General features: G+C 61.5%; 120 protein-coding genes, 1 tRNA gene and 2 pseudogenes (1 of these 123 running past the window's edge). 78 read left to right on the top strand and 45 right to left on the bottom strand.

The window, feature by feature from the left end; translation table 11 throughout:
- The first annotated feature begins 60 nt into the window (after positions 1-60).
- From dnaN to EFQ99_RS34905, 8 genes and pseudogenes are all read left to right on the top strand, one after another.
- Positions 61-1179 (top strand): DNA polymerase III subunit beta, encoded by a 1119-nt coding sequence (gene dnaN, locus EFQ99_RS04185; RefSeq protein ID WP_126919372.1) that lies wholly within the window; start codon positions 61-63, stop codon positions 1177-1179.
- Positions 1180-1216: 37 nt separating this feature from the next.
- A pseudogene (locus tag EFQ99_RS04180) lies at positions 1217-1354 on the top strand (DUF72 domain-containing protein); the annotation flags it as partial.
- A 95-nt stretch (positions 1355-1449) separates the two neighbouring features.
- On the top strand, positions 1450-2049 hold the full coding sequence (gene pmtA / locus EFQ99_RS04175) for a phospholipid N-methyltransferase PmtA (RefSeq protein ID WP_126919371.1): 600 nt from the start codon (positions 1450-1452) through the stop codon (positions 2047-2049).
- A complete protein-coding gene (locus EFQ99_RS04170; RefSeq protein WP_126919370.1) occupies positions 2050-2631 on the top strand; it encodes a histidine phosphatase family protein in 582 nt (193 codons plus the stop codon).
- A gap of 6 nt (positions 2632-2637) precedes the next feature.
- Positions 2638-3345 (top strand): orotidine-5'-phosphate decarboxylase, encoded by a 708-nt coding sequence (gene pyrF, locus EFQ99_RS04165; RefSeq protein WP_126919369.1) that lies wholly within the window; start codon positions 2638-2640, stop codon positions 3343-3345.
- Positions 3346-3371: 26 nt separating this feature from the next.
- Entirely contained in the window at positions 3372-3659 is a 288-nt protein-coding gene (locus EFQ99_RS04160; protein WP_017966663.1) for a DUF1330 domain-containing protein, read from the top strand.
- A gap of 111 nt (positions 3660-3770) precedes the next feature.
- Positions 3771-4751, top strand: coding sequence for a complex I NDUFA9 subunit family protein (locus EFQ99_RS04155; protein ID WP_126919368.1), 981 nt, complete (start codon positions 3771-3773; stop codon positions 4749-4751).
- A 283-nt stretch (positions 4752-5034) separates the two neighbouring features.
- A complete protein-coding gene (locus EFQ99_RS34905; protein WP_008524876.1) occupies positions 5035-5187 on the top strand; it encodes a hypothetical protein in 153 nt (50 codons plus the stop codon).
- A 249-nt stretch (positions 5188-5436) separates the two neighbouring features.
- On the opposite strand, the gene EFQ99_RS04150 is transcribed toward EFQ99_RS34905, so the two are convergent.
- The gene (locus tag EFQ99_RS04150) at positions 5437-6234 is read right to left on the bottom strand and encodes an undecaprenyl-diphosphate phosphatase (protein ID WP_126919367.1); all 798 of its coding nucleotides are present in this window, start codon (positions 6232-6234) and stop codon (positions 5437-5439) included.
- Between the two features lie 228 nt (positions 6235-6462).
- Between EFQ99_RS04150 and EFQ99_RS04145 the strand changes: the two genes are divergently transcribed.
- Genes EFQ99_RS04145 through EFQ99_RS04135 form a run of 3 tightly spaced genes read left to right on the top strand, consistent with a single transcriptional unit; the run spans position 6463 to position 9194 of the window.
- Complete coding sequence (locus EFQ99_RS04145; protein WP_126919366.1) at positions 6463-7155, top strand: glutathione S-transferase family protein; 693 nt, start codon at positions 6463-6465, stop codon at positions 7153-7155.
- 12 nt (positions 7156-7167) lie between these two features.
- Positions 7168-8325, top strand: coding sequence for a tRNA epoxyqueuosine(34) reductase QueG (gene queG / locus EFQ99_RS04140; protein ID WP_126919365.1), 1158 nt, complete (start codon positions 7168-7170; stop codon positions 8323-8325).
- On the top strand, positions 8325-9194 hold the full coding sequence (locus tag EFQ99_RS04135) for an SDR family oxidoreductase (RefSeq protein ID WP_126919364.1): 870 nt from the start codon (positions 8325-8327) through the stop codon (positions 9192-9194). Before queG ends, EFQ99_RS04135 begins: the two co-directional genes overlap by 1 nt.
- 229 nt (positions 9195-9423) lie before the next feature.
- Here the strand turns inward: EFQ99_RS04135 and EFQ99_RS34900 are convergent, their stop codons facing one another.
- Positions 9424-9660: a hypothetical protein gene (locus EFQ99_RS34900; protein ID WP_164736321.1), complete on the bottom strand. Its 237-nt coding sequence runs from the start codon at positions 9658-9660 to the stop codon at positions 9424-9426.
- Here EFQ99_RS34900 and EFQ99_RS04130 point away from each other — a divergent pair.
- The 6 genes from EFQ99_RS04130 to EFQ99_RS04105 all read left to right on the top strand — a co-directional run bounded on the left by EFQ99_RS04130 (position 9602) and on the right by EFQ99_RS04105 (position 16855).
- A complete protein-coding gene (locus EFQ99_RS04130; protein ID WP_126919599.1) occupies positions 9602-9964 on the top strand; it encodes a septal ring lytic transglycosylase RlpA family protein in 363 nt (120 codons plus the stop codon). The two genes, EFQ99_RS34900 and EFQ99_RS04130, sit on opposite strands and share 59 nt — an antisense overlap.
- Positions 9965-10099: 135 nt before the next feature.
- Entirely contained in the window at positions 10100-11389 is a 1290-nt protein-coding gene (locus tag EFQ99_RS04125; protein WP_126919363.1) for an RsmB/NOP family class I SAM-dependent RNA methyltransferase, read from the top strand.
- 224 nt (positions 11390-11613) lie between these two features.
- On the top strand, positions 11614-12888 hold the full coding sequence (locus EFQ99_RS04120; protein ID WP_126919362.1) for an imelysin family protein: 1275 nt from the start codon (positions 11614-11616) through the stop codon (positions 12886-12888).
- A 46-nt stretch (positions 12889-12934) separates the two neighbouring features.
- Positions 12935-14671 (top strand): di-heme oxidoreductase family protein, encoded by a 1737-nt coding sequence (locus tag EFQ99_RS04115; RefSeq protein ID WP_245441430.1) that lies wholly within the window; start codon positions 12935-12937, stop codon positions 14669-14671.
- Positions 14671-15771 (top strand): imelysin family protein, encoded by a 1101-nt coding sequence (locus EFQ99_RS04110; RefSeq protein WP_126919361.1) that lies wholly within the window; start codon positions 14671-14673, stop codon positions 15769-15771. Before EFQ99_RS04115 ends, EFQ99_RS04110 begins: the two co-directional genes overlap by 1 nt.
- 4 nt (positions 15772-15775) lie before the next feature.
- The gene (locus EFQ99_RS04105; protein ID WP_126919360.1) at positions 15776-16855 is read left to right on the top strand and encodes a DUF1513 domain-containing protein; all 1080 of its coding nucleotides are present in this window, start codon (positions 15776-15778) and stop codon (positions 16853-16855) included.
- A gap of 12 nt (positions 16856-16867) precedes the next feature.
- On the opposite strand, the gene EFQ99_RS04100 is transcribed toward EFQ99_RS04105, so the two are convergent.
- Positions 16868-17944: a DUF2252 family protein gene (locus tag EFQ99_RS04100; protein WP_126919359.1), complete on the bottom strand. Its 1077-nt coding sequence runs from the start codon at positions 17942-17944 to the stop codon at positions 16868-16870.
- 200 nt (positions 17945-18144) lie between these two features.
- On the opposite strand from EFQ99_RS04100, the gene EFQ99_RS04095 reads away from it, so the two are divergent.
- The 3 genes from EFQ99_RS04095 (at position 18145) to guaA (ending at position 20907) form a co-directional block, all read left to right on the top strand.
- A complete protein-coding gene (locus EFQ99_RS04095; RefSeq protein WP_003583690.1) occupies positions 18145-18594 on the top strand; it encodes a PaaI family thioesterase in 450 nt (149 codons plus the stop codon).
- On the top strand, positions 18591-19229 hold the full coding sequence (locus EFQ99_RS04090) for a 5'-methylthioadenosine/S-adenosylhomocysteine nucleosidase (RefSeq protein WP_126919358.1): 639 nt from the start codon (positions 18591-18593) through the stop codon (positions 19227-19229). Before EFQ99_RS04095 ends, EFQ99_RS04090 begins: the two co-directional genes overlap by 4 nt.
- Positions 19230-19344: 115 nt before the next feature.
- Positions 19345-20907, top strand: coding sequence for a glutamine-hydrolyzing GMP synthase (guaA, locus tag EFQ99_RS04085; protein WP_126919357.1), 1563 nt, complete (start codon positions 19345-19347; stop codon positions 20905-20907).
- A 241-nt stretch (positions 20908-21148) separates the two neighbouring features.
- Here the strand turns inward: guaA and EFQ99_RS04080 are convergent, their stop codons facing one another.
- From EFQ99_RS04080 to EFQ99_RS04070, 3 genes are all read right to left on the bottom strand, one after another.
- Positions 21149-22078: a sigma-70 family RNA polymerase sigma factor gene (locus EFQ99_RS04080; RefSeq protein WP_245441429.1), complete on the bottom strand. Its 930-nt coding sequence runs from the start codon at positions 22076-22078 to the stop codon at positions 21149-21151.
- On the bottom strand, positions 22075-23007 hold the full coding sequence (locus tag EFQ99_RS04075; protein WP_245441428.1) for an alpha/beta hydrolase: 933 nt from the start codon (positions 23005-23007) through the stop codon (positions 22075-22077). The genes EFQ99_RS04080 and EFQ99_RS04075 overlap by 4 nt, the downstream gene beginning before the upstream one ends.
- A gap of 112 nt (positions 23008-23119) precedes the next feature.
- Entirely contained in the window at positions 23120-23776 is a 657-nt protein-coding gene (locus EFQ99_RS04070; protein WP_126919355.1) for a TetR/AcrR family transcriptional regulator, read from the bottom strand.
- A gap of 113 nt (positions 23777-23889) precedes the next feature.
- Here EFQ99_RS04070 and EFQ99_RS04065 point away from each other — a divergent pair, with 113 nt between their 5' ends.
- Entirely contained in the window at positions 23890-24729 is an 840-nt protein-coding gene (locus EFQ99_RS04065) for an alpha/beta fold hydrolase (RefSeq protein ID WP_126919354.1), read from the top strand.
- 14 nt (positions 24730-24743) lie between these two features.
- Positions 24744-25106 (top strand): VOC family protein, encoded by a 363-nt coding sequence (locus EFQ99_RS04060; RefSeq protein ID WP_126919353.1) that lies wholly within the window; start codon positions 24744-24746, stop codon positions 25104-25106.
- Between the two features lie 31 nt (positions 25107-25137).
- On the opposite strand, the gene EFQ99_RS04055 is transcribed toward EFQ99_RS04060, so the two are convergent.
- Both EFQ99_RS04055 and EFQ99_RS04050 read right to left on the bottom strand, forming a co-directional pair.
- Complete coding sequence (locus tag EFQ99_RS04055; protein WP_342635389.1) at positions 25138-26043, bottom strand: sigma-70 family RNA polymerase sigma factor; 906 nt, start codon at positions 26041-26043, stop codon at positions 25138-25140.
- Positions 26044-26068: 25 nt separating this feature from the next.
- Positions 26069-27496, bottom strand: coding sequence for a DHA2 family efflux MFS transporter permease subunit (locus EFQ99_RS04050; RefSeq protein ID WP_126919352.1), 1428 nt, complete (start codon positions 27494-27496; stop codon positions 26069-26071).
- A gap of 336 nt (positions 27497-27832) precedes the next feature.
- Between EFQ99_RS04050 and EFQ99_RS04045 the strand changes: the two genes are divergently transcribed.
- The 3 genes from EFQ99_RS04045 to EFQ99_RS04035 all read left to right on the top strand — a co-directional run bounded on the left by EFQ99_RS04045 (position 27833) and on the right by EFQ99_RS04035 (position 29388).
- The gene (locus tag EFQ99_RS04045) at positions 27833-28231 is read left to right on the top strand and encodes a RidA family protein (protein ID WP_126919351.1); all 399 of its coding nucleotides are present in this window, start codon (positions 27833-27835) and stop codon (positions 28229-28231) included.
- A 3-nt stretch (positions 28232-28234) separates the two neighbouring features.
- Positions 28235-28693: a ribose 5-phosphate isomerase B gene (rpiB, locus tag EFQ99_RS04040; protein WP_126919350.1), complete on the top strand. Its 459-nt coding sequence runs from the start codon at positions 28235-28237 to the stop codon at positions 28691-28693.
- 203 nt (positions 28694-28896) lie between these two features.
- On the top strand, positions 28897-29388 hold the full coding sequence (locus tag EFQ99_RS04035) for a GNAT family N-acetyltransferase (protein WP_126919349.1): 492 nt from the start codon (positions 28897-28899) through the stop codon (positions 29386-29388).
- Positions 29389-29464: 76 nt separating this feature from the next.
- Here the strand turns inward: EFQ99_RS04035 and EFQ99_RS04030 are convergent, their stop codons facing one another.
- Positions 29465-30364 carry a LysR family transcriptional regulator gene (locus tag EFQ99_RS04030; protein WP_126919348.1) on the bottom strand — a complete coding sequence of 300 codons (900 nt, stop codon included), beginning with the start codon at positions 30362-30364 and terminating at the stop codon, positions 29465-29467.
- Positions 30365-30471: 107 nt separating this feature from the next.
- Between EFQ99_RS04030 and EFQ99_RS04025 the strand changes: the two are divergent.
- Both EFQ99_RS04025 and EFQ99_RS04020 read left to right on the top strand, forming a co-directional pair.
- Positions 30472-30723 (top strand): annotated as a pseudogene (locus tag EFQ99_RS04025) (Atu4866 domain-containing protein); the annotation flags it as partial.
- 61 nt (positions 30724-30784) lie between these two features.
- The gene (locus EFQ99_RS04020; RefSeq protein WP_126919347.1) at positions 30785-31519 is read left to right on the top strand and encodes an SDR family oxidoreductase; all 735 of its coding nucleotides are present in this window, start codon (positions 30785-30787) and stop codon (positions 31517-31519) included.
- Positions 31520-31539: 20 nt separating this feature from the next.
- Here the strand turns inward: EFQ99_RS04020 and EFQ99_RS04015 are convergent, their stop codons facing one another.
- Positions 31540-32103, bottom strand: coding sequence for a methylated-DNA--[protein]-cysteine S-methyltransferase (locus EFQ99_RS04015; RefSeq protein WP_126919346.1), 564 nt, complete (start codon positions 32101-32103; stop codon positions 31540-31542).
- A gap of 168 nt (positions 32104-32271) precedes the next feature.
- Between EFQ99_RS04015 and EFQ99_RS04010 the strand changes: the two genes are divergently transcribed.
- The 4 genes from EFQ99_RS04010 (at position 32272) to ybaK (ending at position 34961) form a co-directional block, all read left to right on the top strand.
- Positions 32272-32868 carry a 2'-5' RNA ligase family protein gene (locus EFQ99_RS04010; RefSeq protein WP_126919345.1) on the top strand — a complete coding sequence of 199 codons (597 nt, stop codon included), beginning with the start codon at positions 32272-32274 and terminating at the stop codon, positions 32866-32868.
- 74 nt (positions 32869-32942) lie between these two features.
- Positions 32943-34004, top strand: coding sequence for a M14 family metallopeptidase (locus EFQ99_RS04005; protein WP_126919344.1), 1062 nt, complete (start codon positions 32943-32945; stop codon positions 34002-34004).
- Positions 34005-34133: 129 nt separating this feature from the next.
- Positions 34134-34484, top strand: a complete 351-nt coding sequence (locus tag EFQ99_RS04000; RefSeq protein WP_126919343.1) for an ArsC family reductase — start codon at positions 34134-34136, stop codon at positions 34482-34484.
- 3 nt (positions 34485-34487) lie between these two features.
- Positions 34488-34961 (top strand): Cys-tRNA(Pro) deacylase, encoded by a 474-nt coding sequence (gene ybaK / locus EFQ99_RS03995; protein ID WP_126919342.1) that lies wholly within the window; start codon positions 34488-34490, stop codon positions 34959-34961.
- Here the strand turns inward: ybaK and EFQ99_RS03990 are convergent, their stop codons facing one another.
- Positions 34962-35405, bottom strand: coding sequence for a MarR family winged helix-turn-helix transcriptional regulator (locus tag EFQ99_RS03990; RefSeq protein WP_126919341.1), 444 nt, complete (start codon positions 35403-35405; stop codon positions 34962-34964).
- A gap of 101 nt (positions 35406-35506) precedes the next feature.
- On the opposite strand from EFQ99_RS03990, the gene EFQ99_RS03985 reads away from it, so the two are divergent.
- Both EFQ99_RS03985 and EFQ99_RS03980 read left to right on the top strand, forming a co-directional pair.
- On the top strand, positions 35507-36190 hold the full coding sequence (locus EFQ99_RS03985; protein ID WP_126919340.1) for a glutathione S-transferase family protein: 684 nt from the start codon (positions 35507-35509) through the stop codon (positions 36188-36190).
- A gap of 127 nt (positions 36191-36317) precedes the next feature.
- Entirely contained in the window at positions 36318-37571 is a 1254-nt protein-coding gene (locus tag EFQ99_RS03980; protein WP_126919339.1) for an aminopeptidase, read from the top strand.
- Here EFQ99_RS03980 and EFQ99_RS03975 read toward each other — a convergent pair.
- Positions 37519-38442: an EamA family transporter gene (locus EFQ99_RS03975; RefSeq protein WP_126919338.1), complete on the bottom strand. Its 924-nt coding sequence runs from the start codon at positions 38440-38442 to the stop codon at positions 37519-37521. The two genes, EFQ99_RS03980 and EFQ99_RS03975, sit on opposite strands and share 53 nt — an antisense overlap.
- A gap of 81 nt (positions 38443-38523) precedes the next feature.
- Between EFQ99_RS03975 and EFQ99_RS03970 the strand changes: the two genes are divergently transcribed.
- Positions 38524-39021: a MarR family winged helix-turn-helix transcriptional regulator gene (locus EFQ99_RS03970; protein ID WP_126919337.1), complete on the top strand. Its 498-nt coding sequence runs from the start codon at positions 38524-38526 to the stop codon at positions 39019-39021.
- Positions 39022-39068: 47 nt separating this feature from the next.
- Here the strand turns inward: EFQ99_RS03970 and EFQ99_RS03965 are convergent, their stop codons facing one another.
- Together EFQ99_RS03965 and xseA are read right to left on the bottom strand one after the other, a co-directional pair.
- The gene (locus EFQ99_RS03965; RefSeq protein WP_126919336.1) at positions 39069-39659 is read right to left on the bottom strand and encodes an NAD(P)H-dependent oxidoreductase; all 591 of its coding nucleotides are present in this window, start codon (positions 39657-39659) and stop codon (positions 39069-39071) included.
- 354 nt (positions 39660-40013) lie between these two features.
- On the bottom strand, positions 40014-41594 hold the full coding sequence (gene xseA / locus EFQ99_RS03950) for an exodeoxyribonuclease VII large subunit (RefSeq protein WP_126919335.1): 1581 nt from the start codon (positions 41592-41594) through the stop codon (positions 40014-40016).
- Positions 41595-41936: 342 nt separating this feature from the next.
- Between xseA and EFQ99_RS03945 the strand changes: the two genes are divergently transcribed.
- Positions 41937-42179, top strand: coding sequence for a hypothetical protein (locus tag EFQ99_RS03945; RefSeq protein ID WP_126919334.1), 243 nt, complete (start codon positions 41937-41939; stop codon positions 42177-42179).
- A gap of 26 nt (positions 42180-42205) precedes the next feature.
- Here the strand turns inward: EFQ99_RS03945 and EFQ99_RS03940 are convergent, their stop codons facing one another.
- Positions 42206-44050: a hypothetical protein gene (locus tag EFQ99_RS03940; RefSeq protein ID WP_126919333.1), complete on the bottom strand. Its 1845-nt coding sequence runs from the start codon at positions 44048-44050 to the stop codon at positions 42206-42208.
- Between the two features lie 160 nt (positions 44051-44210).
- Here EFQ99_RS03940 and EFQ99_RS03935 point away from each other — a divergent pair, with 160 nt between their 5' ends.
- Together EFQ99_RS03935 and EFQ99_RS03930 are read left to right on the top strand one after the other, a co-directional pair.
- On the top strand, positions 44211-45218 hold the full coding sequence (locus tag EFQ99_RS03935; RefSeq protein ID WP_126919332.1) for a glycosyltransferase: 1008 nt from the start codon (positions 44211-44213) through the stop codon (positions 45216-45218).
- A complete protein-coding gene (locus EFQ99_RS03930) occupies positions 45215-45592 on the top strand; it encodes a GtrA family protein (RefSeq protein WP_126919331.1) in 378 nt (125 codons plus the stop codon). Before EFQ99_RS03935 ends, EFQ99_RS03930 begins: the two co-directional genes overlap by 4 nt.
- Here the strand turns inward: EFQ99_RS03930 and EFQ99_RS03925 are convergent, their stop codons facing one another.
- The gene (locus EFQ99_RS03925; RefSeq protein ID WP_126919330.1) at positions 45593-46579 is read right to left on the bottom strand and encodes a Gfo/Idh/MocA family protein; all 987 of its coding nucleotides are present in this window, start codon (positions 46577-46579) and stop codon (positions 45593-45595) included. It lies immediately after the preceding gene.
- Positions 46580-46816: 237 nt separating this feature from the next.
- On the opposite strand from EFQ99_RS03925, the gene EFQ99_RS03920 reads away from it, so the two are divergent.
- Together EFQ99_RS03920 and EFQ99_RS03915 are read left to right on the top strand one after the other, a co-directional pair.
- Positions 46817-47764 carry an aldo/keto reductase gene (locus EFQ99_RS03920; RefSeq protein WP_126919329.1) on the top strand — a complete coding sequence of 316 codons (948 nt, stop codon included), beginning with the start codon at positions 46817-46819 and terminating at the stop codon, positions 47762-47764.
- Positions 47765-47778: 14 nt separating this feature from the next.
- A complete protein-coding gene (locus tag EFQ99_RS03915; protein WP_126919328.1) occupies positions 47779-48222 on the top strand; it encodes a GNAT family N-acetyltransferase in 444 nt (147 codons plus the stop codon).
- 8 nt (positions 48223-48230) lie between these two features.
- On the opposite strand, the gene EFQ99_RS03910 is transcribed toward EFQ99_RS03915, so the two are convergent.
- Positions 48231-48848: a hypothetical protein gene (locus EFQ99_RS03910; RefSeq protein ID WP_126919327.1), complete on the bottom strand. Its 618-nt coding sequence runs from the start codon at positions 48846-48848 to the stop codon at positions 48231-48233.
- A 145-nt stretch (positions 48849-48993) separates the two neighbouring features.
- On the opposite strand from EFQ99_RS03910, the gene EFQ99_RS03905 reads away from it, so the two are divergent.
- Positions 48994-49491: a YciE/YciF ferroxidase family protein gene (locus tag EFQ99_RS03905; RefSeq protein WP_126919326.1), complete on the top strand. Its 498-nt coding sequence runs from the start codon at positions 48994-48996 to the stop codon at positions 49489-49491.
- A 33-nt stretch (positions 49492-49524) separates the two neighbouring features.
- Here EFQ99_RS03905 and EFQ99_RS03900 read toward each other — a convergent pair whose 3' ends face one another.
- On the bottom strand, positions 49525-50433 hold the full coding sequence (locus EFQ99_RS03900) for a LysR family transcriptional regulator (protein WP_126919325.1): 909 nt from the start codon (positions 50431-50433) through the stop codon (positions 49525-49527).
- A 127-nt stretch (positions 50434-50560) separates the two neighbouring features.
- Between EFQ99_RS03900 and EFQ99_RS03895 the strand changes: the two genes are divergently transcribed.
- On the top strand, positions 50561-51556 hold the full coding sequence (locus tag EFQ99_RS03895) for an aldo/keto reductase (RefSeq protein ID WP_126919324.1): 996 nt from the start codon (positions 50561-50563) through the stop codon (positions 51554-51556).
- A gap of 91 nt (positions 51557-51647) precedes the next feature.
- Positions 51648-52007: a nuclear transport factor 2 family protein gene (locus EFQ99_RS03890; protein ID WP_126919323.1), complete on the top strand. Its 360-nt coding sequence runs from the start codon at positions 51648-51650 to the stop codon at positions 52005-52007.
- A gap of 56 nt (positions 52008-52063) precedes the next feature.
- On the opposite strand, the gene pheT is transcribed toward EFQ99_RS03890, so the two are convergent.
- The 5 genes from pheT to infC form a co-directional block, all read right to left on the bottom strand.
- Positions 52064-54487, bottom strand: a complete 2424-nt coding sequence (gene pheT / locus EFQ99_RS03885; protein ID WP_126919322.1) for a phenylalanine--tRNA ligase subunit beta — start codon at positions 54485-54487, stop codon at positions 52064-52066.
- Positions 54488-54503: 16 nt separating this feature from the next.
- Positions 54504-55586 carry a phenylalanine--tRNA ligase subunit alpha gene (gene pheS / locus EFQ99_RS03880; protein WP_126919321.1) on the bottom strand — a complete coding sequence of 361 codons (1083 nt, stop codon included), beginning with the start codon at positions 55584-55586 and terminating at the stop codon, positions 54504-54506.
- A gap of 149 nt (positions 55587-55735) precedes the next feature.
- Positions 55736-56140 carry a 50S ribosomal protein L20 gene (gene rplT, locus EFQ99_RS03875; RefSeq protein WP_126919320.1) on the bottom strand — a complete coding sequence of 135 codons (405 nt, stop codon included), beginning with the start codon at positions 56138-56140 and terminating at the stop codon, positions 55736-55738.
- Positions 56141-56178: 38 nt separating this feature from the next.
- Positions 56179-56382, bottom strand: a complete 204-nt coding sequence (gene rpmI, locus EFQ99_RS03870; RefSeq protein ID WP_003570998.1) for a 50S ribosomal protein L35 — start codon at positions 56380-56382, stop codon at positions 56179-56181.
- 298 nt (positions 56383-56680) lie between these two features.
- Positions 56681-57217 carry a translation initiation factor IF-3 gene (gene infC / locus EFQ99_RS03865; protein WP_245441437.1) on the bottom strand — a complete coding sequence of 179 codons (537 nt, stop codon included), beginning with the start codon at positions 57215-57217 and terminating at the stop codon, positions 56681-56683.
- 178 nt (positions 57218-57395) lie between these two features.
- Between infC and EFQ99_RS03860 the strand changes: the two genes are divergently transcribed.
- On the top strand, positions 57396-58220 hold the full coding sequence (locus EFQ99_RS03860) for an alpha/beta hydrolase (protein ID WP_126919318.1): 825 nt from the start codon (positions 57396-57398) through the stop codon (positions 58218-58220).
- 159 nt (positions 58221-58379) lie between these two features.
- Positions 58380-58979 carry a transglutaminase-like cysteine peptidase gene (locus EFQ99_RS03855; protein WP_126919317.1) on the top strand — a complete coding sequence of 200 codons (600 nt, stop codon included), beginning with the start codon at positions 58380-58382 and terminating at the stop codon, positions 58977-58979.
- Between the two features lie 165 nt (positions 58980-59144).
- On the opposite strand, the gene mbfA is transcribed toward EFQ99_RS03855, so the two are convergent.
- Positions 59145-60128, bottom strand: coding sequence for an iron exporter MbfA (gene mbfA / locus EFQ99_RS03850; protein WP_126919316.1), 984 nt, complete (start codon positions 60126-60128; stop codon positions 59145-59147).
- 171 nt (positions 60129-60299) lie between these two features.
- On the opposite strand from mbfA, the gene EFQ99_RS03845 reads away from it, so the two are divergent.
- Complete coding sequence (locus tag EFQ99_RS03845) at positions 60300-60767, top strand: group III truncated hemoglobin (RefSeq protein WP_126919315.1); 468 nt, start codon at positions 60300-60302, stop codon at positions 60765-60767.
- A gap of 2 nt (positions 60768-60769) precedes the next feature.
- On the opposite strand, the gene EFQ99_RS03840 is transcribed toward EFQ99_RS03845, so the two are convergent.
- From EFQ99_RS03840 to EFQ99_RS03830, 3 genes are all read right to left on the bottom strand, one after another.
- Complete coding sequence (locus EFQ99_RS03840; protein WP_126919314.1) at positions 60770-61663, bottom strand: EamA family transporter; 894 nt, start codon at positions 61661-61663, stop codon at positions 60770-60772.
- Positions 61664-61756: 93 nt separating this feature from the next.
- A complete protein-coding gene (recX, locus tag EFQ99_RS03835) occupies positions 61757-62308 on the bottom strand; it encodes a recombination regulator RecX (protein WP_126919313.1) in 552 nt (183 codons plus the stop codon).
- Between the two features lie 9 nt (positions 62309-62317).
- Entirely contained in the window at positions 62318-63343 is a 1026-nt protein-coding gene (locus EFQ99_RS03830) for a histone deacetylase family protein (RefSeq protein ID WP_126919312.1), read from the bottom strand.
- Positions 63344-63488: 145 nt separating this feature from the next.
- Between EFQ99_RS03830 and EFQ99_RS03825 the strand changes: the two genes are divergently transcribed.
- Positions 63489-64100, top strand: coding sequence for an HAD-IA family hydrolase (locus EFQ99_RS03825; RefSeq protein ID WP_126919311.1), 612 nt, complete (start codon positions 63489-63491; stop codon positions 64098-64100).
- A 15-nt stretch (positions 64101-64115) separates the two neighbouring features.
- Here the strand turns inward: EFQ99_RS03825 and EFQ99_RS03820 are convergent, their stop codons facing one another.
- Together EFQ99_RS03820 and EFQ99_RS03815 are read right to left on the bottom strand one after the other, a co-directional pair.
- Positions 64116-64634: a GNAT family N-acetyltransferase gene (locus tag EFQ99_RS03820; protein WP_208722718.1), complete on the bottom strand. Its 519-nt coding sequence runs from the start codon at positions 64632-64634 to the stop codon at positions 64116-64118.
- 29 nt (positions 64635-64663) lie between these two features.
- Entirely contained in the window at positions 64664-65233 is a 570-nt protein-coding gene (locus tag EFQ99_RS03815) for a helix-turn-helix domain-containing protein (RefSeq protein WP_126919310.1), read from the bottom strand.
- A gap of 129 nt (positions 65234-65362) precedes the next feature.
- On the opposite strand from EFQ99_RS03815, the gene tenA reads away from it, so the two are divergent.
- From tenA to EFQ99_RS03795, 4 genes are all read left to right on the top strand, one after another.
- On the top strand, positions 65363-66061 hold the full coding sequence (gene tenA, locus EFQ99_RS03810; RefSeq protein ID WP_126919309.1) for a thiaminase II: 699 nt from the start codon (positions 65363-65365) through the stop codon (positions 66059-66061).
- 76 nt (positions 66062-66137) lie between these two features.
- Positions 66138-67970, top strand: a complete 1833-nt coding sequence (gene lepA / locus EFQ99_RS03805; protein WP_064693444.1) for a translation elongation factor 4 — start codon at positions 66138-66140, stop codon at positions 67968-67970.
- A 56-nt stretch (positions 67971-68026) separates the two neighbouring features.
- The gene (locus EFQ99_RS03800) at positions 68027-68257 is read left to right on the top strand and encodes a type II toxin-antitoxin system CcdA family antitoxin (RefSeq protein WP_126919308.1); all 231 of its coding nucleotides are present in this window, start codon (positions 68027-68029) and stop codon (positions 68255-68257) included.
- 16 nt (positions 68258-68273) lie between these two features.
- Positions 68274-68546: a CcdB family protein gene (locus EFQ99_RS03795; protein ID WP_208722717.1), complete on the top strand. Its 273-nt coding sequence runs from the start codon at positions 68274-68276 to the stop codon at positions 68544-68546.
- Positions 68547-68549: 3 nt separating this feature from the next.
- On the opposite strand, the gene EFQ99_RS03790 is transcribed toward EFQ99_RS03795, so the two are convergent.
- On the bottom strand, positions 68550-69002 hold the full coding sequence (locus tag EFQ99_RS03790) for a GFA family protein (RefSeq protein WP_126919306.1): 453 nt from the start codon (positions 69000-69002) through the stop codon (positions 68550-68552).
- A 198-nt stretch (positions 69003-69200) separates the two neighbouring features.
- The gene (locus EFQ99_RS03785; RefSeq protein ID WP_126919305.1) at positions 69201-70592 is read right to left on the bottom strand and encodes an MFS transporter; all 1392 of its coding nucleotides are present in this window, start codon (positions 70590-70592) and stop codon (positions 69201-69203) included.
- 155 nt (positions 70593-70747) lie between these two features.
- On the opposite strand from EFQ99_RS03785, the gene EFQ99_RS03780 reads away from it, so the two are divergent.
- Positions 70748-71176: a winged helix-turn-helix transcriptional regulator gene (locus EFQ99_RS03780; RefSeq protein WP_126919304.1), complete on the top strand. Its 429-nt coding sequence runs from the start codon at positions 70748-70750 to the stop codon at positions 71174-71176.
- Between the two features lie 46 nt (positions 71177-71222).
- Here the strand turns inward: EFQ99_RS03780 and EFQ99_RS03775 are convergent, their stop codons facing one another.
- Both EFQ99_RS03775 and EFQ99_RS03770 read right to left on the bottom strand, forming a co-directional pair.
- Positions 71223-71771, bottom strand: coding sequence for a sugar O-acetyltransferase (locus EFQ99_RS03775; RefSeq protein ID WP_126919303.1), 549 nt, complete (start codon positions 71769-71771; stop codon positions 71223-71225).
- Between the two features lie 11 nt (positions 71772-71782).
- The gene (locus EFQ99_RS03770; protein ID WP_126919302.1) at positions 71783-72520 is read right to left on the bottom strand and encodes a type 1 glutamine amidotransferase; all 738 of its coding nucleotides are present in this window, start codon (positions 72518-72520) and stop codon (positions 71783-71785) included.
- Positions 72521-72644: 124 nt separating this feature from the next.
- Between EFQ99_RS03770 and EFQ99_RS03765 the strand changes: the two genes are divergently transcribed.
- Positions 72645-72938 (top strand): Rdx family protein, encoded by a 294-nt coding sequence (locus tag EFQ99_RS03765; protein WP_071084390.1) that lies wholly within the window; start codon positions 72645-72647, stop codon positions 72936-72938.
- A 26-nt stretch (positions 72939-72964) separates the two neighbouring features.
- Here EFQ99_RS03765 and EFQ99_RS03760 read toward each other — a convergent pair whose 3' ends face one another.
- Positions 72965-73378, bottom strand: a complete 414-nt coding sequence (locus tag EFQ99_RS03760; RefSeq protein ID WP_126919301.1) for a BA14K family protein — start codon at positions 73376-73378, stop codon at positions 72965-72967.
- A 167-nt stretch (positions 73379-73545) separates the two neighbouring features.
- Here EFQ99_RS03760 and EFQ99_RS03755 point away from each other — a divergent pair.
- Positions 73546-73632: transfer RNA gene (locus EFQ99_RS03755), tRNA-Leu, on the top strand.
- Between the two features lie 123 nt (positions 73633-73755).
- Here EFQ99_RS03755 and EFQ99_RS03750 read toward each other — a convergent pair.
- Positions 73756-74052, bottom strand: a complete 297-nt coding sequence (locus EFQ99_RS03750; protein ID WP_126919300.1) for a DUF982 domain-containing protein — start codon at positions 74050-74052, stop codon at positions 73756-73758.
- A 343-nt stretch (positions 74053-74395) separates the two neighbouring features.
- Between EFQ99_RS03750 and rfbF the strand changes: the two genes are divergently transcribed.
- The 10 genes from rfbF (at position 74396) to EFQ99_RS03700 (ending at position 83809) form a co-directional block, all read left to right on the top strand.
- Positions 74396-75169 carry a glucose-1-phosphate cytidylyltransferase gene (rfbF, locus tag EFQ99_RS03745; protein ID WP_126919299.1) on the top strand — a complete coding sequence of 258 codons (774 nt, stop codon included), beginning with the start codon at positions 74396-74398 and terminating at the stop codon, positions 75167-75169.
- Positions 75160-76224, top strand: a complete 1065-nt coding sequence (gene rfbG, locus EFQ99_RS03740) for a CDP-glucose 4,6-dehydratase (RefSeq protein WP_126919594.1) — start codon at positions 75160-75162, stop codon at positions 76222-76224. Before rfbF ends, rfbG begins: the two co-directional genes overlap by 10 nt.
- Positions 76221-77456: a class I SAM-dependent methyltransferase gene (locus EFQ99_RS03735; RefSeq protein ID WP_126919298.1), complete on the top strand. Its 1236-nt coding sequence runs from the start codon at positions 76221-76223 to the stop codon at positions 77454-77456. The genes rfbG and EFQ99_RS03735 overlap by 4 nt, the downstream gene beginning before the upstream one ends.
- Positions 77453-77995: a dTDP-4-dehydrorhamnose 3,5-epimerase gene (gene rfbC, locus EFQ99_RS03730; RefSeq protein WP_126919297.1), complete on the top strand. Its 543-nt coding sequence runs from the start codon at positions 77453-77455 to the stop codon at positions 77993-77995. Before EFQ99_RS03735 ends, rfbC begins: the two co-directional genes overlap by 4 nt.
- Positions 77992-79239 carry a glycosyltransferase family 2 protein gene (locus EFQ99_RS03725; RefSeq protein WP_126919296.1) on the top strand — a complete coding sequence of 416 codons (1248 nt, stop codon included), beginning with the start codon at positions 77992-77994 and terminating at the stop codon, positions 79237-79239. The genes rfbC and EFQ99_RS03725 overlap by 4 nt, the downstream gene beginning before the upstream one ends.
- 103 nt (positions 79240-79342) lie before the next feature.
- Positions 79343-80488: a DegT/DnrJ/EryC1/StrS family aminotransferase gene (locus EFQ99_RS03720; protein ID WP_126919295.1), complete on the top strand. Its 1146-nt coding sequence runs from the start codon at positions 79343-79345 to the stop codon at positions 80486-80488.
- A 43-nt stretch (positions 80489-80531) separates the two neighbouring features.
- Complete coding sequence (locus EFQ99_RS03715; RefSeq protein ID WP_126919294.1) at positions 80532-81071, top strand: GNAT family N-acetyltransferase; 540 nt, start codon at positions 80532-80534, stop codon at positions 81069-81071.
- 1 nt (position 81072) lies between these two features.
- Positions 81073-81798 carry a WbqC family protein gene (locus EFQ99_RS03710; RefSeq protein ID WP_126919293.1) on the top strand — a complete coding sequence of 242 codons (726 nt, stop codon included), beginning with the start codon at positions 81073-81075 and terminating at the stop codon, positions 81796-81798.
- Positions 81795-82655, top strand: coding sequence for a phytanoyl-CoA dioxygenase family protein (locus EFQ99_RS03705; protein WP_126919292.1), 861 nt, complete (start codon positions 81795-81797; stop codon positions 82653-82655). Before EFQ99_RS03710 ends, EFQ99_RS03705 begins: the two co-directional genes overlap by 4 nt.
- A complete protein-coding gene (locus tag EFQ99_RS03700; RefSeq protein ID WP_126919291.1) occupies positions 82652-83809 on the top strand; it encodes a methyltransferase domain-containing protein in 1158 nt (385 codons plus the stop codon). The genes EFQ99_RS03705 and EFQ99_RS03700 overlap by 4 nt, the downstream gene beginning before the upstream one ends.
- 36 nt (positions 83810-83845) lie before the next feature.
- On the opposite strand, the gene EFQ99_RS03695 is transcribed toward EFQ99_RS03700, so the two are convergent.
- Together EFQ99_RS03695 and EFQ99_RS03690 are read right to left on the bottom strand one after the other, a co-directional pair.
- Positions 83846-84172, bottom strand: coding sequence for a hypothetical protein (locus EFQ99_RS03695; RefSeq protein WP_126919290.1), 327 nt, complete (start codon positions 84170-84172; stop codon positions 83846-83848).
- 60 nt (positions 84173-84232) lie between these two features.
- On the bottom strand, positions 84233-85834 hold the full coding sequence (locus EFQ99_RS03690) for a GumC family protein (RefSeq protein ID WP_126919289.1): 1602 nt from the start codon (positions 85832-85834) through the stop codon (positions 84233-84235).
- Positions 85835-85969: 135 nt separating this feature from the next.
- Between EFQ99_RS03690 and EFQ99_RS03685 the strand changes: the two genes are divergently transcribed.
- The 14 genes from EFQ99_RS03685 to minE all read left to right on the top strand — a co-directional run bounded on the left by EFQ99_RS03685 (position 85970) and on the right by minE (position 99605).
- Positions 85970-87025: a glycoside hydrolase family 5 protein gene (locus EFQ99_RS03685; protein WP_126919288.1), complete on the top strand. Its 1056-nt coding sequence runs from the start codon at positions 85970-85972 to the stop codon at positions 87023-87025.
- A 2-nt stretch (positions 87026-87027) separates the two neighbouring features.
- A complete protein-coding gene (locus tag EFQ99_RS03680) occupies positions 87028-88320 on the top strand; it encodes a hypothetical protein (protein ID WP_126919287.1) in 1293 nt (430 codons plus the stop codon).
- A 55-nt stretch (positions 88321-88375) separates the two neighbouring features.
- Complete coding sequence (locus tag EFQ99_RS03675; protein WP_126919286.1) at positions 88376-89392, top strand: acyltransferase family protein; 1017 nt, start codon at positions 88376-88378, stop codon at positions 89390-89392.
- Between the two features lie 216 nt (positions 89393-89608).
- A complete protein-coding gene (gene purU / locus EFQ99_RS03670; RefSeq protein ID WP_126919285.1) occupies positions 89609-90493 on the top strand; it encodes a formyltetrahydrofolate deformylase in 885 nt (294 codons plus the stop codon).
- Between the two features lie 3 nt (positions 90494-90496).
- Entirely contained in the window at positions 90497-91396 is a 900-nt protein-coding gene (folD, locus tag EFQ99_RS03665; RefSeq protein ID WP_126919284.1) for a bifunctional methylenetetrahydrofolate dehydrogenase/methenyltetrahydrofolate cyclohydrolase FolD, read from the top strand.
- A gap of 91 nt (positions 91397-91487) precedes the next feature.
- Complete coding sequence (locus tag EFQ99_RS03660) at positions 91488-92621, top strand: aminomethyl transferase family protein (protein ID WP_126919283.1); 1134 nt, start codon at positions 91488-91490, stop codon at positions 92619-92621.
- 11 nt (positions 92622-92632) lie between these two features.
- On the top strand, positions 92633-93238 hold the full coding sequence (locus tag EFQ99_RS03655; RefSeq protein WP_126919282.1) for a dimethylamine monooxygenase subunit DmmA family protein: 606 nt from the start codon (positions 92633-92635) through the stop codon (positions 93236-93238).
- On the top strand, positions 93235-94200 hold the full coding sequence (locus EFQ99_RS03650; protein WP_126919281.1) for a PDR/VanB family oxidoreductase: 966 nt from the start codon (positions 93235-93237) through the stop codon (positions 94198-94200). The genes EFQ99_RS03655 and EFQ99_RS03650 overlap by 4 nt, the downstream gene beginning before the upstream one ends.
- 34 nt (positions 94201-94234) lie before the next feature.
- Positions 94235-95275 carry a heme-dependent oxidative N-demethylase family protein gene (locus EFQ99_RS03645; RefSeq protein WP_126919280.1) on the top strand — a complete coding sequence of 347 codons (1041 nt, stop codon included), beginning with the start codon at positions 94235-94237 and terminating at the stop codon, positions 95273-95275.
- A gap of 84 nt (positions 95276-95359) precedes the next feature.
- Positions 95360-96697 (top strand): NAD(P)-binding domain-containing protein, encoded by a 1338-nt coding sequence (locus tag EFQ99_RS03640; RefSeq protein ID WP_126919279.1) that lies wholly within the window; start codon positions 95360-95362, stop codon positions 96695-96697.
- A gap of 218 nt (positions 96698-96915) precedes the next feature.
- On the top strand, positions 96916-97518 hold the full coding sequence (locus EFQ99_RS03635) for a methyl-accepting chemotaxis protein (protein ID WP_126919278.1): 603 nt from the start codon (positions 96916-96918) through the stop codon (positions 97516-97518).
- 209 nt (positions 97519-97727) lie between these two features.
- Entirely contained in the window at positions 97728-98450 is a 723-nt protein-coding gene (minC, locus tag EFQ99_RS03630) for a septum site-determining protein MinC (protein WP_126919277.1), read from the top strand.
- A gap of 82 nt (positions 98451-98532) precedes the next feature.
- Positions 98533-99348, top strand: coding sequence for a septum site-determining protein MinD (gene minD, locus EFQ99_RS03625; protein ID WP_126919276.1), 816 nt, complete (start codon positions 98533-98535; stop codon positions 99346-99348).
- Entirely contained in the window at positions 99345-99605 is a 261-nt protein-coding gene (gene minE, locus EFQ99_RS03620; RefSeq protein ID WP_003574994.1) for a cell division topological specificity factor MinE, read from the top strand. Before minD ends, minE begins: the two co-directional genes overlap by 4 nt.
- Positions 99606-99646: 41 nt before the next feature.
- On the opposite strand, the gene EFQ99_RS03615 is transcribed toward minE, so the two are convergent.
- From EFQ99_RS03615 to EFQ99_RS03605, 3 genes are all read right to left on the bottom strand, one after another.
- Complete coding sequence (locus tag EFQ99_RS03615) at positions 99647-100027, bottom strand: DUF6481 family protein (RefSeq protein ID WP_126919275.1); 381 nt, start codon at positions 100025-100027, stop codon at positions 99647-99649.
- A gap of 32 nt (positions 100028-100059) precedes the next feature.
- Positions 100060-100284, bottom strand: coding sequence for a hypothetical protein (locus EFQ99_RS03610; protein ID WP_126919274.1), 225 nt, complete (start codon positions 100282-100284; stop codon positions 100060-100062).
- 164 nt (positions 100285-100448) lie between these two features.
- On the bottom strand, positions 100449-102818 hold the full coding sequence (locus tag EFQ99_RS03605) for a trimethylamine N-oxide demethylase (protein ID WP_126919273.1): 2370 nt from the start codon (positions 102816-102818) through the stop codon (positions 100449-100451).
- Between the two features lie 249 nt (positions 102819-103067).
- Between EFQ99_RS03605 and EFQ99_RS03600 the strand changes: the two genes are divergently transcribed.
- Positions 103068-104852, top strand: a complete 1785-nt coding sequence (locus EFQ99_RS03600) for a trimethylamine N-oxide permease (protein ID WP_126919272.1) — start codon at positions 103068-103070, stop codon at positions 104850-104852.
- A gap of 168 nt (positions 104853-105020) precedes the next feature.
- Here the strand turns inward: EFQ99_RS03600 and EFQ99_RS03595 are convergent, their stop codons facing one another.
- The 5 genes from EFQ99_RS03595 to EFQ99_RS03575 form a co-directional block, all read right to left on the bottom strand.
- Complete coding sequence (locus tag EFQ99_RS03595; protein ID WP_126919271.1) at positions 105021-105782, bottom strand: SDR family NAD(P)-dependent oxidoreductase; 762 nt, start codon at positions 105780-105782, stop codon at positions 105021-105023.
- Positions 105783-105794: 12 nt separating this feature from the next.
- A complete protein-coding gene (locus EFQ99_RS03590; protein WP_126919270.1) occupies positions 105795-106604 on the bottom strand; it encodes an ABC transporter permease in 810 nt (269 codons plus the stop codon).
- Positions 106604-107470, bottom strand: coding sequence for an ABC transporter permease (locus EFQ99_RS03585; RefSeq protein WP_126919269.1), 867 nt, complete (start codon positions 107468-107470; stop codon positions 106604-106606). Before EFQ99_RS03585 ends, EFQ99_RS03590 begins: the two co-directional genes overlap by 1 nt.
- Positions 107471-107717: 247 nt before the next feature.
- The gene (locus EFQ99_RS03580) at positions 107718-108878 is read right to left on the bottom strand and encodes an ABC transporter substrate-binding protein (protein ID WP_126919268.1); all 1161 of its coding nucleotides are present in this window, start codon (positions 108876-108878) and stop codon (positions 107718-107720) included.
- 22 nt (positions 108879-108900) lie between these two features.
- Positions 108901-109919, bottom strand: the 3' portion of a protein-coding gene (locus EFQ99_RS03575; protein ID WP_126919267.1) for an ABC transporter ATP-binding protein. The gene runs 82 nt beyond the window's last position; only the last 1019 of its 1101 coding nucleotides appear in the window; its start codon lies off the right edge, out of view — the gene reads right to left on this strand; the stop codon is at positions 108901-108903.

Genomic DNA, 109919 nt, shown 5'->3' with positions numbered 1-109919 from the left:
AAAGCATTCTTCGGGTGCTCGATGCGCCCGGATAGTCACGGTCGAAAGCGGTAGCATCCCATGCGTATTACTATTGAGCGGTCAAACCTTTTGAAATCGCTGAACCACGTGCACCGCGTGGTCGAACGTCGCAACACGATCCCGATCCTGTCGAACGTACTGTTGAAGGCCGACGGTCAGAACCTCGACATGAAGGCGACCGACCTCGACCTCGAAATCACCGAGGCGACGCCTGCCAGCGTCGAGCAGCCCGGCGCCACCACCGTTCCCGCCCATCTTCTCTATGATATCGTGCGCAAGCTGCCCGACGGTTCGGAAGTGCTGCTTGCTACCAGCACCGACGGCGGTTCGATGACCGTGCAGTCCGGCCGCTCGAAATTCTCGCTGCAGTGCCTGCCGGAAGCGGACTTCCCTGATCTGACCGCCGGCACCTTCACGCATTCGTTCAAGCTGAAGGCGACCGATCTGAAGATGCTGATCGACCGCACGCAGTTTGCAATCTCCACCGAAGAGACGCGTTATTATCTGAACGGCATCTTCTTCCACACGATCGAGAGCAAGGGCGACCTGAAGCTGAGGGCAGTCGCCACCGACGGCCACCGGCTGGCGCGCGCCGATGTCGACGCTCCTTCCGGCTCCGAGGGCATGCCTGGTATCATCATTCCGCGCAAGACCGTCGGGGAATTGCAGAAGCTGGTCGACAACCCAGAAGCAATGGTGACCGTCGAGGTTTCCGACGCCAAGATCCGCATGACGATCGGCTCGATCGTCCTGACGTCGAAGCTGATCGACGGCACTTTCCCCGATTACCAGCGCGTTATCCCGACGGGTAACGACAAGGAAATGCGCGTCGACTGCACGACCTTCGCCCAGGCCGTCGACCGTGTCTCCACAATCTCTTCCGAGCGCGGCCGCGCCGTGAAGCTGGCGCTTTCCGACGGGCAGCTAATGCTGACCGTCAACAATCCCGATTCCGGCAGCGCGACCGAGGAAGTCGCCGTCGGTTACGACACCGATTCAATGGAAATCGGCTTCAATGCCAAGTACCTGCTCGACATCACCGCGCAGCTTTCCGGCGAGGAAGCGATCTTCCTGCTGGCCGATGCCGGCTCGCCAACGCTGATCCGCGATACGGCGGGTGACGACGCACTCTACGTGCTGATGCCGATGCGCGTCTGACAGGAACGAAGGCGCCGGCTTGCGGGTTTTCTTCCCGCCGTCGCGGACCAAGGGCCGCGACATCTATCTCTATTTCGACAATACCGACAAGAAGCTGCGCGCCCCTGTCGACGCCGCGCACTTGGCTGAAAGGCTTCCCGATCTGCTGCCTCGGTCCGCCCGAGAGGCAGCATGATCTGTTGATGTCTATGTCCTCATTGCGAAAATCCTTGTCCCGGGAGCGACAAGCGGCATATTAGGACAGTCGATCAACATGCGGATGGGTGGAGAATGCGCTTACGGGTCAAGGTGAAAGAACGGCTGGGCAAGAAGTTCGACGACGAGATTCGTTTCTTCCGGGGCATGATGCAGGGTCCGAAGACGGTCGGCTCGATCGTGCCGACCTCCTCGATCACCGCCAAGCGCATGGCAAGCGTCATCGACACCAATTCCGGGCTGCCGGTGCTCGAACTGGGACCCGGCACGGGCGCCATCACCAAGGCCATTCTCGGCCGCGGCGTGAGGCCGGAGAATCTGGTCGCGATCGAATATTCGACGGATTTCCATCAACATCTGCTGCGGACCTATCCCGGCGTGCACTTCATCAACGGCGACGCCTTCGATCTCAAGAACACGCTCGGCGATTACGGCGACCGGACGTTCGATTGCGTCATCTCGTGCATTCCGCTGCTGAACTTCCCGATGGCAATGCGGGTCTCGCTGCTCGAAAGCCTGCTCGATCGCCTGCCTGCGGGACGGCCTGTGGTGCAGATTTCCTACGGCGCGATCTCGCCGATCGCCGCCAATCCCGACCGCTACCATATTCAGCATTTCGATTTCGTTATGCGCAACATTCCGCCGGCGCAGCTCTGGATCTATCGGCGAGGATAAATGTTCGGACTTTATATCACTCATCCGCAAGTCAAGATCGACGCGAACGTGCCCGTGCCGAAATGGGGGCTTTCCGATATCGGCGCGGCACGCACCCGGAAGGCGGCTGAGAGTGGCTGGCCCAAGCAGTTGCGGCGCATCATTTCCAGCGACGAGACCAAGGCGATTGAGACCGCCGAAATCCTGGCGGAAGCGTCCGGCGTGTCGATCGAGATCGTCCATGCCATGCATGAGAACGACCGCTCGGCCACCGGCTTCCTGCCACCGCCGCAATTCGAGGAGGCGGCCAACTGGTTCTTTGCCCATCCGGAACAAAGCTTCAAGGGCTGGGAGCGCGCCGTCGATGCGCAGGTCCGCATCGTCGAGGCTGTTAACACTGTTCTCGCCACGCATGATCCGGCAGCACCCATTGCCTTCGTCGGCCATGGCGGCGTCGGAACACTGCTCAAATGCCATCTGGCGGGCAGGCCGATCGCCCGCGACGGCGACCAGCCGGGCGGCGGCGGCAATCTCTATGCTTTCAGCCTTGCGGATCGCCGTTTATCGTGCGAGTGGACACGCATCGAAGACTGGCGGGGATGAGTTGAGATGGACGCACGCGAGCGGTTGATCGTCGGCCTGGATGTTCCAACGATCGGCGAAGCGGAAAGAATAGTTTCCACGCTCGGCGACGACATTCTCTTCTACAAGATCGGCTATCAGCTGGTCTTTGCCGGCGGCCTCGAATTCGCCCGCGATCTTGCTGCAAGCGGCAAGAAGATCTTCCTCGACATGAAGCTGCTCGACATCGACAACACGGTTGCCTCGGGCGTCGAGAACATCGCCAAGATGGGCATGTCGATGCTGACGCTGCATGCCTATCCGAAGGCGATGAAGGCGGCGGTTGCGGCGGCGGCCGGCTCCGGCCTCTGCCTGCTTGGCGTGACCGTGCTGACCTCGATGGATGCCGACGACCTTGTCGATGCCGGCTACAGCCAAGATCCGCACAGCCTGGTGCTGCGCCGCGCCGGACAGGCGCGCGCGGCCGGCATGGGCGGTATCGTCTGCTCGGCCGCGGAAGCGGCCGAAGTGCGGGATGTCATCGGGCCTGACATGGCGATCGTGACGCCCGGCATTCGCCCGACCGGCAGCGACAAGGGCGACCAGAAGCGGGTGATGACGCCTTTCGACGCGCTGAAGGCGGGAGCCACGCACCTCGTCGTTGCCCGGCCGATCGTCAAGGCGCCCGATCCGAAGGAGGCCGCCCGCGCGGTCCTCAATGAGATGGTGACGGCGCTCTGGCCGGCAAACCGCTGACAAAAAATCAAGAAAGGGAGAAGACCATGGCCAAGGGATACTGGATCGCCCGCGTCGACGTTCGCGATGCCGAGCGCTACAAGGATTACGTGGCGGCGGCCAAGCCGGCCTTCGAAAAATACGGCGCTAATTTCCTGGCGCGCGGCGGAGCCTTCACCGAGCTCGAGGGCAAGGCGCGCGCCCGCAACGTCGTGATCGAATTTCCTTCGATGCAGCACGCGGTCGACTGCTACAATTCGCCGGAATACCAGATCGCCGCGAAAATCCGCCAGGAAGTGGCGGATGCGGAAATGGTCGTCGTCGAAGGCGTCTGAACGGCCTCACATCCGACAAAACTGACGGCGCGATGGGCCTTCCCGTCGCGCCGGGATTGGGCTAAGACGAGTGCCGAACAGCATCCCGCAAAGCCTTTCGAGGAGCCTGCCATGACCCTTGCCAACCTGCCGCCGCTCGTCACCGTGTTCGGAGGGTCCGGCTTCGTGGGCAGGCACGTGGTTCGGGCGCTGGCCAAACGCGGCTACAGCATCCGCGTGGCCGTCCGCCGTCCCGATCTCGCCGGCTTTCTGCAGCCGCTCGGCAACGTCGGCCAGATCTCCTTCGTGCAGGCGAACCTGCGGTATCGCAACTCGATCGACCGCGCCGTCGAGGGTGCAAGCTACGTCGTCAACTGCGTCGGCATTCTGCATGAGACTGGCCGCAACACCTTCGACGCCGTGCAGGAATTCGGCGGCCGCGCGGTCGCCGAGGCGGCACGCAACGCCGGCGCTGGCCTCGTTCATATTTCGGCGATCGGCGCCGACGCGAAATCCAGTTCGGATTATGGCCGCACCAAGGGCCGCGCCGAAGCTTCCATCCTCTCCATCAAGCCCGATGCGGTGATCTTCCGCCCGTCGATCGTCTTCGGACCGGAGGACAGCTTCTTCAACAAGTTCGCCGACATGGCGCGGATGTCGCCGGTTTTGCCGCTGGTCGGCGGCGGCAAGACGAAATTCCAGCCTGTTTATGTCGAGGATATCGCCGAGGCCGTTGCCCGCGCCGTCGATGGCAAGGTCGCCGGTGGCAAGGTTTATGAGCTTGGCGGGCCTGAGGTGCTGAGCTTCCGCGAATGTCTCGAGATGATGCTGAAGGTGACGAGCCGCCGGAACCCGCTGGTGTCCCTGCCCTTCGGCATCGCTTCGATGATCGGCAGTATCGCCTCGATGATCCCCTTCATAACGCCGCCGATCACGCCCGACCAAGTGCGCCTGCTGAAGCACGACAATATCGTCTCCAGAGAAGCCGAAGCGGAAGGCCGCACGCTGAAGGGCCTCGGCATTACGCCCACCATGCCGGCATCGGTGCTCGGCTCCTACCTCGTGCACTATCGCCCGCACGGCCAGTATACCGGCACCGGCAAGGCCGCCTGAACCATTTTTGAGCATTCAGAGAACGCCGTTCGCGGACAGCGCGGACGGCGTTTTGCCGTTGTCACTTGAAGTAAAGCTGGCGCAAGTTTGAAATGTTTGGTTGCGGCTCGTATTAACCAGCGTTGCATAAAAGACGCATGGGAAATTTTGTGGAATTAACGCCAAATTTAGCAGGAACGTTTATTGCTATTTGTCATTCCACTGACTACCAAACCCCGCGCGTCCTCGGACGGTTTCAACGCCTGCGATCGCGTGCGGCAATCACTGTGAAAGGCATTTCTCGATGGGCAAGTCAATCGCGCTCCTTTTTGCGTGTGCGGCGCTGGTTATTCTTGCAGGCTCCTTCGTTGCGCCCGGCTCGGTCGCGGCAGTGAAGGGTGACTGCTCGCCGGCTTACGGCGTCGATCCTTGCTCGACGGCTTCGATCAGCCATTGACGAAAGGCCGGCCTTCAGCGCCGGCATCCTACCCAAAGACAAGCCGTCTATGGGACGCCTGAAACAGGGCGCTTCACAATGAACGCTCGGTCTTTGCCTGCGTCAAAAGCGGCAGCAGGCACATATCCTCTCAATATCGCTATCTGAAAAAATCGGCGCCTGCCGGTCGTCGAATATTCACTCGCCAAACCGACGAGGCATTTGCATTCGCGCCAGGAGTTGCGCGAATGCAAATGCGGTAGAAATGTCTCAGGCGATCATGCCGGTCGCGGCCATGCCGAGCAGCAAGACACCGAGAATGATGCGGTAGATGGCAAACAGCGTGAACCGATTGCTTCTGATATAGGCAAGCAGCCATTTGACCGCGATGAAAGCGACCAACGTGGAAACGATGAAGGCGATGGCGAGCGCCGTCCAGTCTTCGCCTGCCGCTCCGCCATCCTTAAACGTCTTCAACAATTCATAGCCGCTTGCGGCATACATTGTGGGGATGCCGACGAGGAACGCGAATTCGGTCGCCGCGGCGCGGTTACCCGTGCCCGCCAACATGGCGACGAAGATGGTGGCGCCGGAACGCGACGTTCCCGGGAAGACGCCGGCGACGATCTGGGCGATGCCGACCAGAATGGCGACAAGCCAGGTGATCTCCTTGTGAGGGGCCTTACGTGCGGCCGCCCATTCGGCAAAGATCATCCAGATACCGCCGATGATGAGCGCCCAGGCGATCGGGGTGGCAGTCTCCGGAAGCTCGAAGCCGAGCTTCTTGACGATAAGTCCCAGAATTGCGGTGATGAGAAATGCGACGATCAGCTTGGCGGCATAATCGCGATTCTCAGGGTCGCGCCAGCCAAGCACCAAATCCAGCAGACGACGCCAGTAAATGATGGTGACGGCAAGGATGGCGCCGGCCTGAATGACGATGTTGAACATGTCCGACCGGTGTCCGAGCCATTGCTCGGCAATGATCAGGTGGCCGGTGCTCGAGATCGGCAGAAACTCGGTAATCCCCTCGATGATACCGAGGATGGCAGCATTTATATAATCCATACATTGTCTCCGGTTTAAATTCGGTCGGGCCTGAGCGCTTGGGCCGATCAGGCTGCCGCTTCCATTCGTTCGTTAGACCGTGTTCGCCATCGTCAGATGGGGTAAAATCCGATTCGCTTGTATTGGCGGGGCCAAGCTCCTATAGCTTCAACCAATGAGTCATGACTAGGGCGCTATAATTGAGCTGCCACACAGTCCTGTAACAGCAATCACAAAGCCCGAGTCTCGATGCCCACGCTTTATCATCATCCCATGTCATCCGCATCTCGCTTCGTCCGGTTGATCCTGGCGGAATACGGCTACCACGCGGATCTGATCGAGGAGCAGACATGGGAGAAGCGCCGGGACTTCCTGGCGCTCAATCCGGCCGGCACGCTGCCTGTTTATGTCGACGACAGCATGCGCGCTCTCTGCGGTGCGAGCGTCATTTCCGAATATCTGGACGAGACGCACGGCGTCTTGAAGCGCGACCGGAGGCTGCTCGCCGAAGATCCATTCCAACGGGCGGAAATCCGCCGGCTGACCGAATGGTTCATGCAGAAGATGGAAAACGACGTGACGAAGCCGCTGGCCCGCGAGCGTGTCTATAAGTTGCAGATGACTGCCGATCAGGGCGGCGGAGCGCCGGATTCGAAGATCCTACGCACGGCCCGCGCGAATATTCGCCAGCATATGCGCTATCTCACCTGGCTTGCCGGCTCGCGCCAATGGCTGGCGGGCGAGCGGATGAGCTATGCCGATCTCGCTGCGGCCGCCTCGATCTCGATCCTCGATTATCTCGGCGAGATCGAGTGGGCGGATGCGCCTATCGTCAAGGAATGGTACCAGCGGCTGAAATCGCGCCCGTCCTTCCGGCCGATGCTGACCGAGCGCGTACGCGGCCTGACGCCGGTTTCCCATTACGCTGACCTGGATTTCTGACGAGGGCTCTTCATGCCCGAAGCCGACAACAATGACAAAGACCGCCGCCGCCGCGACAATTTGACCGACTTCGTCCGGGCGGAATCTGCCGCCAAGGGCTTCGATCTCTGCCGGATCACCCGCCCGGACGCGATCCCGCACGCGAGGGAACGTCTCGGCCAGTTCATCGATGCCGGGCGCCACGGGACGATGGACTGGATGGCAGAGACGCGCGACCGGCGCGGCGATCCCCGCACACTCTGGAGCGAGGTGCGATCCGTCGTCGTCTTCGGCCTGAACTACGCCCCGGAGGAAGATCCGCGCGGCGTTCTCGACAAGCCCGACAAAGCGGCGATCTCGGTCTATGCCCGCAACCGAGATTATCACGACGTCATCAAAGGCCGATTGAAGGAGATCGCCACGCGCTTTGCGGCGCGGGCGGGAGCCGATGTGAAGGTCTTCGTCGATACGGCGCCCGTCATGGAAAAGCCCTTGGCAGCGGCGGCCGGCTTGGGATGGCAGGGCAAACATACCAATCTCGTCAGCCGCGTGCACGGTTCGTGGTTGTTTCTCGGGTCGATGTTCACCACGGCCGATCTTGCCGTCGACGCGCCGGAGACCGATCATTGCGGCTCCTGCCGCGCCTGCCTCGACATCTGCCCCACGGCCGCTTTCCCCGCGCCCTACCAAATCGATGCGCGACGCTGCATCTCCTATCTCACCATTGAGCACAAAGGGCCGATTGATCCCGAGCTGCGACCATTGATCGGCAACCGCATCTATGGCTGCGACGACTGTCTTGCCGTTTGTCCCTGGAACAAGTTTGCCAGCTCCGCCTCCGAGATGAAGCTGAAGGCGAGGCAAGACCTGCAGGAGCCGTCGATCGCCTTTCTGCTGACGCTTGACGATGCCGCCTTCCGGTCCTTCTTCAGCGGCTCGCCGGTAAAGCGGATCGGCCGCGACCGTTTCGTCCGCAACGTGCTGATCGCCGCCGGCAATTCCGGGGAGACGTCGCTGATTGGACAATGTCGTATCCTCGCGAATGACGCCTCGCCGGTAGTGCGGGGGATGGCCGTCTGGGCGCTTTCGCGGCTGATGGAGGCTGGCGAATTCTCGGCCTTTGCCGCACAGAGGGCAGATGAGAGAGATGCTGACGTACTGAACGAATGGTGGCTGGCGGGAGTGGGCTGATGCATGTGATGATTTTTGGCTGCGGTTATTCCGGCACAGCGATCGCCAACGCCTTCGCCGGCGACGGCGTGCGCGTTTCCGGCACCACGCGCTCGGCGGAGAAGATGGAAACACTCAGCCGTAACGGCATTGAGGCATTTCTTTTCGACGGCGAGACCTTGGAAGACGGGTTGCGCGAGGCCTTGGCTGACGTCACCCATCTCGTGCAGTCGATCGCACCGGGGAAAGCCGATCCGCTGCTGCGTCTGCTCGGTGAAGACGGCGCAAGCCTGCCGCCCAGGCTCGAATGGATCGGTTACCTCTCCACCGTCGGCGTCTATGGCGATCACAAGGGCGCATGGATCAACGAGGAAACACCTTGCGTGCCCGTCTCCGGGCGGTCGAAGGAACGGCTCGAAGCGGAAGACGGCTGGCTGGCAGCGGGAGAGAAGCGCGGCGTGCCGGCGGCGGTGCTGCGCCTTTCCGGCATCTATGGGCCGGGACGCAACGCCTTCTGCAATCTGGAAAAGGGCACGGCGCGGCGGCTGATCAAGAAGGACCAGGTGTTCAACCGCATCCGCGTCGAGGATATCGGCGCGGCCACACGCTTCCTGTCGGAGAACCATCTCGGCGGCATTTATAATGTCACGGACGATCGGCCCGGTCCGCCGCAGGATGTGATCGTCGAGGCAGCGCGCCTGATGGGTGTCGAACCGCCGCCGGAGCAGGCGTTTGAGACCGCCGAACTGACGCCGATGGCGCGCTCCTTCTATGGTGAGAACAAACGCGTCTCGAATGCGAAGCTCAAGGCTGCCGGCTTCGAATTCTCCTTCCCGAATTATCCGATGTCACTCGCCCAATTGTGGCGGGATAGACGCTGGCGCGGTTAGAACACGCGCATGCCTGTGACCCGGAGTACTCACCCAAAAGGAGTAGGAAATTCCTACTTTCCGAGTTTGGCTGGATAAATTTCGCCGTTTAATATGGTTAACGGCCTTTAAATTTGCCCAAATGTGGCGGCAAATATGGCAAAATCGGAAAAAAATTTTTGCGGTTTTTGTGAACGCAAGAATGCTTAGCTCTCTTCCGGAAAATTCGTTCGTATTTTAACTGATTTCATTAAGTTTTTTCCACATTTTTGATTGCCCTCCCTTTCGGAAATTTCACCGCCGCGCTCACGAATGTTACAGATTGTAATATTCCGTGAACGGACGTGGCACTTTTTCGCCACTTTTTAACAGATTTAAGCCCCGCCGCCTGCAAGGGCGTGAGTTCAATAGTTGAGGGATACTCTGTTTTGAAGAAAATACGTCGTTCTATTATCGCCGCGGCAACTATTGCAGCCTGCTCTTCCATGCTTCCCGCGGAAGGTTTTGCTGGAAATGGTTGTGGCGGCGCTTCATGGTACGCGCTTCGCTCCAAAACTGCTTCCGGGGAACGTATGAACCCTGCCGTCTTGACTGCCGCACATCGTTCGCTCGCTTTCGGCACCAAGGTGAAGGTCACCAACAGCAACAATGGCCGCACCGTCGTCGTCCGCATTAACGATCGCGGCCCGTTCATCCGTGGCCGCGTGCTCGATCTTTCGCGCGCGGCGGCTCAGAACATCGGCATGGTGAGCTCCGGCACTGCGAAAGTCTGCTACCAGGTGATCAGCTGAGGCTATAGCCTTCCAATGCTTGCTCTTGCCGTCAATCGCGGTTACCACGCGGTTGAGACTTGTGAACACCCTGCCCCGCGACTGTCGCATCCGCGCACGGATCGTTCACACGCCATGGCAATAGGAGACATGTGAATGCGTTTGGGCGGCCGCCTCGAAGGGGCGATTTCTGTGCTTGCGGATATCGATGCCCGCAAGCGGCCTGTCGCCGACGCGCTGAAGGACTGGGGCCTTGCGCATCGCTTCGCCGGTTCCGGCGATCGCGCGGCAATCGGCAACATTGTCTACGATGCATTGCGCATGCGGCTTTCCCATGCCTGGCTGATGGATGACGACAGTGCTCAGGCCATCGCCCATGCCGTCATGTTCCGCCAGTGGGGCTTCACACCTGACAGTCTTGCCACCGAACTGGCGGATGACAAGTTTGCACCGGCGCCGCTTTCGGCCGACGCCGTATCGGCTTTCGAAAGCCGCTCGCTCGACGATGCGCCACCGCATATCCGCGGCGATATTCCCGAATGGGTTCAATCCTCCTTCGAACAGGCTTTCGGCGCCAGGTGGCTTGCCGAGGCACAGGCGCTTGCGGCTCGCCCGACGCTCGATCTGCGCGCCAACATCCTGAAAGCTTCCCGCGACAAGGCCGTGAAGGCGCTCGAAAGAGCCGGCGCTCATGCAGCAAAGATCGCCCGCTACGGCATCCGGATTGCCGCTGGCGAAGGCGCCTCGCGCCTTCCCAACGTGACAGCCGAGCTTTCGTTCCAGAAAGGCTGGTTCGAAGTTCAGGACGAGGGATCGCAGATCGTCGCCGACCTGGTGCTTGCTCGGGATGGCGAACAGGTTCTCGACTATTGCGCCGGCGGCGGCGGCAAGACGCTCGCCATGGCGGCGGCCATGCAGAACAAGGGACAGGTTCACGCCTATGACGCCGACCGCAAGCGCCTGGCGCCGATCATCGAGCGGCTGAAGCGGGCGGGCACGCGCAATGTCCAGGTGCATGACGACGCCAAGGGGCTCTCCGGCCTTACCGGGCGCTGCGACAAGGTGCTGGTCGATGCGCCCTGCACCGGCACCGGCACGTGGCGGCGCCGGCCCGATACAAAATGGCGGCTGACGGCCAAGAACCTCGACGAGCGCACCGCCCAGCAACAGGACGCGCTGGCGCAGGCGAGCGGCTTCGTCAAACCAGGCGGCGAGCTGATCTACGTCACCTGCTCGGTGCTGCCCCAGGAGAACGAGGAACAGGTGCGCCGCTTCACGGCTGGCAATCCCGATTTTCAGATCGCCAGCGCCCTGCCCGCCTGGGATCAGCTGTTTGGAAAAGACGCTCCGCGCCCGCATTCTTCCGACGGCCTGACGGTGACGCTGACGCCAGCCTCCACCGATACGGATGGCTTTTTCTTCTGCCGCATGCAGCGGAAGAGCTGACGCCGCTTAACGAAGGCCAGCAACGGATAGTGACGCCGCGGCGGATGATGCTGCGCGGACACGGCTGCTGCCGGTGTTTCCACGCAGATGCCGTTCCAAAAGACAGGTTTGCCGGGACCTCTTCATCCTTAAAATTATTCCAAACTAGAGTGTTTGACACCAGTTTGCTTTTGCGCGAAGAGACGGAGCCCGATTAGACGGAAAATCCGTCACAGGAGAGGATCATGAAGCTCAACACATTCCGCGCAGCCGTGCTGGCGATCGCCCCCGCCGCGCTGCTCGCCCTTCCCGCGCATGCCGAGACCGATGCTGCCGCCGTGGTGAAACATTATGCCGACGTGGCGCACGCCAAATACGAGGACTCGCTGACGACGGCCAAGGCACTCGACGCCGCCATCGACGCCTTCCTGAAAGCGCCTGATGATACGACGCTGAAAGCTGCCAGGGACGCCTGGATCAAGGCACGCGTGCCCTACCAGCAGACGGAAGTCTATCGCTTCGGCAACCCGATCGTCGACGACTGGGAAGGCAAGGTCAACGCGTGGCCTCTCGACGAAGGCCTGATTGATTATGTCGATCCCTCCTACGGCACTGAGAGCGACGAAAATTCTCTCTATGTGGCCAATGTCATCGCCAACAAGACGATCAAGATCGACGGCAAGGATGTCGACGCCTCGAAGCTGACGCCGGAATTCCTCTCCGGCACGCTCGCCGAGGCCGGCGGCATCGAAGCCAATGTCGCGACCGGCTACCATGCCATCGAATTCCTGCTCTGGGGCCAGGATCTGAACGGCACGGGCCCAGGCGCCGGCAACCGCCCTGCAACGGATTACGACCTGAAGAATTGCACGCACGGCAATTGCGATCGCCGGGCCGAATATCTGAAATCTGCCTCTACTCTGCTCGTTTCCGACCTGCAGGAGATGACTGACGATTGGAAGCCGGATGGCGCAGCAACCAAGAACGTCGAAGCCGAGCCGAAGGCCGGCCTCGTCGCGATCCTGACGGGCATGGGTTCGCTCTCCTACGGCGAGCTTGCCGGCGAGCGCATGAAGCTCGGCCTGCTGCTGCACGATCCGGAAGAAGAGCATGATTGCTTCTCCGACAATACTTATAATTCCCATCTCAATGACGCGATCGGCATCGCCGCCGCCTATACCGGCAACTACACCCGCGTCGACGGCACCAAGCTCAGCGGCCCGTCGCTGCATGATCTGGTCGCCGCAAAGGACAAGGCGCTTGATGCCGAGATGGAAAGCAAGCTCAACAAGACGCTCGATGCGATGAACGCCATGGCAAAGCGCGGTGAGACGGTCGAGAAGTATGACCAGATGATCGGCGAGGGCAACAAGGAAGGCAACGCCGTCGTCCAGGCTGCCATCGACGGGCTGATCGATCAGACGAAATCGATCCAGCGCGTTATTGCCGCACTCGATCTCGGCACGGTTCAGCTTGAAGGTTCCGACAGCTTGGATAATCCTAACGCCGTCTTCAAATAAGCAAAAGGCGGGCCGCTTCGAAAGCCGGAGCGGCCCGGACTCTGAAATGCGGTTCATTACTTCCCTCATTCCTGTGCTTGTCACAGGAATCCAGCCACGGCGCGTCCGCGCCGTGAATGACTCGGTCAAAGGGGAGTCTTCCGCGCCCAAGGACTTGGGCGCACTGGATTCCTGTGACGAGCACAGGAATGAGGGAGTAGAGAGGGTATCGCGCACCGGCACCCTTGAGTTTGCCGCTTGGTATAAGCGCCTCTTCTCAAAATTTCGCCTATCCATCCGTATCGCTGCTTTCGCCACGCTTGCCGGTTTTTCCGCAGCCATTGCAGCCGGTTTCGATCTGCCAACGAAACGCACCGACCTTTCCGAAGGCGATCTCAAACGCGTCGCTGACGTTACGCGGTCGACCACGGATTTTTCCAAGGCCGAACAATACGAGGCGATGCAGGCGGGCGCTGCGACCTCGATCGATCCCGTCACCGAGGACAGTTTCTCGCATATTTCGGCCAATATCCCTTTCGAGGAAGAGCAGAATTTCAGGCTCGGTAATGCGCTCTTTCGCAAGCTCTGGGTTTCCGCTCCCTCTTCGACGCAGGCCTCTGATGGCCTCGGGCCGTTGTTCAATGCCCGCTCCTGCATGAGCTGCCATGTGAATGACGGCCGCGGAAAGCCGCCGGAGGGAGGCCCGAGCGCCACTTCGATGCTGCTGCGGCTATCGCGCGCGGCCAAGACACCGGAGGAGCAAAGGGCGATCGCGGCGGCTGATGTCCTTAATTTCCCCGACCCGGTCTATGGCCACCAGTTGCAGGATCTTGCCGTTCCAGGCCTTGCCGCTGAAGGCAAGATGGCGATCAGCTACCGCGAGGAACCGGTGACGCTCGGCGACGGCGAGATGGTGTCGCTGCGCCGGCCGAGCTATGCGGTTGAGAGCCCGGCCTATGGGCCGCTCGATCCCGCGACGACGATTTCGCCGCGCGTCGCCTCCGCGATGATCGGCCTCGGGCTGATCGAGGCCATTCCCGAAGCCGATATCCTCGCCCATGCCGATCCTGATGATGCCGACGGCGATGGCATCTCCGGCAGGGCCGCGATCGTGCGCGACCATCTGAGCGGCAAGATCGCGCTCGGACGCTTCGGCTGGAAGGCGCAGAACGCCACGGTGCGCGACCAGAGCGCCGATGCCTTCGCCAATGATATCGGCATCTCGACGCCCGATCAGCCGAATGCGCAGGGCGACTGCACCAAGGCAGAAGAGAAATGCCTTGATATGCCGACCGGCGTGCAGAAGCGGCTGGGCGCGGAAGAAGCACCGGGCCCCATCCTTGATCTCGTGACCTTCTACTCCGAAAATCTTGCCGTCCCGGCGCGGCGCAAGGCAAGCTTCCCCGAAACGCTGCGGGGCAAGCGGATCTTTTATGAAACCGGCTGCATTTCCTGCCATGTGCCCAAATTCGTCACCCGCCGGGATAGCGCTGACAAGGCGCAGTCTTTCCAGCTGATCTGGCCCTATTCCGACTTCCTTCTGCACGACATGGGTGACGGTCTTGCCGATGGACAGCAGGTCGGCCTTGCAAGCGGACGTGAATGGCGCACGCCGCCGCTATGGGGTATAGGACTGACCCGGACTGTCAGCGGACACAGCTTTTTCCTGCATGACGGCCGTGCGCGAGACCTCACCGAGGCGATCCTCTGGCATGGCGGCGAAGCTGAAAAGGCCCGCAACGCTTTCTCCTCCCTGTCCAAAGACGACAGGGCGGCCCTGATTACATTCCTGGAGTCACTTTGATGCGCCTTTGGCACCCCCTGCTCTGCCTTTCTCTGATCGGCGTCGCCACGTCAGCGGCCGCCCAGACCGCCGCTTCTCCGGCAGGGTTGAACGAGGATGCCGTTCCCGCCGTCATGCAGCGCGCCGTCGACGAGGTGATCCGTCCTGGCTATCGCAACATGCAACAATCGTCCGCCCGGCTGACGACGGCGATGAAGGATCTCTGCGACGGTGGCACGCAGCAGACGCTCGACAAGGCGAAATCCGCCTTCGACGACACGATCCGCTACTGGTCGATCATCGAGATCGTGCAGACCGGACCTGTGACTCACGATAATCTTTTCGAGCACATCCTGTTTTATCCCGACCGCAAGGGCGTCGGCCTCAAGCAGGTGCAGGCGCTGATCGCCAAGGCCGATCCGAAGGATGCGACGGTCGACGCGATCGCCGGCAAGAGCGTGGCGCTGCAGGGTCTGACGGCGCTGGAATACGTGCTTTACGGCAACGGCGCCGACGACCTCATCAAGCAGAAGGGCGGCTTCCGCTGCCTTTACGGCGCAGCGGTCGCCGGCAATATCCAGCGTGAGGCCGGCGAAGTCGTCGCCGCCTGGGAAAAGCCCGACGGGGTGCAGGCAAGCTGGAAACATCCGGGCGCGCAGAGCGACGATTTCATGGACAACAAGGAAGCCGTGACCGCGCTGCTCGGCATTCTCGTCCATGGCGCCGAGAATCTCCGCGACCAGCGGCTGGAGCAGTTCTACAAGGGCAAGGATACTGCGCCGCGTCCGCGTATGGCGATCTACTGGCGTTCGAAAAACACCTGGAAATCGATGGCCGCCAATCTGGAAGGCCTGCGCACACTCTGGCAGAAGGCCGGCATGGCCGAGCTTCTGCCGCCGGACAAGCAGGCGATCGCCGCCGCGATCGACGAGGATTTCAAATCGCTGCTCGAGGACGTCCCGAGGCTCAATCCCGACATCGAGGCCGCAACCAGCGATGCGGAGAAGGCCAAACTTGACACGCTGCTGGCCGGGAGCCGCAATTTGATCACCAAGATCAGCGACGAATACGGTGCGGCCATCGGGCTTTCGGCCGGCTTTTCCTTTTCCGACGGAGACTGATGCCATGTGGAGAAGTGCCGCGATCGACCGACGCAGTTTCGTCAAGGCGGCGGGGCTCGGCTTCCTCGCGGCCTTGACGCCAAGGTCGCTGATGGCGCTCGAACGGGCCGAGGCGGTCTATGCCTCGGGCATTCGGACAGCCGACGGGTCCTTTGCGGTGGCGACCGTGACGGAGCGCGGCGAGATCATCGATCAGGTGGCGCTTCCCGCGCGCGCTCACGGAATGGCGTTCAACGCCGCCAGCGGCAAGACCGTCGCCTTCGCGCGCCGGCCCGGCACCTATGCGATGATCTTCGATCCCCGGAATAAAGGCGAGCCGATCGTCATCGGCTCCGGGGAAGACCGGCACTTCTACGGCCACGGCGCCTTCTCGCCCGATGGCCGCATCCTCTATGCCAGCGAGAACGACTTCGACGGCAATCGCGGCATGATCGGCCTCTACGACGCCACTGACCGCTTCAATCGTATTGGGGAATTCGAGACATACGGCATCGGCCCGCACGACATGACGGTGTCCGATGACGGACGCATTCTCATCGTCGCCAATGGCGGCATCGAGACGCATCCGGATTTCGGCCGCACCAAACTCAATCTCGGCGCGATGCAGCCGTCGCTTGTTCTCATCGATGCGGCGACCGGTGTTCTGGTCGAAAAACATGTGCTGCCGGCGGAATGGTCGGCGCTGTCGACCCGCCACGTCGATCTCGACGACAAGGGCCGCATCTGGTTTGCCTGCCAGTACGAAGGCCACCGCAGGGATCTGCCGCCGCTTGTCGGCCATTTCGCCAAGGGCGAGGATCTCTCCTTCATCGACCTGCCGGAGGAGACGACGCGCAGGCTTGCCAATTACGTCGGAGCGATCTCCGTCAACCGCAGCGAGGGGCTCGTCGGCGTCACCTCGCCGAAGGGCGGCACCTCGGTGACCATCGACGCCAGGACGGGCAAGGTGCTGGCCGAGACGGCCATTGCCGATGCGGCGGGCATTGCGCCGGCGAGAGGCGGCTTTGCCGTCTCTTCCTATGACGGCGACTTCCTCTCGACCCGCAGCGACGTCGCCTGGGATCAGCACATCATCAGGATCTAAATAAAACTATCCCTAACCGGCACGCTCATAGGCTTTCTGCTCGGCGCTGACGGCTGTTGCGGCGGCCCTTGCCGCCTCGTGCAGCCAGTCGTTGCCCCGCGGTTCCAAGTCCCCGCGGATCGCCTCAACCGCCGCCGCGTCGTTAGAATGGCAATTGGCGATCTCGAAACCCATCAGCTCGAGCATCGTCGGCGCAAGCAGGATCTCCGGATGCTTGTCGATCTCGATCTTGCGGCTGTTCGGCGAAAGTCGGCGCACGAGGATGCGGTCGGAAACCTGATAATGGGGATCGGCCGAGCGCGCCCGCCCGCCGGCAATCTCGCCCGCATGGATCTCTACGTCCTTCGGCCTGTGGTGAAGCGACCAGGCCGACGGCACCAGCCCCTTTGCCTCACGCAGCACCGGCCCGCCCTGCCAGTCGGCATAGGCGACAAAGCGCGGGCGGCCGAGGCTGCCGGTGCCGGCGCTGCGCGGTTTCGGCACGAAAGGCCCGGTTCCAGGCGGCAGCGCGTTCGCCAAAGCTTCGGCATAGGGAGCGGATGCCGGCTTGTTGCCCACATCAAGCATGCGGTATTTCTCCCAGAATTCCCGGCGCTCGGAATCCGGCAGCAGCAGCGCCTTGCGCAGCCATTTGTGATCGCGCTCCAGGATGACGGGAAGCGGATTTTCGAGACCCCTTCGATAACCGGCAAGGATCGTCTCGCCGATCATGCGCACCGAGGGACCGTCATCGCCACGCGCCAGGATGGCGCTTGCCGCAAGGCGAACGAGATCCAGCGCATAGGGCATTAGCGCCGCGTCGTCGAAATCATTGGCGCCCCAGACGAGCCGGCCTTCGACATCACGCCAGGTGCCGAAATTTTCCAGATGCGTATCGCCGATCGCCAGCACCTCGGGCGCTTCGCCGAGGTCCGGGCAGATTTCGAGGATGGTCTCGGACCAGCGCCAATAGGTGGCGCGCAGGAAGACGAAATCGTTACTTCGCATCTTCTCGTGCTTTTCGCGGAGATCCTCCTTGACCAGATCATCGCCGAGCTGGTCGGCGAGCCAGTTCTCATATTCCAGAACCGATTGCGATATCGTCGTCATGCCCCCGGTGCTCCATCATGTCGAGATCCGATGAGCAGAATACGCGCAACGCGCGAGCCCGCAATCACCTTTGCACGGACCGCGACACGCCGGTCGAGCACGGCCCGATCTTTCCACTATGGTCGCAAGCGATTTCGGCGATGTCCAGCTTGTCGAATCCGGCGCGCCATGCCACTTTCGCCGCTTCAAGAGGGGCAGCCATGAGCGAGACTGACAGGGGCGATTTCCGCGCGCGAATCCGCCGCAATTTTGCGCGCCAGGCGGCGATGCAGACGATCGGCGCGGAACTGACGCGCGTCGAGCACGGTGTCGTCGAGATCGAGCTTCCCTTCGACGTCAAACTGACACAGCAGCACGGCATCCTGCATGCGGGTATCATTTCCGCGGCGCTCGATTCGGCCTGCGGATTTGCGGCCTACAGCGTCATCGACCCCGAAGCCTCGATCCTGACGATCGAATTCAAAGTCAATCTCATGTCGCCGGGGCGTGGCGATCGTTTCCTGTTCCGCGGGGAAATCACCAAACCCGGCTCCACCATCATCGTCGCCGACGGGCGAGGCTACGCGATCAGCGACGGGCCGGCGAAACTCATCGCCTCCATGACGGGAACGATGATGGTTATCCGCGGTAGAGAGGGAATTACTGGATGAAGTTCGAACTGAAATCGGTCGCGGGGAAATCCATCCTTTTCGTGATGGCGGCGGAGGCCGAATACGGGCCCTTCCTGCGTTCTCGCATCGAACCTTTGATGACCGGCGTCGGTCCGGTCGAGGCAGCGGTCGCGCTGACCAGGGCCTTGGCGCGGCTCGATGCGGCAGACGACCTGCCGGATCTCGTCGTCTCCCTCGGCTCGGCCGGCTCCGCCAAACTGGAGCAGACCGAAATCTATCAGGTCACAACGGTTTCCTACCGCGACATGGACGCCTCGCCGCTCGGCTTCGAAAAAGGCCTGACGCCCTTCCTCGACCTGCCTGCGACGCTCGAACTGCCGCTGCGCATTCCCGGCATTCCGGAAGCCAGCCTTTCCACAGGCGGCAACGTCATCTCCGGCGCCGCCTACGCCAATATCGACGCCGACATGGTCGACATGGAGACCTATGCGGTGCTGCGCGCCTGCCAGGGCTACAAGCTGCCGCTGATCGGGCTTCGCGGCATTTCCGACGGTGTGGTCGAGCTGCAGCATATCTCGGGCTGGACCGAATATCTGCACATCGTCGACCGCAAGCTCTCCTACGGCGTCGACAGCCTGTTCACGGCGCTGGAGGATGGAGTTTTCTGGTTCTGAGCCCGGAAGCGCGCCGCGCGCCTTTCAGAGGCGCGGGGACAATCGGAACAATAAAAAGCCGATGCCGCCGATTTCCCGGATTGCAAGGCGAAGCGCTTTTCTTTAAAGCCTCGCCATGACCCAGACAGCACATCCCGACTCCGTTCTCATCGTCGATTTCGGCAGCCAGGTGACCCAGCTCATCGCACGGCGCGTGCGTGAGGCCGGCGTCTATTGCGAGATCGTTCCCTTCCAATCGGCCGAAGAAGGCTTCAAGCGCCTGCAGCCGAAGGCCGTGATCCTGTCCGGCAGCCCGGCTTCGACGGTGGACGAAGGGTCGCCGCGAGCGCCTGACATCATCTTCGACAGCGGCCTGCCGGTCTTCGGCATCTGCTACGGCCAGCAGACGATGTGCATGCAGCTCGGCGGCAAGGTCGAGAGCGGCCATCATCGCGAATTCGGCCGCGCCTTCCTCGATGTCGACAAGGACTGCCAGCTGTTCGAGGGCCTCTGGTCCTCCGGCTCGCGCCACCAGGTCTGGATGAGCCATGGCGACCGCGTCACCGCGCTGCCTGAAGGGTTCGAGGTGGTTGCCACCTCCTCCAACGCGCCCTACGCTTTCATCGCCGACGAGAAGCGCAAATATTACGGCGTGCAGTTCCACCCCGAGGTGGTGCATACGCCCGACGGCGCCAAACTGATCGGCAACTTCATTCACAACATTGCCGGCCTCAAGGGTGACTGGTCGATGTCGGCCTACCGCCAGAAGGCGGTCGAACAGATCCGCAAGCAGGTGGGCGACAAGCGCGTCATCTGTGCGCTTTCGGGTGGCGTCGACAGTTCCGTCGCAGCGCTCCTGATCCACGAGGCCGTCGGCGACCAGTTGACCTGCATCCTCGTCGACCACGGGCTGATGCGCAAGGACGAGGCGGCAAACGTCGTCGCGATGTTCCGCGAGCACTACAATCTGCATCTGCTGCATGTCGACGCGTCCGAGCGCTTCATCGGCGAGCTCGAGGGCGTCAGCGACCCGGAAACCAAGCGCAAAATCATCGGCCGTCTCTTCATCGAAACCTTCGAGGAAGAAGCCAAGAAGCTCGGCGGCGCCGATTTCCTCGGCCAGGGCACGCTCTATCCCGACGTGATCGAGAGCGTTTCCTTCACCGGCGGCCCGTCGGTGACGATCAAGTCGCATCACAATGTCGGCGGCCTGCCGGAGCGCATGAACATGCAGCTCGTCGAGCCGTTGCGCGAGCTCTTCAAGGACGAAGTGCGCGCGCTCGGCCGCGAGCTTGGCCTGCCCGACAGCTTCATCGGCCGCCATCCCTTCCCAGGTCCCGGCCTCGCCATCCGTTGCCCCGGCGGCATCACCCGCGAGAAGCTCGAAATCCTGCGCGAAGCCGACGCGATCTATCTCGACGAGATCCGCAAGGCCGGCCTCTACGACGCCATCTGGCAGGCCTTTGCCGTGCTGCTGCCCGTCCAGACCGTCGGCGTCATGGGTGACGGGCGCACCTATGAATTCGTCTGTGCCCTGCGCGCCGTCACCTCGGTCGACGGCATGACGGCGGATTTCTACCACTACGACATGGAATTCCTCGGCCGCGCCGCGACCCGCATCATCAACGAGGTGCGAGGCATCAACCGCGTCGTCTACGACGTCACGTCGAAGCCGCCGGGCACGATCGAGTGGGAGTGACGGAACAAACGGCGGCAACAGTGTAGTTTCCGGCGGCGGTTTGCGCTGCCGCGTAGTTGCCGTTCCTGCCCGTTTTCAGCTCCACTGGTACAATCGTTCTCAAGGTTTCTTCTCCTAACCAAGCCCAATTCGGCTTGAGGTTCGGGCAGGCGGACTTTTAAACCCACCGCCCAAAGCGGACATTCACTCAGCGTGTCGCTTCCTCATTGGCTGTCCCGGTCGTCAGTTTCAGGTCTGACTCTCAGGCGTCCCCAACGATCCAAGGGCAGGCGTAGTAGTCCTCGATGCGGTCGATGAGGCCGTCTGTGACGTGAACACGAATTGCCCACGTGACTTGCCACTCGTCGCCGCGCTGGAAGAGCACCAGCAGAGCAGGCTCCCCGTCGATCGCCCCCAACTCCATGATCCATGGTTTTGGGTTTCGGTCGTATTCGGCGAAATAGGGAGAGTTTCTGAGGAGGCCGTCAAAGCAGTCGGCGACCCGCAACTGAGCATCGGCGCTCGTGAGGCGCCGGATACCATCCCAATCATGACGGTTGAAAAGCTCGACATAGCGCTGCAGGAGATGCGCGGTATCGGGATCGAGCGGACGAGCCGGTTCGCCGACACGCTCAGTGGGCAAGTCGGCGAGCTTCGCCCGTCCCCTGGAGAGAGCCGACTTTACGCCACCAACCGTCGAACCCACGAATTCCGCGGTTTCTTCCAGCGAATAGTCGAGCACATCCTTGAGGAGGATGCAGGCACGCTCCTTGGGCGGCAGGTGGCCAACCAGCCGTTCCACGGCGCGACGTGCATCTGATGTCACCGGCTCTGCGGCGACGACGCCGACGTCCTCCGAATAGGCGCTCTCCGCTCTTGCACGCGCGTCGCGACGTCTCAGAAGATCAATGCAGCGATTGTGAGCGATGCGAAACAGCCAAGGTTTCAGCTTGCCTGCATCATCAAGAGTGTCGATCTTCGTGTAGGCCTCGAACAGCGTCTCCTGCATGAGGTCCTCACCGTCGAGCCGCGAACCGGTCATGCGGGCACAGTAGCGATGCAGTTGCGGTCGGGCGTCCGACACCGTCTCGAGGAAGGCTCGATAGCGAGCGTCGAACAGTCCTGCCGGTCGCCGCGGCAGATCCTTCGTCAGCCACATCTTTGCGCTGTCAGGGACGTGAGCGCTGGTCATGCCGCCCCCTGTCTCATGCCGGGTGCCGCAGCGGTTCCGGTCAGGCCGAGCCTGGGGCGAACCCATTGCGCAAACCGCTCTATTGCGTCGTCGGCTTCGGGAGCGCGACCGGCCATCATCTGGAAGGTGTGCAGCATCCCCGGAAATACCTCCAGGCGCACCTCGACCCCGGCGGCCTTCGCACGGTCGGCGAGCACTCGGCTGTCGTCGAGCAGGGTCTCGTCCCCGCCCACCTGCAGGTTGATCGGCGGCAAGCCCTTGAGATCGGCAAAGATGGGGCTGGCGAATGGATCTCGGGCGTCCGCCCCTCCCAGCACTTGCGTCGCCAGCATCTCCACGGCCTCCTTCTGAAAAAAGGCATCCTTCTCACGGTTGGCTTGATAAGAGCGGCCGCTCGCCGATAGATCATGCCATCCGGAGATACTCAGGAGCGCGGCCGGTAGCGGACGTCCCGCATCGCGGAGTCTCATTGTAGCCGCTACGATCAGGCCAGCACCGGCGGAATCGCCTGCGCCGATCGTGTGCTTCGGTTCGATGCCCTGTTCGGCCAGCCACTCGAACGCGCCTACGATCTGCTCGATCTGGCGCGGGAACTTGCTCTGAACGGCGTAGTCATATGTGGCGATCAACGCGTAGCAGCCAACGGCCTTGGCGATGTGTCCGACCATCTTGCGATGGGTCCAGATCGATCCTCCGAGATAGCCGCCGCCGTGGACGTAGAGCATGATCCGATCCTTGGCCGCGAGCTTAGGCTGCACCCACAGCGCGGTCTTGCCGGCGAGGTTCGTCTCGATATAGTCGACGCCACCCGGTTCTTCCGTCAAGGCGGACCATTCCGAGGTTTCCGGCGGCAATTCCTGGCCGCGGAGCCAAGCCTCCGCGAGTGCTTCGTAGCGGGTCTTGTTTGCCAAGCTCGGCTTGCGTTCCATTGTCGTGCTCCTATTGGTTAGGGGGCGATGGTGAGGACTTCCGTCATCACCTCCTAAGACGGAGCAATCCCGCGAAAAGATACGCCGATGGCCGGCTATTGCCGGCGCGTCTTCACGTCCTGCCATAGGCGGCGAGAAACACGCCTACGCCCTCGACCGCGTGGCGCCGCATCCAAGCGGGCGTGGGGATCGCCGCATCGCCGAGCAGCATTGCCTGGTTCAGCGGCTGCGACATGACCAGCCAATTGAACTGAGATGCGGCGGTCATCGGGTCATCGACCTTCAGCAGTCTGCGCGCGTTCAGTCGTTCGAAGGTCGCCGCAAGCGCCGTCAGCGCGCGAAGCGGGCCGCGCTCATAGAGGACCCGCCCAAGCTCAGGGAAGCGCACCACCTCGCCGATGACCAGCCGCCGCAACTGCATGACCCGTGGCGTCACCACCGCGACCAGTTGCCGGTAGGCGTAGTCCTCGAGATAGGCCCGCAAGTCGCCGCCATCTTCGAGCTCGACTTCGGTATGAACAGCATCTCCGGCCCGTGTGGTCATGGTGCCGACAATCTCGACGAACAGCGCCTCCTTGCTGACAAAGTGCTTGTAGACCGTCTGCTTGGACACTTCGGAAAGTGCTGCGATCTCATCCATGCTGGTGCCGAGATAGCCATCGCGCAGAAACACCTCGGTCGCAGCGTCAAGGATAGCTTCGCGCTTACGCGCCGACCGATTGGGCGGCTCGTCAGTGACCTCCGCTTTTGCTGTAACCAACTTCGTCATGAACCCGTCAATGCCTCATCATCATACCGATTGACTCACGGTACTGGACAGTCTAGTTTTTAGCAATAGCAGTACTAGACGGTCTAGTACTATACATATGGGAGCAGCACGCGATGATCCTCCAAGCCAAAGCCGCCAAGCTCAAAGTGCCGGGCGCAGAGATATATTACGAGACGCACGGAGCCGGTCCGACCCTCTTGGTCATCCCGGGCGGGCCCCAGGACGCCGGCGTCTTCGCGGGGCTCATCCATCAACTCGCCGACCGCTACACCGTTATCGCCTATGACCCGCGCGGCAACTCGCGCAGCCCTTTTCAAGGGGAACCGGAGGAGCTTGATGTCAACGTGCACGCCGATGACGCAGCCGCACTCATCGCCGCCGTCGGCGACGGACCGGCTGATGTCTTCGGCACCAGCGGCGGAGCCCAGATCGGCCTCAACCTCGCCGCGCGTCATGCCGGACTGGTGCGCACCGTGGTCGCGCATGAACCGCCCTGCATGATGCTGATGTCCGACCCCTCGGCGATGGTGAACGGCGCACGGGCCCTCTACGAAACCTATCGCAGCCACGGCGTCGCAGCAGCGATGGGCAAATTCTTCGCCGACAACGGGCTTTCCGAGGGCGCCGCGCCGCAGCCGGAACTTCCGCCCGAAGCGGCGGAGACGTTTGCGCGGGTCAGCGGCAATTTCGAATACTGGCTTGCCCATGGCCTGCTGCCGCTCTCGTCGTTCCGTCCGGATGTCGACGCATTGCGCGCGGGCAAGCCGCGCGTGGTCGTCGCCATCGGCGAGGCCTCCGCCGGTCAGCCGATCGAAAGCATGGGAAGGGCACTGGCCGAAAAGCTCGGCGTCCCGCCGGTTTCCTTTCCAGGCGATCACATGGGCTTTTCCAGCGACCCCGCCAATTTTGCGAGCGCGCTCGATCGCACCCTTAGCGTCACCAGCAATCGGTAAGAAGGAATACCAGCATGCATATTCAATTCGCAGAACTCCCCGTCTTCGACCAAGACCGCGCCAAGGCCTTCTACATCGCCCATTTCGACTGCGATGTTGCCGCTGACGTGCCGATGGGCAGCAACGGCTGGCGCTGGATCGAGCTCAGGTTCGGAGCCGCCGAAACAACGCTCCACTTCCTGAAGCGAAAGGACGATGCCCTTTCGCGTGAGCCCGTTCTGGTGCTGATAGACGGCGATATCAAAATGCGGGTCGAAAGACTGAGATCGGCTGATGTACCGATTCTCACCGAACCGCAGCCGGCGCCCTATGACCCCAACCGCATCGCTGCAGAGTTCCGCGACAGCGAGGGCAATCGCATCGTGCTTAGCCAATGACGACCGGTCGGGCCGGCTGCACGAGCTTCAGTCAGTCCATCACCCTGATATCGGCGCCTTCCATCGCGTAGCGGGCGAACACGAAATCGCGGATGCTCGTGACCTGGTCTCCAGTCCATTCCAGCAGCACGAAGTACTTGATCCGCTCGTCGGGATCCTCGCCGTCATAGACAAGAGCGGCGGGGCGTCCATCGACGAAGCCGGCAAGGAGACGCCAATGCGGCCGTGCGCCATAGTTCGTAAAGTATGGCAGGGCGCTCTTGCCGTCGCGACGCACCTTGTTGACGACTTCGAACCTGATATCCTCGGCCAGCATGGCCTTGATCGCATCGAAATCGTGCGCGTTGAAGAGATCGACGTAGGTCTTGAGACGCTGCCGATCGGGTTCGTCAAGCTCGGGAACCGGACCGTTATCGTCCTCCGCAGCAAAACCGCGCAGGCGCTCTCGTCCGCGTTGCAGGGCACCCTTGATGGCGAGCACGTTCCCGTCGACAATCTCGGCGGTTTCCCGAAGCGAATTGCCAAGCACGTCAGCCAGGATCACGCTGCTGCGCTGTGACAGCGGAAGCCGCATGAAGGTGCGTAGGCTCGCCGCCACGATCTCGCGGTCTTCGATGGCGCTTCTCGTTTCCACAACCATGTCCGTATCCTCGGTGAACTCCAGGGTTCGTTCCCGGGCGCGACGGCGCAGGAAATCCAGCGCCGCGTTGTGGGCGATGCGGAAGAGCCAACCCTCGGGATTGGCGATCGGTCCGGCGCTTGGCGCGGCCTCGATCGCTTTGACCAGTGCGTCTTGAACCACGTCTTCGCCGTCGATGACCGAGCCGGTCATCCGCGCGCAGTAGCGATGGAGCTTAGATCTCATTTCACCGAAAAGCTGTTCCAATGGCTTTTCCGCTACGGATGTCGGCAGGTTTCCCTTTGCTTGTTCCGACAAGCTATCCTCCTCGTATTGCCGGTGACTATAACTTATCGTTCGGGGGGGACAAAGGCCCCAAGCTGGTCGTCAGGGCCCAAGCGGGCGCACGTAAAAGAAGTGCCGCCACCGCTGCTCCTGCCAGCGAGAACGCAGCGGCGGCGCCCATGGCTGCGGCGAAGCCATCAGCGAAAGCCACCGGCGTTGCGTAGCTGCCGGTGTGCGAGAACACCGCGACGGTGATTGCCACGCCGAACGCTCCACCCAGCTGGCGGATTGTCCCCAGCGTTCCCGATGCCTTGCCGATATCGGGCATTGCCACCGCGCCGATCACAACCTTTTGGGTGATGGTCACCGCCAAGGCAAATCCTACGCCGGCAAGGATCATCGGCGCCATAAGTCCAACATAGGCCATGCCCGCCCTTGCGATCAGCGCTATCCATGCAAGCCCTGCCGCCTGAACCAGAAGGGCAAAGATGATTGTCGGTGCTTCGCCAAGGCGCTTCGCGACACCAACGGCACTTCGTGCGCCAATGACGACTGCCGCACCCCACGGCAGGAGGCCTAACCCCGTGACGAGCGGACCAAGGCCGAGAACCGTCTGCAGGAACTGCGCCATGAAGAAGATCGCGCTCATCAGAGTGCCGGTGAGGAGGAACATCACGGCATTGCCGGCAGAGAAGTCGCGCCGACGGAAAAATCGCATCGGGATCATCGGATAGGAGGCCAGCAACTCCCAGACGACGAACAGCAGGAGCAGAACAGCTCCAGCAGCCAGTGACGATACGACTTCGAAGCTACCCCAGCCTGCGGCATTGGCACGAACAAGTCCCCACACCAGCCCGAAGGCGCCGGCAGTGGAAAGCACAACACCGAACACATCGATTGGGGATCGCGAGCCGAACGTCTCGCGCAACCGGGCGATGGAGAAACCGGCGACCACCAGGCCAAGCGGCAGGTTCATCCAGAAAATCCACCGCCATGCCAGGCCCTCGGTGACAATCCCGCCCACAGTTGGGCCCAGGACGGTCGATAAGCCGGCGACGCTGCTGTAGATGCCGAGCGCCCACGCCCGGCGCTCCGGCGGAAATGCGATACCGATCTGTGCGAGAGCGAGTGGCATGACGATGGCAGCACCTACGCCCTGGACAGCGCGCGCCGCGATCAGCCAGCCGATATCAGGGGCAAGGGCGCATGCCGCCGAGGCGGCGACGAATAGTAGAAGACCAACCACGAACATGCGGCGGCGACCCAACCGATCGCCCAGCGCCGCGGCCAACAGGAAAAATGCTGCAAAGCTTAGGGTGTATGCGTTGACTGTCCATTCGAGAGCCTCGATGGACGCACCCAGTTCTCGACCGATCCGCGTCAGCGCCGTCGTGACGACCATCGCATCGAGCGCGACCATCAGATTGGCCGCGGATGCGAGTAGTAGCACCCAAGTCGTATTCGATTTGTTTGATTGGCCAGTCATGATTTTCGCCTCTTGGTCTTGTGCTGCGGTTGCGGGACGAGGCGCGTCGCGCCGTCGGCGCTGACCCGGCCGATACCCTTCGCCACCAAGACGAAACGGAAGCGCAGAACGGAACGGTCTCCTGGAAATAATTCTAGCGAGCGCGATGCCAAGCACTGCCAGTGGTCGCCTCTGGCCCAGCTGGCCCGCTTTCCACGCCTGTCGCGATGATGCTGACGGTAGTTTCCCGTCACGGCAAACAGAGTCTCCAGGTCCCAGTTCCGGATGTCGTTTGACGCGAGGAAGTGCCCGTGCTCAACATGTGCGCGAGGAAGCAACAACAGGGTAGCGAAAAAGATGACGCTGGAATGCATCAATCCGCCCGATCTACCGACCCCAACGACCTATACTCAAGTCGTTGTCGCAAAGGGGACCAAGCTCATATTCGTCGCTGGTCAGGAACCGGAAGACATCGACGGGAAGCTTGTGGGCCCGGGTGATCTAGCGGTTCAAGCACGCCAGGTGTTCGCCAATCTTGGTCGAGCTCTTGCAGCCGCCGGTGCCTCTCCCGAACAAGTGGCAAAGATTACGATCTATGTTGTCGGTTACGAGCGAGATCGCCATCTGGCGATCATCGAAGAAGCTCGAGTGGTGCTGTTCGGTGATCACAAGCCTGCTGACGTCCTCCTAGGGGTCACCGCCCTTTCGCCTGGCTATCTCATCGAGGTTGACGCGTTCGCAGTTGTGGATGGGTAGGCCATGACCGGGCAGCCGAATCCGAATCGCATCGTCCTCTCCAGCGACCACACCGCCATTCCGCTCCGGCAGGCCATTGCCGCTCATATCGCGGCGCAGGGCTGGGTGGTGATCGATATCGGACCGAGGACGCCGGAGAGCACACACTATCCTGAGCACGGCAAAGCGGCAGCGCGGCTGGTCGCCTCTGGCGATTGCCGGTTCGGCATCATCCTCTGCGGCACCGGCCAGGGCATCATGATGGCGGCGAACAAGGTCAAGGGCATCCGTTGTGGCGCCTGCGCCGACACATTCTCAGCCCGCATGATCCGCCAGCACAACGATGCCAACATGCTGTCGATTGGTGCGCGCGTGGTGGGCGAAGGGCTGGCGCTCGATATCGTGGATGCGTTCCTGACTGCTCAGTTCGAGGGCGGCCGGCATGCGACGCGGGTGGCGATGATTGGGGCGCTGGAAGGGTAGCGCCGGCTGATCGATCGCAGGATCTTGAGATCCGCGCATAGGACTGTTATTCGCATTTCCGTCTTATAGGAGAATGCCTTTGTTTGCCGTCGCAACGATCCAGACCTCACCGGCTGCGGCGGTAGAGACAGAGGCGCTCGGCATCGTGACCGAGAGCTGATCCTCGCTCCATTGCCCGGCCTTAGCGCGCCCATTGCCGGCGCATGTCTAATGTCGAGAAGAATATGATTATCGAACTGACCACTCGTGACTTCGAAGCGCTGCTGAAGGGCATCGCGCCCGCTAATCTGCGCCTGATCGAAGACAGCGCAATTGCGCCTCCTGAAGTTCTGGAGATGCTGAGCCGCCTTTCGGCTGACATAGCGGCGGAATTCTCGCCGTCGGCCTGGATGATCGTAGAGGATGGCGAAATCGTCGGCCTTTGCTCCATCATCCGGGTTCCCCAAGATGGTAACATCCATATCGGCTACGGGGTTGCGCCGACGCGCGAGGGCCGCGGATACACCACGCGGGCCATAGGACAGATGCTCGCATGGGCGCGAAACGACCTTCGCGTGTCTCTGATCTCCGCAGAGACTGGGTTGGAAAACATCGCCTCACAGCGCGTCCTCGAACGTAATGGCTTCACGCGCACTGGCGAGCGGATCGATGCCGAAGACGGCCCCGTGATTTGCTGGGAAGCCCTGGCAGTCTAGCCTGGTGCGCCGAGCCCCAAGGTTTTGCCTTCCTTGGGGCTCGACGAGTGATCGAACCCGGTGTCGCGTGCGCAGATCAGACTGCCCTCCCCGCCCCGCGCACATAATCGACCAGCGCGCGCAGCTTCAGCGGCTGCCGCTGGCGCCTGGGATAATAGAGATAGAAGCCCGGAAATGGCGGGCAAAAATCTTCCAGCAGCGGCACGAGTTCCCCGCGATCGAAATACGGCTGGAAAGTTTCCACCATGCCGAAGGTGATGCCGGCGCCCGCGCAGGCCATGCGGATCATCATCCCCATGTCGTTCGTGGTCACGGCGGGATCGACGGCGACGTCGAAGTCACGGCCGTTTTCAGTGAACTCCCAGCGATAAGGCGCCGTGTCGGGGCGCGGCCGCCAGCCGATACAGGCATGGCTCTGCAGGTCGCGGGGATGGCTGGGATAGCCGCGGCGTTCGAGATAGGTGGGGGATGCGACCGGGCATTGCCGCTGCTCTTCGGAGACCGGTATTGCGATCATGTCCTGTTCGATCACCTCGCCGAGCCTGACACCGGCATCGAACCCGGCCTCAACGATATCGAATTCGTCGTCGGTGATGGTGATATCCAGTTTGACGCCCGGGTAGACTTCGATGAAGCCGGCCATCAACTTCCCGGACAGGAAGCTTTCGGCGATCGAGGAAACGGTAATCCTCAGCAGGCCGCCTGGGCTCGCCTGCATTTCCCGCACCGTCTGCATGGCATCCTTGACCTGGCGCACCGAGGGGCGAACCGCCTCAAGGAACACTTCGCCAGCTTCGGTGAGGCTGAAGCTGCGCGTGGTGCGCTGGACGAGGGCGACGCCAAGGCGATCCTCCAGCCGTTGCAGGGCCTGACTGATGGCGGAGCGGGTGACGCCGAGCCGCTCCCCGGCAAGGCGAAAGTTGCGCGCCTCCACCACGGCGAGAAAGACTGAAATGCCTTCAAGATCGTCGACCATTGGTTAGCACTTCTAACCAAGGCATGTTGGATTAGCAACTTAATCGCGCAGATTGAGATCGTTATCTTCCTGTCGTCAGCGACCCAATCCCTGCGAGTCAATAGCTAAGCGAGAACACCATGCAACAACATCCCTATGTCGGCATGTGGGTAACGGACGACGGCCGCATCCGCCACGAACTTCTACCCAGCAGCCGCTACGACGAGGCGCGCGGCGGCCGAGAGAGCGCCTACCAGGGACGCTACGAAGTCACCGGCAGCCACATCGAATACTGGGACGATACCGGCTTCACCGCCGACGGCGACTTCATCGACGGCAATACCCTCCATCACGCCGGCATGGTGCTTCGGCGCAAATAACGTGCCGCCGGTGACTCACAGGCCGCGTCTGACGGCCGGAAAGCAGAGAAGGAAGCTCGAAATGTCTGATATCAAAGGAAAAGTCATCGCCATCACCGGCGCCAGCAGCGGCATTGGAGAGGCAGCGGCAAAGGTGCTGGCCGCCGCAGGCGCTCATCTGGTGATCGGCGCGCGCCGCACAGACCGCCTGGAAGCGCTCGCCGCCGAAATCGAGGCCAAGGGCGGCAGTGTGCGCTTTCGAAACCTTGATGTCACCGACCGTTCCCAGGTGGAGACCTTCGCTGGTTTCGCCAGGTCCGAGTTCGGCCGGCTCGACGTGATCGTCAATAATGCCGGTGTCATGCCGCTCTCGCCGCTCGACGCCCTCAAGGTCGACGAGTGGGACCGAATGGTCGATGTCAACATCAAGGGCGTTCTCTATGGCATCGCGGCCGCCCTGCCGATCATGAAGGCACAGGGATCCGGCCAGATCATCAACCTGTCGTCGATCGGCGGCCACAGCGTCTCTCCAACCGCCGCCGTCTATTGCGCGACGAAATTCGCGGTCCGGGCGATCTCGGACGGACTGCGGCAGGAAACCGACCGCATCCGCGTGACCGTGATCTCGCCCGGCACGACGACATCGGAACTGGCAGACACGATCACCGATCCGACCGCGCGGGACGCGATGAAGGCGTTCAGGGCGATCACGATCAGCCCCGAGGCCGTCACCAACTCGATCCTCTATGCCATCAGCCAGCCTGACGACGTCGATGTCAGCGAGATCATCATCCGGCCGACGGCCAGCCCTTACTGAGGATCAGCTATTGCCGCCGCCTAAAAACCCAGCGACTGCTGGGCGGGCGGCGGCGGACCGAGCTGGACGCCTTCGAGTTCCAGCATCCGGGTCTTCGATGACGAGCCGCCGGGAGCGGAAAAGCCGCCGATCTTGCCGCCGGCGGCGAGCACCCGGTGACAGGGGATGATCAGCGCGACAGGGTTCTTCGCCATCGCCTGGCCGACATCACGGGCAGCTTCCGGCCCGGCGCCGAGTTCTTTCGCCAGTGCGCCGTAGGTGGTCGTGCGACCCCAGCCGACGCGCCTTGCCGCGGCGTAAATATCCCGGAAGAAGGCATCCTGGCCGGCAAGATCGAGCTCGACGCCGGAGAAATCAGTCTCCTCGCCCTGGAAATAACGCTTCACGGCGGCGACCGTCTCAAGCACATCAGGCGTCGGCGTTCCGGGTTCTGCCTCCGGCAGGCGGCGCAACAGCAGTCGTTCGGTCGCTTCCGCGGTTTTGGTCGGCAGCTGAAAGCGGGTGATGCCCGTGTCGCTCCAGGCGACGCCGCAAAAGCCGCCCGCGGTTTCGAAGATGAGATAGTGGTGTACTGCCTGGGCCATGACACAGCCTCCGCGTTTCAAGTATCATCAAAATCGTACGGGGCGGCTGCTGTTTCAACCCGTTTCTTGCGCGATCGTTCTTTTTCTGTTCTTGATATTCCGTCCTCTCGGGTTATCCTTCCTTGTTCTTTTGGAACGATGAGGCGGGTGATGACAACCTGACAGCCCATGAACCAGATTCCCTTCGACTTCGGCCACGGCCCAAACCAGCCTGGACGGCGGCGCGGCGGACACCGGCTGTTCTTTGCTCTCCGCCCTCCCGCGACTATCGAGCAGCAGGTGGCCGCGATCGCCGATGACTATGGCAACACTTTCTCCCTGTCCGCAAAACCGCGGCTTTCGACGCTGCATGTGAGCGTTATCGGTGTCGGCGACTATGACGAACTGCCGGAGGACGCGGTGTTTGCGGCACGCCAGGCAGGCGCCACGGTGGAGGGCGCGCCGATCGCGATCAGCTTCGACAGGATCATGAGCTTCAGGCGGGAGGGCAAGGCACGGCCGCTGGTCCTTTGCGGTGAAGGCGGGCGGAAGCCGCTTACGCGGCTGCATGTCCAGCTGGGCGTCGGCATGCACAATACGGAATTGCCACACAATATCAGCCGCAGTTTCACGCCGCATATGACGCTGCTCTACGACCGCAAGACCGTCCCGCCGACGACCCTCGACGCGCCGGTTTCATGGACGGCGCATGAATTCCTACTGATCCACAGCCTGCTCGGAAAAACCGAACACCGGATCGTGGATCGCTGGCCGCTGCTCGGCTGAGCTTGCACTCGCGCAATTTCCGCGCATAAAGCTCAGAAGACCTATTCGGGATTGCAGGCGGGAGCGAAATCAGCATGGACGTTTCAAAGATCATCATCCCAGGCGATACGCCGGGAATCGAGTGGCGGCTGCCGGTGCTGCGTTTTATGGGCCACGATCCGAAGGCGCCGAAGACCTATATCCAGGCCGCCCTGCATGCCGGCGAGTTGCCGGGAACGGTGCTGCTGCATTTCCTATGCGAGAGGCTGCGGCAGGCGGAAAACCAAGGTGGCATCGCGGGCGACATCACCATCGTACCGCACGCCAATCCGATCGGCGCAGCGCAGTCGCATTTCGGCGAACTGCAGGGCCGTTTCGACTTGGGCTCACGCACCAATTTCAATCGGGATTTCCCGCTGATCTCCATAGCCGATCGGGCCACCTTGGTCGAGGACCTCAATGATTACCCGGCTACCGATAGATTGAAGCGGCAGCTGCTGCACATGGCGCTCGGGGCCGATCTCGTCATCGACCTGCATTGCGACGATGAATCCCTGCAATATGCCTATATCGACGAGGCCTTCTGGCCGGAGGCGGCCGATCTTGCCGCTGCACTCGACATGGAGGCGGTGCTGCTTTCGGATGGCGAAAGTTCGGCCTTCGAGGAGGCGGTCGGCTTTGCATGGAAGTACGAAATTCCCGGCGAACGCCAATCCCGGCCGCCCGGCAAACTCTCCGTCACCGTCGAGCTGCGCGGCAAACGCGACGTCGATCCGGTACTGGCAAAAAAAGATGCGGAAGGGCTTTGGCGTTTCCTTGCGACGCGCGGGATCGTCAATGACGGGAGGCCGTTGGCAACGGCATTTTCCGGTCCGGCCGTGCCGCTCGACAATGTCGAGATCGTCCGCGCCCCCGAAGGCGGGGCCGTGCTTTTTCACTGCAACATCGGCGAGAGAATAATGCAAGGCGACCTTCTGGCGACGATCGTCACCCGGCCGGGGCAGCCGGGCGGCAGCATCGATCTCACCGCGCCGCAGGATGGGCTGATCCTGACCCGAAGATCCGACCGGCTGGTGCGGCGGCGCGGCGACCTGATGAAGATCGCCTGCAGCAGCCCGAGCAAAGCCTCGCGCAGGGCCGGCGCGCTGGAGAATTGAGGCGAGCGGTTTTGCGCCCGAGTTTTCGATGCGGATCAAGAGGAACGAAGGGGACAAAACAGCACACGGCGTTTGCGCCAGCCCGCGCGCATGTTATCCCGCTGCCATCACACGGAGATCGATCTGAGCATGGCTGTCACCATCTATGGCATCAAGAATTGCGACACGATGAAGAAGGCCCGCGGCTGGCTGGAAGAGCACGGCGTCGCTCATGAGTTTCACGATTACAAGGCATCGGGTATCGACCGCGCCCATCTCGAAGCCTGGATCGATGAAGCCGGCCTCGATACGGTGCTCAACCGCGCCGGCACCACCTTCCGCAAGCTGCCCGATGCCGACCGCGAGAACCTGACCCGGGAAAAGGCGATCGCTTTGATGCTGGATCAGCCGTCGATGATCAAGCGGCCGGTGCTGGAGACGAAAGGGAAGCTGCTGATCGGCTTCAAACCCGATATCTATGCGGGTATGTTCAAGGGCTGAGCGATGTCCAAGACCACGCGTGCGACGCAGGTTCTCTCCCAGGCTGGTATCGCCTTCACGGTTCATACCTATGACTACGATCCCAATGCCGAGCGTGTCGGGTTGCAAGCGGCCGAAGCCCTCGGTGAAGCGCCGCACCGGGTGCTGAAGACACTGATGGCGGAGGTGGACGGCAAGCCGGTCTGCGTCGTCGTGCCGTCGGATCGCGAAGTCAGCATGAAGAAGCTTGCGAGCGCCTTCCACGGCAAGTCGGCCAATATGATGAAGCCTGCCGACGCCGAACGGCTGACCGGTTATCATGTCGGCGGCATCAGCCCGTTCGGCCAGAAGAAGATCGTGCCGACGGCGATCGAAGAAGCCGCCCTTGGCGAACTGCTCGTCTATATCAATGGCGGGCAACGCGGGCTGCAGGTAAGGCTCGATCCGAAGGACGCGTTGAAGGTGCTGAAGGCGGTTGCCGCCCCGCTGATTGCCTGATCAGAGAAAGCGGTCGAGCAGGCCGGCAATCGTCTTCGCCTCGCTTTCGGCAAGCTTGCAGCCGATGTGAGTTTCTATCGATCTGCCATAGACCGCCCACATGCGCTCGCGAAGCTCTCGGCCTGCATCGGTGATCACCACCCAGCGGCCGCGTCCATCTCTAGCGAAGACCTCGCGCCGGACCAGGCCCTCTCCTTCCAGCCGGTCGAGCAGGCGGGAAAGATTATACTGCGCCAGCAATGTCCGCTCCTCGATCTCATAGGGGCGCAGCCTGCCGGATTGCGAGCGCGCCAACTCCCAAAGCACGTCGTACCAAGCGAGCGGCGGCATGCCGGCCGTCTTGAAGTCGGTTTCGATCGCGGCAAGCAGCCGCTCGCGGGCGCGCATGATGCGCGTCCACGCCAAGACGGCGGCTTCGTTCGGTTCTGGCATATTCTCCGACATAAATGCAGTTACATCTATCTTGAATTTGGCCGCAAGTGATATTAGATGCATTTGCATAGATCTTAAACCAGCCGATCCTTTGCAAACCGCAGGAGACCTTCATGAGCAGGCTTACCCTCATCAGCCATCATCTCTGCCCCTATGTGCAGCGCGCCGCGATCGCGCTTCTCGAGAAGGGCGTGCCGTTCGAGCGCATCAATATCGATCTCGCCAACAAGCCGGGCTGGTTCCTGAAAATCTCGCCGCTCGGCAAGGTGCCGCTGCTGCGGATCGAAGGACAAGACGGCAGTGAGGCCGTATTGTTCGAAAGCAGCGTCATCTGCGAATATCTCGAGGAAACTCAATCGGGTGCTGCCCTGCACCCCGCCGATCCGCTGACCCGGGCCCGCCATCGCGGCTGGATGGAATTCGGCTCTTCCGTGCTTTCCGATCTCTGGGGTTATGAAACGGCACAAGATGCCGAGCAGCTCGAAACCAAGCGTAAGGCACTGACTGCCAAATTCACGACGCTCGAAGGGGCGCTGGCGGACGGGCCGTATTTCGCCGGCGAGGAGTTCAGCCTGGTCGACGCAGTCTTCGCGCCTGTCTTCCGTTACTTCGATCTCTTCGATACGCTCGGAGACAGCGGCATCTTTGACGGGCTCGAGCGGGTCAAGCGCTGGCGCAAGGCGCTGTCCGAACGCGCAAGCGTGCGGAATGCCGTCGGTGAGGACTATCAGCAGCGGCTGAGGGAATTCCTCGAGAAGCATAACTCGATCCTGATCAGGCTGCCAACCGCGGCTTGATGCGTGCATCGAAGCGGCCGGGTCTCTATCCGGCCGCTCAATTCGGCAGCGACGCGCTTCATTTTCGTCACAAACGGGTCTAAGTCTTCCAGCCTCCCACCGTCGATGACAGAAGGCAGGTTGAACCATGACTTTTATGCCCCAGAGCCAGAACACCGTTGATCCCGTCAAGCTGGAAAAGCTTGCGGAAGTCGCCGTCAAGGTCGGCCTGCAGCTGCAGAAGGGTCAGGACTTGGTGATCACGTCACCCGTCGTGGCGCTGCCGCTCGTGCGCCTCATCACCAAACACGCCTACCAGGCCGGCGCCGGGCTGGTGACCGCCTTCTATTCCGACGAGGAAACGACGCTCGCGCGCTATCAGTATGGCGATGACGAAAGCTTCGACCGCGCCTCCGGCTGGCTCTACGAGGGCATGGCAAAGGCCTATACCAATGGTGCGGCGCGTCTGGCCATCGCCGGCGACAATCCGATGCTGCTCTCCGAGCAGGATGCCGGCAAGGTCGGCCGCGCCAATCGCGCCATGTCCACCGCCTACAAGCCGGCGCTTGAGAAGATCTCGAATTTCGACATCAACTGGAACATCGTCTCCTATCCCAACCCGTCCTGGGCGAAGGTAGTCTTCCCGAACGATCCCGAACCGATTGCGATCGCCAAGCTCGCCAAGGCTATCTTTGCTGCCTCGCGCGTCGATCTCAGCGATCCCATCGCTGCCTGGGCCGAACACAATGCCAACCTTGCCAAGCGTTCCGCCTGGCTGAACGGCGAACGCTTCGCCTCGCTGCATTTCAAGGGACCGGGCACGGACCTGACGGTCGGCCTTGCCGACGGGCACGAATGGCATGGCGGCGCTTCCACCGCCAAGAACGGCATCACCTGCAACCCGAACATCCCGACCGAGGAAGTGTTCACCACGCCGCATGCGCTGCGTGTGGAAGGCCATGTTTCGAGCACCAAGCCGCTTTCGCACCAAGGCACGCTGATCGACAATATCCAGGTACGTTTCGAGGGCGGCCGCATCGTCGAGGCCAAGGCCTCACGTGGCGAAGAAGTGTTGAACAAGGTACTCGATACCGACGAGGGCGCACGCCAGCTCGGTGAAGTGGCGCTGGTGCCGCATTCCTCGCCGATCTCGGCCAGCGGCATCCTGTTCTACAACACGCTGTTCGATGAAAACGCCTCGTGCCACATCGCGCTCGGCCAGTGCTATTCCAAGTGCTTCCTTGATGGCGCGAAACTGAGCCAGGAACAGATCAAGGCACAGGGTGGCAATTCCAGCCTGATCCATATCGACTGGATGATCGGTTCAGACAAGGTCGATATCGACGGCATCAAGCCGGACGGCGCGCGGGTTCCGGTGATGCGGCAGGGCGAGTGGGCCTAACACCGTCCGCCTTCGGCATCAGGCTGCGCTGGCTGAGCCAGACGCTGACCAGCACCATGGCAAAGCCGGCAAGCTGGGCTGGCGTCAGGCTCTGGCCAAGCGCCAGCCAGCCGAGCAGGGTCGCAACGACAGGGCTGAGGAAGCCGAGCGAAGCCGCGGCCGAGGGCTCAATGCGGGACAGGCCGCGGAACCACAGCAGATAGGTAAAGGCCGCGCCGATGAGGCCAAGCCAGGCGATGCCGAAGATATTGGCGGCCGTCGGCAAGGGAAGCGCTGGCTCCAGCAGCAAGGCGACGGGCACGAGCAGGATGCCGCCCGCGGTCAATTGCCACGACGTAAAGGTCAGGCTGGAGACGGGCGGCTGCCAGTGGCGGGTGAGCACCGTGCCGAAGGCCATGGAGACGGCGCCGGCGAGACCGGCGGCGACTCCGACGGGATCGAGCGTCGCATTCGGCGTCAGCACCAGCAGTGCGACGCCTGATATGCCGATCAGGCCGGCAATGACGGCAAGGACGCGGATCGGCTTGCCGAGGAAGAGTCGCGACAATGCAATGACGATCAGCGGCTGCACGGCGCCGACCGTGGCCGCCACGCCACCCGGCAGGCGATAGGCCGAGACGAACAGCATCGCCCAGAAGAACGAGAAGTTCAGCGCACCGAGAATGAAGGCGCGGCCCCACCAGACGCCTGTCGGCAGCCTCCGGACGATCAGCAGCAGAAGCAGGCCGGCCGGCAGGGCGCGCAGCATGGCGACCGTCAGCGGATAGCCGTGCGGCAGGAACGACGTAGTGATGAAATAGGTGCTGCCCCAGATGGCAGGCGCGACGGCGGTCGTCAGCACGTCGGCGGCATATGCGGTATTTTTCTTCATCTCAAGAATCTCTACATCAAGATAAACTGAGAATAGCGCATTTCATCTTGACGTCAAGATATCCACTGATATCGATGGACCATGGCCGAAGAAGAACAAGATCACGTCGACAGAATCCTGGCGCAATGGCGGCGCGAGCGGCCCGACCTCGACGTTGAGCCAATGGGGATCCTCGGGCGCTTGAAGCGCCTCGGCACCCATCTCGGCCGCGAAGTCGAAACCGTGCTGGCGCGGCACGGGCTTTCCACCTCGTCCTTCGATGTGCTGGCCACCCTTCGCCGCTCCGGCGTCCCCTACCAGCTTTCGCCGGGAGACTTGCTTGAAATGACCATGGTCAGTTCCGGCACGATGACGAACCGGATCGACCAGCTCGAAAAAGCCGGCTTCGTCGAGCGTTTGCTCAATCCCGAGGACAGGCGCAGCGTACTAATCGTACTGACCGAGAAGGGGCTTGCGACCGTGGAGGAAGCGGTCGGCGCCCACGTCGCAAATCAGCAGCGGTTGACACGCAACCTGACAGCCGAAGACAAGGTCGAATTCGACCGGCTGCTCAAGAAATTTCTGTCCGATTTCGAATAGTACGAGCCTTTCCTGGTCAGATTGAAGCATTCTGACCAGGAAAGGCCCTAGACAGCGGCGAGCGCCTTGCGGACGCGTTCCAGATGCGCCTTGCGCCTACCCTCCGTCGTGCGATCCATGTCGTGCAGGCTCAGCATGCGGAAGGCGAGCTTCTTCGAGCAGAAAGCGGCAATGCCGCGCTTCAGCAGGCGACGCACGGGATTGCCCATATAGAGCTGCGCCAGCCACCACGGCGAACCCGTCGTCGTCAGCGCGTAGAGTAGCCTGATATTGGTGAGCTCAGGCACGATGCGGCCGCCGGCGGCATCATGGGTGAAGGCCACGCCGGGCGCGAAGATGCGATCGAAGAATCCTTTCAGGATGGCCGGGAAATTGAACCACCACTGCGGAAAGACGAGGACGAGACCTTCAGCCGCCCTCAGCCGGGCAACGATATCGGCAACGGCCGAGGTGTCGTAGGGCGTGTCGGAATAGCCGCGGCGCTCGGCTTCGGGGAGGCGCGGATCGAAGTCCTCGGCATAGAGATCGAGCAGATCGACGACATGACCGGAGGCTTCCAGTGCTTCGCGGGCGGTGCGCGCCACCGAGGCGGCAAAACTTTCCGGGAGCGGATGGGCAAGTACCAGCAGGATCCGCATTGTTAGAGCCTTTCCGGGTTAGATTGAAGCATTCTGTTGGCTCAAACGGAGTCGGATGGTCGACCGGCCGGCGCGCGTCGTAGCCCAGCTCTACGCCAAGCCGGCCGGTCGATCAAGCGGCCCGTTTCAGCCAACCTCCCGCAGATTTGCGAGGCAAATCTGCAAGACTTAAATTCGCCGGACGCACTTATCGCTTCGCCATGGCGAAGCGGTGCGGCCGGTGGGCCGGGCATCTTTCCGCCAGGATCAAAGGCGATCGGCTCGGACGTACCAAGGGGTATGCCCTTCGCCAATCGCCTTTGCCCTGACGAAAACCTGCTCCGGCAGAATGCTGCAATCTAACCCGGAAAGGCTCTAGAACAGGCTTCCCTGTTTCGTCGGGTCCGCGGGTTTTGCGCTGCGCTTCTTGGCGCCGGCGGGCGGTGCGCCGCCTTCCGTGGTCATGGCGCCGACGCGACCGTCGGCGAATTCGATGGCGATGCCCATGCCGGCGGAGAGTGCTGAAGCCTGCGAGACCGGCCTGTCATCCTCGTCGCGAATGACGGCGTAGCCGCGTTTCAGCACGTTCTTGTAGGACAGCGACTGCAGGACACGGTCCTGCGCGGAAAGCTCGGCGCGGGCGCGGGTCAACTGATGGCGGATCGCCGTATCGGCATGGCGCGAAAGATTGCCGAGCCGCTCGCGGCCGCGATCGGTCTGGGTCTTCAGCCGCCCGGGCAGCGAGGTGAGGATTGCTTCGGCGCGGCCGATGCGGGACTTCGAACGATCAAGCAGGCGCTCGACGGTGCGTTCGGCCCGCGCCATCCGCTCGTTCAGAAGCTGGCGCCGCTCGGCGATGCGATTGGAGAGCACATCAGGGCGAAGATGCGAGGCGACACGCTCGAAACCGCGGCGCTTGTTGATCGTGTTGAGTTCCAGCCCACGGCCGAGGCCTGCAGCGGCCTCGTCGAACCGACGGCGGGGCAGCGCCAGCAACTGGTCGAGCGACGGCAATGCCCGCATCAGGGCGCGTACGGATTGGCGGCGCTGATCCATCTGGCGGTTCATGCAGCCCTGCAGGCGGGCGGCAAGAGCGGCCGCCTGCGCTTCCAGCTCGGCCTTAACAGGCACTGCCATTTCCGCCGCCCCCGTCGGCGTCGGCGCCCGAATATCGGCGGCATAGTCGATCAGCGTCCAGTCCGTCTCGTGACCGACGGCCGAAATCAGCGGTATCTGGCTTTCGGCCGCTGCACGCACGACGATTTCGTCGTTGAAGCTCCAGAGATCTTCCAGGCTGCCGCCGCCGCGCGCAACAATCAGCACGTCAGGACGCGGGATGGCGCCGGCCGGCTCCATCGCGTTAAAGCCGCGGATGGCGTTTGCCACTTCCTCGCCGGAGCCCTCCCCCTGCACTTTCACCGGCCAGACGATGACGTGAACGGGGAAACGATCGGAGATGCGGTGAAGAATATCGCGGATCACGGCGCCGGTCGGCGAGGTGACGACGCCGATCACCTTGGGCATGAAAGGCAGCCGTTTCTTGCGGGCGGCATCGAACAGGCCTTCGGCCCCGAGCTTGCGCTTGCGCTCCTCGATCAGCGCCATCAACGCGCCGGCGCCTGCTGGCTCCAGCGTCTCGATGACGATCTGATATTTCGAGGAGCCGGGAAAGGTGGTGACCTTGCCGGTGGCAATGACTTCCATACCCTCTTCCGGGCGGAATTTCAGGCGCGAGAATGTGCCCTTCCAGATGACGGCGTCGATACGGGCGCGATCGTCCTTCAGCGAGAAATAGGCATGTCCCGAGGAATGCGGCCCGCGATAGCCTGAGATTTCGCCGCGCACGCGAACCTGATCGAAGGCCGTTTCGACGGTGCGCTTGATCGAGCCGGAAAGCTCCGAAACCGAATATTCGGCAAGGTTGGTCGGCGAATCGCTGTCGAAGACGTTGCTCATCCCTTCTTTCTATGTCCATCCGCTGGGAACGGGAAGGTCGGCACGGGCATCGGAACCGATTTTCCCAGCCGTTAAGATCCCGGGCGGGAGGATTCTCCGCCGTTGCGTCGAGCGTGGTTGCTTCCTGGCGTCCTGTACAGGCATTCGTTGCAGCTCAGAAAACAATCAATAAAATCGAGTAAATTCGTTTTGTTGCGGAACGCATAGTTAGACTTTGCGTTTTACCCGAAAGAGATTGCTAACCACCGCAATGCAAAGGCTTTTCGGCAATGATGGCCGGTAAATCTTTGTTAGTTGGCGCTTCCTATGCTTCCCCTCGTTCTCTTCGGGAAGGGTGCTGAAATGATTATTCTTACGGCAGCAGCATTGGGCATCAGCGCCGGGCAAATGCGTTCGGCCGCCGCGATCGCGTTGATCGCCGCGCTGATCGGGATGACTTTCGCGCTGGCGGCAATATGCTCGCCTGGACCGGTGTCACTTCTGGCGCTCGTTTACGCCATCCTGGGCTACAATGGCGGCCTTATTCTCTTCGTCCTCGGGCTCTATGCCAGCGCGCGTCTTCGCGCATTGCGCGTTTCTCAATAACGAACCCGTCGTGAAAATTGCCGGCGTCAATTCGCCGCCGGCCGATAGCGAAAGAATTGTACGCCTGCATCCGCCGCTTTCGGAAGCGGCTCCAGATAGGGCGGAATATTCCCCTTACCGAGTTGCGCATAAAGACCATCCGGCTTCAGCTTGGCGAGCTGGCGCGTCTGCGGATCATCCCGGCAGAAGGCAAGCGTCGTGACACCCGCGCCCTTCAGAAAGGCTTCCGCCTCCTGCGGCTCCGCCATACCGATATGCAGTTCCGTCAGCATGCCGCCCTGATTGCGGTGATAAGGTGCGGAGAGAACCCGGTTCGGCGTGAAGCGGAGAATCGAGACGCCCATTTCCGAGGGTGCTGAGACCAGTCCAACAGGAAGGCCGTCAAGCGGCGCCAGCGCCTGTTTCGATGAACAGGAATGCTCCTTTGCCGGTTCGGCCGGCTTTTTCTGCACGTCATTTTCCATCTGCAGCGAGAGAAGTCCGCCGCCGACCGCCCAGGCCGCAGGAACGCTTGCAAGCACCGTCACCACATAGACGAAGGCAGCGGCGACATTCTCACTGTCGCTGTTGGAGATGCGCCTGATATCGATGATCAACAGGGCAAGCGGCAGGATGGAGAGCAGGTTCGAGAAGGTTGACCCGCGCACCTGGACCAGTGCGATCGCCCAGCTGATGGCGAGCAGCAGAAACAGGATCAGATGGATCTGAATGCGGTCGCGCTTGATGATGCGGAAGATGCAGACAGCGATCCCGAACAGGCCAGCCGCATAGAAAGCGCCGATATCGAAGGGTTCGGTGCGCACCAGGGCGAAAATCGACTTCGCTTCGGAAATGTTTCTCAACCAGAGTTCGACCAGCATCGGATCGAGACTGGCCAGCGGATCGCTCAGGCATTGCGGCGCGATCACCATTGCCGAACCGAGAACACCGGCACCGACGACGGCCAGTGCCGCAAAACGCATGGGGCGGGTGAGCCGGCTCGCAAAAACCGCGGAAAACAGGAGAAGCCCGCCGCCGATTGCTGCCAGGCTATAATAACCGAGCGAGAGATTATCACAGGTGACCATCGAATAGAGCCGCGGTGGCACCGTCGCGAAGAAGAGAATGCTGATCGCAATCGCCAGAGCCAGCCCGAAGAACTGGGCGGCGACGGCGAAATCTTCGCCCTCCCATGCCCAGAGCAGGGCAACCGTCAGACAAACGGCGGCGACGAAGGGCGTCGTTTCGGCACCGATGGCGATGGCGACGGCCGCGGCGATGCCGGCAACCGCATAGCTCCAGCCGCGGCGCTGGGGATCCAGCAGCATCGCCGTCATCGTCGCCACCAACGCCAGTTGCGCGTTGTGATGATCGATGGCGCCCGGTGCAAAACGATTTCCGGTGTAGATCGCAAGCCCGGTCAGGAAGAGGCTGATATGCATGCCGGCGATATCGCCGATACGTCGGCCGGCAACGGCCATCGCAAGCATCGCGGGCAGGATGAGCGATACGGGCCAGACGGCGAGCGCCAGCGCCTCGGCCGTCTCACGGGGCGCAAACAGGCCGAAAAACCAGATCAGCGAGGCGATCGGCAGGTCGATCAGCCGTGACCAGTGCATCATCGTGCCGCCGTCGAGGCCGAGGCGGTACTGCATCAGATCGAACCAACCCTGCCCGGCGAGAAAATCGCGGACCTCGACGAGACGCATTCCATCATCATTGTCCGGGCCGACGTAATCGGTGGCGCTGGAAAGCCTTGTGACGATGATGATGGCGGCGAGAACAATGCTGTAGGTGATGACCATCGGCCACAAACGTGTCAGCAGTCCGCGTATTCCGCCCCGGGGGGCGTCCGTCGCGGATGCAATGGCGATCGGCTGCACAGCGTTCATCTTGGTTAGCGGTCCGTTTCCAGATGGCCGAACCTTAGCCGTTGCCGATCAAGAAAGTGTAAAGCGGCTCGCGGCGGCCACCGATTTTGCCTGCGTCATAGGGTCTTATTAACGCCGAGTGGTTTAGGCTCGGCACGGCTTTTGTGTAACGAGTAAAGTCATGGCCCGATCGCGTACCGATAATCTTGATATAGCCGTCCTCCTTCCCTGCTATAATGAGGCGGCGACAATCGGCTCCGTGGTGCGGGGTTTCCGGGCGACGCTGCCGGATGCCGCGATCCACGTCTACGACAATAACTCCACTGACGGGACCGCATTGCAGGCGATGCTTGCCGGGGCGCATGTCGTGCGCGAGCGGCGCCAGGGCAAGGGTCACGTCGTGCGCCGCATGTTTGCCGACATCGAGGCCGACATCTACATCATCGCCGATGGCGACGGGACCTATGCGCCCGCCGATGCCGAGGAACTGGTGCGCACGCTTCTGACGGAGCGCGCCGACATGGTGGTCGGCACACGCCGTGGCGTGCATGCCGATGCCGGCCGTCAGGGTCACGCGCTCGGCAACCGGCTTTTCAACGTGCTCTACCGGACGATTTTCGGCCCTGATTTCACCGACATCTTTTCCGGCTACCGCGCCTTTTCGCGCCGCTTCGTCAAGAGTTTCCCGGCTGTATCAGGCGGCTTCGAGATCGAAACCGAAATGTCCGTGCATGCCTCCCGGCTGAAGCTGCCGGTCAGCGAGTTGGAACTCGACTATGGCCGCCGGCCGGAAGGCTCGCATTCCAAACTTTCGACTTTTCGCGACGGCGGCAAGATCCTCTGGATGTTCGCGATGCTGATGAAGGAAACGCGGCCCTTCGCCTTCTTCAGCACGATCAGCGCCGCCTTCATGCTGGCAAGCCTCGGATTCATGGCGCCGGTGCTGGCGGAATATTTCCAGACCGGCCTCGTCAGCCGCATGCCGACCTGGGTGCTGTCGATGGCGCTGATGATGATCTCCTTCATGCTGTTTACCGCGGGCGTCATCCTCGATTCCGTCGCGCGCGCCCGCGCCGAGCAACTGCGCATCCACTATATGAGCCTGGAGACGCCGAGCGCCGCAAAACCGCCGGTCGGCGAAATAGCGCCAGCACCCCGCGCTGGCCGCGGCAAGGCGGATGCGGCATGAAGAAGCTCGTCCACTTCGCGATCGCCGGCGGCATTGGCTTCGTCATCGATGCCGGCATCCTGTCGGCGCTGCTGGCGCTGACGCCGCTCGGCCCTTTCCTGGCGCGGCTCATCGCAATCGCCTTCGCGATGGCGGCGACCTGGGCTTTCAACCGGAGCTTCACCTTCGATCGCTCCGGCCGTTCGCTTGCCGCCGAAGGTTTCCGCTACGGCTCGGTCGGGGTAACGGCAGCGCTCGTCAATTACGGGCTCTATTCCGCCCTTCTGCTGTCGCTGCCTGCACTTCAGCCGCTTGCGGCCATGGTGATCGCTACCCTCGCCTCGATGCTCCTCAGTTTCTTCGGCTATTCGCGCTTCGTCTTCCGTGCAGGGTGATCAAACCGCTTCCCAGCCGTCCTTGTCGCTGGCGCGGTAGATCGCGTCGATCACCTTCTGGTTCAGCTTCGAATTTTCGAGCGTGACGATCTCTTCCTTGCCGTTCTTCACCGCCCTGGCGAAGGCCTCGACCTCACGCCGGTACTGGCGGCTGTCCTGGAAGCGGAAGATGCGCGATTCATTGTGGCTGCGGTCGGCAAGCTCGATCTCTTCGGGTCCCCAGCGATTGGCGTTGAACGGCGACTTGACCTCGATGTAGCCGTCGGTGCCGTGGAAGACCATGATCTGGCGGTTGGCCATCTGCGTGGAGATATAGAAGCTCAGCTCGAAATCGCCGAAATCGGCCTTGACGCTCGAATAGACATCCGTGCCGAAATCCGGATCGCGCTCGGTGATCGCCTGGATCCGGAGCGGTTCCTTACCGGTGGAAAAACGGGTGCTCATGACGGGATAGACGCCGATATCGGGAAGGCCGCCGCCGCCGAGCTCGGGAACGTTGCGCATGTTGGCGGGGTCGCGGTTGAAATAGGTAAAGGCGCCCTGGACATGCCGGAGCGAACCGATCGCGCCCTCGTCGATCAGCGCGCGCACCTTCTGCCAGACCGGTGAGTAGGTGACCATATAGGCTTCGGTGACCACGACCCCGTTGCGGTCCCGGGCGGCGATCACGGCGTCGATCTCGGCAGCCTTCAACGCCAGCGGCTTCTCGCAGAGCACGTGCTTGCCGGCATCTGCCGCTTTGATCGACCACTCGATATGCTGCGAGGTGGGCAGCGGGATATAGACGGCGTCGATGGTGTCGGAGGCCAGCATCTCCTCATAGGAGCCGAAGGCGTGTGGCACGGAGAAGCGGTCGGCCATCTCCCTTGCACGCGCGAGGTCGCGGCTGGCGATCGCGGAGACGACGCAGTTCTCCGCATCCTGGATTGCTGGAACGACATTGTCGCGGCCGATCTTCGCCGTTGAAATGATACCGAAACGCAACATGATCCAATCTCCCAAAGCTGATGTCCGCGAACCATATTCAGGCCTCCCCTGCGGCGCAATGGCGCAAGCTGAAATCACGGAAACTTGGCTTCCCTCCTGTCCGGATCGCGCTAGGTTACGCTGAAATGATCAGAGCACGATGTCGTCCGAAACCACTCACACTTTTCGGCATCATGCTGCGGGACGGCGTTCTCCCGTATCCGCGATTTCACATAAACAGCGATTTTGGAGAGCCTCATGGAAACGCGTCGGCTTGGAAAAACAGGTCTTTCGGTCGCGCCGATCGTCATCGGCGGCAATGTCTTCGGCTGGACGGCCGATGAGAAAACATCCTTCGCCATTCTCGACGCCTTCTTCGATGCGGGGCTGAACACGATCGACACGGCTGATGTCTATTCGGCGTGGGTTCCCGGCAACAAGGGCGGCGATTCCGAGGAGATCATCGGGCGTTGGCTGAAACAGGCGAGAGTTTCCCGCGACAAGGCTGTGATCGTCACCAAGGTCGGCTCGGACATGGGACAGGGAAAGACGCTGAAAGAGAGCTATATCCTGAAGGCAATCGAGGATTCGCTCAGCCGGCTACAGACCGACTATATCGACCTCTATCTCTCGCACTGGCCGGACGCCGATACGCCGCACGAGGAAACGCTCGGCGCCTTTGCCAAGCTGAAGCAGCAGGGCAAGATCCGCGCGATCGGTTGCTCGAATTACGATGCAAAGCTGCTCCAGGCCTCATTCGGCGCCGCCGACAAGGCTGGCCTGCCGCGTTACGACGTACTGCAGCCGGAATATAATCTCTACGAACGCACCAGCTTCGAGGGGCCGCTCGCCGAACTCTGCGTCAGGGAAGACGTCGGCGTCATCACCTATTTCAGCCTCGCAGCCGGTTTCCTCACAGGCAAATACCGCAGCAAGGCCGATACCCAAGGCCGCGCACGCGAGGGCCGCGTCTCGCAATATCTCGACGACAAGGGCCTGCGCATTCTCGCCGCGCTCGACAAGGTTTCGGCTGAAACCGGCGCGAAGCCCGCAGAAATCTCGCTTGCCTGGCTGCTGCGCAAGCGGGGCGTGACGGCGCCGATTGCCAGCGCCACCAGCCTTTCACAGCTTGAAAGCCTGGTGAAATCAGCGACACTTTCGCTTTCTGAGGAAGCGATGACGCTGCTCGACGAAGCCGGCGCCTGAAAAGAGAAGAGCCCATGACCGTGACGATACGCGATGCCCGCCCCGAGGACGAAACCCGCTGGCGCGAACTCTGGGCTGCCTATCTCGCCTTTTACGAGGTCACGGTCGATGCCGATATCACCGATCAGACATGGCGCCGGGTCTTCGATCCGGCGTCGGCGATCGCCATGCGTATCGCCGATGTCGATGGCAGGGTGATGGGCTTTGCGCTCTACCTCACGCATGAGGGCACATGGATCCGCGGCAAGGACTGCTATCTCGAAGACCTCTTCGTCGATCCGGATGCACGCGGGAAAGGCATCGGACGGGCGTTGATTGACGACCTCGTCGCCCTCGGCAAGGCGAAGGGCTGGTCGCGGCTCTACTGGCATACGAGCGAAGACAACAAGACGGCCCGGGCGCTCTACGACAGCTATGTCGAAAGCGACGGCCATATCCGCTACCGCATCAGCTTTTGAGCACCGCATCAGTTCCTGAGCGGGGGAAAGCCCTCGTAGAAAGCAGCGTGGTCGCCTTCCCAGTTCGCCATGCCGGGCTTGGTGAGGATGCCGCGCGGACTTACATAACTCTGGATCACCCGCTTCGGCCGTTCATGCCACTGGATATTGAAGGCCCAGAGCTTCGGGAAGAAGCAGAGAGAGGCATAAGGCAGGTGGTCGTGAATCCACCAGGCGAGCCGCTGCCAATCGCTTTCGTCGCTGTAGCGGTCGACCATCCACGGTACGGCAATACAGACCGCAGCGCCCATGCAGCCGTCAAAGTCCCTCATATCCCAGATGTGATGCGCCGCGGTGGCGGCATTGGTCGAACAGTTCAGATTGTTCTCGTTGCCGAACCTGTTCACCCCAGGCGAACGATAACCGGAGCGGATATGCAGACGCCCGAACGTCGCTTCCAGCGGCTCCAGCAACTCCTCGCAGAGCCTCCTACCCGCCTCGATTGCCAGATCGGGATCCTCGGGGATATTGGGAATGCCGTAGAAATCGGCGATTTCGGAATGCAGGAAATCGCGCAGGAAGAAGTTTTGCGACAGCCGCACGCGGCCAAGATCCTCCAGCCCCTTCATCGAACCCGGCTTTCGCATGATGTCACCCTCCGCATCGGCGGCGGGATCATCGCCCCGAGCGCATTTCCCGTCCACCCGAAATCGATCGGGAACAATTTGGGCAATCTTCACTTCTTACAGTGTCGCCGCATTCGCGGCCGTTCCCAGAACAAGGATCGAGAAAATGGCCAAGGAAAAGACGTTGGAAGATCTCTTCTACGACACGCTGAAGGACATCTATTTTGCCGAACGGCAGATTTTGCGCGCCCTGCCGAAAATGGCGCGTGCGGCGCAATCCCCCGAACTGAAGGCGGGTTTCGAGAAGCATCGCGAGCAGACCGAAGGCCAAGTCGAGCGCCTGCAACAGGTTTTCGACAAGATCGGCAAACGCGCTCAGGGCAAGACCTGTGAAGCGATCCAGGGCATCATCGCCGAGGGCGAGGAAATCATGGATGAATTCAAGGGTACGCCGGCGCTGGATGCCGGCCTGATCTCGGCTGCCCAGGCCGTCGAGCATTATGAAATCGCCCGCTACGGCACGCTGAAGACCTGGGCCGCGACGCTCGGCCTCAAGGACGTCGTCGGCCTGCTTGACCAGACGCTGCAGGAGGAGACGGCGACCGACAAGATCCTCTCCCAACTTGCCACCACAGCCGCGAACCAGAAGGCAAAGGCTGCCTGACGCAATGATGGGAACGGGCGGCTGTCCCAGTGTTTACCGGCCGCCCGTTTCCCTCTCGGCATATCTGAAAAAATCGATGAAGGCGCGCAGCGCCGGCCGCATCTGCCGCCGGGTCGGATAGTAAAGAAACGGCCCGGGATAGGGCGCGCACCAATCCTCCAGCACCCGCACAAGCCTGCCAGCCGCCAGTTCGGTATGCACCCGCATGTCGAACAGATAGGCAAGGCCCGCGCCGTTCAGCGCCGCAAGCAGAGCCAGGCGATCCTCGCTGACAACAAGCGGCCCATCGACCGAGACGATCAATTCCTGCCCGTCCTTTTCGAATTCCCAGCGATAGATCGAGCCGTTGGTGAAACGCCGTTTGATGCAGCGATGGCGGACCAGATCGCGCGGATGTTCCGGTTTCGGATAGCGTTCGAAATATTCCGGCGATGCGGCGATGACGGTCGTCAGGTTGGGCGATATCCTGACCGCGATCATGTCGGCCTCCAGGCTCTCCTCCAGCCGGATCCCGGCATCGAACCCCTCCTTGACGATATCGGTGAAGCCATCCTCGTTGGCAATCTCCAGGGTGATATCGGGATAGAGGTTGAGAAAGTCGCCAAGCCGCGGGGCGAGCAGGATATCGGAGGCAAAGCGCGGCGCGGTGATGCGCAGGTTGCCGGCGGGCTTGCTGCGCGTATCACGGACGGCTTCAAGCGCAATGCCGATTTCCTCGAGTGCGGGACGCAGTCTTTCGAGAAGCAGGCGGCCCTCCTCGGTCGGCGCGACGCTGCGGGTGGTGCGCGCCAGAAGCCGCACCCCCAGACTGTCCTCCAGGCTCGAGATCGCATGGCTGACCGCTGACGGTGCGACGAGGAGTTCCTTCGCCGCCGCCCGAAAGCTGCGATGTTCCGAAACGGCGGCGAGCACGGCGAGTTGCGAGAGCTGAGTTCTGTTCATTGATCGAAATTATAGAACAGCTTGTTAGAAATTGCATGTATTTTCTGATTGATGTCGCAGCGGTATGGTCTCTCCGTACCGCAACGATCCCTCACGCGGTTCCGTTCAGCTCAAAAAGGAGCGCAACATGGAAATCCGAAAACTCGGAAATGATCTCACCGTCTCTGCCGTCGGCCTTGGCTGCATGGGCATGAGCTTTGCCTATGGCGCCAGCGACGAGGCAGAATCGATCAGGACCCTGCATCGCGCCATCGATCTCGGCGTCACCTTCTTCGACACGGCCGAAGTCTACGGTCCCTTCACCAACGAGGTTCTTCTCGGAAGAGCGCTGAAGCCGTTCCGCGACCGTGTGGTGATCGCTACCAAGTTCGGCTTCGAGATCGATACCAGCCGGAATGGTGCCGCCGCCATCGCCGGCGTCAACAGCCGCCCCGAGCATGTGCGAGAAGTGGCCGAGGCTTCGCTGAAGCGTCTCGGCGTCGAGACCATCGACCTCCTCTACCAGCATCGCGTCGATCCCGAGGTGCCGATCGAGGAGACAGTCGGCGTCATGGCCGAACTGGTCAGAGAAGGCAAGGTCCGCGCCCTCGGCCTTTCGGAAGCCGGCAGCGCCACCATTCGCCGCGCGCATGCGGTCCATCCGATCGCGGCGCTCCAGAGCGAGTATTCGCTGTGGACGCGCGATCCCGAAGAGGATGTGCTTGCCACCTGCCGCGAACTCGGCATCGGCTTCGTGCCCTACAGCCCGCTCGGCCGCGGTTTCCTGACTGGGGCGATCCGCAAGGTTGAGGATCTCGGTGCCGATGACTTCCGCCGACAGGTGCCCCGGTTCCAGGCCGAGAATTTCGATGCCAACGCGGCCCTCGTCGCGACGCTCGAAACGCTTGCCGCCAAGAAGGGCGTGACGGCCGCACAGCTGGCGCTGGCCTGGGTGCTGGGCCAGGGCGACGACATCGTGCCGATCCCCGGCGCCCGCAAGCTTCATCATCTCGAACAAAACGCCGCCGCAGCCGATATCACGCTGAGCGCTGCGGAACTCGCGCAGCTTAGCGAGGCGATCCCCGCCACGCTGGTGGCCGGCAAACGCTATTCGGATGCTTCGCTTGCAATGACGAACCTTTGAGACAGGAAAGCCCGGCCGGTTACACTCGGCCGGGCTTGCCTTCGCGCGCGGCGAAACTATTTAAACTCATCCCAAGCTACGGGATGAAAACATGTCGGACAGGCAGGCAGTCGAACAGACGGTTCATCTCTATGTCGAAGGCATGGCCTTCGGCAACGAGGCAGCCTTGAAAAAGGCCTTTCACCCGAAAAGCTCGATCATCGGCTATTACCAGAATGCCGTCGAGTGGTTGACGCGGGACGAATTCATCGCCGCGATCCTGTCCGAGGAGCCTGCGCCGCCCGGCACGCAGCCCTATATGGACATCCAGAGCGTCGATGTCGAAGGCGATGCGGCAAGCGTCAAGGTCACCGACGATTTTGCCGGAATGCGCTTTACCGATTATCTCTCGCTCTTGAAGATCGACGGCCGCTGGACGATCGTCAGCAAGCTCTACCATCTGCATCTGTGAAAAGACCGGCCGCTTTTCGCGACCGGCCCGTTATATCTAGCGAAGGCGGATGGAGCTCAGCTTCTGAGGATGCCGCCGGTGAATTTCGTGACACTGGCGACGATCTTCTGCGTCAGCGCCTCGAAATCCTCATCCGTCAGCGTGCGTTCGACTGGCTGGATCTGCACCTCGATCGCCACCGACTTCTTGCCTTCACCAACCGATGCACCTTCGAAGATGTCGAAGACATTGACGCCGGTGATGAGCTTGCGATCGGCGCCTGTCGCCGCCTTGATGATGGCGCCGGATTCCACTGCCTTGTCGACGACGAAGGCGAAGTCGCGCCGGACCACCTGGAAAGGCGACAATTCCAGCGCCGGCTTGGTGCGCGTCGCCTTGCGCTTGGCTTCGGGCATGGCGTCGACATAGACCTCGAAGCCGCACAGCGCGCCGGAGACATCGAGCGCTTCCAGCGTCAGCGGATGGAACTCGCCGAAATAGCCGAGCACGACCTTCGGCCCCATCTTGATCGTGCCGGAGCGGCCGGGATGATACCATTCCGGTCCACCCTGCTCGATCTGGATATTGCCCATCGGCAGACCGCAGGCCTCGATGACGGCGATCGCGTCAGCCTTGGCGTCGAAGACGTCGACCGGCTTGCCGCCGCCCCGGGCGGCGTTCGACCAGGCGCGACCGGCGCCGGCTAGCGATGCCGTGCCGCGGCGGATGCCGCCGGCGACGCGGCGCTGACCGTCCGGCCTGTCGTTCTCATAGGTGCCGGAAACCTCGAACAGGGCGACGTCGGCGTAACCCTTGTCGGCATTGCGCTGGGCTGCGGTCAGCAGGCCCGGCAGCAGCGACGGGCGCATATCCGACATTTCGGCGGCGATCGGATTGGCAAGCTTGAGGGCGGGCGAACCGCCGCCGAAAAGCTTGGCGTGGTCTTCCGGAATGAAGGACCAGGTGACGGCCTCGAGCATGCCGCGCGCGGCGAGCGCCCGTTTGGCAAGGCGGGTGCGAATCTGCAGCGTCGTCAGGATCTTGCCGTTGACGGCCCCATGACTTTCGAGGGGCGCCGGCTTGATATTGTCGACGCCATGGATACGCATGACTTCCTCGACGAGATCGGCCTTGCCATCGACATCAGGACGCCAGGAGGGAACGGCAACGGAGACACGCTCGCCGGAACCGGAGACCGTGAAGCCGAGGCGCGTCAGAATCGTGTCGCTTTCCTCATTCGAAACGTCGAGGCCCGTCAGCCGCTTGACCTCGGAATAGGGGAAATCGACGATCTTCGGTTCGTAACCCTTGTAGCCGACGACCTCGGCCCTGGCAGCCTTGCCGCCGCAGAGTTCCAGCACCAGTTCCGTCGTGCGTTCGAGACCGGGAACCATATATTCCGGATCAACGCCGCGTTCGAAGCGGTAGCGGGCATCGGTGATGATGCCGAGACTGCGACCTGACTTGGCGATGTTCATCGGATCCCAGAGAGCGGATTCGATCAACACGTCGACGGTGTTTTCGTCACAGCCGGAATGTTCGCCGCCCATGATGCCGCCGATCGATTCAATGCCGTCCTCGTCGGCGATGACGACGTTGTTCGGACCGAGCTTATATTCGCGCTGGTCGAGCGCCAGCACGGTTTCGCCTTCGGCGGCACGGCGGACGGTCAGGTTCCCCTTGACCTTGGCAGCGTCGAAGACGTGCATCGGCCGGCCCTGATCGAAGGTCATGTAGTTGGTGATATCGACCAGCGCATTGATAGGACGCAGGCCAATGGCGAGAAGCCGCTGCTGCATCCAGCGCGGGCTCGGGCCGTTTTTGACGCCGCGCACAAGCCGTAGACTGAAGCCCGGGCAGAGCTTGGGATCGTCGAGATCGAGCGTCAGCTTCACCGGCGTCTCGCCTTCGACGGCGAAAGACGGCGTAGGCCGTGTCTTCAGCCTACCGAGGCCGGAGGCGGCGAGATCGCGGGCGATGCCGTGGATCGAGGTGCAGTCCGGACGGTTCGGCGTCAGGTTGATCTCGATGACGGGATCGTCGAGATGAGCGTACGCGGCATAACTTTGCCCGACCGGCGCATCATCCGGAAGGTCGATGATGCCGTCGTGACTGTCTGAGATCTGCAGCTCCTTTTCGGAGCACATCATGCCGCGGCTTTCGACCCCGCGAATATTGCCGACGGCAAGCGTCACGTCGATGCCGGGAACATAGGTTCCGGGTGCCGCAAAGGCGCCGACGAGGCCGGCGCGCGCATTCGGGGCGCCGCAGACGACCTGGACCGGCGCACCGGCACCGGTATCGACCGTCAGTACCTTCAGGCGATCGGCCTGGGGATGTTTTTCCGCCGAAATGACTTTGGCGATGACGAAAGGCTTGAACGCGGCCTTGTCGTCGACATCCTCCACCTCCAGCCCGATCTCGGTGAGGCGTGTGCAGATTTCATCGAGCGTGGCATCCGTTTCCAGATGTTCTTTCAGCCAGGAGAGCGTGAATTTCATCGTTCCAATTCTCCGTTCAAGCGCTGAGGCCGCCGAACAGCGTCGGCATGTCGAGCGGGCGGAAGCCGTAATGCGTCATCCAGCGGACGTCGGCGTTGAAGAAGTCGCGCAGGTCGGGCATGCCGTATTTCAGCATGGCGATGCGATCGAGGCCCATGCCCCAGGCAAAGCCCTGATATTCGTCCGGATCGAGCCCGCCGTAACGCAGCACGTTCGGGTGGACCATGCCGCAGCCGAGGATCTCCATCCAATCGGTGCCTTCGCCGAACTTGACGATCGGGCCGGAACGGTCGCACTGGATATCGACCTCGAAGGAGGGCTCAGTGAAGGGGAAGAAGGACGGGCGGAAGCGCATCGTCACGCTGTCGACCTCGAAGAAGGTCTTGCAGAATTCCTCGAGCACCCAGCGGATGTTGGCGACATTGGCCTTCTTGTCGATGACAAGGCCTTCGACCTGATGGAACATCGGCGAATGCGTGGCATCCGAGTCCTGGCGATAGGTCTTGCCGGGAATGATGATGCGGATCGGCGGTTTCTGCGTCTCCATGGTGCGCACCTGCACCGGCGAGGTATGGGTGCGCAGCACCTTGCGCTCGCCATTCTCATCCGGATTGAAGAAGAAGGTGTCATGCATCTCGCGGGCGGGATGGCCTTCGGGGAAATTCAGCGCGGTGAAATTGTAGTAGTCGGTCTCGATATCGGGACCTTCGGCGATCGAGAAGCCCATGTCGGCGAAGATCGCGGTGATCTCATCGACGATCTGGCTGATCGGATGGATGCGGCCGCGCTCGGCGGGCGAGGAGCGCACCGGCAGGCTGACATCGACCGTCTCGGCCTTCAGCCGCGCATTGATCGCCTCTTGCTTGAGCGTCGTCTTACGGGCGGCGAGCGCCTCGGTCACCGCGTTCTTCAGAACGTTGATTGCAGCGCCCTTGGTCTGGCGTTCCTCCGGCGTCATGGCGCCGAGCGTCTTCAACAGTTCCGAGACGGAGCCCTTCTTGCCGAGGGCGGAAACGCGCACGGCTTCGAGTGCCGCTTCGTCATTGGCGGCGGCGATTTCCGCGAGCAGCGATGAGTTGAGCTGGTCGATATCTGACATTGTCACTTCTTTCCGTCCAGTATCAGGCGGGAGATCGGGAGGCAGGCGGCGCCGGCCAGCGCAAGGAATATAAAGAAAGAAAAACCCGCGCCAGCCCAAACCAGCGCGGGTTTCCCAAAATCATAAATTCAAAGCTTGGGAAGCGCTGGTTAACGAACCGCGCCTTCAAACTCGTTAACAGTGCCGGTTTCCTTGAGGTACTCAAGGGCCTTCTTGGCGGCAGCAACCAGGGCGCCGAATGCTTCCGGCTCGTGGATCGCCATATCGGAGAGAACCTTGCGGTCGACTTCGATGCCAGCCTTGTTCAGGCCGTCGATGAAGCGGCCGTAGGTCAGGCCGAATTCGCGCACAGCAGCGTTGATGCGCTGGATCCAGAGCGCACGGAAGTTGCGCTTGTTGACCTTGCGGTCGCGGTAAGCGTACTGCTTCGAACGGTCAACAGCAGCCTTGGCGGTGCGGATGGTGTTCTTGCGGCGGCCGTAAAAGCCCTTTGCGGCCTTCAGAACCTTCTTATGCTTGGCGTGGGCGGTGACGCCTCTTTTTACACGTGCCATGTCATGATCTCCTTAAATCTAGCGTTCGCGGACGAGTCTCAGAGACCGTTCGGCAGGTAATTCTTGATAACCTTGCGGCCATCCGGTTCTGCGAGAACCATGGTGCCACGTGCATCGCGAATGAACTTGTTGGTACGCTTGATCATGCCATGGCGCTTGCCGGCAGCGGCAGCCTTGACCTTGCCGGTTGCGGTGATCTTGAACCGCTTCTTGGCAGAGGACTTCGTCTTCATCTTGGGCATTTTGCTACTCCTTCTGTCCTCCCTGCGCGCTTTATCGAAAAAGCCCTCCTCGCGAAGTCCGGTTCTCCGGCCGTCGCAACAAGGTGCGGGAGCGTTTGTTGTTGATCTGCGGCACCGGCGACGAACCGTTCCGCAAGCATTCGAAACTGCCACGGCATGCCCTGCCGGTCAGTTCGGACGCGCGCTTATAACCGCAGCGTCCTGAAAGTGCAACGGGGCCGCGGGAGGAATCTTCACGTGACCCGAAAGCACAAAAGCCGCCCTTGCGGACGGCCTTGGGCGAAAAAATGCCCGGCGCTTACTTCGGCGCCAGCACCATCATCATCTGGCGGCCTTCGAGCTTGGGTTCGGCCTCGACTTTGGCGAACTCGGTCGTATCAGCCTTGACCTGCTGCAGAAGCTTCATGCCGAGTTCCTGGTGGGCCATTTCGCGGCCGCGGAACTTCAGCGTCACCTTGACCTTGTCGCCTTCATCGAAGAAACGACCCATCGCCTTCATCTTCACCTCATAGTCATGGGTGTCGATGTTCGGGCGCATCTTGATTTCTTTGACTTCGACGATCTTCTGCTTCTTGCGCGCTTCGGCAGCCTTCTTCTGGTTGGCATATTTCAGCTTGCCCAGATCGAGGATCTTGCATACCGGCGGTTCGGCATTGGGGGAAATTTCGACGAGATCGAGGCCGGCTTCTTCCGCCATTCTCAAGGCCTGGTCGGTAGGCACGACGCCCATATTCTCGCCGTCAGCCGCGATCAGCTGAACTTTGGGAATGCGGATTTCACGGTTCGACCGCGGTCCGTCCTTCACGGGCGCGTCGGTTTTAAAAGGTCTGCGAATGGTCGTATTCTCCTCGCGTTGTTTCGGAATGTTGCAGCCTCGCGCTCCCATATCAGGGTGCACAAACGTGTCGCGTCATCGCTGCAACGGAGTCAATATCATCCTTTAGCGGAAAAATCACCCGCTGTCAGCCTGCCAAGAATCTGTTTTATAGGCCAAAATAATAGGAGTTTCGCCGATGTTCGATCATATGCCCGATGCCCAGCCGCAGTTCTTGACGGTCGGCGAGGGCGAGGCAGCGCGTGAGATCGCGATCCTCGTCCGCCCGGCTGAGGCCGGCAACGACGCACCGGCGCTGGTCTGGCTATCCGGCTACCGCTCCGACATGAGCGGCACCAAGGCGTTGGAACTCGACGGGCTGGCGGGCGAACTTGGGCTTGCCTGCATCCGCCTCGACTATTCCGGCCACGGACTTTCCGGCGGCAGCTTCCGCGACGGCACGATCTCGCGCTGGCTGGAGGAGGCGCTTGCCGTCATCCGCCACCTCGCGCCGGAACGGGTGATCCTCGTTGGCTCCTCGATGGGCGGCTGGATCGCATTAAGGCTGGCGCAGGAGCTTGCGCGCCATGGCGGGCCGAAGCTCGCAGGGATGGTGCTGATCGCCCCGGCGCCCGATTTCACTTCCGAGCTGATCGAACCGAACCTGACGGCCAAGGAGCGCAAGTCGCTTGCAGAGCGCGGCTATTTCGAAGAGCACTCGCAATACAGCCCCGAGCCGAACATCTATACCAGAGCGCTGATCGAGGATGGGCGTCAGAACCGCGTGCTCGACGGCATCATCGAAACAGGCTGCCCGGTGCATATTCTGCAAGGTATGAAAGACCCCGACGTGCCGCATGCGCACGCGATGAAACTTGTCGAGCATCTTCCCGCCGACGACGTCGTGCTGACCCTCATCCGCGACGGCGACCACCGCCTCTCCCGCGCGAGCGATATCGCGCTCCTCGTCAGTGCCGTCAAAGGCATCATCCGTTCATCGACAAGTATGGAGAAGCCTGTTTGAACGGCGCCGCCGCGCAGTCCGAACAGGTTCGCGGTCGCGTTGCATTTTAACCATGTCAGCGAGTTGCTAGAACCTCGCAAGAAGTAACGATTGACTCTTCTCGGCCCTCTCCGTTAACACTTTGTTAATAAATAAGGGGCGATGCGAGGAAGAGCGGGCGTGCGGATCAAGGGTATTTTTGTGGCCATGACGGCCATGTTTGCGATGGCGACGGCCGCCATACCGGCCCCCAGCAGAAATGCTTCCATGGTAACAGGCAATGCCACCTCCCAGCCGATCGGCCACTACGATTTCTGTCAGATCCACCGCAATGAATGCGGCGCGAACCGCAATTCCGGCCCGGTCGAGATGACCCCGGCAAGGTGGTCTATCGTGCGTTCGGTCAACGCCACTGTCAACCGCACGATCACGCCGATGACCGACAAGGAAATCTACGGCAAGGACGAGGTCTGGGCCTATCCGACCACGGCCGGCGACTGCGAGGACTTCGCGCTTCTGAAGCGCCGCATGCTGATCCAGCGTGGCTTTTCGGCAGCCGACCTGCTGATGACCGTCGTGCGCAAGCCTGACGGTGAAGGCCATGCCGTGCTGACGCTGCGCAGCGCCGAGGGCGATTTCGTGCTCGACAACCTCGCCTCCGATGTCAAGCCGTGGTTTGCGACGCCCTATTCGTTCGTGAAGCGTCAGTCGAGCTACAATGCCGGCCGCTGGGTCACCATCGAGAACGGCCGCGACGTTCTGGTCGGCGCGCTGCGCTGAGGATTTCCAAGGGGATGCGGGGAAAGGCCGGCAGTTTGCCGGCCTTTTTTTGTTTAGCAGGTTTGAAAGACGTGGCGCCGTCTCCTGGCCCTTCGCTTGGCTCAGGGCGTTCGTCGCTGCAATCGATTCACTGGATCGATTGCTCGGGCTGCGCCCGACCGCAACTCACCCATTCCCAATCAAGATACCTGCGCCGAGAACCAGGCCGCCGCCGAGGACCACCTGGAAGGCGGCGCGCAGGAAGGGCGTTTCCATGTAGCGGTTCTGGATGAAGGCGATCGCCCAGAGCTCGAAGAAGACGATAACGGCGGCGGTGATCGTTGCGGTCCAGAAATGCGGGATGAGATAGGGCAGCGCGTGGCCGAGGCCGCCGAGCGCCGTCATGATGCCGCAGGCAAGGCCGCGCTTGACCGGCGACCCTCGTCCAGAAATCTTGCCGTCGTCATGGGCAGCTTCGGTGAAGCCCATCGAGATGCCGGCGCCGACAGAGGCCGAAAGGCCGACGAGAAAGGTCTGCCAGGTATCCTGCGTGGCGAAGGCGGCGGCAAAGATCGGCGCCAGCGTCGAGACGGAGCCGTCCATCAGCCCGGCAAGACCCGGCTGCACATAGGTGAGCACGAACTGCCGGCGCACCGTCTCGTCCTCGGCGTGCTTGACGTCCTCGGGCGTGTGCTTGTCACCCAGCATGCGGGCAATGTCCTCATGGCCCTGTTCGGCAAGCGCGAGATCGCCGAGAAGCTCACGCGTCGAAGCATCCGAGGTCCGCTTTGCCGCCTCGACATAGAAGCGGTAGGCCTGCTCCTCCATCGCCTCGGTTTCCTGCCGCATCGCGTCCAGCGACAGGTTTGCCCGCAGCCAATCGGGCTTGCGCTCGTAGAAGCCCTGCACGTGTTCGCGCCGGATCAGCGGGATTCGCTCGCCGAAACGCTGGCGATGGATTTCGATCAACGATTTTCGATGCGTATCCTCAACCTCGGCCATGTCCTCGAAGACCTTGGCCGAGGCCGGAAATTCACGGCGCAACGTGTCGGCATAGGCGAGATAGATGCGGGCATCGTCTTCTTCGGAGGCAATCGCAACAGCGAGGATCTCCTGCTCGGACAGCGACTCGAAAGTTCGTTTCGAGGATCTGAAAAACCGCGCCAGCATGACTCTCTCCAATTTTTAGAATAATTCTAAATCTAAAGAAGGAGGTGGTGACGGTCAAGGGCATGGAACAGGCCAGCTGACAGATTGCCGCAAGCCGGCACGGGCGACTTTGGCTCGTCGACATAAACACCTATATGAGGGCTGCCGCATCACGCGGCGCCGGGATTTATGATGAACAATGAGATTCAGGGCCGACCTGCCCATGTCGCCGCGATCCGCGAAAAGGCGGAGGCCGAGATGCGGGCAATTGGCGTCGACGAGGCCTTTATCGGCAGGCTGGTCGAGACCTTCTACGCCCGCGTGCTAGCGCATCCCGATCTTGGCCCGGTGTTCGACGCCAGGCTCTCCGGCCGCTGGCCGGCGCATATGGAAAAGATGAAGAGCTTCTGGTCGGCCGTCGCCTTCCGCAGCGGCGCCTATGGCGGCAAGCCGGTGCAGGCACATACGGGCGTTGCGAACCTGACGCCTGATCTCTTTCCGAAATGGCTGTCGCTGTTTGCCGCAACGCTGGACGATATCGCCCCGACGCCGGAAGCCAAGGCCTGGTTCATGGCGACGGCGGAGCGGATCGCCAAAAGCCTGACGCTATCGCTGTTCTACAATCCGGCGCTCGACGACCCGACGAAGAAGACGGGCTGAGCTCACTGCCTTGCGGAAAAGGTGGCGCCTGCGCTTGCGGCAACGACCAGGGCCGTTCCGCCCATCTGCAGAAATGTCATAGGCTGGGCCAGGATGACGAAGCCTGCAAGCGCGGCGATGGCCGGCTCGAGGCTCATGAGAATGCCGAAGGAGGCTGTCGGCATGCGCCTCAACGCGGTCAGTTCCAGAGTGTAGGGCAGCAGCGGCACGAGAATGGCAAGGCCCGCCATTTCGATCAGGCCATAGGCATCAAGCTTCGGCACGGCACCGGCGAAACCGAAGGGTGTCGCGACAAGGGCGGCAACCATCAGCGACATGGAAAGTCCTTCCAACCCCTTGAAGCTCGCACCGATCTTTTTCGTCAGGACGATATAGATCGCCCAACCGGTTCCCGCGCCGAGCGCGCAGAAAATACCTTCGATATTGCCGACCCAACCTTCGCCGTCATGAGCAAGAGCCAAAACGCCAAGTGCGGCAACGAGAGGCCAGACAAGACGCCGGCTGAGGCCGTAGCCGATGGTCGCCACGGAAAGCGGACCGAGAAAATCGATCGCCACGGCAAGACCGAGCGGAATGCGCTCGATCGCCGCGAAGAAACTCATGGTCATCAGCGCTGTCGTGGTGCCGAGAACCACGGCACTGGTCCACTGCGCCCTGTTGTAGCTCAAGATGCGCGGCCGCACGACGACGGCCAGAATGACGGCGGCAAAGGCGAGGCGCAGCCAGGTGGCGCCGGCCGATCCATATGTGGCGATGGCCGAGGAAGAAAGCGCTGCGCCGAACTGGATCGATGACATCGACATCAGGCACATCAGTGCGCCGGCCGCCATGCCGCCGAATGCCGTTGATGCCTCTGCGGTCAGCGTGCCCGCTCCAGCATTCGCTTTTTCTTCCATGTTCATCTCCGATCGCGCGCTCTTCTTACGAAGATGGTTTGCGAGCGACAAATTCAAACTTCTGATCCAGTCAGCAAGAGGCCTGATGCAATATCAGAGACGGCCGGCGAAGATGACCTCCTCGGCGTCTTCGAAACTCATGTCGAAAACCTTCCTGCCGATGTCGAAGCTGAAGCCGTTGCGGGCGAAAGCCGAAAGCTCTTTCGCCTTGCGCTTTTCGTCGAGTTCGACCCGGCGAAAGGGACCGAAGGCGCGCTTGCGGGCAAATATCGCCGCCGCATAGAGATCGTCGGCCGCCTCGAGTGCCGCCTCGACTTTGTCGCTGGAGACGCCCTTTACAGCAAGCTTCTGGGCGATGGCGCGCTTCGATTTGCCACCGCGCACGGCAGAGCGCGTGCTGATCTCCGCATAGGCGCTATCGTCGAGCACCTTGTTGTCATAGGCGAATTTGACGGCGAAATCGGCAACGGCCTTGAGTTGTGCCACGCTGATATCCTCGAATTTTTCCTTCGCCTTGCGGGTAATGGCGTCGAACAGCTGCTTTTCCGTCATCATCCGCCGCTCCAAGCGATAGATGGCGGAGTTGCGCGCCCAGCTCAGCATGCGGGATGTCGGAAGATCGGAGGGATCAGTTTCATCGGTCATCGGCAATGATCAGGCTTCCAGACCCTTGAGCACATTGGCGACGTTGAGGCCTATCTCCGGCACGCCGTAACCGCCCTCCATGCAGGTGACGACAGGCAGGCCGGCGGCGGAGATCATCTCTCCCATGCGAATGAAGTCTTCCGATTTCAGCTGGAAGAAGGAGATCGGATCGCGCTCGAAAGTATCGACGCCGAGGGCCACGACGATCGCTTCCGCGCCAAAGGTTTTGATGCGGGCGAGCGCATCGGCAAGCGCCGAAGACCAAACCTCCCAGGGCGTGTGGGGTGGCATCGGATAGTTGCGGTTGGCGCCGGCGCCCTCCCCTTCGCCTTCCTCGTCGGCATGGCCGAGGAAATAGGGAAAGGCCTGCATGGGATCGCCGTGCAGCGAGGCGGTGAAGACATCACCTCTATGATAGAAGAGATCCTGCGTGCCATTGCCATGGTGGAAATCGACATCGAGCACAGCGACCTTTTTCGCGCCGTGATCGAGCAGACGCTGTGCCGCAACGCCTGAATTGTTGATGAAGCAATAGCCGCCAAAGAGATCGATGCCGGCATGATGGCCGGGCGGGCGACAGAGCGCGAAGGCGAAGCGATTGCCGGCATTCAGCCAATCCGCGCCCGTCAGGGCACAGCGCATGGAAGCGATCGCCGCCTCGTAGGAGCCTTTGGTGATCGAGGTGTCGGCGGCGTTGGCGTAGTGCCCGATTGCGCCGACGATATTGTCGGGCACGCGCTGGCTGGTGCGGCGGACGGGAAAGGAATTGGCAATCGCCTCACCCTCGAAGCCGGCTGCGACCCAGCGGTCCCAGACGGTGGCAAGAAAATCCAGGTAGGCGGGATCATGCACCTTCAGCGCCGTTTCCAGCCCCTGTGCATCGGGTGCCGCGACATCGGTAAAGCCCGCCTCCTTGACCGCCGCCAGGATCCATTCGGCGCGGAACGGCGCCTCGAAGGGTGTCACCAGCTGGCCGGCGTAGAGCTCCGTCCTGGCATCGCGCAGCTTGTGGTCTTCGGAATAGATGACGCGCATTTCAGATCCATTTCTTCGCGGGAATCGATCGGAGAGATCGAGATTTACATGGGTCGAGACCAACAAAAAAGCGGTACCATGCACTTGATGGCCCAGGAAACGACGCCACCTTCGCCCGTGTTTTCAGAACGAGGAAATTTTCCGTATGAAAGTGCTGATGGTCGATGTCGACGGCGTGCTCGTTCATGGTCGTCCAGCCGACGGCCTGCCGCACTTCACCTATCTGGAACGCGATCTCGGGCTGCGCGTCGACCTCCTGCAGAAGGAGTTCTTCCAGACTCACTGGGGCGATATCATCGTCGGTCGCGAGCCGCTGGAGCCGAGGCTCGCCGGCGTGCTGGAAAAGATCGCGCCCCACCTCAGCGCCGCGACGCTGATCGACTACTGGTTCGAAAACGATTCCCGCCTCGATCTCAACTTGCTGGAGGAACTCGCGGCTCTGAGGCAAAGCGGCATCACCCTCTTGCTCGCGACCAACCAGGAGCATAGGCGGGCGCGCTACCTGATGGAGCAGGCCGGCCTTAGCGCGCATTTCGATGATATCATCTATTCCGCAGCGCTCGGACACAGCAAACCCTCGCCCGATTTCTTCCGGCTGGCGACCGAGCGTGCCGGCGTGCTGCCGGGCGAGATCGCCTTCATCGATGATATGGCGATGAATATCGAAGCGGCGCGGCAATTCGGCTGGAATGCAGCGCATTGGACGGCGGGCGCGACGCTTGGCCTGGCATTCCCGGCATTCGCGGGGCCGGCATAAGCGGGGCCGGCGCGATCAGGCAATCTGTTTGTAGAACAGGGTAGTGGCGCAAAAGCCGCCTTCCGGCCACAGCGCATAATCCGGGATGACGCCGACACGCTGCCAGCCCAAGCGCGGATAAATCGCCTCGGCATCGCTGCCCGTCGCCGTGTCGAGCACCAGCAGGGTCTTGCCGCGCCTTGCCGCCTCGCGGTCGGCGGCTTCCATCAGCAGGCGCGCCAAACCATGACCGCGGGCGGAGCGGTGGACCAGCAGCTTCTTCAGATCGCCGCGATGCGGCTGGTTCGGCATCTGGGCAGCGCCGACCTGTACGGTGCCGACAATCTTGCCATGCAATTCGGCGACAAATAGCAGAGTGGCGTCGTCAGCCACGGCTTCGGCGACACCACGCCAATAGGGTTCAGCATCCGCAGGCGAATAGGGTTGCATGAAACCGACCGAGGCGCCGCCGTTGACGCAATCGGCAAGCACTTCGCAAAGGTCCGGAATGGCCGTATGGGTCTCGGCAGCGGAGAGAAGGCGGATGGTCGGCAAGATGGTCCCCTGATAAATGAGTGTGTGAATTAACGGCCGCCGCGGTCCAGCACGACGCAATAGCGTGCCGGCGCGTGACCCGGATTGTGAAAGACATGGCCGTCGCCAACCGGCATGAAGAGGCAATCGCCGGGCTTGAGGCGGTGGACGATTTCGCCGACCGTCATTTCCAGTTCGCCATCAAAGAGCCAGACATGCTGGGTCATGCCACGGCTCGCCGCATGCGGCGGGAAGCTGATCCGCGCGCCAGCGGGAAACTCGACATCGACGATATCGACATCCGAAGCCGTGCCCGGCGGCGAGACGGCGCGCCTGAGATAACTGGTTTCGGGATCGCGCCAGACCTGCTGATCCTGACGACGGGAGAGCGGCGAGACCTCCTGCCCGTCCTCAGCGAAGAAGGCCGAGAGCGACAGACCGAGGGCGGCGCAGACCCTTGCCAGCAGCGAAGCGGTGGGACTCGCCTCCGCCCGCTCGATGCGCGAGATCATCGCGCGGCTGACGCCGGAGGCCGTCGCCAGCTCATCCAGCGTCAGGCCCTTTTCCAGCCGCAGCTTGCGGACGCGAATGCCGATCGCCTTTTCGAGTTCCTGTTCCATTTTGTGATCCGTGATTCTACTATAAGAGAAATACAAGATCCAATGATGGAATCAAGCCCCTACTTGGCGGCCTTGCTTTCACCACAGCGCGGTCGATATATGGCAGCGCATTCAAGAGCGGAGGACAGTATGGACGGCATGACGCAAGGCACTGAAACGACGGGAAGCTTCACGGCTGCCGCCTGGGACCGGATCGCGCCCATCATGGCCGAGATCGAGCGCCTGCCGCTGCTGGAGCGGCTTTCGGACGGCACGCTGCCGCCGGAGGTTTTCCGCCACTATATTCTGCAGGATGCGATCTACCTGAAGCATTATGCGCGATGCCTCGCCATCGTCGCGGCCAAGGCGCCTGATAATGCGCAGGTGCTGCGCTTTCTTGGCTCGGCGCAGAAGGCCATCACCGTCGAGCAGGGCCTGCATGCCGGCTTCCTCACGCAGTTCGGCATTACATCCGCGGATGTCACTGCGGCCGAGCCCTCGCCTGCCTGCTTTGCCTATACAAACCTCCTGCTTGCCACCGCCTATCACAGCTCCTACGCGGTTGCGCTTTCCTCGATCCTCCCATGCTTCTGGATCTACTGGCATGTCGGCGAAGGCATCAAAAACAAGCCCGCTACCGAGGGCAATGTGTTCCAGGCCTGGATCAACACCTATGGCGATCCGCAGTTCGCTGCCGGCGCCCGGGAAGTCATCGCTTTGACCGACATTGCCGCCCGCGCCGCGTCGGAGACGGAGCGCGCTCAAATGACTGACGTTTTCGTCCGGGCCTCGCAATATGAATGGATGTTCTGGGATTCGGCCTGGCGGCTGGAGACGTGGCCGGTCTGACCCCCGTCGCGCCGACTGCAAAATAGCGTAAACAGCGGGATAATTACCGCTTTGCGGCAAGGGACGGCGCTGCTATATGGCGCGCATGAGCACCAATTCGACCACTCCGCTTTCCCATATCCGCAATTTTTCGATCGTGGCCCACATCGACCACGGCAAATCGACGCTGGCCGACCGCCTGATCCAGACGACGGGCGGCCTTGCCGAGCGCGAAATGTCCGAGCAGGTGCTGGACAATATGGATATCGAGCGCGAGCGCGGAATCACCATCAAGGCGCAGACAGTGCGCCTGCACTACCAGGCAAATAACGGCGAGAAATATATTCTCAACCTCATCGACACGCCCGGCCACGTCGACTTCGCCTATGAAGTCTCGCGGTCGCTGTCGGCCTGCGAGGGCTCGCTGCTCGTCGTCGACGCCAGCCAAGGCGTGGAAGCGCAGACGCTCGCCAATGTCTACCAGGCAATCGACAACAATCACGAGCTCGTCACCGTGCTCAACAAGATCGACCTGCCGGCCGCCGAACCCGACCGCATCAAGGAACAGATCGAGGAAGTGATCGGCATCGACGCTTCGGAGGCCGTGCTGATTTCGGCCAAGACCGGCCTCGGCATTCCCGATGTGCTGGAGGCGATCGTCAACAAGCTGCCGGCGCCGAAGAGCCCGGGCGGCGAGAAAGCGCCGCTGAAGGCGCTGCTCGTCGACAGCTGGTACGACACCTATCTCGGCGTCATGGTTCTCGTGCGCATCATCGACGGCGTGCTGACCAAGGGCCAGACGATCCGGATGATGGGCACGGACGCGAAATACCAGGTCGAGCGCGTCGGCGTGCTGACGCCGAAGATGGTCAATGTGGACAGCCTTGGCCCCGGCGAAATCGGCTTCATCACCGCCTCGATCAAGGAAGTGGCCGATACCCGCGTCGGCGACACGATCACCGAGGACAAGCGGCCGACGGCGCAGGCGCTGCCGGGCTTCAAGCCGGCGCAGCCGGTGGTGTTCTGCGGCCTCTTCCCGGTCGATGCCGCTGATTTCGAGGATCTGCGCGCCGCCATGGGCAAGCTTCGCCTCAACGACGCCTCCTTCTCCTTCGAGATGGAATCGTCGGCCGCCCTCGGCTTCGGCTTCCGCTGTGGCTTCCTCGGGCTGCTGCATCTCGAAATCATCCAGGAACGGCTGGAGCGCGAGTTCGATCTCGACCTCATCGCCACCGCACCCTCCGTCGTCTACAAGATGTACATGACCGACGGCACGGAGCGCGAGCTGCACAATCCGGCTGACATGCCCGATGTCGTCAAGATTTCCGAAATCCACGAGCCGTGGATCCGCGCGACGATCCTGACGCCGGACGATTATCTCGGCGGCATCCTGAAGCTCTGCCAGGACCGGCGCGGCATCCAGATCGAACTGACCTATGTCGGCACGCGCGCGATGCTCACCTACGACCTGCCGCTCAACGAAGTCGTCTTCGATTTCTACGATCGGCTGAAGTCGATCTCGAAGGGCTATGCCTCTTTCGACTATACGCTGACCGACCACCGCGAGGGCAACCTGGTGAAGATGTCGATCCTCGTCAACGGCGAGCCGGTCGACGCGCTGTCGATGATGGTGCACCGCACAGCCGCCGAAAAGCGCGGCCGCGACATGTGCGAGAAGCTCAAGGAGCTGATCCCGAAGCACATGTTCAAGATCCCGATCCAGGCAGCCATCGGTGGCAACGTCATTGCCCGCGAGACCATCTCGGCGCTGCGCAAGGACGTGACCGCGAAATGCTACGGCGGCGACGCCACCCGCAAGCGCAAGCTGCTCGACAAACAGAAGGCCGGCAAGAAGCGCATGCGCCAGTTCGGCAAGGTCGAGATTCCGCAGGAAGCGTTTATTGCGGCGTTGAAGATGGGCGACGAATAACGCTTCTCAACAATATCTTATGCGCATATGATCTGCGCATAAGATGGGAGATCGTTATGGCTCATCGGCCAAGAAAAGCAGCGAACCTGTCTCTTGATGAAGGCCTCGTGTCCCAGGCACGCGAGCTTGGCATCAATATATCCCGGGCGGCGGAAGATGGAATCGCAAAGGCCATAAAGGCGGAACGCGAGCGGCTGTGGCGTATCGAGAACGCTGAGGCTATTGCCGCTTCCAATGCCTATGTCGAAAAGCACGGTCTGCCATTTCAGAAATATCGACAGTTCTGATCATGTTTACAATCTCATGCATACCGATGCGCTTGCCCTCGATCTGCAGTCCGACTTGCTTGGCGAGCTGACAACGCGGACCATGGCGCCGATGCTTCCATTGGAAGCTCTTCCCAAAATCATGCGTCAACTCAATCCACAATTCGTGATCAATGACCTGCCCTATGTGATGGCTACCCAATTCACCGGTGCAATTTCCGTAAAGGAGATTGGAGGCGTGATGGCGGATCTCACCGCCGACAGTGATCGCATTATCGCCGCCGTCGATTTTCTCTTCCAGGGGTTCTGAGTTTCATCCCCTGCCCATATACTCCTTCACCAGCCCCTCATACGCGCTCATCTCAGGCAGCGCCTCGTAACTGTGCACCGCCCCGGTCTCTGCGAATGACAGTTTCTCTCTCGTCCATGTCTCGATGAAGGGCGTGAACCAACTTGGGTCGTCGAGCATAGTCGCGCGCAGATTGACGAACCAGTCCATGTCTTCCGACCGAGTGAACATCCAGCTCATGCAGTACGGGCAGAAATAATGCTTGGTCAGGCCGCGCAGGCCGCCGATCACGGGCTCGCCTTTGGTGACTTCGAAGCCTTCGCTGGGGATTGCGGCGCTCAGCGAATAGGCGCTCGCGGTCATCTTCTGGCACCCCGTGCAATGGCAGGCCATGGTCAGCAGCGGCGGGGCGCTGATCTTCAACCGCACCTGGCCGCAACGGCAGCCGCCTTCCATGGGTAGTGTTCGCTCGCTCATGATTTCCTCCCCGTTTCGCCTTCTGATCTAGCGGAGCTTCTCGTCGTTGTCGAGATGATGACAAGGCTACTCGCTAAACGAGTGACCTTGTCGAGAGCCTTAGAGCGGGTCCGCTTATCATGGAAGCGCGGAACCGCTCTAACTTGTTGATTTACGCAACTCCCGGCAAAACCGCTTCGCGCTTTGCCTGGAATTGCTCTAGGCAACAGCCTCACGGCGGGAGCCGTCACGGCCGCGCAAGCCCGTCGCCATGACGAGCGCGCCAAGCGCAGCCGCGGCAAGCGGCACCAGAAGGGCCACGCGCAGGGATTCCAGCCGGGCTTCGGGAGAGATCGCGTCACCCAGCATATAGGCGCCGATGGCGCTGACGCCGGAAAGACCGAGTGCGGCGCCGAACTGGATCGCCGTGTTGACCAAGCCGCTCGCAAGCCCGTGCTCGTCTTCGGCGATGCCGTCGGTCGCAACGATGGTCAGCGGGCCGTAGCCGAGCGCGAAGGCAAGGCCGAGCAGCAGCATCGACGGGAACATCGCGGCATAGGTCCAGTCGAAGCCCATGCGCGAGAATAACCCATAGCAGGCGAGCGCCAGCAGGAAGCCGGCGAGGATGACGCGAACATTGCCGAAGCGATCGACGAGCCGTGGTGTCAGGATCGGCGCGACCACCGCATCGATGCCGATCGCCATCAGCGCCAGGCTCGTCTGCATCGGCGTCCAGCCGAGTAGTTCCTGCAGATAAAGCGAGGCGATGAACTGGAAGCCGAAAAACGAGCCGGCAAAGAGCAGGGCGCCGAGATTGGCGCGGATCAGGGCGCCTGAGCGCAGGATGCCGAGGCGCACCAACGGGGCGGACGAGGCGCGCTCGATCAGGATGAAGGCAAGCCAGAGCAACGCGCTTGCCGAAAAGACGGCCATCGTCCATTGCATGCCCTCGCCCGGATGTTCGAGCCGGGTGACGCCGTAGGCGGCAAGCAGCATGGCGCCGGTCAGCGCGATTGCGCCTGGAATATCGAATTTTCCGCGGTCGGTTCCCGCATCCCTGTCTGTGATGAGCCGGGGGCCGATGGCAAGCAGGATCGCCGCCAGCACCACCGGCGCGAAGAACACCCAGCGCCAGTCGATGGCGGCAAGCAGACCGCCGGCGACGAGGCCGAGAGAGAAGCCAGCCGAGGCCGTCGATGCATAGATCATCACCGCCCGGTTGCGCTGCGGTCCCTCGGGGAAATTGGCGGTGATGAGCGCAAGGCCCGCTGGCGTCATGAAGGCGGAAGCGGCACCGGTGACGAAGCGGGCGAGAAGAAGCATCCAGCCCTCGCTCGCAAAACCGCCAAGACCGGAGAAGGCGAGGAAGACGGCAAGCGCCGTCAGGAAGACCCGTTTCTTGCCGAAGATATCGGCGGCGCGGCCGCCCAGCAGCATGAAGCCGGCATAACCCAGCACATAGGCGCTGACGACGGCGCTGAGCGTCGTTGTCGACAGGCCGAGATCGGCGCGGATCGCCGGCAGCGCGATGTTGAGCATGGCGACATCGATGCCCTCGAGGAAGATCGCGCCGCAGAGCACGATCAGCGCCCCGGCTGCGCGGGCGCTCATGCGCCCTTCAGCTGCTTTGGTTGGGGAAGATGGGGTGGACATGGAATCCGTTCCTTCGGTTGACGCGCTGAAACAACGGGCGGAGGCACTAAGTTACTTTTCATGCCTCAGTTCCCTCTTGTAACCGAGGCTTAGTTAGGACATGATCCGACGCCATGGAAGAAGGCACTTCAAACTCACCGAGTGACATTTGCAGCACCGACAGGGACTATGACGTCCTGCAATGGGATGCGCGCGAGGAGTGCGAGGTTCGGCAGATCCTCGACCGGATCGCCGACAAATGGTCGCTGCTCGTCATTGCGCTGCTCGAAAAACGCACGCTTCGCTTCACCGAATTGAAGAGGAATATCGACGGCATCAGCCAGCGCATGCTGACGACGACGCTCAGGCACCTGGAGCGTGACGGCATCATCGAGCGCACCGTCTATCCCGTCGTGCCGCCGAAGGTCGATTATGCATTGACCCCGCTTGGCTGCACGCTGCACGAGACGATCCGTTCGCTGGTGCTGTGGACCGAACAGAACCAGGCGGACATCATCGCCGCGCGGCAACGCTACGATATGCGGGCTGCCGACGGTATGTAGCCGGCAAATGATATCCGTCCCGGTCCTGCACTGGGATGGATGGGCGTTATCTGATGCGCGCCGGGTTGCCGACCACGGTAGCGCCTGCCGGCACATTCTTCGTCACGACAGCGCCGGCGCCAACGATCGCTCCATCACCGATCGTCACCCCGCCAAGGATGATCGCGCCGCCGCCGATCCAGACGTCACGGCCGATGACGACAGGCCGGGCGATCTCGATGCCCGTGCTGCGAAGCGCCGGATCCTTGTGATGTTCGGCGCAATAGATTTGCACGCCGGGGCCGAACATGCTGCGATCACCGATGGTCACCCGGCCGGAATCGAGAATGGTGCAGGCGGCATTGAAATAGACGCGTTCGCCGAGCGTGATATTGATGCCATAGGAGCAGTGAAACGGCGCCTCGATGAAGATATCGGGTGCTGTCTGCGCAAAGAGTGCCCTCAGGGCAGGCGCCATCGCGCCGCGTTCGTCCGGCGGCAGCGTATTGTGCGCGTGGACGGCCAAGCGCGCCTGCCGACGCAGGAGATCGAGTTCATCATCGAGGCAGCAATACCATTCGCCTGCCGCCATCTTTTCGCGTTCGGTTGCCGGCATCACATCGCCCCTCACGCAGAGGCCTGCGATAGTATTTCGATCTCTTGCCGCTCGATCAGGCTGACCCAGGCGCGCGCAATGGCAAGACCCGCAGCATCGGCGGCCCGGCTATATCTCGCCGCCAGTTCGGCGTGGTTCTCCAGCCAGCCGGGCGCGATGCGCTCGATCGTCTCGGGGAATTCGGCCTTCCATTGTTCGACGACCGCTGAATTGGCCTCGAAATGGAACTGGGTGCCATAGGCGGCGCGGCCGATGCGGAAGGCCTGATTCTCGGCGACGGAGCTCGAGGCCAGACGTGCCGCGCCCGCGGGCAGGGAAAACGTGTCGGCATGCCATTCGAAGACGGTGAACTCCCCGCCAAGCGCCGACAGCAGCGGATCGGCCCGCCCCTCGGCGGTGACGCCGATCCCGTGCCAGCCGAATTCACGGGCAGCACCCAGCAGATTGTCGGCGCCGTAGGCGCGGGCAAGAATCTGGCTGCCGAGGCAGATGCCGAGCACAGCCTTGCCGGCATCGCCGAAGCGGCGCGCAAGCCGGGCGAGCTCCGGCAGATAGGGATGCGTCTCGTCATCCAGCGCGCTCTGCTCACCGCCGAGAACGACGAGCGCGTCATGGCCGGATATGTCGTTCGGCAGGATGCAGTCCCGCCACACCCGGAACCACTCGATCTCTGCTCCGGCCTCGTCGAGTGCCGTGGCAAGCGCACCGAGGCCGGTATTCCTCATGTTTTCGATGACTGCGACGCGCATGAGCTTTCCCTGGTATGGTCGACGAGGCGAAGAGACCATGCCGGCGGGCGGCGTGCAAGATGCTTGTGCGTGATTGCGTGGGCGCGCCACGGGGCTTAAATCAATGTAACGAAAGGAAATCGCCATGACCGAAAAAGCCCGCGTCTCGATCCTCTACTGCACCCAGTGCAACTGGCTGCTGCGCGCCGCCTGGATGGCGCAGGAGCTGCTGCACACCTTTTCCGACAGTCTCGGCGAAGTGGCGCTGATCCCCGGCACCGGCGGCAATTTCGAGATCCGAGTCAACGGCGATCTCATCTGGGAACGCAAGCGCGACGGCGGCTTTCCCGGGCCGAAGGAGCTGAAACAGCGGGTCCGCGACATCGTCGAGCCCGGCCGCGATCTCGGCCACGTCGACCGCGCCTCGCTGGAAAGCTGACCGGCTCAGCGCCAGCGCGAGCGACCTCAGCGATAGGGCGAGCGGCAGACCCTGTAGACGCCCTCATAGGTGAGGAAGTGATCCGTCCTCGGATTATAGGAGCGGTATTCGTTGGTGCACCAGGCAATGTGCTTGTTCGGATCCTGCGGCTGGACTCGGCGCACCGGCGGCGGATCATAGGTCAGCTGCGGCGGCCCGGCAGCCCCCGGCAGATAATAGGTCGGCCCCGCGCCCCTCGGCCGGTAGTTCGGCTGGACATAGGCAGGGCGATGCCATTGCTGCGGCCCGAAACCGAAGCAGCCGCGAAAATCGCAGAGCGTCGACCCGGTGTTGACCGGCCCGAGGCCCGGTTTACCCAGCGTCAGCGAATCGGCTCCCGCCACGGCAGGCGCGAAAACAGCCAGAAGACCGGCGAGCAGAAGCGTGCGGGGAGCGAACATGATGCATTCCTTTCGGTATTTCCCTTATATAGGGCGTGCTGAGCGTAGCGCTATGCCCGCCCTCCGGCCCTCCCCGCATGTGATCGGCTGCTTTTTCGCCAACTGTCAGGAAAACTTCAAAAACCCAGTTGACAGTCAGGAGCCGCCCCCTTACATCGCTCTCCGTCGCCCAGATGGCGGAATTGGTAGACGCGCCAGCTTCAGGTGCTGGTACCCGAAAGGGTGTGGAGGTTCGAGTCCTCTTCTGGGCACCATTCCATTCTTGATCGCTACCAAGATCAAGGAGTTAAGTCTTTTCAACCAGGTTGCTCGGTTGGCACTTTGTAACAAAGGCCATAGACGAGCTGCGTTGCCTAGACGTCTGGTCCCAGGACCTCTCACGCGGCCATGTGCGGTGTCGTCTGCCTGCTGTCAGAGATAACTGACAAAACCGCAATGCCGGCTTCTCTGGCGGCGCTGAGAAGCAATTCCCTCAACTCGTCCATTCCCGCCTGCCCCGTGATCGCGTCAGCGCAGGCCTTGACGGCCGTTACGTATTCCTCTCCATCCTCAAGCGGCCAGTCCGTCATCAAAACTTCGGCTGCGTCTCGGAGCGTCCTGACAACCCGGTGCTTTCGCCGATCGCCGAGAAAGAAAACAAGAGGCGCAAAATCCGCCGGTGTGTTCCATTGCATGGCATTTTCTCCCCAAGGGTTAGAATATTAGTAACAATGCAAGAAGAATGCCAGAGGAGGTGGAGCGGTTTCGTCATCCGATAGAACCGCTCTCTATGAACGGTCTCGACATCCGCTGGATAACTGGTGCGGAAGCGGTTCCATTGTTCTGCGCACGGCCTGCGGAAAACGCGGCTGCCTCTCCCGACACCCCGCAAGCCTCGCACAAGAACGAAATCGGATACCGGCACCAGGATGGCCATACGGTCGTTCCGCCTGTGGAGAGCCCCCGCATGTCGGCCAATCTCGCCGGGCGCCGACCGGAAGCCGTAATTGTTTCCAAACACTCTGGAGTTCGCTTGGGATGAAAGTCGTAATTCTCGCCGGTGGTCTGGGATCGCGCCTCGCCGAGGAGACCTCGGTGCGCCCCAAGCCGTTGGTCGAGATCGGCGGCATGCCGATCCTTTGGCACATCATGAACATTTACGCCCATCACGGGCTCGATGATTTCATCATCTGCGCCGGCTACAAGGGCTATATGATCAAGGAATATTTCGTAAACCTTGTTCTGCACCACAGCGACGTCACCGTCGACCTCGCGGCCAACAGCATCCAATATCACGGCGGCAAACGCCCGAACTGGCGCGTGACCGTGGTCGATACCGGCGTGCATTCGATGACCGGCGGCCGCATCGGGCGCGTTCGCGACCATCTGACGCCAGGCGAACCCTTCTGCATGACCTATGGTGACGGCGTCGGCGATATCGATATTGCCGCCGAAGTCGCCTTCCATCGCGATCATGGCCTGAAGGCCACCATGTGTGCGGTGACACCGCCCGGCCGCTTCGGCGCCACCAATATCGAAAATGACGTAGTGACCGCCTTCATCGAGAAGCCGAAGGGCGACGGCCAGCGGATCAATGGCGGCTTCTTCGTTCTCGACCCGTCGGTCATCGATCTCATTGGCGGAGACGAGACGATCTGGGAAGCCGGACCGCTGGAATGGCTGGCGACGAACAAGCAGCTTGCAGCCTTCCGTCACGACGGCTTCTGGCAGCCGATGGACACGCTTCGCGAGCGCCACCAGCTCGAAGAACTCTGGAGCTCTGGAAAGGCACCGTGGAAAATATGGGCCTGACGAACTTCTGGAATGGCAGGCGCGTATTCCTGACCGGACATACCGGATTCAAGGGATCCTGGCTTTCTCTCTGGCTGGAAAAGCTCGGAGCAGAGGTGTCGGCCGTGTCGCTGGAGCCCGAAACCAATCCTTCCCTCTATCTGCGGCTTTCGCCTTGGAACGGGCAAAACCATCACATCGCCGACATTCGCGACGCGGCGGCGTTCAAACAGCGCCTCATCGCCTTCGAGCCGGAAATCGTCATCCACATGGCAGCGCAGGCGTTGGTGCGACGCTCTTACAAAAATCCTGCCGAAACCTTCGCAACCAATGTCATGGGAACCGCGAATGTTCTGGATGCGGTCCGCGAGACATCCTCGGTCAAAACGGCTCTCGTCATCACATCAGACAAGGTCTACGCCAACAACGGCAGCGGCGTTCCCTTCATCGAGACTGATACGCTTGGCGGCAAGGACCCCTACTCCAACTCCAAAGCCTGCACTGAACTTGTCGTCCAGAGTTACCGCGACAGCTTCTTCAAGGAGCGCGACATCAGGATCGCCACCGTGCGCGCCGGCAATGTCATCGGCGGCGGCGACTGGTCGAGGGATCGGCTAATACCGGATTTCATCCGCGCCTTCGAAAGCAATCAACCGATTCTGCTCCGCTATCCCGAAGCAATCCGCCCATGGCAACATGTGCTGGAGCCGCTCGGCGGTTATCTCGCTTTTGCCGAAGCGTTGACAGTTGCCGGCGAGAGGGAACTGCCCGAGGCTCTCAATTTCGGTCCCGATCCGCAGAGCTTCGCGATGGTTTTCCAGCTTGCGGAGGCACTCGGCTTCGCCCATGGCGTGAACAATGTCTGGAAGCCGGCGCCGGGAAAACATCTGCCGGAGGCGCCTGCCCTTACACTGAGTTCGGACTTGGCGCTCTCCGCCATCGGCTGGCGTCCGCGCCTCAACCTGCAGCAGACAATCGACTGGACAGCCGCCTGGTACAAGGCCAACCGCGAGGGCGCCGACATGCGCGCATTCTCGCTCGACCAGATCGCGGCCTATGAGGAAACATTATCATGACAGCGCACAATTGCCGGTTCTGCAACGCTCCGCTGAAGCATCGGTTTGTCGATCTGGGCTCGACGCCGCTCGCCAATGCCTATCTGACGGAAGAGCAACTCAGGCAGCCCGAGCCGTCCTATCCGCTGCGGGCCTTCGTCTGCTCGGAATGCTGGCTGGTACAGGCCGATGCCTTTGTCCCGCCGGAGGATATCTTCAGCCACTACGCCTATTTCTCCTCCTACAGCGACAGCTGGGTAGAGCATGCCCGCCAGTTTACCGTCATGGCGCGCGAGCGCTTCGGCCTCGGTGAGACATCGCAGGTCATCGAGGTGGCAAGCAACGACGGTTACCTGCTGAAGCATTTCGTCGAGGCCGGCGTGCCGGTGCTCGGCATCGAGCCGGCCGAGAACGTCGCTGACGTGGCGCGGCAAATCGGCGTTCCAACGGAAGCGCGCTTTTTCGGCAAGGAAACGGCTGCCGACCTCGTCTCCCGCGGCCTTGCCGCCGATATCGTCATCGGCAACAACGTGCTGGCGCATGTGCCTGACATCAACGACTTCGTCGGTGGTCTCTCTGGCGTTCTGAAGCGCGACGGCGTGGTCAGCGTCGAATTCCCGCATCTGCTGCGGCTGATGGAAAATATCCAGTTCGACACCGTCTACCACGAGCATTTCTACTATCTGTCGCTGCTAGCGGTCGAAAAGGTCTTCGCGGCGCACGGCCTCAGGGTGTTCGACGTTGAAGAATTGCCGACACATGGCGGCAGCCTGCGTGTGCTCGCCTGCCGGACGGCCTCTACCACCCATGCGACCTGCCCGGGCGTTGCCAAGGTGCGCGCGGACGAAGCGGCTGCCGGCTTCGACGCGGTGGAGACTTACGAGTCCTTCCAGAGCCGTGTGGCGCCGATCAAGGATGGGCTGCTTGCCTTCCTTAATGAAGCCAAACGCAACGGCAAGACGGTTGCAGCCTATGGCGCCGCCGCCAAGGGCAATACGTTGCTGAACTTCTGCGGTGTCGGCACCGACCTCATCGACTATGTCGTGGATCGCAACCCGCACAAGCAGGGCCATTTCCTGCCGGGCAGCAAGCTGCCGATCTACGCGCCGGAAAAGATGGACGAGACGAAGCCGGACTACGTTCTCATCCTGCCGTGGAATATCAAGAACGAAGTCGTCGCGGCCAACGGCAGGGTCGGCGCTTGGGGCGGACGCTTCGCTGTCGCCGTGCCGGAACTGACGGTGATCGGATGAAATTCGTCCCGACCGCGGTTTCAGGTGCTTTTGTCGTCGAAGTCGACGCGCGCTCCGACGAACGCGGACTGTTCGCGCGGACTTTCGATGCCAAAAGCTTTGCCGACCACGGTCTCGTGCCTGTCTACCTGCAGTGCAATGTCTCGCAGAACCACAAGCGTGGGACGCTGCGCGGCATGCATTACCAGGCCGATCCCCGGCCGGAGATCAAGCTGGTGCGCGCCACACGTGGCAGGGTCTTCGACGTGGCTCTCGATCTGAGGCGGGACTCCCCGACCTACCTCAATTGGGCTTCCGTAGAGCTCGATGCGGCCCGTCACAACGCCTTCTACATTCCCGCCGGTTGCGCACATGGCTTCCTGACGCTCGAGGACGACTGCGAACTCTTCTACCAGATGTCGGAAGTCTATGTGCCGGAGCTAGCCCGCGGCGTCCGCTGGGACGATCCCGCCTTTGCCATCGCCTGGCCGTTTACGCCGAGCGTCATCAGCGAGCGCGACGCCGCGCTTGAGAACTACAGCCAGGAGCCTGCCCCTTGAGCGCGATAAAACTCAGCGTCTGCATTCCAACCTATAATCGCGAGTCCTATCTGCGTAGCGCCCTCGATCGCTTCCTGACACATTACAGATTCGATTTTCCCTACGAGGTCGTGATTTCCGACAACGCCTCGACGGACAACACGACTGAGGTCGTGGAGGAATACATCACCAAGGGCGTCCCCATCAGCTACTATCGCCGAGAGACGAATGGCGGATCGCTTGCCAATACGATCTGCGCCTTCCACCAGGCTGTTGGCGAATATGCCATCTATCACGCCGATGACGACTTTCTCGCACCCGAGGGCCTGATCGAAGCCGTCAGATATATGGACGCAAATCCCGACGTCTCGGTCTGCCAGGCGCCCTGGCATTTCTACGACGAAGTCAACGACAAGGATCTGTACCAGTTCTACACCATCGAAAAGGCAGTAAAGTTCGCCCAACGCAGCTTTGTGGAAGTCTTCCAGTTCATATGTGAGCGCCATATCTTTCCTGAGATCGGTCTCTACCGGGCTTCGGCCCTGCGCTCGTCCTGGGTTCCCCGCGAATTCTGCTTCTGGGCCTTCTCCTACCTCGCCCATTTCCTCGATCAGGGCGCAGTCGTCTTTCTTCCAAAACCGTTCTACCGGTCTGTCGCAGTCTCCAAGATCGCACCGAACCGGCAACAGGCCGGCAACGACGATGTCATGACATCCTGGGACAAATATCGCGGGGGGCTGGAATACTTCCTCCATATTGCCGCGAAGCGGGGCAATCTGTCTCTTACCACGGAGTCGCGCTTGGTCTTCGAGGAGCTTTGCAAGACCTTTACGCTCAACCGCATGTCGGTCGCGATCCGTTTCTGGGCGCAACGCAAAGACTTCATCAAAGCCTATGAACTCTACACCCGCATGTCGATCGGCGGCATGGCGAATCATCCGGAATTGAGGGCCTTGAAGGATAAGCTACCGCTGATGGTGGCGCTGCAAACTCTCGCCTACCATGCCACGGCGACGGCGGGGATCACGCATCTGATGCTCTGCGGCGTGGCCGACAAGAAGGCCCTGGAGGAAATGCTCTACGACCTCGGACTGGCGGCCGAGATAAGAGTGGTCTCAGAGCCGAAGGTGCACAATCCCGATCAACTCAAGAAAACGGTGGTCTTCCTGGCGGACGCGGCGCGCCATCAGCAGTTCGTGGGGCTTGGCTACAAGCCCAATCTCATTTTCAGCGAGCAGGACCTGACCCAGCACGTAATCATCTAAGTCGGGGGACCGGCGTGACTAAGCCTCGCGCCAGTTTCATTCGTTAAACCAGATCCAATCTGCCTCAGTTGCGAGTTTCGGGCGCACATTCAGAGAACCAGGCATGAGCAACAGAATATTCTATACAAAGCCCTCGATTACCGCGCTTGAGACGGAATACGCGGCAGATGCCGCGGCCAATGGCTGGGGCGCGCGTTGCTATGACTATATCATCCGGTTCGAGCGCGATTTCGCGACCTATCTCGGCAGCTCACATGCAATCGCAACATCAAGCTGCACCGGCGCCATGCACATGGGCCTGTCGGCCCTTGGCGTCGGCGCCGACGACGAGGTCATTCTTGCCGACACGAACTGGGTTGCCACAGTTGCGCCGATTGTGCATCTCGGTGCCAAGCCGGTGCTGGTCGACGTATTGCCAGACACCTGGTGTATCGACCCGCTTGCAGTCGAACGCGCCATAACGCCGCGCACGAAGGCAATCATCGCGACGCATATTTACGGCAATCTGTGCGATATGGACGCGCTGATGGACATCAGCCGGCGAACCGGAATTCCTGTCATCGAAGACGCGGCAGAGGCGATCGGCTCGGTTTGGCACGGACGTCGTGCGGGTTCGATCGGTGTCTTCGGGACCTTTTCCTTCCACGGTACCAAGACGCTGACGACAGGCGAAGGCGGGATGTTCGTCACCAGCGACGCGGCGCTTTACGAGCGGGTCTTGACGCTCAGCAATCACGGTCGCGCACGCGGGCAGACCAAGCAATTCTGGCCCGATGACATCGGCTTCAAATACAAGATGTCGAACATTCAGGCGGCGATCGGATGTGCCCAATTGGAGCGCATCGAAGACCTTGTCGCCCGAAAGCGCGACATCCTCGCCTCCTATATGGTTCGGCTGTCGGCACTCAATGGCATCAGCATGAACCCCGAATACACAGGCACGATAAACGGCGCCTGGATGCCGACTGCCGTTTTTCATCCCGCAACCGGCATTACGCGGGAGATGCTTCAAGACGCCTTCAACGCCGCCAATATCGATGCGCGCGTCTTCTTCCACCCGCTTTCAAGCCTCTCGATGTTCGAAGATCGGCCTGAAAACGTCAATGCCTGGAGCATTCCGGAGCGGGCGATCAATCTGCCGAGCTATCACGATATGAGCGAAGCCGATATCAACCGCGTCGCCGATGTGCTCATCGCCATCGCGCGCGGCCAGCAGAACGGCGACAGCCGCATCCGGCAATCAGCATGACGCGCGGCACACGCTCAGTCATTCCGGCAAGAGGGCCCATGCCATGAATGCGCCGTTGGCTCACGCGCCTTCTCCCACGGTCACCTTCACGGATATTGTCGAAGAGCATTTACCGCAGCTTTTCGAATTGCGGCGCGACTTGTCGTTGCAGGCTTTGCTGCTCACTATCCCAGATGGTCTTGATGAGGCAACTCTGCGCGCATGGGTGGAGCGCAGGAAGGCTGAGACCGGCGGCATGTTCCGGATGATTATCGATCCTGCCAGCGGCGAAGCGCTAGGTTTTATCCAGGTCAACAGTGTCCATCGCAAGAACCGTACAGGCTACGGTGGTATCTGCCTCGCAGCAAAAGCGCGCAACAGAGGCCTTGGCCAGGCGGCGTTGCGTGAACTCATCAAAGTTGCCGACGACGAGCTCGGGCTCATCAAGCTGCTCTCCGAAGTGCGGGCCGACAACTTCGCTGCACTTCGTGCTCACCTGTCTGTCGGCTATCGCCTTGTCGGCACGCTTGAGAACCATTTTACGGACGGCAAAGGCAAGGCATACAACGTCTTCCTGCTCGAACGCCGACTAGGCGAGGCGTGACATGACAGCCATCGTCATCACCCAACCGATGCTTTTTCCCTGGCCGGGCTTCTTCGAGCAGTTGATGCTGGCCGACAGCTACATCTATCTCGACGACACGCAGTTTTCGAAGGGCAGCTTTACCAACCGCATACAGCTTCTGCGTGGCAGCGACCGCTGCTGGATGACAATTCCGCTTGCAGGGAAAGGCACGTTTCAAAAGATCTCCGAGCTGCAGGCAGCTGGCGATGACTGGAAGCAGAGCCATCGGGCACTTCTGCGCCAATCCCTGCTGGGAGCCCCCTATATCGATGATGCACTGTCGATATTCGATAAGGCCTATAGCCATTCTTCGCTGATCGATCTGCTGATTGCCAGCATCGAAGAACCGGCGCGCTACATGGGCATCGGCCTCAATCGCACGATTTCGAAGACCAGCGAGATGGACGTCACGGGAACATCCTGGCGGCGCGTTCTGGATATCGTCCAGCACGCCGGCGGCGACGAATATCTGACCGGCCACGGTGCAGCCAATTATCTCGACCACAGCGCCTTCGAGGCAGAAGGCGTGCAGGTCAAGTACATGAACTACAGCCGAACAACATGGCCCCAGCCGGCAGGTGCCTCCACACCTTATGTGTCGGTTCTAGACCTGATCGCACGAATGGGTCCGGAGGCGCGTAGCTGTCTCATCCCGGCCACCGTCGCGTGGCAAGACTTTCTGAAGGAGGAAACGGTAACATCATGACACTGAGCAACAGAAACGTGCCTGCCAATGCCGCAGATGAATTTGTCTCGAAGGGCTATATCCTTCTCAAGCAGTTCTACGATCCGGCAACCTTTGTTGCGCCAATCCACGAAGGCATTCGCAAGATTATCGAGCTTGTCTGCAAGAAGTACGATATCGATGCGCCGACCGGCACCGCCTTCGAGGCCATGACCCTCGCCTATCCCCAGATCATTGCCCAGAACCGCGCCTGGGGCGGCGAGATCTATGACGCCATCAAGCATATTCCGGCCTTCCTGCGTCTCGTTTCCGATGCCGGCAACGAAGAGATCTTCGAAAAGCTGCGCCCGGGCAGCGTTCCAGGGATCACGACGACCGGCTACGGCATGCGCATCGACAATCCCGGCGAGGAGAAATTCCGCGCCCAATGGCATCAGGAATTCCCTTCGCAGCTTCGCAGCGTCGACGGCATCGTCTTCTGGACGCCGCTTCTGCCGATGAGCGAAGACATGGGCCCCGTGCAGATCGCCGAAGGCTCCCATGCCGAGGGTCTTGTTCCGGTCTATTCCGACGATGCCGGTGCGGGCAAGACCGGTGCCTACGCATTGCATCTCGACCGGGCCGAAGAGCGGCTCGCCCGCTACAAACAGGTCGCACCGCTGACCAATCCGGGCGACCTCGTTCTCATGGACTTCCTGACATTGCACCAGTCGGGCTACAACATCTCGAAGATGCCGCGCTGGAGCATCCAGTTCCGTTACTTCAACTATGCAGATCCGCTCGGCATTCGCATCGGGTGGCAGGGCTCCTTCATGGCAGGCGTCGACTTCAAAGTCGTGCTGCCTGAACTGGTGGCCACACGCGAGGAAGCGGCATGAAGCATTGCCGCATCTGCGGTGGAGCCATTGAAGCGCCGGCTTATGAAACGCCGGCGCCTGCCCTCACCTCCATCATGACCTTTCTGGACATTCCGACGCGCGTTTTCATTTGCGAGAGTTGCGGTCACGCCCAGTGCGACGATATTCCGGATATCCAAGAGTTTTACGATACGGGTTACCGCATTTCACTGAACAGCGATGGCCATGACCAGATTTTCGCGGTGAAGCCGGACGGGGCAGTGATATACAGGACAGACCACCAGACTGACATCTCGCTGCGTCTGCTCGACCTGCCCACGGGTGCAACCCTGCTCGACTACGGGGCCGCAAAGGCCGATACGTTGCGCAAGATGACGGCAGCGCGTCCGGATCTCAAGGTCCACGTCTTCGACGTCAGTGCCGACTACCAGGAGGCCTGGCAGGGATGGGTGCCACCGGAGGCCCAGGCCATATATAGCGCGCCCGAAAGCTGGAAGGGCACTTTCGACGCCGCGATGAGCCACTTCGTGATCGAGCATGTTGCCGATCCTGTGGGTTTCATCCGCGATATCGGTGCGTTGTTGCGGCCGGGCGGCCTGCTTCTTCTGTCGCTACCCAATGTTTCGGCTAATCCGGGCGACATGACCGTAGCCGACCACCTGAGCCACTTCAGCGATTCATCACTTCGCTATGCCCTCGCTGCCGGCGGCTTCACGCTGAGGACGATTGACGACACGTCTTTCCCCGGCGCCTTCTTTGCCGTTGCGGAAAAGTCTGCGGTTCCTGTGAAACCCTATCAGGATCACGAAGCGGTCGCAGCAGCGGTGGCGCGCGCGCACGAGATCTGCGATTTCTGGACGAAGGCCACCTTGCATCTCGACGATGCAGCGAGACGGCTTTCCGGCAAGCGCGCGGCGATCTATGGTGCCGGCGCCTATGGGAGCTGGATCTGCAGCCGTATCGGCAAACATGTCGAGCTAACCGCCTTCCTCGACCAGAATCCGGGTCTGCAGAATAAGGAGCATTTCGGCTACCCAGTGATTGCACCGACCGCAATCGCCGAAGATGCGGAGGCGCTGTTCATCGGCCTCAATCCGCTGAAGGCTCGTGCAGCGATCGCTAACATGCCATATCTGCAGAAGTCGGGTCTGGAACTGCTCTGGCTGGAAGCCTGAAAACGAACTGGCCGGCGACGTTTCCGCCTCCGGCCCTTACCGCACCGGCTGATAGTGGCCGCGGAGCGGCACCTTCTCGCCCGCGGTGACGAAACCGTCGCGATCGCAGACATATACCAGCGTCGGCATGCCGCCTGAGCGGAAGATCTCGTCGTGGCGGCGGCGGATCTGGACGGTTTCGGTGCGGCAATTATAGGATTCCTCTTCCTTCTTGTCCGGCTGCGCCTTGACGCCGGGAAGGCCCTTGTAGGGGTAGAGGGGCTGAACGTCCGATTTGACCGCTTTCGTCCAGTCGACGGCGGATGCCGGGGCGAGGCCGGACACGGCTACGAGCGATATCAAAAGCATCATCAAAGGCCGCATGGGACTCTCCCGCCGGCGACAAGCCGCCTATTACCGATGTAGGAAAACCGATGGCCGTCATCAAGCGGTGCGGGCCGGTGATCTCTTGAAATAACTTCTGATGACGGGATGGCCGAAGAGACCGGCGAGGATTGCAAAGCCCGCGCCGAGGAAGAAACCGGCGAGGGCGCCGCCGATGATGCCGGCGACCAGCAGGATCTTCTTTCCGGGGCCATCGGGCTTGACCGGCGGCTCGGCCGGCGAAATCACGCGGATATTGCTTTGACTGAGGCTCTGCTCCTCGCTCGTCTGGCCGGAGCGCTTCAGCACCGTTTCGTAGATATCCCGCGCCGCGGTTGCCTTGCGCTGCAATTCGTTCAGTTCCACCTGCTTGTCGGAGGTGCTCGCTTGCAGCGCCTTTTGCACGGCCAGCTCCTTAGCGATGCTGTCCTCGGCGGCCTTTGCCTGCTCATATTCGCCCCTTGCCGAGGTGGCAAGACGCTGCAATTCGCCCCTGATTTCGCCTGATATGCTCTGGAGCGAGGAGCGGGCTGCCTGCAGGCGCGGATGACGCGCGCCCATCTGGCTTTCGAGGCTGCCGACTGCGGCTGCCTGGGTGGCATATTGCTGGCGCAGGCTGACGAGTGGCGAGGTGACGCCGCCCTCCGTCTGGTTGCCCGCGACGATGTCCTCGACGCGAAGATTGGCGACGGCATCGGCGCGTGCCTTCGCCTGAATGGTCTTTTCCTGCGCCGTCACCAGCAACGTGTTCAGCGAGACGAGCCGCTGATCGGAGATCAGGTTGCCTTCGGTCGCGGCCATGTCGTTGTCGGCACGGAAGGTTTCGACAGCCTGTTCGGCCTCCAGCACCTTCTGGCGCAGGTCATTGAGCCGTCCGTCGAGCGTCGACGAGGTATTCTCGTATATGCCGTTCGAAGCGTTGTTCTCCTCCTCGGTGAAAGAGGTGACGACTTGGTTGGCAAGCCTTGCGGATTTCTCCGGGTCATTGGTCGTGGCGGCAAGCGAGACGACATAGGTGCTGGCCTGGCGGGTGATCACAAGCGCCTTCTGCAGGGCGCCGATCACGGCAGCGCCATCCGCCCTGCCGCCGGTGAATTCCGGATCCTGGTCAAGCTTCATGGCGTCGACGACACGGCGCAGCACGTTGCCCGAGGTCAGGATCTGCACCTGGCTATCGATCAGTGCCGAGATCATTTCCGGCGAGGGGCCGGAGGATTGCGTGCCCGCGTCGGCAAGGCCGATCTGGCGAGGATCGAAATAAAGGCTGCTGACGGCGGTGAACTTCTGCGCGATCCGCGGCGCCACCACAGCGCCAGCAGCAGCGCCGAGCAGCGCCAGACCCAGCACGATCAGCCGCCGGCTCCAGATCGCGGCGATACTGGAGCGAAGGTCGATAAGCGGTGCGGCAGGCGCGGACGGTGCTTCAACGGCAGGCTGTTTTGCAGGCAAAGGCGGAGGGATCGGACGTTCATATTGGCGGGTTTCCGCAGGGCTTGCCGGCGGCACGAAAGGGGGCGGGGTGGGATCAGGCGCCGGACGGGCGTAATCATCCGGGCGGACGACAGGGCTGCGCATGCGCACGCCTTCCGGCGCAGTCTGAGAGAGCTCATAACTGCGCCAGCCGGGAAGCCGGCTTACCCTGTTCCTGTCATACTGGTTCATACGCGCACTCGTGTCCCGCCCAGCGTGAAAGACTGAAGCCGAGGTGGCTGAGACTTTAGAAATTCTTAGCTAACGGACCGTTAAAATCGGGTGGCGACGCTGATGTTGCATTTTGCCGTGATTGCGAGGATGGCCATGAGGACGACACGACATCTGATGGCGCTGCTGCTTGCGGCCGCCCTCGCCCCGTCGTCCGCACTTGCGGCCGGCGCGCCCTGCTATCGCGGCGTCAACCTTTCCGGCGGCGAATATGGCGAGCGCGGCGGCACATACGGCACGAACTATACTTATCCCAGCGAGGAAACGATCCGCTATTTCGCCAAAAAGGGCATGACGATCATCCGGCTGCCCTTCCGTTGGGAGCGGCTGCAGCCGGCACTTGGCGGGCGGCTCGACGACGACGAGCTCAAGCGGCTCAAAGATACTGTCGGCCTGATCCGCAAGCATGGCATGGCGGTTCTGCTCGACCCGCATAATTTCGGCTACTACGACAAGACCCAGCTCGGCACGGCGCCGGCGACGAATGCCGCATTCGCCGATTTCTGGGCCAGGCTCGCCGTCGAATTCGCCAATCAGCACGGCGTGCTCTTCGGCCTGATGAACGAGCCGCATGACATCAAGGCGACGACCTGGCTCAATGCCGCCAATGCGGCGATCCGCAGCATCCGTGCGGTGGGCGCGCGCAACCTCATCCTGGTGCCGGGCACGGCATGGAGCGGAGCGGCAAGCTGGGAAAAGGACGTGATCGGCGGCGCCAACGGCACCGTCATGCTCGGCGTGCGCGATCCGCTCGACTTTTACGCTTTCGAGGTCCACCAGTATCTCGACGCCGATTCCTCCGGAACCCATCCGACCTGCGAGGGTGCTGATGCCGCAGTTGAAGCGATCGCCGGTGTCACGGCCTGGCTGAAGCGGAACCACAAACGCGGCTTCCTCGGTGAATTCGGCGCCTCGGCCGACAAGGACTGCATGGATGGGCTGACGAAGATCTATGCCACCATGTCCGGGAATAGCGACGTCTGGCTCGGCTGGTCCTATTGGGCGGCGGGGGAATGGTGGCCGGCGGACGAACCCTTCAACGTCCAGCCGCGTGACGGCGCCGAGCGGCCGCAGATGCGGCTTCTCACTGAGGCGGCGAAAGCCAAAGCCGACGCGAGCGCCTGCACCGCCGTCAAGCCGATGGGGAACTGAGGATGGCGGCCAGCGACCACGAGACTGCGAATTTTCCCTTGGCCGGCGCCGTTACCGGCAACCGGCTCGATGCGGCCGGCGAGGCATCGCGGACCGATTATCCGGTGCTCTGGCTCGGCCTGCTTTCGGTGCTCTATAACGGCATTCTCGCCTTCATCAACCACAACATCATGCCGCTCTCGATGACGCATGTCGCCGCCAGCGAAGGCCTGATCATGGCGAGCGCCATCATCTACATCCTGCACAAGGGCATCTACGAGACGGATCTTCCTGCCTTCCTGTTCCTGCTGTTCACGCTCGTCGTGACAATCTATATCAGCGTGCTCAACCGCCTGCCGTTCATCGATCATTTCCGCAACGTGCTGATCATCTTCTGCTTTACCGGGCTCGGAAGCTGGAGCAATGAAAAGACGATGAAGCTCGCCTTTCGCTGGGCAAGCCTCGTCGTGCTGATCTTTCTGATCTTCGAGATCATCAGCGTGCCTTTCTATGTCAGCATCGTCCATCCGTCCGATTATTTCGCCAATACGCGCGGACTGCTGCCGATGAGCTTTAACAAGACAGGCCTGTTCCAGAATGCGCTCGGCTTTCCCGAGCGCTTCTCCTTCGGCATCATCGACCACCGCTCGTCCTCTATCTTTCTCGAGCAGGTATCGCTCGCCAATTTCTGTGGCGTGATCGCGATCTATCTGATCTCCACCTGGGAAAGGCTCGGGCGCTGGGACCGGCTGCTGTGCATCGGTACTGCCGTGCTGATCCTGGTGACGAACGACACGCGCACCATGCTGATCTTCTGCTTTGCCTGCATCGTCGGCTATTTCGTCTTTCCGAAGATACCGAAGAATTTCAACCTGGCGCTCATGCCGCTGATCGTCGCCGCGGGTTTCCTCGTCTATGTCCTGAAACCCAATGCGACGGGCGACAATTTCACCGGCCGCATCAACCTGACAATGAAGAAGATCATGGAGCTCGATCCGCTTGCCATCCTCGGGCTTTCGGTCGACAGGATCGCCGATTTCGCCGACAGCGGCTATGTCTACCTGATCTATGGCGCGACGATCTTCGGCGTCATCGCCTTCTGGCTGTTCGTCTGCCTCTTTCCGGCCGGACGCACGGCGGCGCAGCGGCGCTGCGCCCATTCACTTTCTCTTTTCATTTTTCTGAATATGATGATCGGGGGAACCGCGGTCTTCTCGATGAAGATCGCTGGGCTCCTGTGGTTCGTCGTCGGATATATGCGCTTCCACGACAGCCCGCGCATCCGGCAGGGTCGTGCGGCAGATGTACTGAGTTGACCGCAGCGGCACGGTAAAGACCGGTGTCCGCGAGCCCGAGGGAGCAAGACACCAGATGCTTGTCCAGCTTCAATATCTGCGCGCTATCGCGGCGCTGATGGTCGTCTATTTCCATGCGATATTGCAGCTTGCCAAGGTCAATCCGGCGGTCGACGCCACTGCCTTCATCTATGGTGAAACCGGTGTCGACATCTTCTTCGTCTTGAGCGGTTTCGTGATGTGGCTGACGACGAGCGGACGCGCGATGAGCCCGGTCGATTTCGCCCGCCGGCGCATCAAAAGGATCGTGCCCCTCTATTGGCTGGCGACTTTGTTTTCGGCGGCGGTGGCGCTGGTGGCGCCGTCACTCTTGAAATCGACAGTATTCGACCTGCCGCATCTCATTGCTTCGCTGTTTTTCCTGCCCTGGATCAATCCCGCCGATCCCAGCATGATCGTTCCCGTGATCGTGCCGGGATGGACGCTGAACTACGAGATGTTCTTCTACTTCGTGTTTGCGCTGCTGCTGCCGCTGCAGGAAGTCCGCCGGATCCCGGCGATGTTTGCCATATTCGCGGTGATCCTGATCGCCTGCCGGCTGCTGCCTGATACAACCGCCACCCGCTTCTACGGCGAGCCGATCATATTGGAATTTCTCGCCGGCGTCGTGCTCGGCTGGCTCTACCGGCAGAAGATGCTGCTACCGACCCGCTGGGCATGGGCGGCACTTGCATTGGGTTTTGCGTTTCTGTTTATCAACGAGGCGCTGATGCGCCCGGAAAGCCGGTTCTACGCCTGGGGCATCCCGGCAATCTTCATCCTTTATGGCGCTGTTTCCATCGACTTTTCCAGGCTGCCCGTCATCGGCTGGCTGAACTATCTCGGCGACTGCTCATACAGCATCTACATCACCCACGCCTTCACGCTGGCTTTTCTCAGGATCGCCGCCGACCGCCTGCCGATCGGCATCCTGCAGCAGCCGGTGCTCTTCGTGATCTTCTCGCTGGTGCTCTCTTCGATCGGCGGTGCCGTCATCCATGAGATCACCACGCCCCGTCGGAAAGTCGCCATGGTGAGCCGCCCGCCGGCCTAAAGTGCGTCGAAGGCGAGAATACGCATCCAAGCGGCGCTGACGGCACAGCTTTTTGCGCAACTTCTCCTAAGCTTCAGACTTGGCAATGAGAGAACTTGCAGAAGCGTGATGGTTTCTCTTGCAATTTGTCGCATCAATGAAAGTGCGCCGGCCTATTCGCGGCCCGGGCTTTGATCTAAGCACGGCGGCGGCCTTGCAGAGGGAAGAGGGAAAGACATGAGAAGCTATGTATTGACGGTATCCTGCAAATCGACGCGCGGCATCGTGGCGGCGATTTCGAGCTATCTGGCCGACAAGGGCTGCAACATCATCGACAGTTCGCAGTTCGACGATCTCGATACCGGCAAGTTCTTCATGCGCGTCAGCTTCATTTCCGAAGAAGGCCTTTCCGGCGCCGAGATCGGTGCTGATTTTTCAGCCGTCGCCGCCCCCTTCGAAATGGATTACGAATTCCACGACAGCGAAAAGCGCATGAAGGTGCTGCTGATGGTGTCGCGCTTCGGCCATTGTCTCAACGACCTGCTCTACCGCTGGAAGATCGGCGCATTGCCGATCGACATCGTCGGCGTCGTCTCCAACCATTTCGACTACCAGAAGGTCGTGGTCAACCACGACATCCCGTTCCACCACATCCCGGTCACCAAGGCCAACAAGGTGCAGGCCGAGGCCCGCATCATGGAAGTCGCCGAGCAGACCGGTACCGAACTGATCGTGCTCGCCCGCTACATGCAGATCCTGTCGGACGAGATGTGCCAGAAGATGTCGGGCAAAATCATCAACATCCACCATTCCTTCCTGCCGAGCTTCAAGGGCGCCAACCCCTACAAGCAGGCCTATGGCCGCGGCGTCAAGCTGATCGGGGCGACGGCGCATTACGTCACCGCCGATCTCGACGAAGGCCCGATCATCGAGCAGGACACCGCGCGCATCACCCATGCGCAGTCGCCCGACGATTATGTCTCGATCGGCCGTGATGTCGAAAGCCAGGTGCTGGCGCGCGCCATCCACGCCCATATCCATCACCGCACCTTCATCAACGGCAACCGCACCGTGGTCTTCCCGGCAAGCCCCGGAAGCTACGCATCCGAACGCATGGGTTGAGAGATGGTTGAGGTCATCGACGGCAAGCTTGTTGCGGCATCCGTAATCGAGACGGTGAAGGCTGCAACGGCAGCGCTGGAAAAGACGAGCGGCGTCACGACAGGTCTTGCCGTCATTATCGTCGGCGACGATCCGGCAAGCCACGCCTATGTCGGCTCGAAGAGCCGTATGGCCAAGGAGTGCGGCTTCAAATCCGTCCAGCACACGCTGCCGGCCGAGACGAAGCAGGAGGAGCTTGCAGCCCTCGTCGCCAGCCTCAACGCCGATCCGTCGATCCACGGCATCCTGGTGCAGCTGCCCTTGCCGAAGCCGCTCGACAGCGAGCCGATCATCCAGTCGATCCTGCCGGAAAAGGATGTCGATGGCTTGAGCACCGTCAATGCCGGCAAGCTGGCGATCGGTGATCTCAAAACCGGGTTGGTCTCCTGCACGCCGGCCGGCGCCATGGTCTTCGTCCGCCGCACCCATGGCGAGGATCTCTCCGGCCTCAACGCCGTCGTCATCGGCCGTTCCAATCTGTTCGGCAAGCCGATGGCGCAATTGCTGCTCAATGCCAATGCGACGGTGACGATCGCCCACTCCAGGACCAAGAACCTCGCCGAGGTCTGCCGCAATGCCGATATCCTGGTCGCCGCCGTCGGCCGGCCGGAAATGGTGAAAGCCGATTGGGTCAAGCCGGGTGCAACGGTGATCGACGTCGGCATCAACCGTATTCCAGCACCGGAAAGAGGCGAGGGCAAGACCCGGCTGGTCGGCGACGTCGCCTTCGTGGAGGTCTCCGAAGTCGCCAGCACCATCACCCCGGTTCCGGGTGGCGTCGGGCCGATGACCATCGCCATGCTGATGGCCAACACCGTCATCGCTGCCCATCGCACTGCCGGGCAGGTGCCGCCGAAGTTTTGATTGGAATGCCGCCGGGCGGGCTTGCCATGGCGCAAAACATTTATATAGTCAGGAAATAAATATTCCGTAGAGGAAATAAGAGGGAACGGAAATGGCTCTATCATGGCGTTTCTCCGCCTTGGCGGATCGGCATCGCGCTCTGGGATCGAAGCTCGAGGACTGGAGCGGTATGGGAACCGCCTGGACCTATGACAAGGACATGTCGGAAGAACATGTCGCGGTCCGCACCAAGGCCGGTATCATGGACGTCTCGGGCTTGAAGAAGGTGCATCTGGTCGGCCCGCACGCCATTGCCGTGCTGGATTATATCACCAGCCGCGATATGACGAAGATCTATCCCGGTCGCTCGGTCTATGCGACCATGCTGAACGACCGCGGCCACTTCACCGACGACTGCATCGTCTATCGCACCGGCCCGAACTCCTGGATGCTGGTGCACGGCTCAGGCTCCGGTCACGAGGAACTCGTAAAGCAGGCAGCGGGCCGCAATTGCGCCGTGCTCTTCGACGACGACCTGCATGACCTCTCGCTGCAGGGTCCGCTTGCGGTCGACTATCTCGCCAAATATGTGCCCGGCATCCGCGACCTCAAATATTTCCACCACATGCAGACGACGCTGTTCGGCGTACCTGTGATGATCTCGCGCACCGGCTATACCGGTGAGCGCGGCTACGAGATCTTCGTGCGCGGCCAGGACGCCGTCATGGTCTGGGACCGGATCGTCGAGGAGGGCAAGGAGATGGGCATCATCCCGTGCTGCTTCTCCGTTCTCGACATGCTGCGCGTCGAAAGCTACCTGCTGTTCTACCCCTACGACAATTCGCAGATGTATCCCTTCGCCGACCAGCCGCCCGGCGACAGCCTCTGGGAACTCGGCCTCGACTTCACCGTCAGCCCCGGCAAGACGGGCTTCCGCGGCGCAGAGGAACATGCCCGCCTCAAGGGCAAGGAGCGCTTCAAGATCTTCGGCATGCTGATCGATGCCGACGGACCGGCCGATCTCGGCGACGAAGTCTTTGCCGACGGCAAAAAGGTCGGCGTCATTACCTGCCCGAGCTATTCGTCGCTGACGAAGAAATCCATGGCGATCGCCCGCCTGGACGTTGACAAGGCGGTGCACGGGACGAAACTCGAAGTGCGCGGCAAGACCGTCAAGGCAGGCGCCACCGCCCACACGCTTCCTTTCGACGATCCGGAGAAGAAGAAGAGGACTGCCTTGGGTTAAGGAGCACGCCAATGCTCGTTGCAGGCATCAAGAGCCGACCGGTCTACAAGGGCCTGACCATCCAGCCGAACGCCCGGCGGCACATTTTCGCGCTCGAAGGGGAGGGCGCCAAAGCTCTCCTCGACCAGCGGGCAGCACTTGACGAAGCGGCCCTTTCCCGCAGCGAAATCCTCTATGTCGCCCGCGGCTCTCAAGGGTCCGGCCTGGACGAGACACTCAGCCATCTCGGCGCCGACATGTTCTTCACCGCGCCGACCATCGCAACGCTGCTCTTCCGATTGAAGGGTTCTCTCGCCACCGCCCATATGGGCACGCGGCTCTATATCGCGGGCACGGAAGGCTTCATCGGCCAGGCGATGCTCGTGGCGCTCGACTACGGCATGGACCATGCCTCTGTCATCACCGAGCATCGCGGCTCGCTGGCCAGGCGCGTGCAATGCGTCCATTGCAAGGGCATCACCGACGACGTCACCAGCAGCCCCTTTGCCTGCAGCCATTGCGGGCTGACGCTTCTGGTGCGCGACCATTATTCGCGCCGGCTTGCCGCCTTCCAGGGCGTCAATATCGATGCGGAAGAGCCCGGCAGCGCGCCCAATCCGGAGGAGTTGTTCCTTTGAGCGGTGGTACAGAAATTCCCGTCCGCGTGGCGCGGATCACGCCGATCGCCGAACGCGTCAAACGTTTCCGCTTCGAGCGCCTGGATGGCAAGCCGATGCCATATTTTTCCGGCGGCGCCCATATCATCGTCTCGATGAACGATGGCGGCCATATGCGCCGCAACGCCTATTCGCTGATGTCGCCGCCACATGATTGTGCGGCCTATGAGATCAGCGTGCTGCATGTCGAGGATTCGCGCGGCGGCTCCACCTTCATGCATGAGAAGGTCAGCGAAGGCGACGAACTGAAGGTCAGCTATCCAGTCAACCTGTTCCAGCCCGACTGGCGCGGGCGCAAGCATCTTCTGATCGCCGGCGGCATCGGCATTACACCCTTCATCGCGATGATGGAGCAGTTTTCCCGCGAAGGCGCCAATTTCGAACTGCACTATGCCATACGCACGCGCGACCGCGGCGCCTACTGGCGGGAACTCCAGGAGCGTTACGGCCAGCATCGCATCAAGATCCATTGCGATGCCGAAGGCGGCGCCATTCCCCTGACGCGCCTGCTCGACAGCCAGCCGCTCGGCACGCATCTCTATGTCTGCGGCCCCTCCGGCATGATCGACGGCGTGCTCAAAACAGGGCTTAACGCCGGCTGGCCGGAGCAGAACCTGCATTCGGAACGGTTCCTGTCGTCGCTACCCGGCAAGCCCTTCTCGATCGAGCTGCTGCGGTCCGGCAAGACCGTGAAGGTCGGCCATCACGAAAGCATGCTGGAGGCAATCGAGGCGGCGGGCGTCGACGCACCCTTCCTCTGTCGCGGCGGGGCCTGCGGTCAATGCGAAACCGCAGTCGTCACCTGCGACGGCAAGCTGTTGCACAATGACGTCTATCTGACGAGCGAAGAAAAAGCATCCGGCCGCAAGGTGATGATCTGCGTTTCCCGTTTCGAGGGAAACACGCTTCATCTTGATCTCTGACGGCATCGGGAACAGCGGAACAAGGAGACCGGACATGGCAATCGTCTTCAAGCAGGAAACCTTCCGGAACGATTTCAGCTACCGGAACAGCCCGGAAAACATCCGGCGCTTCCCGTTTCCCTTCGACCGCGACGAATACATGTATTCGGTCAACATGGAGCCGCATGTGCACGGCCGGGCGGGAACCGTCTACGAAAGCCTGATCGACGTCGACGAGCATTACGTCGCCGAGATGCATGACCGGGCGCTGGTGCTGAAGGAAGACCGGCTGCGCTATCAGGCGCTGCCGCACATGATGAGCGCGCAATGGGATACGCTCGAACTTTTGATGGAACAGCAGGCGGCGGGTTATCCCGACCACTTCACGCTGATCCGCAACGGCGACCAGTGGCGCTGGATCAACCGCCCGCTCGGCATCGACGACAGCTTCACCTTCGGCGATGCTTCGACGCTGCCCTATGAGCCCTTCGAATATATCACCCGCCAGGCCCAGGGCGATTTCTGCATCGTCGACCAGCGCGACGGCAATCTCTGGATGGATGCCGGCATGGTGACGACGCAGGCCGACTGGTCGCTCGATTTCGACATCGGCATGAACTTCATGGAATGGCACGGCCCTGTGCCGCTCGCCCACCAGATCGGCGTCTTCGACCGGGCGCTGAAATTCCTTTTGAACCTGCAGCAGGGCAAACCGACCCGGCGTTTCAACTGGACGATGACGATCAATCCGCGGCTCGACACCAGCCCGGAGAATTATCCCAAATGGGGTCCCGACCGCACGACGGTGACGCCTGAGAATGTCGGCGAGAAGGTGCATCTGCGCGTCGAATTGCAGAGCCTTTGGCGCCTGCCGCGCTCGAACGCCATTCTCTTCGTCATCCGCTGCTACCTGATGAACATGGATGAGCTCGTCACCGTGCCGAAATGGGCGCGGCGCTTCCCGCGCGTGCTGAGGACGCTGCCGCCGGAGCTTATCGACTACAAGGGCCTTACCCGCTTCCGCGAGACCACGATCGACTGGCTTTCCAAATATGACGATGGGGCGCCGACCAGCCCCGGCATCTATCCGGACTGAGGCGCAGGGATGCGCACCAGCGCCGTGCGTCTTCTCAGACGCGCGAAACTAAGCAATGACATATAATCAAGAGGGGAATGCTTCATGACAAGAGTAGCCGTCATCGGTGCCGGTCCTTCCGGGTTGGCGCAGCTGCGCGCCTTTCAATCGGCCGCCCAGAAGGGCGCCGAAATCCCGGAGATCGTCTGCTTCGAAAAGCAATCGGACTGGGGCGGGCTCTGGAATTACACCTGGCGCACCGGCCTCGACGAATATGGCGAGCCGGTCCACGGCAGCATGTATCGTTACCTCTGGTCGAATGGCCCGAAGGAATGCCTCGAATTCGCCGATTATTCCTTCGAGGAGCATTTCGGCAAGCCGATCGCCTCCTATCCGCCCCGCGCCGTGCTCTGGGATTACATCAAGGGCCGCGTCGAGAAGGCGAATGTCCGCCATTGGGTGCGCTTCAGCACGCCGGTACGCATGGTCCGCTTCGACGATCAGACGAAGAAATTCACGGTGACGGCGCATAACCGCATCGAGGACCGGATGTATGACGAGGAGTTCGACTATGTGGTCGTCGCCTCCGGTCATTTCTCGACGCCGAATGTGCCTTACTTCGAGGGCGTCAAGACCTTCAACGGCCGCGTGCTGCACGCCCACGACTTCCGCGACGCGCTGGAGTTCAAGGGCAAGGACATCCTGCTCGTCGGTCGCAGCTATTCGGCCGAGGACATTGGTTCGCAATGCTGGAAATACGGCGCAAAATCGGTGACGACGAGCTACCGCTCGAAGCCGATGGGCTTCAAATGGCCTGAAAATTTCGAGGAGCGGCCGCTGCTGACTAGGCTCGAAAATCGCACGGCGCATTTCCTCGACGGCTCGACCAAGGAGGTCGATGCGGTGATCCTCTGCACCGGATATCAGCACCATTTCCCCTTCCTGCCCGATGATCTCCGGCTGAAAACCGCCAACCGCCTCTGGGCCGACAGCCTCTACAAGGGCGTGATCTTCGACAAGAACCCGCAGCTTTTCTATATCGGCATGCAGGACCAGTTCTACACCTTCAACATGTTCGACGTGCAGGCATGGTGGGCCCGCGACGTGATGATGGGCCGCATCACCCTGCCGCCGGAAGAGGAGCTGAAGGCGAATTTCGACATGTGGCGCGCCCGTGAGGAGACGCTCGAAGATGCCGAGCAGATGATCTGGTACCAGGGCGACTATGTGAAGGAACTGCTCGCCGAGACCGACTATCCCTCCTTCGACATTGAGGGCACGAACAAAACCTTCATGGAGTGGGAACATCACAAGGCCCACAACATCATGGGCTTCCGCGACCATGCCTACCGGTCGCTGATGACCGGCAACATGTCGCCGACGCATCACACACCCTGGGTCGAGGCGCTCGACGATTCCATGGAGGAATATCTGCGCAACTGATAGCCGGCTGCTGCAAAAATCCCTAAATCCGAATCGGATTTCAGGATAAATTATCCAGCAATTCAAAGTGCTACAGCGTCCTTGGCGGTCTCTCGAAAAGAACCACGACGCTGTAGGCTCCGCGTATCAGGAAGAGAGCCGTTCGTCGCGGCTCCTTCCAGCGTCAAAGTGAAGCGAGTAATCCAATTTCACAGCTCCTCTTTTCGAGCGAGGCCTTCATGGATTTTCAAACGAGCATTCTCGGGCGCATGAGCGGTTTTCTCTATCGCTGCCGCGCCGACGAAAACTACACGATGCTTGAGATGACCAACGGCATCGAGCGGATCTTCGGTTATCCCCTCGACGAAATCATCGGCAACCGCAAGCGGACCTTTACCTCGATCATGTACGAGGAAGACGTGCCTCTGATGGACGAGATCGTCGGACAGGCGCTGGAGAAACGCACCGACTGGACGATGGAATATCGTATCCGCCACGCCATGGGCCACCTGATCTGGGTCACCGAGACCGGTGGCGGCATCTGGGATCAGAAGGGCGAGCTTCTCTACCTCGAAGGCAGCATCATCAACATCGAATCGCTCTACCAGCGAATCGATGAACAGACCGCCGACATGCGAGTCACCGCCTCGAAGACCAACGAGATCCTGCAATCGCTGCGCTATCTGAAGCTACTCGCCGTTAATGCCGGCATCGAAGCGGCCCGCGCCGGCACCGCCGGGTCGGGTTTTGCCGTGCTTGCCGCCGAGATGCGCACTCTGGCCAACTCCTCCGAAGAGGCCGCACGCGCCATTTCCGACGCGCAACGCAAGGCGCAAGGCTGAGCCTTGCGCGAGGAGCGGCGGATTTGCGGTTCAAGTCGAAAGCCGCATCATTAACCGTTTAGCGATTTAACAGAAATAGAAGCATTTTCAGCAACTTGTCTCGCCACCTCTTTGCGAGAAAATGATGTCATAGTGGGTAATATTAAGGCCGCGTTAACTTTTTGTTAACCATAGCAGCGGTAGACATGGTCAACGATTTCTTCACATAGATGACCAAAGTGCTAACAGACGCTCGCTCTATCCGCATCAAGGGCCGCTCTTTCCTGGCGGTCATGCTGTCCCCGGATCTTCCGATCGATGATTGGTTGATCAGGCTGGACGATCTGGCTGCGCGTTCGGCCGGTTTCTTCCTCGGACGGCCCGTTGTGCTCGACCTGACGGACCTGCAAATCGACCGGCCGCAGCTGAAGGACCTGATTGCCGAACTTGCCAAGCGCAATGTCAGCATCATGGGTATCGAAGGTGCACGGCCTTCGATCCTCGGCTCCGGCATGCCGCCGGCACTCAAAGGCGGTCGGTCGGTTTCCGATATCGAGGTTCCCGCCGCCAAAGAGGACGCTGGACCGTCGACCAAGCCGGCAATGGCTGAAACCCGCCCGGCAATGCAATCGATCGTCATCCGGGAACCCGTGCGCTCCGGACAATCGGTGATCTTCCCGGAAGGTGACGTCACCGTCATCGGATCGGTCGCCTCAGGTGCTGAGGTCATTGCCGGAGGGTCCGTCCATATCTATGGCGCCTTGCGGGGCCGAGCCATGGCAGGATCCATTGGAAACGCCTCGGCACGGATATTTTGCCGCAAGCTCGAGGCCGAGCTGGTGGCAATCGACGGCATCTACAAAATGGCGGAAGACATGGCCTCCAATCTTCGCGGACAGGCTGTCCAGCTCTGGCTCGAAGACGATGCGATCATGGCGGAAAAACTGATCTGACCACAGCGCCGCGCGTCTCTTCAGACGCGCAAAGGACGCTGCAACACCTTGAATTACTGCGGCCACGGCAAAGGAGAGAAACATGGGGAAAGTGATCGTCGTCACGTCAGGCAAGGGCGGGGTCGGCAAGACCACCTCGACCGCCGCATTGGGAGCGGCGCTGGCGCAACGCAATGAAAAAGTCGTCGTCGTCGATTTCGACGTCGGCTTGCGCAATCTCGACCTCGTCATGGGCGCTGAACGCAGGGTCGTCTACGACCTGATCAATGTCATTCAGGGCGATGCCAAGCTTACCCAGGCGCTGATCCGCGACAAGCGACTGGAAACGCTGTTCCTGCTGCCGGCCTCGCAGACGCGCGACAAGGACAATCTGACGGCCGAGGGCGTCGAGCGCGTCATCAACGATCTGAAGCGCTATTTCGATTGGATCATCTGCGACAGCCCCGCCGGAATCGAGCGTGGCGCAACGCTTGCCATGCGTCACGCCGACGTTGCCGTAGTCGTCACCAATCCCGAAGTCTCGTCGGTGCGCGATTCCGATCGCATTATCGGCCTGCTCGACGCCAAGACCGCCAAGGCCGAGCGCGGCGAGCGGATGGAGAAGCACCTCCTGCTCACCCGCTACGACGCCAACCGCGCAGAACGCGGCGACATGCTGAAGGTCGACGACGTTCTGGAGATCCTGTCCATCCCGCTGCTCGGCATCGTGCCGGAAAGCATGGATGTCCTGCGCGCCTCCAACATCGGCGCACCGGTCACGCTGGCAGAGAGCCGCAGCGCGGCTGCGATGGCCTATTTCGATGCCGCCCGCCGGCTCGCCGGCGAGGTTCTGCCGGTCACAATCCCCGAGGAAAAACGGAATATTTTCGGCAAGATCTTCGGACGGAGGGCAGCATGAATATTTTCCGTCTTTTCAACAAGCAAAGAACCGCACCGGCCGCCCGCGAACGGCTGCAGGTCCTTCTTGCCCACGAGCGTTCCTCGGCCGGGTCGGACCTCGTCTCCCTGCTGCGCGAGGAAATCCTTGCGGTGATCGCAAAACACGTGCAGCTCGACCACGACAAGGTGCAGGTGACGATCGACCGCAACGAATATGTCTCGACGCTGGAGATCGACGTCGAAATCCCGCTGAATGCAGCCGTACAGGCCGCTTGAAAGAGGGCGCTGCCTGTCGTGACGACAGGCAGCGCTGACAATCAGGACTTTCTGGCTTTGCGATTGGCGTAACGCAGGTCGCGTTCGGCCTTTCGGGCGGCTTCATCGGCAATCACCCGGGCGATCCGGTCTTTGTCAGCCGCTTCGCGCGCGTCGGCATCGGCACGTGCTGCGGCTTCGGCGGCAGCCTGACGCTCGGCTTCCGCGGCTTGAGCCCGCTCCAGCTCTTCGCGCTTTACCTGTTCGCGCGCCGCACGCCGTTCTTCCCTGGCCGCAGCAATGGCTTGGCGCTCCGCCTGCTTTGCGAGCCGGGTGGGTTCGGCCGTATCCTTGGCGGTGCGATACGCATTGAGGAGAGCAGCCTTGGCTTCGGCAGCGGCGCTGCGGCGATCGGCAAGCTCGTTGTTTCTGGCGTTTTTCAAATCTGTTTCCTGACTGTTCGACGACCCGGAGGTCAGACCTTGTTTTTTTGCTTTGCGGCAAGAGCGGTAGCCGCTGTCAAGCGATCCTGCAATTCCTTAGCCTCACGGGCTTCGCGTAACCGCAAGGTCTTTTCCTCGCGGGCCCGCACGGTCTGATCAACTTCTGCAACCGCACGGCTTCGCGCCAAGAATTGCGATTGCACGTTTCCAAAGGCAATCTCCGCCTGCTTGCGTGATTTGCTATGTGACTCTGTCATATCCGTCCTGGATTCATGCGCCGCACCGCGAACGCAACAAAAAAGGCCAGGCAAATTGCCTGACCCCGATAGTATCATGCTTTCGGCAGTGCCGGTACATCCGCAGTCAAAGGAAAGCAAACCCTTTCATGGCCGATCGCCGTCTTCGACCTCGGTAGCAGGCATTACGAGCGTGGCCGCGTCTTCTGCGGGTCGTAATGCGAAAGCGGCACGATCGTCGCCGGCAGGCGCTTCTGGTGACCGTCGAGCTTGCCGATTTCGACCTCGGTACCGGGGTTCGCATGCGTCACGTCGATACGGGCGAGCGCGATCGTCTTGCCGAGAACGGGCGAGCGCGTGGCGCTGGTGACGACGCCCACCTGGGCCCGGCCGATATGGATGCAATCGCCATGGCCGACAGCCTCTTTCGCCTTGATATCGAGGCCGACGAGCAGATGGCGCGGATGTTCCTTGCGCCGGATCAGCGCCTCGCGGCCGATGAAATCATCCTGCTTGGATTTCAGCGGCACGGTGAAGCCGATCCCGGCCTCGAAAGGATCCGTCTGGTCGGTGAATTCGTGATGGGCGAAGATCAGGCCGGCCTCGATGCGGACCATGTCGAGCGCCTCCAGCCCCATCGGCTTCAATCCATGCGGCTGACCGGCTTCCCAGACGGCGTCGAATACCGTCAGCGCATCTTTCGGATGGCAGAATATCTCATAACCAAGCTCGCCGGTGTAGCCGGTACGCGAAACGACCACCGGGGCGCCCTCGAAGCCGCCAATGCGACCGACGGTGAAGCGGAACCATTCGAGCTCTGCAATCGTCGGCTGGCGCGGCGCCGTCCAGATGATGTCCTTCAGGATATCGCGGCTCTTCGGACCCTGCAGGGCAATATTGTGCAGCTGATCGGTCGAGGAACGGACCCAGGCCTTGAAGCCCTTCTTCTCAGCCTGCTGACGCAGCCATATGCCGCTGAAATCATCGCCGCCAATCCAGCGGAAGTTCGTGTCGCCGAGCCGGAACAGCGTGCCGTCATCGATCATGCCGCCGTTTTCGTAGCACATGGCGGAATATACGACCTGGCCGGTCGAAAGTTTGCGCACGTCGCGGGTCAGGCAATATTGCAGCAGTTCCTCGGCATCCGGACCCGTCACTTCGAATTTCCGCAAGGGCGAGAGATCGATGACGGCGGCGCGCTCGCGGCAGGCCCAGTATTCCTCGACCGGACCTTCGGACGAGAAGCGGTTCGGCAGCCAGTAGCCGCGATATTCGGTGTAATCCCGCGTCAAGGCGGAGAGGCGGGGATGAAACGCGGTTTCGCGCGTCAGTTCGGCGTCGGCATCTGGGGTCATGCGATAGGCTACCGCTCGTGAGAATTTCTCTTTTCCGGAAAAGGTGCGAACGTGGATATCCGTCGGATCCCAGCCGTTCGCCGCGTCGATATCGTCGGGACAGGACGAGGAGACGCAGACGAGATCGGTCAGCGCCCGCATCAGCACGTAATCACCAGGACGCGACCACGGTTCGTCGAGATAGAGCTGGTTATTGTGGTCGATATTGGTGTTGTAAAAATAGTTCAGCGCTTCCCAGCCCTTGCGGCCGGCAATGCCATAAGGCGCCAGCGCCGCGTTGAAATTATCAGTGCAGTTGACGTGGCCGGGATAGCCCATGTCATCGTAATAGCGCGAATTGCAGGCGGTCGCGAAAGCGTCGTGGCGACCGACCGTATCCTGGATGATCTCAACCAGCGGCTCGAAGTCGCGGTCGAAAGCTTTGGAGGGCAGGCCAGGCGTCGGATAGCTGCGCCCGAGCAGCGTGCGGGTGACGGTTGAATCGAGCGCAAGGTCGAGGCCCTTGTCGACCTTGCGGGCGGCGAAGGCCTGGAAATCGGTGCACTGACGTCCATAGACATCGATGACCTGGATGAACTCGCCGGCACGGACGAAATAGGCCGCGGCGGTCGCTGCCCGGATGCGGATATCCTCAATCGGATCGGCGGCCGGCTCCGGCAGGGCCGAGGTGTAATCGCGGATCAGCAGGCTGCGCTTGATCCTGACCTCGATCGGCGTCGCCGTATCCTGCGCCTCCGGCGACATGGCGGAGGCAGGCGCTGCTACAATGAGCAAGCCCTTCATGGCAATGGTGAAATCTGCCCGGCTGCCCGGGGTCGACCCCGCGCCGAAAATGCTGAGCGCTCCGGCCACTGCCAGATCGGCGCCGCGACGCTGAAGTGCTGCACGCGTGCGGGCGGCACTCTCATCCTCCGCCTGAAGAATGGCCTTCAAACCCTCGGCTGAATTGCTGAATACCGTTCCGAGACCTTCCGCCAGGAAGCGACCTTTTTCGTCGAGGAAAGAGAGCTCGCAGACCTGGCCGCCCTCGCTGTCGATGATGCTCACGCGGTCGCCCGGCTCGACACGGATGACGACCGATCCGCCGCCCTTCGCCCGGTAACGCTCCGTGCCCTCCGGCAGGGTAGGAATGCCGGGATAATGCACGAGGCTCGCAGCCGCCGGCCGCACGCCCGTCATAGCAGGATAGAGTTCTCGCATTCTGCCCTCATGGGAGGATCGGCGTCCTCGGACACCCACCCATACAGGTTACAAAATGCCCTGGGAAAGTAAAGTCGAGTTGACTAAAAAGAAAATATCTTCACTATGCATAAAGAGTTGAGACTCGGGGAATCCGTCGGGAACACGGATCGCCAAAACCATCCGGGCGGGCTTGAGACTGTCAGGGAGACACGTTCAGGGAGACGTACAAAGATACGTCCGGAACAAATAGAGTGGGGAATTTCATCGATGACAGACATAGTGGAGGCCGGGATTCCGTCCGGCACCGAAGGTAAGCTTGTACGCGCGCTCGACTGGAAGGGCGCATTCTGGGTGGCTGCGGGCGTGCCGCCGCTTGTTCTTTTCTCCATCGGCGGTATTGCGGGAACGACGGGCAAGCTTGCCTTCGTCGTCTGGATCATCTCGATGGTGATGGGTTTCCTGCAGTCGTTCACCTATGCCGAGATTGCCGGCATGTTCGGCAATAAATCCGGCGGCGCCTCGGTCTATGGCGCCACCGCCTGGCTGCGATATTCGAAATTCATCGCGCCGCTTTCCGTCTGGTGCAATTGGTTTGCCTGGTCGCCCGTGCTGTCACTTGGCTGCGCCATCGCCGCCGGCTACATCCTCAATGCGTTCTTCCCGATTCCCGCGGCGGATTCGCAGATGGTCCTCGACTGGATCGCCGCGCATGCCGCTTCCGTCACGGCCGATAGCCCTCGCGTCGCCGAATATATCGCAGCCCATGCCGGCACCACGCCTGAAGACGCCGTCAAGGCATTGCTGAGCACCGACGGCATTGCCGCCCTGACGCCGGCAATCCGCAGTTGGTCGCTCGTCAGCTTCAGCATTCCCTTCCTTGCCACCGCCAATATCAACGCCACCTTCTTCATCGGCGGCATCCTGATGCTGATCATCTTCGCGATCCAGCATCGCGGCATCTCGGAAACGGCAAGCGTGCAGAAGTGGCTTGCTATCATCGTGCTGGTGCCGCTGCTCATCATCGGCCTTTACCCGATCGTCAGCGGCCAGATCCTTGCCACCAACGTCACCGGCCTCGTGCCGCCGACGGCCGCCTATGCCGCCGTCGACGGCACCTGGAGCAACGGCGGCTGGACGCTTTTCCTCGGCGGTCTCTATATCGCCGCCTGGTCGACCTATGGCTTCGAGACAGCCGTCTGCTACACCCGCGAACTCAAGAACCCGAAGACCGACACCTTCAAGGCGATCTTCTATTCCGGCCTTGCCTGCTGCCTGTTCTTCTTCCTCGTGCCCTTCGCCTTCCAGGGCGTTCTCGGCCATGCGGGCATGCTCGCCCCCGGCATCGTCGACGGCACCGGCGTTGCCGAAGCGCTCGGCGGGCTGATCGGCGCCGGCCGCGTCGTCACCCAGCTGCTCGTCGTGTTGATGATCCTGGCGCTCTTCCTCGCCATCATGACGGCGATGGCCGGTTCCTCGCGTACGCTCTATCAGGGTTCGAAGGACGGTTGGCTGCCCAAATATCTCGACCACGCCAACGAGCACGGCGCCCCGACACGGGCGATGTGGACAGATTTCGCCTTCAACCTCTTCCTCTTGGCTATCGCATCTGATGCCGGCGGCTATTTCTTCGTGCTCGCCGTCTCGAATGTCGGCTACATCATCTTCAACTTCCTGAACCTCAATTCCGGCTGGATCCACCGGATGGATTCGGGACATGTCGAACGGCCCTGGAAAGCGCCGGCCTGGCTGATCGGCCTCAACACCGTTCTCGCCTTCGTCAACGCACTCTTCCTCGGCGCCGGTGCCAAGGTCTGGGGTTACTCCAATGCGCTCTGGGTCGGCTTCATCTTCGCAGCCCTGATCCTGCCGGTCTTCGCCTATCGCCACTACGTGCGCGACGGCGGCAAGTTCCCGGCCGGCGCGATGGAGGATCTCGGTCTCGTCGGCCAGGATCTCGGCGTCAAGAAAGCCGGCATGCTGCCCTACCTCGCACTCGCCGGGGGCCTTGCGATCGTGTTGATCGCCAACTGGGTCTTCCAGCTACCAGCTTAAGTCGCCTCCCAAGCAGAAAGGCCGCCATGGAAACATGGCGGCTCTTTCCATGGGCGGGACGCCAGACGGCGGATGCCCTGGCCGCCTTCGCGGCAGCCACGTCGAGATAAAGGCCGAAGCGACGGCGATGCGGTTTCACCCATCGACGGTGTTGATCATTCCCATCCGTCAGACGATGGTCTCGCCGCCGTCGACGACGAGGATCTGCCCGGTCATGTAGGATGAGCGATCCGAGACGAGGAAGAGAATAGGCTCGGCGATCTCGGAGACATCTGCCCAGCGCCCGAGCGGCACTTTTTCGGCGATATAGGCTTCGATCGCGCCGCGACCGCCCATCTGGGCAATGAACGGTTCGTTGAACGGCGTGTCCACCCAGCCTGGGCAGAGCGCATTGACGCGGATGCCGAACCTGGCGTAGTCGCCGGCCATCTGCCGGGTCATCGCAATAACCGCGTGTTTCGTCGTCGTATAGGCGATCATCTCGCGATCGTAGAGCACGCCCGACGAAGAGGAGGTGTTGAGGATAACGCCGCGTCCGGCTCTCTTCATCAGAGGCATGACGAAACGCGCCGCCATGAAATGTGCCCGGACGTTCAGGCTCCATGAGCTGTCGAAGCCCTCGACCGCCACCTGTTCGAGATCACCCGCCACCTGGGCGCCGGCATGATTGTGGAGGATGTCGATACGGCCGTGACGGCCGGCGACCGAGGCGATGCCGGCTTCGAGTGCTGCGTCATCGGTGACATCGAGAACGAGGCTCTCGGCCTTGCCGCCGGCCGCCTGGATCCGACCGACGGTTTCCGCGGCATTGGCAGCGCTCCGATCGGCCACCACGACGAACGCGCCTTCCCTTGCCATGATCAGTGCGCCAGCCTGGCCGATGCCCGACCCCGCTCCGGTGACGATCGCGACGCGATTTTCAAGAATCATGGTGTTTCCCGTTCAGTTTGTTGTTTTCTCGCGCATCAGGAAGCGCGCGATGAGGATCAGTCCCAGCGATGCGATGAGCACCATGGTGGCGACGGCGTTGATCTCCGGCGTCACGCCGCGGCGGATCGAGGCGAAGACATAGATCGGCAGCGTCGTGTTCGAGCCCGCGACGAAGAAGGCGATGATGAAATCGTCGAAGGAGAAGGTGAAGGCGAGCAGGAAACCGGCCAAGATCGACGGCAGGATCTGGGGCAGCACGATCTGGCGGAAGGTGGTGAAGGGCGTGGCATAGAGATCGCTCGACGCCTCGACGATATCGCGGCCGAGGCTGGCGATGCGCGCTTTGACGATCATCGTCACCAGCGCCATGGTGAAGAGGCCGTGGGCGGCGATGATCGAGCCGTAGCCCAGTGAAAGCTTCGGCGCCTGTTCGCTCGGCCAGACGGCGGCGATCAGCGGATTGACGAAGCCGAAGACCTCGACGAGCGCAACCAGCGTCGCAATGCCGATGACGACACCCGGCACGACGATCGCAGCAGCGAACAGCCCGTCGAAGACCGCCCGGGTGCGGGCGCCGAGCCGCTCCATGCCGATTGCCGCCATCGTGCCGAAAACGGCGGCGAGCCCGGCGCTGGTAAACGCGATGATCAGGCTGTTCTGCAGGGCCTCCATCAGGAAGGTGTTGGCGAGCGCCTTGCCATACCATTGCGTGGAGAAGCCGGTGAACTCGCTGGCATTGCGGCCGGCATTGAAGGAGAACAACACGACGAGCGCTATCGGCGTATAGAGGAACAGGTAGACTGCGGTGACCAGCGCGCGCATCAGACGAGATCCACCTGGCGGGTGTCGGCAACACGCCAGGCGATGCGCATGGCGATCAGCAGCACGATGACGACGACAACGACGAGGGTGACGGCGATCGCCGAACCGAACGGCCAGTTGCGCGATTGCAGGAAGAGATCGACCAGCGCATTGCCGATGAAGAAGACCTTGCCGCCGCCGAGCAGCTGCGGGATCAGATATTCGCCGAGCAGCAGGATGGTCACGAGCGCGATGCCGGTCATCACGCCTGGAAGCGACAGCGGCAGGGTGATGCCGAAGAAGGTCGAAAGCGGCCGCGCGCCGAGATCGGCGGAAGCTTCGAGCAGCCGGCGGTCGAGTTTTTCGAGACTGACATAGATCGGCATGATCATCAGCGGCAGGTAGCCATAGACGATGCCGAGCAGCACGGCGCCCGGCGTGTTCAGCAGCCGGACATTCTCGATGCCGATCATCTCCAGCAGATGCGGAATCCCGCGGGCGCCGAGGATGTACATCCAGGCATAGGTGCGCACGAGAAGGCTGGTCCAGAAAGGGACGACGACGAGGGAGACCAGAAGCAGCCGGTATTTGGCGCTTACCTTGACGGCAAGGTAATAAGCGACGGGATAGGCGACGATCAGGCAGGCGAAGGCGCCGATCGGCGCAAGGATCAGCGTGTTCTTGAAGGCGGCGGCGCGCGAACCGAGATTGGCAAACTGTGCAAAGGTGAAAGCCGCCTGATAACCGCCCTCCGGCGCCCTCTCGCCGAAGGCGAAGACGATGATGGCGATGAAGGGCAAGACCAGGAACACGAACAGCCAGATGCTGGCCGGGGCGACGAGCGCGGCCGTGACGAGGCGTTTTTTCGTGTTTGGTGCAAGGGGCATTTCAGTTCGATCGTCTCAATGTTCGTTGAATGGCCAATACATGTCCCCGCGCTCCCTCTTCTCCCCAGCGGGGAGAAGGTGGCCCGCAGGGTCGGATGAGGGGGCTACACGGCAGGATGCTAATTAGCCTTCGCTTTCCGCTCAGGCTGCGCTTCGCTGGCGCTCTTCGCACCCCCTCATCACCTCGCTAACGCTCCGGCACTTCTCCCCGCTGGGGAGAAGAGACAAGAGGCAACGGCAGACCAAATCAAGCCGACTTGAAGCGCGCCATCAGCTCGGCGCGGCCGGGATCGGTCAGCGTCACCGCCGCGCCGAATTCCAGCGGCGTCAGCGACGCCTCTTCCGGATAGACGATTTTGTTGGCGGTGATTTCCTTCGGCAGCAGCGTGATGACGCGGCTGTCCGTCGCCGGCGCGCCGTTGGCGATGTGCTCCTTCACAGCATTGGCAGGGTCCATCAGGTAGTTGAGAAGCGCATAACCCGCCGCCTTGTTCGGCGCATCTTTCGGGATGGCGTAGTAGTCCGTCCAGATCTCGCCGCCGTCGGTGCCGAGCACATAGGCGATCTCGGGAACGTCGCGGTTGAGCTGCGCACCGTCGTTGGTCCAGCACATGGTAAGCCAGGCGTCGGTGGCGCGCATTGCCGGCTGGTAGTCGCTGTTGATGGCGAACAGGTGTGGCTTGACCTTGATCAGCAGCTCCTCGGCCTTGGCCAGTTCGTCCGCCTTGATCGAGTTGAAGTCGTAGCCGAGCGAGACCAGCGCGCTGCCGATCGTCGTCAGCTGATAATCGTGCACCATGGCGCGGCCATCGGCTTCCGTTTGGGCGATCTCGAAGAAATCCTTCCAGCTCGAAAGCTTGGTCTTGATCTTCGACGTATTGACCGAGAACCCCGTCGTGCCCCAGTTCTTCGGCACGGCATAGGTCTTGCCGTCGATCATGCCCTCCTTGGTGAAGCGCGAGTTTTCCGTTGCCTGACTGAAATTCGGGATCTTCGACAGATCGAGTTCGTCGATCAGGCCGAGCTTGTGGTGGGTGGAGATCGTGTAGTTGGTTGGCACGAAGAGCGACCAGCCGGAGGCACCCGCCTGGAGCTTGGCCAGCATTTCCTCGTTGGAGCCGAAAACGTTGACCTCCACGGCGACGCCGGTCGCCGCCTTGAAGTTCTCGAACGTCGCGGGATCGTGGTAGTTCGGCCAGGTGGCGATCGACATCTGGGTTCCGAGATCGCCTGCATAGGCAGGCGTCGACAGCGCGCCGGGGAACCGCGACATAACGGCGGCCGCAAGCCCGAGGCCGGTGACGCCGAGGAAGTGGCGGCGGCTGACGGAGCCGCGCTTCAGGCGCATGAACTCATCCATGAAACCTTCAGCGGTAATGGGCAGATTATCCTTGTAGTCCTTGCTCATGATGCTGTTCCCTTGTTCTGGTTTATGCACTCGATGCTGGAGAAGGAAAGACATGGGCCATATCGGGATCGAAGCCGAGGAAGACCGCTTCTCCCGGCTCGACCAGATCGCTCTCGTTCATGCTGCGCCGGTCGGCGGTAACGAGGAAATCGCCAAGCCCCGGAACGGTGACGGCATATTCGGCCGATGAGCCGAGGAAGATGCGGTGCGTGACCGTTCCGGCAAAGGAAGTGCCGCCGACGGCAGCCCGCGTCAGCCGGATCGCCTCCGGGCGGATTGCTATGGTGACCTCCCCTGGCGCAATACCGGACCGTGCGCCGGCCGCGAGCGCCGAGCCGCCGGCAAGGCGCAACGTGTTGCCATCTGCCTCCATCGTCGCGCCGATCCGATTGGTCTTGCCGACGAAATCGGCGACGAAAAGATCGGCCGGGCGGTCGTAGACCTCCTGCGGCGTGCCGAGCTGGCGAATGCGTCCGGCGCTCATGACGCAGACAACATCGGCCATCGACAGCGCCTCTTCCTGATCGTGGGTGACGAGCACGAAGGTGATGCCGAGTTCGCGCTGCAGCGTCTGCAATTCGATCTGCATGGCCGAGCGCAGCTTCTTGTCGAGTGCGGCCAGCGGCTCGTCGAGCAGCAGCACCGAAGGCCGGTTGACGATTGCCCGCGCCAACGCCACGCGCTGCTGCTGGCCGCCGGACATCTCGTGAATGCGCCGCTTGGCAAAACCGCCGAGCCGCACCATTTCGAGCGCCTCCGCCGCGCGGCGGTTGATCTCGGCCGCCGCGATCCTCGGCCGCATCTGCCTCAGGCCATAGGCGACATTCTGTTCGACGTTGAAATGCGGAAACAGCGCGTAATGCTGGAAGACCATGTTGACGGGACGGCGATAGGCCGGCACGCCGTTCATCTCCCGTCCGTCGATCAGCACGACGCCCTCGCTCGGCTGCTCGAAGCCGCCGATCATGCGCAGACACGTGGTCTTGCCGCAGCCGGAAGGACCGAGCAAGGCGAGGAAAGCCCCCTTCGGTACATTCAGGT

The organism is Rhizobium vallis (genome assembly GCF_003985155.1).
In the GTDB taxonomy this organism is placed as follows: Bacteria; Pseudomonadota; Alphaproteobacteria; order Rhizobiales; family Rhizobiaceae; genus Rhizobium; species Rhizobium vallis.
This window is presented reverse-complemented; position numbering and strand designations above follow the sequence as displayed.

Coding starts and splice junctions, on each gene's coding strand:
- dnaN (WP_126919372.1), top strand. CDS start 61: ATGCGTATTACTATTGAGCGGTCAAACCTTTTGAAATCGCTGAACCAC.
- pmtA (WP_126919371.1), top strand. CDS start 1,450: ATGCGCTTACGGGTCAAGGTGAAAGAACGGCTGGGCAAGAAGTTCGAC.
- EFQ99_RS04170 (WP_126919370.1), top strand. CDS start 2,050: ATGTTCGGACTTTATATCACTCATCCGCAAGTCAAGATCGACGCGAAC.
- pyrF (WP_126919369.1), top strand. CDS start 2,638: ATGGACGCACGCGAGCGGTTGATCGTCGGCCTGGATGTTCCAACGATC.
- EFQ99_RS04160 (WP_017966663.1), top strand. CDS start 3,372: ATGGCCAAGGGATACTGGATCGCCCGCGTCGACGTTCGCGATGCCGAG.
- EFQ99_RS04155 (WP_126919368.1), top strand. CDS start 3,771: ATGACCCTTGCCAACCTGCCGCCGCTCGTCACCGTGTTCGGAGGGTCC.
- EFQ99_RS34905 (WP_008524876.1), top strand. CDS start 5,035: ATGGGCAAGTCAATCGCGCTCCTTTTTGCGTGTGCGGCGCTGGTTATT.
- EFQ99_RS04150 (WP_126919367.1), bottom strand. CDS start 6,234: ATGGATTATATAAATGCTGCCATCCTCGGTATCATCGAGGGGATTACC.
- EFQ99_RS04145 (WP_126919366.1), top strand. CDS start 6,463: ATGCCCACGCTTTATCATCATCCCATGTCATCCGCATCTCGCTTCGTC.
- queG (WP_126919365.1), top strand. CDS start 7,168: ATGCCCGAAGCCGACAACAATGACAAAGACCGCCGCCGCCGCGACAAT.
- EFQ99_RS04135 (WP_126919364.1), top strand. CDS start 8,325: ATGCATGTGATGATTTTTGGCTGCGGTTATTCCGGCACAGCGATCGCC.
- EFQ99_RS34900 (WP_164736321.1), bottom strand. CDS start 9,660: ATGGAAGAGCAGGCTGCAATAGTTGCCGCGGCGATAATAGAACGACGT.
- EFQ99_RS04125 (WP_126919363.1), top strand. CDS start 10,100: ATGCGTTTGGGCGGCCGCCTCGAAGGGGCGATTTCTGTGCTTGCGGAT.
- EFQ99_RS04120 (WP_126919362.1), top strand. CDS start 11,614: ATGAAGCTCAACACATTCCGCGCAGCCGTGCTGGCGATCGCCCCCGCC.
- EFQ99_RS04115 (WP_245441430.1), top strand. CDS start 12,935: ATGCGGTTCATTACTTCCCTCATTCCTGTGCTTGTCACAGGAATCCAG.
- EFQ99_RS04110 (WP_126919361.1), top strand. CDS start 14,671: ATGCGCCTTTGGCACCCCCTGCTCTGCCTTTCTCTGATCGGCGTCGCC.
- EFQ99_RS04105 (WP_126919360.1), top strand. CDS start 15,776: ATGTGGAGAAGTGCCGCGATCGACCGACGCAGTTTCGTCAAGGCGGCG.
- EFQ99_RS04100 (WP_126919359.1), bottom strand. CDS start 17,944: ATGACGACGATATCGCAATCGGTTCTGGAATATGAGAACTGGCTCGCC.
- EFQ99_RS04095 (WP_003583690.1), top strand. CDS start 18,145: ATGAGCGAGACTGACAGGGGCGATTTCCGCGCGCGAATCCGCCGCAAT.
- EFQ99_RS04090 (WP_126919358.1), top strand. CDS start 18,591: ATGAAGTTCGAACTGAAATCGGTCGCGGGGAAATCCATCCTTTTCGTG.
- guaA (WP_126919357.1), top strand. CDS start 19,345: ATGACCCAGACAGCACATCCCGACTCCGTTCTCATCGTCGATTTCGGC.
- EFQ99_RS04080 (WP_245441429.1), bottom strand. CDS start 22,078: ATGACCAGCGCTCACGTCCCTGACAGCGCAAAGATGTGGCTGACGAAG.
- EFQ99_RS04075 (WP_245441428.1), bottom strand. CDS start 23,007: ATGGAACGCAAGCCGAGCTTGGCAAACAAGACCCGCTACGAAGCACTC.
- EFQ99_RS04070 (WP_126919355.1), bottom strand. CDS start 23,776: ATGACGAAGTTGGTTACAGCAAAAGCGGAGGTCACTGACGAGCCGCCC.
- EFQ99_RS04065 (WP_126919354.1), top strand. CDS start 23,890: ATGATCCTCCAAGCCAAAGCCGCCAAGCTCAAAGTGCCGGGCGCAGAG.
- EFQ99_RS04060 (WP_126919353.1), top strand. CDS start 24,744: ATGCATATTCAATTCGCAGAACTCCCCGTCTTCGACCAAGACCGCGCC.
- EFQ99_RS04050 (WP_126919352.1), bottom strand. CDS start 27,496: ATGACTGGCCAATCAAACAAATCGAATACGACTTGGGTGCTACTACTC.
- EFQ99_RS04045 (WP_126919351.1), top strand. CDS start 27,833: ATGACGCTGGAATGCATCAATCCGCCCGATCTACCGACCCCAACGACC.
- rpiB (WP_126919350.1), top strand. CDS start 28,235: ATGACCGGGCAGCCGAATCCGAATCGCATCGTCCTCTCCAGCGACCAC.
- EFQ99_RS04035 (WP_126919349.1), top strand. CDS start 28,897: ATGTCTAATGTCGAGAAGAATATGATTATCGAACTGACCACTCGTGAC.
- EFQ99_RS04030 (WP_126919348.1), bottom strand. CDS start 30,364: ATGGTCGACGATCTTGAAGGCATTTCAGTCTTTCTCGCCGTGGTGGAG.
- EFQ99_RS04020 (WP_126919347.1), top strand. CDS start 30,785: ATGTCTGATATCAAAGGAAAAGTCATCGCCATCACCGGCGCCAGCAGC.
- EFQ99_RS04015 (WP_126919346.1), bottom strand. CDS start 32,103: ATGGCCCAGGCAGTACACCACTATCTCATCTTCGAAACCGCGGGCGGC.
- EFQ99_RS04010 (WP_126919345.1), top strand. CDS start 32,272: ATGAACCAGATTCCCTTCGACTTCGGCCACGGCCCAAACCAGCCTGGA.
- EFQ99_RS04005 (WP_126919344.1), top strand. CDS start 32,943: ATGGACGTTTCAAAGATCATCATCCCAGGCGATACGCCGGGAATCGAG.
- EFQ99_RS04000 (WP_126919343.1), top strand. CDS start 34,134: ATGGCTGTCACCATCTATGGCATCAAGAATTGCGACACGATGAAGAAG.
- ybaK (WP_126919342.1), top strand. CDS start 34,488: ATGTCCAAGACCACGCGTGCGACGCAGGTTCTCTCCCAGGCTGGTATC.
- EFQ99_RS03990 (WP_126919341.1), bottom strand. CDS start 35,405: ATGTCGGAGAATATGCCAGAACCGAACGAAGCCGCCGTCTTGGCGTGG.
- EFQ99_RS03985 (WP_126919340.1), top strand. CDS start 35,507: ATGAGCAGGCTTACCCTCATCAGCCATCATCTCTGCCCCTATGTGCAG.
- EFQ99_RS03980 (WP_126919339.1), top strand. CDS start 36,318: ATGACTTTTATGCCCCAGAGCCAGAACACCGTTGATCCCGTCAAGCTG.
- EFQ99_RS03975 (WP_126919338.1), bottom strand. CDS start 38,442: ATGAAGAAAAATACCGCATATGCCGCCGACGTGCTGACGACCGCCGTC.
- EFQ99_RS03970 (WP_126919337.1), top strand. CDS start 38,524: ATGGCCGAAGAAGAACAAGATCACGTCGACAGAATCCTGGCGCAATGG.
- EFQ99_RS03965 (WP_126919336.1), bottom strand. CDS start 39,659: ATGCGGATCCTGCTGGTACTTGCCCATCCGCTCCCGGAAAGTTTTGCC.
- xseA (WP_126919335.1), bottom strand. CDS start 41,594: ATGAGCAACGTCTTCGACAGCGATTCGCCGACCAACCTTGCCGAATAT.
- EFQ99_RS03945 (WP_126919334.1), top strand. CDS start 41,937: ATGATTATTCTTACGGCAGCAGCATTGGGCATCAGCGCCGGGCAAATG.
- EFQ99_RS03940 (WP_126919333.1), bottom strand. CDS start 44,050: ATGAACGCTGTGCAGCCGATCGCCATTGCATCCGCGACGGACGCCCCC.
- EFQ99_RS03935 (WP_126919332.1), top strand. CDS start 44,211: ATGGCCCGATCGCGTACCGATAATCTTGATATAGCCGTCCTCCTTCCC.
- EFQ99_RS03930 (WP_126919331.1), top strand. CDS start 45,215: ATGAAGAAGCTCGTCCACTTCGCGATCGCCGGCGGCATTGGCTTCGTC.
- EFQ99_RS03925 (WP_126919330.1), bottom strand. CDS start 46,579: ATGTTGCGTTTCGGTATCATTTCAACGGCGAAGATCGGCCGCGACAAT.
- EFQ99_RS03920 (WP_126919329.1), top strand. CDS start 46,817: ATGGAAACGCGTCGGCTTGGAAAAACAGGTCTTTCGGTCGCGCCGATC.
- EFQ99_RS03915 (WP_126919328.1), top strand. CDS start 47,779: ATGACCGTGACGATACGCGATGCCCGCCCCGAGGACGAAACCCGCTGG.
- EFQ99_RS03910 (WP_126919327.1), bottom strand. CDS start 48,848: ATGCGAAAGCCGGGTTCGATGAAGGGGCTGGAGGATCTTGGCCGCGTG.
- EFQ99_RS03905 (WP_126919326.1), top strand. CDS start 48,994: ATGGCCAAGGAAAAGACGTTGGAAGATCTCTTCTACGACACGCTGAAG.
- EFQ99_RS03900 (WP_126919325.1), bottom strand. CDS start 50,433: ATGAACAGAACTCAGCTCTCGCAACTCGCCGTGCTCGCCGCCGTTTCG.
- EFQ99_RS03895 (WP_126919324.1), top strand. CDS start 50,561: ATGGAAATCCGAAAACTCGGAAATGATCTCACCGTCTCTGCCGTCGGC.
- EFQ99_RS03890 (WP_126919323.1), top strand. CDS start 51,648: ATGTCGGACAGGCAGGCAGTCGAACAGACGGTTCATCTCTATGTCGAA.
- pheT (WP_126919322.1), bottom strand. CDS start 54,487: ATGAAATTCACGCTCTCCTGGCTGAAAGAACATCTGGAAACGGATGCC.
- pheS (WP_126919321.1), bottom strand. CDS start 55,586: ATGTCAGATATCGACCAGCTCAACTCATCGCTGCTCGCGGAAATCGCC.
- rplT (WP_126919320.1), bottom strand. CDS start 56,140: ATGGCACGTGTAAAAAGAGGCGTCACCGCCCACGCCAAGCATAAGAAG.
- rpmI (WP_003570998.1), bottom strand. CDS start 56,382: ATGCCCAAGATGAAGACGAAGTCCTCTGCCAAGAAGCGGTTCAAGATC.
- EFQ99_RS03860 (WP_126919318.1), top strand. CDS start 57,396: ATGTTCGATCATATGCCCGATGCCCAGCCGCAGTTCTTGACGGTCGGC.
- mbfA (WP_126919316.1), bottom strand. CDS start 60,128: ATGCTGGCGCGGTTTTTCAGATCCTCGAAACGAACTTTCGAGTCGCTG.
- EFQ99_RS03845 (WP_126919315.1), top strand. CDS start 60,300: ATGAACAATGAGATTCAGGGCCGACCTGCCCATGTCGCCGCGATCCGC.
- EFQ99_RS03840 (WP_126919314.1), bottom strand. CDS start 61,663: ATGGAAGAAAAAGCGAATGCTGGAGCGGGCACGCTGACCGCAGAGGCA.
- recX (WP_126919313.1), bottom strand. CDS start 62,308: ATGACCGATGAAACTGATCCCTCCGATCTTCCGACATCCCGCATGCTG.
- EFQ99_RS03830 (WP_126919312.1), bottom strand. CDS start 63,343: ATGCGCGTCATCTATTCCGAAGACCACAAGCTGCGCGATGCCAGGACG.
- EFQ99_RS03825 (WP_126919311.1), top strand. CDS start 63,489: ATGAAAGTGCTGATGGTCGATGTCGACGGCGTGCTCGTTCATGGTCGT.
- EFQ99_RS03815 (WP_126919310.1), bottom strand. CDS start 65,233: ATGGAACAGGAACTCGAAAAGGCGATCGGCATTCGCGTCCGCAAGCTG.
- tenA (WP_126919309.1), top strand. CDS start 65,363: ATGGACGGCATGACGCAAGGCACTGAAACGACGGGAAGCTTCACGGCT.
- lepA (WP_064693444.1), top strand. CDS start 66,138: ATGGCGCGCATGAGCACCAATTCGACCACTCCGCTTTCCCATATCCGC.
- EFQ99_RS03800 (WP_126919308.1), top strand. CDS start 68,027: ATGGCTCATCGGCCAAGAAAAGCAGCGAACCTGTCTCTTGATGAAGGC.
- EFQ99_RS03795 (WP_208722717.1), top strand. CDS start 68,274: ATGCATACCGATGCGCTTGCCCTCGATCTGCAGTCCGACTTGCTTGGC.
- EFQ99_RS03790 (WP_126919306.1), bottom strand. CDS start 69,002: ATGAGCGAGCGAACACTACCCATGGAAGGCGGCTGCCGTTGCGGCCAG.
- EFQ99_RS03785 (WP_126919305.1), bottom strand. CDS start 70,592: ATGAGCGCCCGCGCAGCCGGGGCGCTGATCGTGCTCTGCGGCGCGATC.
- EFQ99_RS03780 (WP_126919304.1), top strand. CDS start 70,748: ATGGAAGAAGGCACTTCAAACTCACCGAGTGACATTTGCAGCACCGAC.
- EFQ99_RS03775 (WP_126919303.1), bottom strand. CDS start 71,771: ATGCCGGCAACCGAACGCGAAAAGATGGCGGCAGGCGAATGGTATTGC.
- EFQ99_RS03770 (WP_126919302.1), bottom strand. CDS start 72,520: ATGCGCGTCGCAGTCATCGAAAACATGAGGAATACCGGCCTCGGTGCG.
- EFQ99_RS03765 (WP_071084390.1), top strand. CDS start 72,645: ATGACCGAAAAAGCCCGCGTCTCGATCCTCTACTGCACCCAGTGCAAC.
- EFQ99_RS03760 (WP_126919301.1), bottom strand. CDS start 73,378: ATGTTCGCTCCCCGCACGCTTCTGCTCGCCGGTCTTCTGGCTGTTTTC.
- EFQ99_RS03750 (WP_126919300.1), bottom strand. CDS start 74,052: ATGCAATGGAACACACCGGCGGATTTTGCGCCTCTTGTTTTCTTTCTC.
- rfbF (WP_126919299.1), top strand. CDS start 74,396: ATGAAAGTCGTAATTCTCGCCGGTGGTCTGGGATCGCGCCTCGCCGAG.
- rfbG (WP_126919594.1), top strand. CDS start 75,160: ATGGGCCTGACGAACTTCTGGAATGGCAGGCGCGTATTCCTGACCGGA.
- EFQ99_RS03735 (WP_126919298.1), top strand. CDS start 76,221: ATGACAGCGCACAATTGCCGGTTCTGCAACGCTCCGCTGAAGCATCGG.
- rfbC (WP_126919297.1), top strand. CDS start 77,453: ATGAAATTCGTCCCGACCGCGGTTTCAGGTGCTTTTGTCGTCGAAGTC.
- EFQ99_RS03720 (WP_126919295.1), top strand. CDS start 79,343: ATGAGCAACAGAATATTCTATACAAAGCCCTCGATTACCGCGCTTGAG.
- EFQ99_RS03715 (WP_126919294.1), top strand. CDS start 80,532: ATGAATGCGCCGTTGGCTCACGCGCCTTCTCCCACGGTCACCTTCACG.
- EFQ99_RS03710 (WP_126919293.1), top strand. CDS start 81,073: ATGACAGCCATCGTCATCACCCAACCGATGCTTTTTCCCTGGCCGGGC.
- EFQ99_RS03705 (WP_126919292.1), top strand. CDS start 81,795: ATGACACTGAGCAACAGAAACGTGCCTGCCAATGCCGCAGATGAATTT.
- EFQ99_RS03700 (WP_126919291.1), top strand. CDS start 82,652: ATGAAGCATTGCCGCATCTGCGGTGGAGCCATTGAAGCGCCGGCTTAT.
- EFQ99_RS03695 (WP_126919290.1), bottom strand. CDS start 84,172: ATGCGGCCTTTGATGATGCTTTTGATATCGCTCGTAGCCGTGTCCGGC.
- EFQ99_RS03690 (WP_126919289.1), bottom strand. CDS start 85,834: ATGAACCAGTATGACAGGAACAGGGTAAGCCGGCTTCCCGGCTGGCGC.
- EFQ99_RS03685 (WP_126919288.1), top strand. CDS start 85,970: ATGAGGACGACACGACATCTGATGGCGCTGCTGCTTGCGGCCGCCCTC.
- EFQ99_RS03680 (WP_126919287.1), top strand. CDS start 87,028: ATGGCGGCCAGCGACCACGAGACTGCGAATTTTCCCTTGGCCGGCGCC.
- EFQ99_RS03675 (WP_126919286.1), top strand. CDS start 88,376: ATGCTTGTCCAGCTTCAATATCTGCGCGCTATCGCGGCGCTGATGGTC.
- purU (WP_126919285.1), top strand. CDS start 89,609: ATGAGAAGCTATGTATTGACGGTATCCTGCAAATCGACGCGCGGCATC.
- folD (WP_126919284.1), top strand. CDS start 90,497: ATGGTTGAGGTCATCGACGGCAAGCTTGTTGCGGCATCCGTAATCGAG.
- EFQ99_RS03660 (WP_126919283.1), top strand. CDS start 91,488: ATGGCTCTATCATGGCGTTTCTCCGCCTTGGCGGATCGGCATCGCGCT.
- EFQ99_RS03655 (WP_126919282.1), top strand. CDS start 92,633: ATGCTCGTTGCAGGCATCAAGAGCCGACCGGTCTACAAGGGCCTGACC.
- EFQ99_RS03645 (WP_126919280.1), top strand. CDS start 94,235: ATGGCAATCGTCTTCAAGCAGGAAACCTTCCGGAACGATTTCAGCTAC.
- EFQ99_RS03640 (WP_126919279.1), top strand. CDS start 95,360: ATGACAAGAGTAGCCGTCATCGGTGCCGGTCCTTCCGGGTTGGCGCAG.
- EFQ99_RS03635 (WP_126919278.1), top strand. CDS start 96,916: ATGGATTTTCAAACGAGCATTCTCGGGCGCATGAGCGGTTTTCTCTAT.
- minC (WP_126919277.1), top strand. CDS start 97,728: ATGACCAAAGTGCTAACAGACGCTCGCTCTATCCGCATCAAGGGCCGC.
- minD (WP_126919276.1), top strand. CDS start 98,533: ATGGGGAAAGTGATCGTCGTCACGTCAGGCAAGGGCGGGGTCGGCAAG.
- minE (WP_003574994.1), top strand. CDS start 99,345: ATGAATATTTTCCGTCTTTTCAACAAGCAAAGAACCGCACCGGCCGCC.
- EFQ99_RS03610 (WP_126919274.1), bottom strand. CDS start 100,284: ATGACAGAGTCACATAGCAAATCACGCAAGCAGGCGGAGATTGCCTTT.
- EFQ99_RS03605 (WP_126919273.1), bottom strand. CDS start 102,818: ATGCGAGAACTCTATCCTGCTATGACGGGCGTGCGGCCGGCGGCTGCG.
- EFQ99_RS03600 (WP_126919272.1), top strand. CDS start 103,068: ATGACAGACATAGTGGAGGCCGGGATTCCGTCCGGCACCGAAGGTAAG.
- EFQ99_RS03595 (WP_126919271.1), bottom strand. CDS start 105,782: ATGATTCTTGAAAATCGCGTCGCGATCGTCACCGGAGCGGGGTCGGGC.
- EFQ99_RS03590 (WP_126919270.1), bottom strand. CDS start 106,604: ATGCGCGCGCTGGTCACCGCAGTCTACCTGTTCCTCTATACGCCGATA.
- EFQ99_RS03585 (WP_126919269.1), bottom strand. CDS start 107,470: ATGCCCCTTGCACCAAACACGAAAAAACGCCTCGTCACGGCCGCGCTC.
- EFQ99_RS03580 (WP_126919268.1), bottom strand. CDS start 108,878: ATGAGCAAGGACTACAAGGATAATCTGCCCATTACCGCTGAAGGTTTC.